This window comes from Streptomyces sp. NPDC051452, assembly GCF_044454765.1.
GTDB lineage: Bacteria > Actinomycetota > Actinomycetes > Streptomycetales > Streptomycetaceae > Streptomyces.
Window position 1 is genome coordinate 286,466 of record NZ_JBITEB010000005.1, and the last position, 110,347, is coordinate 396,812.

A 110,347-nucleotide genomic window follows, 5' to 3' on the forward strand; every position below is an offset into this window, starting at 1 on the left:
ACCCGGACGCGGTCCTGCCGCCGCAGGTGCGGCGGATCCGCGTGGAGGTCCCGGAGGACACCAAGCTGCTGTCGATCTTCACGGACGTCTTCGACTGCTTCTTCCGGTTCCTCGCCGCCCGGCTGGCCGCCGAGGGCGTCCTGGAGGAGGACGACTTCTGGCGCACGGTCGCCGAGGTCACCCGCGAGTACCAGGAGGCGAACCCCGAACTGGCGGACAGGTTCCGGCGGTACGACCTGTTCGCCCCGGAGTTCGCGCTGTCCTGCCTCAACCGGCTCCAGCTGCGCGACAACAAGCAGATGGTGGACCTCGCCGATCCGTCCGGCGCGCTGCAACTGGTGGGAACCCTGAGGAACCCCCTGGCCGGCCACTGACGCGCCCCGACACGCGGGCACCCCGGAGACGGTCCTCCGGGGTGCCCGTCGCCCTGTGTCAGCTCGTCGGCCAGGAGACCTGCGGCGAGCGGTAATAGTTGATGCCGAGGGCGTCCCAGCGCGGGCCCTGCGCCGCCAGCCGAGTCCGGTAGGCGTCCCAGTCGTGCGTGGCGGCCGGCGACCAGCCCAGCTCCGCCGCGCCCGCCAGACGCGGGAACGCCATGTACTCGAGGTCGGCCGACTTCTTCAGGGTCTCCGTCCACAGGGGTGCCTCGACGCCCCTGATCGCCGAGGCGGGTACCCCGGGGAGATACGTGGCCGGGTCCCAGTCGTAGGACCGCCTCACCTCCACCAGGCCCGCCCAGTCCAGGCCGAGGGGGGTGTCCTTGGTGTACTTCATGTCGAGGTAGACCCGGTCGGCCGGGGACAGGATCAGCCCGGTGCCGTTGCGGGCGGCCTCGACGACCTGGGCCTTCTCCGCGGCGCTGGTGCGGTCCAGGCCCCAGTACTGGGCGATGGCGCCCTGGACGGGATGGGCGCCGGTGAGCTGGTGCCATCCGATGACCGTCTTGCCGTACTTCGCGACGACCGGCTGCACGCGGTCCATGAACGACACGTAGTCGGCGTGGCTGGTGGAGTGCGCCTCGTCGCCGCCGATGTGCAGATAGCGGCCCGGGGTCAGCGCCGCGAGCTCCCGGAGCACGTCGTCCACGAAGTCGTACGTGGCCTGCTTGGCCACGCACAGCGAGCTGAAGCCGACCTCGGTGCCGGTGTACAACGGGGGCGCCACGCCGTCACAGTTGAGCTTCGCGTAGGAGGCGAGGGCGGCGTTGGTGTGGCCGGGCATGTCGATCTCGGGGACGACCTCCAGATACCGGGCGGCCGCGTACCGCACGATCTCGCGGTAGTCGGCCTTGGTGTAGTGGCCGCCCGCGCCGCCGCCCACCTCGGTGGAGCCGCCGTACGCGGCCAGGCGCGGCCAGGAGTCGACGGTGATGCGCCAGCCCTGGTCGTCGCTGAGGTGCAGATGCAGTTCGTTGATCTTGTAGAGCGCCAACTGGTCGATGTAACGCTTGACCTGGGGCACGGTCAGGAAGTGCCGGGAGACGTCCAGCATGGCGCCGCGGTAGGCGTAGCGCGGGCGGTCCTCGACGGTGCCGCCGGCGATCCGCCAGGGTCCGGGCTGGACGGTCTTGCGCTCCACGGCCGCCGGCAGCAGCTGGCGCAGGGTCTGGACGCCGTGGAAGAGGCCGGCGGGGGCGTCGGCGGTGATGCTGACGCCGGCGGGGGTGCTGCGCAGCCGGTACCCCTCGGCGCCGAGGCCGCCCTTGCTCAGGCGCAGTTCGATGCCTCCGGTGCCGTGTTCGGTGAGCGGCAGCGGATAGCCGGTGGCGGGCCGCAGGATGCCGGTGAGGTACGCGCCGATCCGGCGGACCTCGGCCGAACCGCCGACCCGGACACCGGTCGCGCGGGTGATGCGGTACGGGGCTCCGCCCGGCTCGACCGAGGCCGGCGCCGGGATCACCCGGTCCAGCGGGGTCGGCGCCGCGGCCCGCGCCTCGGGGTGCGCGGCGACGGTGAAGACGCCGGCCGCCGCGACGAGCAGGAGTGATCCGAGGATGCGAGTCGTCCGGGGAGTCGTGCTGTGGTTCCGTCTCACATGCGCTCCCTTCAGATGTGGTCGAGACCACTCTCCCGCACATCCGGTGAAACAATCCCCGCACGGTGGAAATCATCCGGGGTTTCCGCACGACCACGACGCCCTGCCACGACGCCCTGCCGCGGCGGTTGCGTGAACCGGGCGGACCGCACCGCGAAGGGGCGCCGAAGGGCGAGGAGTTCACCCTGGCCAGGCGGGCGGTCCTCGAACACCTGTGAGGACCGCCCGCCCCGCGAGCCGGTGCGCCCCGCCGTCTTCCGGGCGCACCGGCGGACCGGCGGGCCGCCGGCAAGCGCGGCGGCTCCTACTTCGCCCTGCGGGACACCGTGAAGTGGTCGATGCGGTCACCGGTCTCGGCGATGCCCGACACCGTCAGCGTGGTGTGCCGGCCCCGCTGCGCGGGCGTGACGTCCACGCGCAGGAAGGAGTAGTCGAGGTAGCGCACCCGGGACCAGGCGACGGTCTCGTCGACCTTGCCGTCCTTGGTGTTGACGAACGAGGCCACGGAGTCGGTCTCGTGCTCGTGCCCCTCGTAGGAGTCCGGAGCGGTGAAGGCGTACAGGCTGCGTCCCGCCGCGCCCGCGGTGACGTACACCACGCCCTCGGTCTCGGGGTAGGCCGTGCCGCCGATCGGCAGCTTCTTGACGACCTTGTCGCCCTTGATGACGTCGGTGCGCTCGTACTGGTGGTTGTGGCCGTTGATGACCAGGTCCACGGTGTACTTCTCGAACAGCGGCACCCACTCCTGGCGCACGCCCCCCTCCGAGGCGTGCGCGGTGGAGGTGCAGTAGGCGCAGTGGTGGAAGAAGATCACGACGAAGTCGACGTCCTTCGAGGCACGGAACTTCTTCAGCTGGGCTTCCAGCCACTTCGTCTGCGTTCCGCCGGATATGCCCAGGTTCGCCGGTATCTCGTAGGATATGTCGTTGGCGTCCAGCGAGATGACCGCCGTGTTGCCGTAGACGAAGGAGTAGACGCCCGGCAGGTTCTTCTTGTCGGGGCCGTTGTCCGGGAGGTTCCAGCGGGCCTCCTCGCCGCCGTACCCGTTGGGCGAGTACCAGGCCTCCATGTCGTGGTTGCCGTAGGCGGGCATCCAGGGGACCTGCTTGGCGACCGACTCGGTCTGGGCGAGGAACTGGTCCCAGGTGCGCGAGTCGAAACCGGTGTCGGTGGACTTGCCCTGCCCGGCCGGGTCGCCGTAGGCGATGTCACCGGCGTGCAGGTGGAAGGCCGGGTTCTGGCCGAGGAGCAGGGCGTTGTTGGCCAGTCCGTGGTAGCCGACACCCTCGTCGCCGAAGGCGGTGAAGGTGAACGGCGCCTTGTGGGCCGGGGCGGTGGTGAAGGTGCCCAGGGTGCCCGCCAGGTGCGGCTCGGCCGGGTCGAAGCCCTGGTGGCCGACGCCGTAGTAGTAGGTCTTGCCCGGGCGCAGGTGGGTGAGCTTGGCGTGGATGTAGTACTGGGTGTGGTCGCCGCTCGCGCCGACGCCGGCCGGGGTGTAGAGGGTGCGGACCTCGGCCTCGATCTTGCGGGAGAGGTCCCAGGGGCGGGCGCCGATACGGATGAAGGGCTTCTTCACCGCGACCGGGACCTGCCAGGAGACGGTGATCTCGGTACGCGGGTCGTTGCCGTAGGCGAGGTGGCGGCCGAAGGGGGCGACGAGGGCGCCGTGCACCGCCTCGGTGGCCGGGGTGGTGCGCCGGGTCGGTACGGCGGCCTGGGCGCCGGCGCCCGTCACGAACGCGCCGGCCGTGACGGTGCCGAGGGTGACGGCGCCGCCTCTGATCATCGTGCGCCGGGAGAATCTGGCGCGCAGGTACTCGTGTTGCTCGGCCATGCTCATGCGCTCGGCCAGCTTCTCCGGTACTCCCATACGAGGAATGTCCATGGCGTCCGAAACTCGTGGGTCCGGGCAACAGGACGCAAGACGCCGGGTGGACAACTTGAGAACAGAGCACCATAAGAAATCCAAGTGACCCCTGCCCGAAATCGGGCACGCTCCTTGCGAAACGACGGCGGGTGCCCGAGGATCTACCGGGTGCACGACGAACTGGTAGATCATCTGACGCGTTCCACGCCCCTGAGCCGGGGCGAGGCGCTGCGGGTGATCCAGGACGTGCTGGCCTATTTCGACGAGACGACCCAGGAGTTCGTCCGTCGCCGCCACCGCGAACTGCAGGCCCAGGGCCTGGTGAACGCGGAGATCTTCGAACGGATCGAGGCGGACCTGAAATACCGGGCGGTGGCGCCGCCGGAGCTGACGCTCAGGCAGCTGCGCCGCATGGTCTACGGCTGAGAACCGGCCGGACCGGACGAGCGACACCCAAGGGATACCTCTATATATGTGTGGAATTGTCGGTTACATCGGCAAGCGTGACGTCGCCCCCCTCCTCCTGGAGGGTCTGCAGCGGCTGGAGTACCGCGGCTACGACTCCGCGGGCATCGTCGTCAGCTCCCCGAAGACCCCCGCCCTGAAGATGGTCAAGGCCAAGGGCCGGGTGCGTGACCTGGAGGCAAAGGTCCCGGCGCGCTTCAAGGGCACCACCGGCATCGCCCACACCCGCTGGGCCACCCACGGCGCCCCGTCCGACATGAACGCCCACCCGCACATGTCGGCCGACCACACGGTCGCCGTCGTGCACAACGGCATCATCGACAACGCCGCCGACCTGCGCCGCAAGCTTGAGGCGGACGGCGTGGAGTTCCTCTCCGAGACCGACACCGAGGTCCTCGTCCACCTCATCGCCCGCTCGCAGGCCGAGAAGCTGGAGGACAAGGTCCGCGAGACCCTCCGCCTGGTCGAGGGCACGTACGGCATCGCGGTGATGCACGCCGACTTCTCCGACCGCATCGTGGTGGCCCGCAACGGCTCGCCCGTGGTCCTCGGCATCGGCGAGAAGGAGATGTTCGTCGCCTCGGACATCGCCGCCCTGGTCGCCCACACCCGGCAGATAGTCACCCTCGACGACGGCGAGATGGCCACCCTCAAGGCCGACGACTTCCGCACCTACACCACCGAGGGCACCCGTACCACCGCCGAGCCGACCACCGTGGAGTGGGAGGCGGCCTCGTACGACATGGGCGGCCACGACACGTACATGCACAAGGAGATCCACGAGCAGGCCGACGCCGTGGACCGGGTGCTGCGCGGCCGGATCGACGACCGGTTCTCCACCGTGCACCTCGGCGGCCTCAACCTGGACGCCCGCGAGGCACGCAAGATCCGCCGTGTGAAGATCCTCGGCTGCGGCACGTCCTACCACGCGGGCATGATCGGCGCCCAGATGATCGAGGAGCTGGCCCGCATCCCCGCGGACGCCGAGCCGGCCTCCGAATTCCGTTACCGCAACGCGGTGGTGGACCCCGACACCCTGTACGTCGCGGTCTCCCAGTCCGGTGAGACCTACGACGTCCTCGCCGCCGTCCAGGAGTTGAAGCGCAAGGGCGCCCGTGTCCTCGGCGTGGTCAACGTGGTCGGCTCGGCGATCGCCCGCGAGGCGGACGGCGGCGTCTACGTGCACGCGGGCCCCGAGGTCTGCGTGGTCTCGACGAAGTGCTTCACCAACACCACGGTCGCCTTCGCCCTGCTCGCCCTGCACCTCGGCCGCACCCGCGACCTCTCCGTCCGCGACGGCAAGCGGATCATCGAGGGCCTGCGCAGGCTGCCGCAGCAGATCACCGAGATCCTGGAGCAGGAGGAGGAGATCAAGAAGCTGGCGGAGGACTACGCCGACGCCCGCTCGATGCTCTTCATCGGCCGCGTCCGGGGCTACCCGGTGGCGCGCGAGGCCTCCCTGAAGCTCAAGGAGGTCTCCTACATCCACGCCGAGGCCTACCCCGCCTCCGAGCTCAAGCACGGTCCGCTGGCGCTCATCGAGCCCGCGCTCCCGACGGTCGCGATCGTCCCCGACGACGACCTGCTGGAGAAGAACCGCGCGGCCCTGGAGGAGATCAAGGCCCGCCAGGGCAAGATCCTCGCCGTGGCCCACCGGCACCAGGAGAAGGCCGACCAGACGATCCTCGTCCCGAAGAACGAGGACGAGCTGGACCCGATCCTCATGGGCATCCCGCTCCAGCTGCTCGCCTACCACACGGCCAAGGCCCTGGGCCGGGACATCGACAAGCCGCGCAACCTCGCCAAGTCCGTCACGGTGGAATAGCCCTCCCCCGGGCCGGATGTCCCGGACGGCAGACGGCCCGACGACAGAAGGGACCCCCGCGTGAGCCACCTTTCACGCGGGGGTCCTCCACATGCCGCCCGATTTCAGCCGGTGGCCGTCACCCCCCGGCCGGCGGCACGCCGGGGAAGCACCGTCGGCCAGTGGGCCAGCGCCGCCGCGGCCGCGTACCAGGCCACCGCGCCGGCGGCGACGGCCGCCCAGCCGCCGGCCTTGGTCAGCGCGGAACTGTCGGCGAACCGGGCCACGGCGAGCACCAGCATCGCCAGGAACAGCAGGCCGTGCGCGACCTGGCCCAGGGTGTCGCCGCCCGCGAGGGTCAGCGTGAGCGCCACCAGGGCGAACAGCAGCAGGAAGAGCCCCGCCGCGTGGGCGGAGCCGTGGCCCGACACGGCCCAGGTGAACCACAGGGCGCCGAGCGCCACGTACGCCACGCCGGCGGCGGACGCGGCGGCGTCCCGGAGTGCCAGCAGGCCGATGAGGAAGAGGGCGACACCGCCCACGTAATGGGCCAGGGTGACGGCGTCCTGCGCGCCCACGCCGTCGATCACGCCGGTCGTGCCGAGCCCGAACGCCAACAGGGTGATGCCCAGGGCGAGTCGGCCGGCCACGGTAGTGCTCACGATTCCCGCAGAGACGTCGTTGTCCACGGCGGGCTCCCTTCATGCATGTGCAGTTGTGCGGTGACCGGTATATGCCCTTCACCAGGGCACAACCCACCTCTACGCACGAGTAGTTTCGTGCTGCACCAAGGGAGTTGACGGGGCGTGAGGTTCTACGGAATGACGATCACGGGCCGCTTCGCCCGCTTGGCCAGCCGCCCCGCGACAGAGCCGAAGATCCGCCCGACGATGCCGTGCGTGGAGCCGACGACGATCGCGTCGGCCTCGTACTCCCGCCCCACCTCTTCGAGTTCGTGGCAGATGTCCCCGCCCCGCTCGACCAGGATCCACGGCACCTCGGCCAGATAGTCCGCGCAGGCCAGCTCCAGACCCAGCACCTCGGTGCGGTGGTCCGGGACGTCGACGAAGACCGGCGGCTCACAGCCGGCCCACACCGTGGTGGGCAGCCGGTTGGCGACATGGACGATGATCAGGCCGGAGTGCGAGCGATGGGCCATGCCGATCGCGTAGGCCAGGGCGCGCTCACTGGAGGTGGAGCCGTCGAAGCCGACGACCACCCCATGCCGGAAAGCGGGGTCGCAGGCAGGGCGTGAGTCTGCCGCCGCCAGGGGCTCGGCCGCCGTAGGGTCGGCGACAGGCCGCTTGCGGTCCGCTGGTTCGAAGAATTCGTGACCGGCCATGGCTGTCTCGGCGTTGTGATCCTTTATAGGAGGAACGACAGTGTGCGGCGGGAGCGTGCTGCGGAGCTGTGTCCGGGAAACATCTTCCCAAGCCCATACCCCCAAGGGTACGGCGGCACGCCTCCCGAGCCCACCTACCGCGCACGCTCCGTGAGCGGTCCCCCGACATCCGTAGGGGTTCACCGGAGCATGCACGAGCCGCGCCCGCAACGCAATGGTTGCTGCCCCGTACAGGCGGTTTGCACGGGATTCACAGATGCGCGGCCGGTGACCGTCGCACGGAGCGGGCGTTGTACCGGGGTGAGCCACCCCCACAGCGAGGACCAGATGTCCGGACCCCGACCGAACCCCGACCCGCACACCCCCTCGGACACCGTGAGCGACGTGATCCGCTGGGCGGCCTTCAGCTGCGTCCTCGTCCCCGTGGTCCTGCTCTGGTACGGCACCTCGCTGGCCGGCGCGGCCGGCACCGCGCTGGGCCTGGCCGCCGTCACGGCCGCCTGCCGGGTACTGCTGCGCCGGTCGGAGCGGTGTGCCGCGCATTGCGCCGCGCAAAGAGGTGGACGTCACACCCGGGGTCAGACACCGGTCGACTGACCGGTTTCCGCACCCTCGGACGCATCTTTTCAGCCAACTTCTGGATATCGACCAGGAGGGGTCCCGACCACCCTCCACCCCCCGTTCCACCTGCACGGAAAGGGTCCGGGGACCGCTGCGCACCCTACGCGGTTTGGCCACTGCGACAAGGCGTACTTCCCTACGCGACCCACGAGTGCAACCCTTCGTGATCGAATGCTTCACGCCAAGTTGTCATGTCGACAATGTCCGGCGTGTCGAACTGGCCACCGTGCGACCGCGGCAGCCAGTAGATTCGATCTTGATGTCTTACGGCGGGGGACTCGTGCAGGACCGAGGGGAAACGTGCAGGAGCGACACAACCGAGGAGCCGCGACCACCGAGGGGGGCTTAGCAGTATGAGCCACGACTCCACCGCCGCGCCGGATGCCGCGGCCCGGAAACTTTCCGGGCGACGCCGCAAGGAGATCGTCGCGGTGCTGCTGTTCAGCGGCGGCCCGATCTTCGAGAGTTCCATTCCGCTGTCGGTGTTCGGCATCGACCGCCAGGACGCCGGAGTGCCGCGCTACCGCCTGCTGGTGTGTGCCGGCGAGGAAGGCCCGCTGCGGACCACAGGGGGCCTGGAACTCACCGCGCCACATGGGCTGGAGGCGATCTCCCGGGCCGGGACGGTCGTCGTACCGGCCTGGCGCTCGATCACCTCGCCGCCACCGGAGGAGGCGCTCGACGCACTGCGCCGAGCGCATGAGGAGGGCGCCCGCATCGTAGGGCTGTGCACGGGCGCGTTCGTGCTCGCGGCGGCCGGACTGCTGGACGGACGCCCGGCGACCACCCACTGGATGTACGCGCCGACGCTGGCCAAACGCTATCCGTCGGTGCATGTCGACCCGCGGGAGCTGTTCGTCGACGACGGCGATGTGCTGACGTCGGCGGGTACGGCGGCCGGGATCGATCTCTGTCTGCACATCGTGCGGTCGGACCACGGCAACGAGGCGGCCGGCGCGCTCGCCCGGCGCCTGGTGGTCCCGCCGCGCCGCAGTGGCGGTCAGGAGCGCTATCTCGACAGGTCTTTACCCGAGGAGATCGGCGCCGACCCGCTCGCCGAGGTCGTCGCCTGGGCGCTGGAACACCTCCACGAGCAGTTCGACGTGGAGACCCTGGCGGCACGCGCCTATATGAGCCGCCGCACGTTCGACCGCCGGTTCCGCTCGCTGACCGGCAGCGCGCCGTTGCAGTGGCTGATCACCCAGCGGGTGCTGCAGGCACAGCGACTGCTGGAGACGTCGGACTACTCCGTGGACGAGGTGGCGGGCCGATGCGGCTTCCGCTCCCCCGTCGCGCTGCGCGGGCACTTCCGCCGCCAGCTCGGCTCGTCCCCGGCGGCCTACCGCGCGGCCTACCGGGCCCGCCGGCCCCAGGCCGAGAGGCAGGGTGAGCCGGAGGTCCCGGTGGTCCCGGTCGGCCAGCAGGGCGCGCCCGCCGGTCTGCACGGCGGCCCCGCGTCCATGGGCCACATGCCCCTGCTGCACCCGGACAGCGGCGTGCCGATGCAGAGCCGCCGCGCGGCGGCCGGCGCGGTGAGCCTGCTGCCTGGTCCACGCAGCGGCGGTTGACCGAGCACGGCGCACGGGGGTGGGCGGGGTACGACTCCGCCCACCCCCTTTGCCGTGGCGCTGCCTGTCCGCACCCGGATGAATGCACACCGACAAGGTCGTGGCACGGTCGGTCCGGCTGCCCGCGGCGCGCCGTAAGGTGAGACACATGAACGATCGCATGGTGTGGATCGACTGCGAGATGACCGGCCTCTCGCTGTCCGACGACGCTCTCATCGAGGTGGCCGCCCTCGTCACCGACTCCGAGCTGAACGTACTCGGCGACGGTGTGGACATCGTCATCCGGCCGCCGGACCGGGCGCTGGAGACGATGCCGGAGGTGGTGCGTCAGATGCACACCGCGTCCGGACTGCTCGCCGAACTGGCTGACGGCACGACGCTGGCGGACGCCGAGGAGCAGGTCCTCGCCTACATCCGGGAGCACGTCAAGGAGCCCGGAAAGGCCCCCCTGTGCGGCAACTCCGTCGGCACCGACCGCGGCTTCCTGCTGCGGGACATGCCGACCCTGGAGGACTACCTCCACTACCGGATCGTCGACGTCTCCTCGATCAAGGAGCTGGCCCGCCGCTGGTACCCGCGGGCGTACTACAACAGCCCCGAGAAGAACGGCAACCACCGGGCCCTGGCCGACATCCGCGAGTCGATCGCCGAACTGCGCTACTACCGCGAGGCCGTCTTCGTCCCCCAGCCCGGCCCGGACTCCGACACCGCGAAGGCGATCGCCGCCAAGCACGTCCTGCCCGCGGGGTAGCGCACGCCGGGGCGCGTCCCGGCCGCTCGACGGCCCGCGCGAAAACCTGTGCGCGAGCACCCCTTCGGACCCTGTAGACTTCTTCTCGGCCGGTCGGGGAAACGACGAGTTCCACCGCCGGTCGTGGTGGGTGTAGCTCAGCTGGCAGAGCACCTGGTTGTGGTCCAGGATGTCGCGGGTTCAAGTCCCGTCACTCACCCTGAAGGATCAGCCGGTGGTCCCGTCGCAAGACGGGGCCACCGGCTGATCCGTTTTCCTGTCTCCCCGCGGCTCGTCAGCCGGCCCATCGCCCGGTGAGGAAGGTCAGCGCGAAGATCACGCTCAGGGGTGAGGCGAGGCAGAGGTAGACCGTCTTGACCCGTGGTCTGCGCAGGCTCCAGGCTGCCAGGGTGATCCACAGGGGCCACCACAGGAGGGTGGCGCGGGGGATGGACGTGAACCAGTAGGAGGTTCCCAGCGCCCACAGGGTGAGGCCGATGTAGGTGGCTTCGGACCAGCGGCGTCGCCTCAGCAGCAGGGCGAGCAGGAGCAGCCCGGCGAGCAGGGCGAGCAGTTCGGCCTGGAACATGAAGGCGTATCCGGTGGTCTGGGTCCGGCCGAAGGCGCCGGCCCAGGTGTGGGACCAGGCGACCCAGGGGGCGTGGAAGTCGCGGAACCAGCCGCGTTCCTGGGCGTGCTTCCACGCCAGCCAGTCGCCGGTGTGCGCGTGCAGGTACCAGGAGTAGAGGGCCGCGGGCAGAGCGGGCAGCGCCAGCCAGGGCAGTGCGCGCCAGTGCCGGCGCGCCACGAGGAGGAAGTGCACGGCGATGGCGGCGGCGAGGAAGAGGCCGCTGACGCGCACGGCGGTGGCCAGGGCGGTCAGGGTGGCGGCGAGGGCCCAGTCGCGGCGCTGCGCGGCGAGCCAGGCGGGCAGGGCGAGGGCGAGGAAGAGCGCCTCGGTGTAGCCGGCGGCCAGGAAGATCGCGCACGGGGAGAGCAGGAAGAACAGCACCGCGCGCCGGCCCCCGTCCGCGCCGGGCAGATGCAGCCGGGCGATGCGGGCCAGTGCCACGACGGCGACGCCCCCCGCGACGAAGGAGATCAGCAGCCCGGCCGCCGTCCAGTGCGGGACGACGACGTGCACGGCGCGCAGCAGGAGCGGGAAGCCGGGGAAGAACGCCTCCCGGTTGTCCCAGTGACTCAGCCAGGGACCTGCCCCGTCGGGGAAGTAACCGTCGCGGGCCACGTGCAGGTAGTGGTACCAGTCCCACTGCCGGAACGGCGCTAAGACCGAGCCGGCCTCGCGGGTGGCGGGGGCCGCGGGGAACAGCCACCGCGCGCAGTACGCGGTGACCCACAGACCCGCCCGGGTCAGCAGGTACAGCCACAGCACCTCGCGGTCGTCGGGCGGCAGCCGGAACATGCGCGGACGGGAGGGCTCGGGAGGGGGTTCGGCTCGGACGCGGAAGTCTCGCGGGGCCGGTTCGGGCCGCGTGGGGCTCTGCCCGGGCGGGGGAGGATGCTGGCCCACGTCGGGCCATATGAGGGTCATATAGCGATCTCTCGGGTGAAATGGGGCGTGCCGGAGCGTGCGGGCTGACCGGTGGGGGCCCGCCGGGGTCATGGGGCGAGCGGGACCAAGATCAGGGCGGCGAGGTGGTGGCTCCGCGCGACGGAGGCTGTGTCGGTGTCCTGGACGGAGGCTGTGGCGGTGTCCTGGACGGAGGCTGTGTCGGGGTCCCGGACGGAAACGTCGAAGTCGCACCCGTGGGAAGCGAGGTGGACGTCCGGCCGGGGGTGGGCACACCGCTCGCCGGCGTCGGGGTCGTCGACGGGGCGGGCGCGCTCGGCGAAGGGCTGGTGGCCGGGGTGACGGGAGCCGGGCTCTGCGGCAGGAGAACGGCCGCCGCCGCGCTGCCGCCGACCAGCAGCAGGCACGTCCCCGCCGCCGCGACGGCCACACGGCGCCGGTGGACCCGCCTTCCCCGCTCGGTGATGTGCGCGGCGGGTGCCGCGTCGGCGCGGGCCTGCCCGTAGTCGGCGGCGCTCTGGAACAGCGACCGCAGCGGATCGTGGTGTTCAGTCACCGGAAGCCTCCTCACGGGACGTGTCCTGCAGGCGAAGCGCGAGCGCACCGCGCCCGCGCGCCAGATGCGTCTTGACGGTGCTGGCGGACAGATGCGTCTCCTGCGCGATCTGCTCGACGGTGAGATCACACAGATAGTGAAGCGCCAGCGTGCGGCGCTGCTGGGGCGGCAGCTCGCGCAACTCCTCCACCAGCGCCACCTGTTCGGGCCCCGGGCCCTCGACGTCCGGAGGCGCGCCGCTGCGCCGCCACGCCTCCGCGCTGCGCCGCCGAAACCGCCACCGGCTCACGGCCAGCCGCCAGGCGACCGTACGGATCCACGCCTCGGGCCGCCCGTCGCGGTCCAGCTGCCGCCGCCGGCTCCAGCCCTTGACGAACGCCTCCTGCACGACGTCCTGCGCCTCGTGCAGATCACCGAGCATCACGTACAGCTGTCCCGTGAGCCGTGCGACCGTCTGCGCATAGAACTCTTCGAACTCCTCGACGGTCAACAGCCACTCCCGGATCTCTCGCTTCACTGGGCATACGCACGACCCAGGGCATCCGGTCGACACCGGGCGCGAGAAAGCACCGTGGCGCTCGTCACGCAACCGGATGCGCCGGACGCGCGTCAGCGGTGATCGTGTCAGCCCGGCGGCCCACGGCGGTCCGCCGAGACCGGCTCCCCCGCCGGCGATCCGACCCGGCCCTGGAGCTGTTCCTGGAGCACGGCTTCGACCAGGTGGGCATCCTGGGCACCCCGCTGCTCCCGTCCCTGCGCGCGCATGCCGCGGAGCCGGGCCTTCGAGGCCGGGTACGACGAGCGGCTCGCGTCCTTCCAGCGGGCTGGGCGCCGGGACCCCGGCACCCGTGGAGTACCACCGGCGCATGCGGATGCGGCACGAGCGCGCCCTCGCCGGGGCAATCGCCGCCGACAGCGGCTCCCCCGGCGCCGGCCCGGCCCGTGCGGCCCTGGCCCGTCTGACGTTCGAGGCCCGCGCCCCCGGCGGCACGGCTTCCTACCGCGTCACCGCGGTCGACGCGGTGTTCGACCTGCTGGAGCGCGGCTGGGAGAGGGCACGCCCCGGAGCCGGACCGACGACCCGACCCCGCCGGCCGCCCGTCGGCCCGCGGGGCGCCGCCCTATGAGGACGCCCGCGTCATCAGCTCCGTCCGCAGCACCGCGTGCCGGCGTTCGAGATCGCGGGCAGCGGCCGGGCGGCGGTCGGCGATCTCCGCGAGCAGCAGGTCGATCATGGCCCGGCCCATCTCCTCGATGGGCTGGCGCACACTGGTGAGCGGCGGGTCCATGTGGCGGGCGATGGCGGAGTCGTCGTAGCCGACCAGCGCCACGTCGTCCGGGATACGGCGCCCCGCCTCCCGCAGTACCTGCCGGGCACCGGCCGCCATCACGTCCGAGCCGGCGAAGACCGCGTCCAGGTCCGGGTACCGGTCGAGCAGGACCGTCATCGCGCGGCGACCGCCCTCCTCGGTGAAGTCCCCCGGCTCGATGAGGAGTTCGTCCACGGCGAGCCCCGCGTCGCGCAGGGCGTCGCGGTAGCCGTCCACGCGTCGCTGGGCGCCGTAGACGTCCAGGCGGCCGGTGATGTGCGCGATCCGCCGCCGGCCGCGGCCCAGCAGATGCTCCACCGCCGAGCGGCCACCGCCGTAGTTGTCGGAGTCCACCGAGGTGAGCGTCTCCCCGGCCGAGCGCGGGCCGCTGATCACGGCCGGGATCTCCAGCTGGGCGAGCAGGTCGGGCAGCGGATCGTCGGCGTGCACCGAGACCAGCAGGACACCGTCCACCCGATGGGCCGCGAGGTACTGCGCGAGGCGCTGCCGCTCCCGGTCGCTGCCCGCGAAGATCAGCAGCAACTGCATCTCGGTCTCGGAGAGTTCGGCACCGACACCGCGCAGCATGTCCGAGAAGTACGGCTCCGCGAAGAACCGGGTCTCCGGCTCGGGGACGACGAGCGCGATGGCGTCGGTGCGGTTGGCCGCGAGGGCGCGTGCCGCCGTGTTGGGCACATAGCCGAGTTCGGCGACGGCGGCCTCGACCGCGGCGCGGGTGGCGTCGCTGACCCGGGGCGAGCCATTGATCACCCGTGACACCGTCCCGCGCCCCACCCCGGCCCGGGCGGCGACCTCTTCGAGCGTGGGCCGGCCCCCGCTCCGGCCCCGCCCTCCGTGGCTTGCCATGGACTCCGCCTCTCTCGACCGATTCCTGGTGCTGGCCTGGAATGTAACAGCCCCGTCCACGGCCGCGAGCGCCTCGGTGGCGGCGGTGCCGGACACCGGCCACCGGCCCGGGCGGCCTCATCCGGAGGAAAGGCCCTGGGTGCGGAAGGGGGTCTCCGCGCCACTTCGATCCCCGCGTACCGGAGGTTCATGGTCCACTTAACGTCCCGATAACTGAACGGTGTTGGCCCTGTCCGGTCCCTTGACACCCCGCGCCGGACCGACGACTCTTCAACCCATCACTGGTGGGAGCGCTCCCACAGTACCTGGCTTCTACACATCCCGCACGTTCCCCGCCCGAGCCGCAGCGAGCAAGAACGGGCCCGATTCCAGTCAGTCGGCCGGGGGGTCGGCACGTCAGGCAACAGGAGGACGCAATGCGCACGAGCATCCGCGGGTCCCGCAGACTGGGGGCCCTCGTGGCCGTCGCCGCGCTGACCACAGGGCTGCTGGCCGGCTGCGCCGACGACTCGGACAACGGCTCGTCGAACGCCGACGGCGGCAACGCCGGCGGCAAGACCACTCTGACCGTCGGCACCTTCGGCGTCTTCGGCTACAAGCAGGCCGGCCTGTACGACGCGTACATGAAGCTCCACCCGGACATCAACATCAAGGAGAACGTCACCACCCGCACCGACGTCTACTGGCCGAAGGTGCTCACCCGGCTCCAGGCCGGCTCCGGCACCGACGACGTGCAGGCCATCGAAGTCGGCAACATCACCGAGGCCGTGCAGACCCAGGCGGACAAGTTCGTCGACATCGGCAAGGACGTCGACAAGTCGCAGTGGCTGGACTGGAAGCTCGCCCAGGCCACCACCAAGGACGGCAAGACCATCGGGCTCGGCACCGACATCGGCCCGATGGCGGTCTGCTACCGCAAGGACCTGTTCCAAAAGGCCGGTCTGGAGACCGACCGGAACAAGCTCGCCGCGCAGTGGAAGGGCGACTGGGCCAAGTACGTCGACCTCGGCAAGGAGTACATGAAGAAGGCGCCCAAGGGCACCAAGTTCGTGGACTCGGCCGCCTCCGTCTACAACGCGGCGCTCGGCGGTGAGAGCGAGGCGTACTACGACAAGGACGGCAACGTCGTCTGGGACAAGTCCCCGGGCGTGAAGAAGGCCTGGAACGTGGCCATGAGCGTCGCCACCAGCGACATGTCGGCGAAGCTGAAGCAGTTCGACCCGACCTGGGACCAGGGCTACGCCAACGGCACCTTCGCGACCGTCGCGTGCCCGGCCTGGATGATCGGCTACATCGAGCAGAAGTCCGGTGCCTCCGGCAAGGGCAAGTGGGACGTGGCGGCCGCGCCGACCGCGGCCAACTGGGGCGGCTCCTTCCTCGGCGTGCCGACGGCGAGCAAGCACCAGAAGGAGGCCATCGCGCTGGCCAAGTGGCTGACCGCTCCCGAGCAGCAGGCCAAGGTCTTCGCCAAGCAGGCGAGCTTCCCCTCGACCCCGTCGGCCTACGCGGGCCTGAAGCCGGCCGCCGACACCACCGCCTACTTCTCCGGCGCCCCGATCACGCAGATCTTCTCCGAGTCGGCGAAGACGATCCCGACGCAGTTCCACGGCCCGAAGGACCAGCCGATCCTCGGCGCAATCACCGACGTCGGCATCCTCCAGGTCGAGCAGAAGGGCAAGTCGCCGTCCCAGGGCTGGGACGCGGCGGCCAAGGAGATCAAGGACGTGCTCGGCCAGTGACCAGCTCCAAAGAGGCCCTCGCGCACCCCGCGCCGAGCGCCGAGACCGCGCCCGGCACCCCGCCGGGCGCGGCCCGGGTCGCTCGGGGTCGCGGTACCCCGGCGGGCGCCGATTCCTGGCGCAGCCGCCTGTACCGCTGGGACATGAAGGCGTCGCCGTACGCGTTCGTGGCCCCCTTCTTCGTCCTGTTCGGGGCGTTCACGCTGGTCCCGCTGCTCTACACGGCCTGGTACTCGCTGCACGACGTGCAGTTGTCGGCGCTGGACCACCAGACCTGGGCGGGGCTGGACAACTACCGCAACCTGCTCTCCTCGGACTTCTTCTGGAACGCCCTGCGGAACACGTTCACCATCGGTCTCCTGTCGACCGTGCCGCAGCTGCTGGCGGCCCTCGGGCTCGCGCACCTGCTGAACTACCGGCTGCGGGGCTCGACCATGTGGCGGGTCGTCATGCTGACGCCGTACGCCACCTCGGTGGCGGCCGCGACCCTGGTCTTCACGCTGCTGTATTCGTGGGACGGCGGGATGGTCAACTGGATCCTGCACTTCTTCGGGGTGGATGCCGTCAACTGGCGTGAGTCCGACTGGGGTTCGCGGTTCGCGGTGTCGTCCATCGTGATCTGGCGCTGGACCGGCTACAACGCGCTGATCTACCTCGCGGCGATGCAGGCGATCCCGAGCGATCTGTACGAGTCGGCGGCCCTGGACGGCGCCAACCGCTGGCAGCAGTTCCGGCATGTGACGGTTCCGCAGCTGCGGCCGACGATCCTGTTCACGGTCGTCGTCTCCACCATCGGCGCCACCCAGCTCTTCGGCGAGCCGCTGCTGTTCGGCGGGGTCAGCGGGTCCAAGGGCGGCTCCGAGCACCAGTACCAGACGCTGGGGCTGTACATGTACGACCAGGGCTGGATCATCGGCAACCTCGGCAAGGCGTCCGCGATCGCCTGGTCGATGTTCCTGATCCTGCTGATCATCGCCGCGGTCAATCTCCTGCTCACCCGACGGCTGAGGAAATCCGCATGACGACCGGTGAAGTGACGCTGCCCCGGGCCGCCGCACCCAAGGGGCGCCGGCGGCTGGTGAGGGGCGCGGGCAAGCAACTGCACGCGGGCCCGGTGACGTATCTCGTGCTGGCGGTCTTCGCCCTCGTCTCGCTGGCACCGCTGGTGTGGACGGCGATCGCGGCCTCGCGCACCGACCGGCGGCTGGCCCAGACCCCACCGCCGCTGTGGTTCGGCGGCAACCTGTTCAAGAACCTGCAGACGGCCTGGGAGCAGGCGGGCCTGGGCACCGCGATGGTCAACTCCGTGCTCGTGGCGGGCACCATCACGATCAGCACGGTGGTGTTCTCGACGCTGGCCGGGTTCGCCTTCGCCAAGCTGCGGTTCAGGTTCTCCGGCCTGCTGTTGCTGCTGACCGTCGGCACCATGATGATCCCGCCGCAGCTCGCCGTCGTACCGCTGTACCTGTGGATGTCGGACCTCGGCTGGTCCAACCAGCTGCAGACGGTGGTCCTGCCGAGCCTGGTCACCGCCTTCGGCACGTTCTTCATGCGGCAGTACCTGGTGCAGGCGCTGCCGTCGGAGCTGATCGAGGCGGCCCGGGTGGACGGCGCGAGCAGCATCCGGATCGTGTGGCACGTGGTCTTCCCCGCGGCCAGGCCGGCGATGGCGGTGCTCGGGCTGCTGACGTTCGTGTTCGCCTGGAACGACTTCCTGTGGCCGATCATCGCCCTGAACCAGCAGAACCCGACCGTGCAGGTGGCCCTGAACTCGCTCGGCACCGGTTATGTCCCCGACCAGGCGGTGATCATGGCGGGCGCGCTGCTCGGCACCCTGCCGCTGCTGGTCGCCTTCCTCCTGTTCGGCAAGCAGATCGTGGGCGGGATCATGCAGGGCGCGATCAAGGGCTGAGGTCCGCTCTCCCGGGGCCGGGCCCGCCCGCCCGGCCCCCCTGGCCACGCCCGCGCGACCCGGGCGCCCCTCTCCCGCTCCACCTGCCCCGCCTCTTGCCCACCGCCTCTGCCCGCCTCTCCTCGTCAACGCGTCGGTCTCCTACGACACCCTGGGAGCGCTTCCATGCCTGAGCCCGTTTCCTCCGTGACCTTCCCTCCGGCCTTCCTCTGGGGGGCCGCGACCTCCGCGTACCAGATCGAGGGGGCGGCGCGGGAGGACGGCCGCACCCCCTCGATCTGGGACACCTTCAGCCATACGCCCGGCAGGACGGCGGGCGGTGACACCGGTGACGTCGCCGTCGACCACTACCACCGCTACCGCGACGACGTGGCGCTGATGGCGGAGCTGGGGCTGAGCGCCTACCGGTTCTCCGTCTCCTGGTCGCGGGTGCAGCCGACGGGCCGGGGCCCGGCGGTCCAGCGGGGCCTGGACTTCTACCGCCGGCTGGTGGACGAGCTGCTCGCGCACGGCATCCGGCCGGCGCTCACCCTCTACCACTGGGACCTGCCGCAGGAGCTGGAGGACGCGGGCGGCTGGCCGGAGCGGGACACCGCCTTCCGGTTCGCCGAGTACGCCCAGCTCGTCGGTGAGGCGCTGGGCGACCGGGTGGAGCACTGGATCACCCTCAACGAACCCTGGTGCAGCGCCTTCCTGGGGTACGGCTCCGGGGTGCACGCCCCCGGCCGCACCAACCCCGCGGCCGCCCTGCGCGCCGCCCACCACCTCAACCTGGCGCACGGTCTGGGCGCTTCGGCGCTCCGGGCGGTGATGCCGGCCCGCAACCAGATCGCGATCAGCCTCAACTCGTCGGTGGTACGGCCGCTGTCCCAGGATCCGGCCGACCTGTCGGCGGCCCGCCGGATCGACGACCTGGCCAACGGCGTCTTCCACGGCCCGATGCTGCACGGGGCGTACCCGCGGACGCTGATCGCCGCGACGGCCTCGGTCACCGACTGGTCCTACGTCCTCGACGGCGACGTCCGCACGATCAAGGCGCCGCTGGACGCCCTCGGCCTGAACTACTACACCCCGGCCCTGGTCTCGGCGGCCCCCGACCGGGCGGGCGGCCCGCGCGCGGACGGCCACGGCGCCAGCGACCACTCCCCCTGGCCGGCCGCCGACGACGTGCTCTTCCACCAGACGCCCGGCGAGCGCACCGAGATGGGCTGGACCATCGACCCGACGGGCCTGTACGACCTGCTGATGCGCTACACGCGCGAGGCACCCGGACTGCCCCTGTACATCACCGAGAACGGCGCGGCCTACGACGACAAGCCCGACCCCGACGGCCGGGTGCACGACCCCGAGCGCATCGCCTATCTGCACGGCCACCTCTCGGAGGTGCGCCGGGCCCTCGCCGACGGCGCCGACGTCCGCGGCTACTACCTGTGGTCGCTGATGGACAACTTCGAGTGGTCCTACGGCTACGGCAAGCGGTTCGGCGCGGTGTACGTGGACTACGCGACGCTGGAGCGGACCCCGAAGTCGAGCGCCCGGTGGTACGCGCAGGCCGCGCGGACCAGGGTGCTGCCGGCGGTGGAGCCGCCGGTGTGAGGACGGCCGGAAGGGGCGCGGCCCTCCCCCCGGAGGGCCGCGCCCCTGTTCAGGCGTCCCGTCGGTGCCGGGTCAGTGGAACGCCCCGAACGCCTTGGAGAAGGCGAAGGCGTCCTGGGTGACGGAGCTGCACGTGGCGTCGGCGGTGGGCTTGGTGCCGCCGGCGCACTGCTTGTCGCGGGTCGCGGACCACATGGAGAGCCCGCCGAGCCCCTTGGCCTTGGCGAAGTCGGCGAGCTGGGTGGCGTCGTCGACCTTGAAGACCTCCGAGGAGACGTCGTTGACCCCGATCATCGGGGTGACCGCCACCGTCTTCCAGGCGGCGGATTCGGACAGCCCCAGCACGCTCTTGACCTGCGCCTGGGTGGCCGTCGCGGCCTGCTCGGCGTAGGTGCCCATGTCGCCGCTGTAGGAGGGGCCGTAGTCCATCGCCATGATGTTGACGGTGTCGATCTTGACGCCGTGGGACTTGGCGTCGGACAGCAGGTTCACGCCGTCCTGGGTGAGGCCCTCGGGCATCACCGGCAGGGTGAAGGAGACGTCCAGGTCCGGGTGCTGGGCCTGGAGCTTGGCGATGGCCTGGGCGCGGCGGGTGTTGGCGGCGGTGTCGGGCAGCGCGCCGCCCTCGACGTCGAAGTCGACCTTGGTGAGTTTGAAGGCGTCGACCGCCTTGCCGTACGCCGCCGCCAGCGCGTCGGCGGAGGAGCAGGTGGTGGCGAGCTCGGAGCCGGAGGCGCCGCCGAAGGACACCCGTACGTCACCGCCCTTGGCGCGCAGGGAGCCGATCTGGGCGGCCACGCCGTCGCCGGTCAGGTCGGTGACACCGCCCCACTTCGGGGTGCAGCCGCCGCCGTCGGTGAGGAAGGCGAGGTTGTAGTTCTTCACGCCGGTCGCGTCGGCGGCACCGAGGAGGTCGAAGGCGGGGTAGAGGGAGGTGTCGACGTAGGGGGCGAAGCCGGCGGCGCTGGTGGTGCCGGAACCGGTACCGCCGGTCGGGGTCGGGGTCGCGCTCTTCGTCGGGGTGGCGCTCTGGGCGGGGGCGGTCGGCTCGGTGGAGCCGGCCGGCCCGGTGGGGGCGGCGGTCGGGGAGCCGGTCGCGGTGGGGCGGCCGCTCGGTTCCGGGGTGGCGCCGTCGTCCGCGGAACACTGGGCGCCGTCGATGCGACAGCCCGTGGGGGCGCCGGAGCCGTTGACGACGAAGCCGACGGTCACCGACTTGCCCACGGCCAGGCCGTCGGTGTCCCACTTCGCGGGCCGCACGGTGACGTGCCGACCGCTGACACTCGACTCACCGTTCCAGAGAGAGGACAGCTTGGCGCCGGCCGGCAGGTCGAACTCCAGCGTCCAGGTCTTCTCGGCCTGCCCGCTGTTGTTGGTGACGACGTACTGGGCGGAGTAACCCGAGGACCAGTCGCTGGTCTTCGTGTACGCGGCGTTCACACCGGCCGCGTTCGCGGTGCCCGTGAGCAGGACCGCGCCGCCGCCGGCCACGGCCGCCGCCACCAGCCCGCCTATCGCCTTGTTCCTGCCGCTGATCCTGCGCCGGTGCGTGGTCATGCGCGTGCCTGCCTTCGCTGTTCACGGGGGTGGGGGTGCGGCAGCACGCTAGCGATCCGGAATCGGACAAACGGCTTGATGGGGGCGGTCGTCACGGACCTTAGGGTTCGCTTAAGGAAGCGATCGGAGCCGGTTAAAGATCGAGACCGGTTTGCCCGTTCGGCGTCTGCGCACGGCGCCCCGGTGGCCGCGTCCGGCCGTCTCGTGTCCGTGCGTCTGGAACCACACCCGCACCTCGGTGCCGCCGAGGACCGAGGCACCGATGCGGACGTCGCCGCCGGTGGACTCGGCCAGCCGGCGGACGATGTCCAGGCCCAGGCCGGTCGAGCCGGCGTTCCCGGAGCCGCGGCCGCGGGCCATCGCCGCGTGCGGGTCGGGTATGCCGGGCCCCGCGTCGGAGACCAGCACGATCACCGCGTCCTCGCCGTTGTGCACGTCGACCGCGAAGGCGGTGCCCTCGGCGGTGTGCCGGAAGACGTTGCCGAGCAGGGCGTCGAGGGCGGCGGCCAGGTCGGCGCGGGCCACGGGTACGCGGACCGGCCGGTCGACGCCGGCCACCCGCCAGGTGCGGCCCTCGTCCTCGGCGAGCGCGGACCAGAACTCCATGCGCTCGCGGACCACCGCGGCCGCGTCACAGCCGGCGCCGGGACCGGCCGCGGCCGTCTGCGGCTTGGCCTCCCGGGCCGTACGGATGATGGTGTCGACCTCGCGCTCCAGCTGGGCGACGGCCGTCCGGGTCTGCTCGGCGGCCGGTCCGGCGCCCAGCGAGGCCGCGTTCAGCCGCAGGACGGTGAGCGGGGTGCGCAGCCGGTGGGAGAGGTCGGCCGCCAGCTCCCTCTCGTTCGCGAGGAGTTGGACGACCTGGTCGGCCATGGAGTTGAACGCGACCGCCGCCAGCCGCAGTTCGGTCGGGCCCTCCTCCCGCACCCGGGCGCCCAGCCGACCCTCGCCCAGTTCGCGCGCGCCCTCCACCAGCCGCCGGGCCGGGCGCACCATGCGCACCCCGAGCCGGTCGGCGACGGCGACGGAGCCGACGACCAGGGCGAGGCCGACGGCCGCGAGGACCGCCCAGGCCGCGCCGACGCCATGGGTCACCTCGGACTCGGGGACGTACACCTCCACGACCGCTATCTCGCCGCTGCCGAGCGCCACCGGTTGCAGCAGGGTGAAGCCGCCGGCGACCGTGGTCGTGGAGGCGCGGCCCAGTCTCCGCACGGCCTGGATGTCGCGGTCTGCGGCGCGCCCGCGGCCCAGGTCGAGCGCGGCCCTGCCGCTGCCGGCGGGCAGGTGCACCGCCATCCCGGAGTCGGCGCCGGCGGAGGCCACCACCCGCTCCAGTTTGTCCCGGTCGGTGGTGATGGACAGCGCGGGCGCGACGGCGGCCGCCTCCCGCTCGGCGGCCGCGAATGCGCGGTCGCGGGCCATCTCCTTGACGACCAGCCCGAGCGGCACGGCGAAGGCGACCACGACCATCGCGGTGACCGCCAGGCAGACCTTGACCAGAGCCCATCTCATCGCGGTGGCGCCCCCTCCCCGTCGGCGAACGCGGGCGGCTCCAGCTTGACGCCGACGCCGCGCAAGGTGTGCAGATAGCGGGGGTGGGCCGCGGTCTCCCCCAGCTTGCGGCGCAGCCACGACAGATGGACGTCGATGGTCTGGTCGTCCCCGTAGGACTGCTGCCAGACCTCGGCGAGGAGTTCCTTGCGCCCGACGACGACGCCGGGACGGCCCGCCAGGAAGGCCAGCAGGTCGAACTCGCGCCGGGTGAGGTCCAGCCGGGCGCCGTCCAGTTCGGCCTGGCGGCGCAGCGGGTCGACGGTCAGCCCGCCGACGCGCAGCACGGACGAGGGCGGGGGCTCCGCGGCGCCGGAGCGGGATCGGCGCAGCACGGCCGCGATCCGGGCGGACAGGTGCTCGACGGAGAAGGGCTTGGTGAGGTAGTCGTCCGCGCCGGCGTTCAGCAGCCGGACGACCTCCGCCTCGTCGTCGCGCGCGGTGGCGATGATGACGGGCACGTCGGTGAGGCCGCGCAGCATCTTCAGCGCCTCGGAGCCGTCCAGGTCGGGCAGTCCGAGGTCCAGGATGACCACGTCGAAGCGGAAATGGGCGACCTCGCGCAGCGCCTCCAGTGCCGTACCGACGCTGCGCACGGTGTGCGAGGCGTCGGTCAGATGCCGGATGAGCGCCGAGCGTACGAACTGGTCGTCCTCGACCACGAGAACACTTGCCATGCGCCGCACCGTACGCCATACGGCCGAGGCGGACCGGAGCCTGTGGATAAGTCCGGGCATGTGCGCACGGCGATGCCCCTGGGGCAGTATGGCTCGCGATGCGCAGAGGACTCGTACACGTACTGGCATGGCTGCTGGCGACCGGAGCGGCGGCCACGCTGTCGTGGTGGGGTGTGCACACGGTGATGGCGGGGACGGTGTACGACCCGCCGCGCGCCCTGCCGGTGACGGCGGCCGGCGCACCGGCCCGGCAGGTGAGGCCGGCGTCGCCGGCCCCGTCCTCCTCCCCGGCTCCCTCGCAAACGCGGTCGTCGTCTCCCACGCCCGCCCCCACGCGGACCCCGGCCCCTACGCGAAGCCCTTCCCCCGGCGCCTCCGCCCCGGCGTCCGGGCAGGTCAAGTCCTACGACACCGCCGGCGGCCGGGCGGTGTTCGAGCTGGGCGCGGCCGACGCGACGCTCGTGTCGGCGACTCCGGGAGCGGGCTGGTCGATGCAGGTGTGGAAGACCCAGACCTGGATCCGGGTGGAGTTCAGCAGGAGCACCGACCGGGTGTCGGTGTTCTGCACCTGGCACGACGGGCCGCCGCACGTGGAGGTCGTCACCTACTGACCGGGACGGGTGGGGTCGTGGCCTACCGATCGGCGCGGGTGTTCAGCGGTAACCGGTGTGAGCGGCGCGGGTGTTCAGCGGAAAACCGAGGGGGGCGGGACCGGGGAGGCCACCGCCGCCTCGTCCGTCACGGGGAGCGCGCCGCCGGTGAAGTCGATGAGCCCCCGCCCGTGTTCGACCCGCCCGGGGTGCGGATCGGAGGCGGCCCGGCGGGTCAGTTCGGCGACGGGCAGCGGCGCGTCGGAGGCGACCAGGACGGCGTTGCCGAAGCGCTTGCCGCGCAGCACGGCCGCGTCGGCGATCAGCGCGAGTTCACCGAACCGGGCGGCCGCGGTGGCGATCTGGCCCCTCAGATGGGCCAGCGGCGGGCCGTCGGCGAGGTTGGCCGCGTACATGCCGGAGGGCTTCAGGGCCCGGCGGACCTCGTCCAGGAACTCGACGGAGGTGAGGTGGGCCGGGGTGCGGGCGGCGCTGAAGACGTCGGCGATGACCAGATCGGCCCAGCCGTCCGGCACCTTGGCCAGACCCACGCGGGCGTCCGCCGATCGCACCCGTATCCGGGCGCCCGGGTCCACGGGCAGTTGTCTGCGCACCAGTTGGACCAGCCCGGCGTCCCGTTCGACGACCTGCTGGGTGGAGCGGGGCCGGGTCGCGGCGGCGTACCGGGCCAGGGTGAAGGCGCCGCCGCCGAGGTGCACCACGTGCACGGGTTTGCCGGGCGGGGCGACGAGGTCGATGACATGGCCGAGCCGGCGCTGGTACTCGAAGGAGAGGTACGCGGGGTCGTCCAGGTCGACGTGCGACTGCGGCGCCCCGTCGATCAGCAGCGTCCAGGCCCGGCCGCGGTCGGGGTCGGGTACGAGCTGCGCGAGCCCGCCGTCGACCGCCTCCACGACGGCCTCGACGGCGGCCGACCCGCGTCGTGTGTTCCTGGACCTGCCCATCGGTCCATTTTCGCAGGTGGTCGCGGCGGGCGCCTCACCGGCAGCTGTCGGCCGCCTCGATCAGCCGGGCCGCCTCCCCGAGGGCCCGGCGCAGCACCACCGGGTCGGTGGCGAGGTCGGCCTCGCCGGGCGGCAGCAGCCAGTCGGAGCCCTCCACCGGCGGCTCGGGGGTCAGCCGCAGGCCGCGCCCGTGCGTCTCGGTGCAGACGCTGCCCGGTACGTCCCAGCAGGCCGCCGTGCCGGCCGGCACGAGGAAGCCGAGGGTGTCGCAACCGTCATCGTGCAGGACGGGTCCCACCGCGTCGACGGCCCCGCGCCGCAGGATGTCGACCGCCTCCAGCCCCTGCCGGGCCGGTACCGTCACGAGGTCGCATCCGCCGTCACCGGTCCCCGACGGGGGTGCCGACAACGGCGACGTACAAGGTTCGTTGCTCTGGCTGGTCTCCATGCCGGCCTCCACCACACAGCCCCGTTGCGGTCCATGGAGCCCAACGCGTGAACGCGTCAACGGCTACGGCACAAGTGCGCCGCAAAGGATGGCACTTCATGGCGGATCGTGCATGAGATATCCGGTTTGTAGCTAAACACTGCGTGGCGGGTCCTTCACAGCAGGTACGTTCATGCCCGCCGGAACCAGGGCGTCACACGGACAACTCGTCTCGAACCCGCCCCGGTACCGGCACGGTTCGACGGTTCGCACGAGAGGACCCGGCCATGACGTCGTCAACCGCGACCGCGTCACAGCCCGAACGGCCATTCCGGCCGAACATCGCCTTCCGGCAGTTGCGCGGCAGGCGTTCACCGGCCGAGTTCGCGGCGCTCGTACGGCGCGCCGCGCGCGAGATCGGTGAGCGGGTGAGCTGCGACGCGCGCTATGTGGGCCGGGTCGAGGCGGGCGAGATCCGCTGCCCGAACTACGCGTACGAACGGGTGTTCCTGCACATGTTCCCCGGTCGCACGCTCGCCGACCTGGGCTTCTCGTCGCGCTCGTCCGTCCGCGGCCGAGCGGCGCGCCCCGCCGCGGACGCGCCCGGGACACCGGTCGCGCCCACCGCCGGGGGGATTCCGAAAGGCGTCGGGGGGCCGGAAGCCACCGGGACGCGCGGGGCCCTTGAGGTGTGCGGGGCGTTCGAGCCGTATGAGACGCAGGACCCGTACAACACGCAAGGCCCGTACGACACGCACAACCCGTACGGCGCGCAGGACCCGTACGGCGCGAACGAGCCGTACGCGAAAGGCCCACTGAACCACGAGGAGAGCGACGTGCGGCGTCGCGCATTCATGACCGGCGGCGGTGCCACGGTGGCCGCCGCCACGCTGGGCCCGCTGCGGCTCACCGCGGAGGCGACGGCCCCGGCGCGGCCACCGCGGCGACCCGGGGCCCCCGAGGCGAGCGCCCTGGAGGAAGCGGTCCGCCGCATCCGGCTGCTGGACGACCGGCACGGCGCGGACGGTCTCTACCGGCGCGCGGCGGCTCCGCTGCGTGCGGCGTACGCGCTGCTGGACGCCGGCGCGACCCGGCAGACCACCATCGACCGGCTGCACGCGGGCGCCGGTGAACTGGCCATCTCCGTGGGCTGGCTGGCCCACGACTCCGGCCGCTTCGACGACGCGCGCTCGCACTACGCGGAGGCGCTGGCCACCTCGCGGATGACCGGGGACGCGGGGCTCGAGGCGCACGCCTTCTGCAACACCGCCTTCCTGGCCCGGGACGCCGGCCGCCCGCGGGAAGCGGTCCGGGCCGCGCAGGCCGCCCAGCGTGCGGCGCGGCCCCTGGGGTCGGCGCGGCTGATGTCCCTGCTCGCGCTGCGGGAGGCGGGCGGCTGGGCGGGGCTCGCCGACCGCACGGGCTGTGAGCAGGCGCTGGTCCGGGCGCAGGCCCTCTTCGGGCGGGGCCCCTCGGACGCCGATCCCGAGTGGATGAGCTTCTACGGCGAGGCCGAGCTGGAGGGACTGGAGGCGCAGTGCTGGTCCACTCTGGGCGACTGGCGGCGCGCGTCGCGGCACGCGCGGCGGGCGGCCCGGCTGCAGGATCCCCACTTCACGCGCAACATCGCGCTGTACACGGCGGAACTGGCCGACGATCTCGCCCGCGAGGGGCGGCCCGACGAGGCGGCCGAGGCGGGGTTGCGGGTGCTGACGCTGCTGGATCAGGTCCAGTCGTCGCGTATCCAGGCGATGCTGGCGGGGACGGCGCGGGTGCTGTTGCCTCACCGGCGGGCTTCGGGGGTGACGGAGTTCCTTGACCGGCACGCGTCGATGCCCCGGATGGGGCGGGCGTAGCACGGGGCGCTGCCCCGTGTCCCCGGGCGGTGCGTCGCGGAGGCGTTCGGGTGCGGGGCCGTCGTGGCCGGTCGCGCAGTTCCCCGCGCCCCTGAGGGGGTTGCCGGGCCGTCGGGGTAAAGCACCGGCGTTGGGGGCCGGTGCGGGTCCCCGCGTCCCTGAGGGTGCTTGACCGGCCGTCGGGACAGGGCGCTGGCGCGGAGGCGTTCGGGTGCGGGGGCGTCGTGGCTGGTCGCGCAGTTCCCCGCGCCCCTGAGGGGGTTGCCGGGCCGTCGGGGTAAAGCACCGGCGTCGGGGGCCGGTGCGGGTCCCCGCGTCCCTGAGGGTGCTTGACCGGCCGTCGGGACAGGGCGCTGGCGCGGAGGCGTTCGCGTGCGGGGCCGTCGTGGCCGGTCGCGCAGTTCCCCGCGCCCCTGAGGGGGTTGCCGGGCCGTTGGGGCAAGGACCCGGTGTTGGGGGCCGGTGCGGGTTCCCGCGACCCTGAAGGGGGGCCGGGTGTGGGGGTTAGGGGGTGAGGTGGCCTGTGTCGTTCCAGTGTTCCAGCGCGGGGGCGCCGTATGCCCAGCCGAGGACGGACAGGGAGGTCGGGTTCAGGCGGAGGCGGGCCGCGAAGTCCAGGGGCAGGCCGAGCCATCGCGCGCCGATCGACCGCAGGATGTGGCCGTGGGCGAAGACCAGGACGTCACGGTCGGCCGAGCGGGCCCAGGACACCACCTCGTCCGCGCGCGCGGTCACCTCGGCGAGGGTCTCGCCCCCCGGCACCCCGTCGCGCCAGATCAGCCACCCCGGCCGCACGGCCTGGATCTCGGCGGGCGTCATGCCCTCGTAGGCGCCGTAGTCCCACTCCATGAGCGTGTCCCAGACGGCGGCCCGCTCCCCGAAGCCGGCCAGTTCGCACGTCTCTCGCGCGCGGGAGAGCGGACTGGTACGCACCTCCGCCCCCGCCAGCCCGTCCAGCGGCGCGTGGTGCAGCCGCTCACCGAGCAGCTTGGCGCCACGCCGGCCCTCCTCCAGCAACGGCACGTCCGTCCTGCCGGTGTGCTTGCCGGACAGCGACCAAGCCGTCTGTCCGTGCCGGGCCAGCAGGATGCGCGGTGCCATGGGAGACCTTTCCGGAAGAGGGACGCCGCGTGGACGCCACGGAAACGAACAGAAGGGGTGGCTTCCATCATCGCTCACCCCGGCCAGGGGCAACCCGGCGGGCGCTGTCGGCGTCTTCGAGGACTGAGCGCCCGCGAAGGCGCCACCAGGCGCCCTCGGGGGCGGTCCTGAGGACACCGTAAAGTGGCACGGTCGCCCCGCCGGGGGCGCGCCGCACAACAGAAGGGGGAGGGCGATCGGATGCCGCAGACCGAGATACCGGGCACCGAGGTGGCCCCCCGTACCCGGTTGCGCTGGTGGACCGAGCTGCCGCTGATCCTCCTCGTCTACGGCTGTTACTCGGCCGGCCGCCTTCTCGCGCGCGGTGACGTCACGACCGCCGTCGACCACGGCCTGGCGCTCCTGCGCGTCGAGAAGCTGCTGCGGCTGAACGCCGAGCACCCGCTGAACCGGTTGTTCACACGCGAGCCGTGGCTCGGGGTCCCCGCCGACTTCTGGTACGCCTCGCTGCACTACCTGGTCACGCCCGCCGTCCTCATCTGGCTGTTCCGGTCCCGCGCCCCCTTCTACCGGGCGGCCCGCACCTGGCTGATGACCTCCACCTTCATCGGCCTGATCGGCTTCACCCTGATGCCGACCTGCCCGCCCCGGCTGCTCTCGGCCGACCACGGCTTCGTCGACACGATGGCCCAGTACAGCTCGTACGGCTGGTGGGGCGGCGAGGCCAGCGCGCCCCGCGGCATGGGCGGCATGACCAACCAGTACGCGGCGATGCCCAGCCTGCACGTCGGCTGGGCGCTGTGGTGCGGCGTGATGCTGTGGCGACACGGCGGCACGCGTCTGACGAAGGTCCTCGGTGTCGCCTACCCGCTGCTGACCGCGCTCGTGGTCATGGGCACCGCCAACCACTACTTCCTGGACGCGGCGGCGGGCGTCGCCGTGATGGCCGTCGGCCTGCTGCTGGCGCCGCGCGTGACGCGGGCCGCGGATGCCGTGCGGAGCCGTCTGTTCCCGCGTGTCGCACCCGTCGCGGGCGGCACGCGTTCCCCGATTGTCAGTGCCGGATGCCAGACTGCCGCGGGTGAGCGAATTCCACGGCAGCGCGCGTCACAGCCCGGCCCCGGAGGCGAACCGGACCCCGCCCCCACGGACGCGGGCGAAGGAGCTGCGGCACCGGCTCGCTGAGCTGCGCGGTCTCGACGTACCGGCCAAGGCGCTGGACGCGCGCGCCCTCGCGGCGCTCGCCGCGAACCCCGGGTGCAGCAGACGGGCGATCCTGGACGGCGCCGGGGTGGACAAGGCCCGGCTGGCCGACGCGCTGGGCGCCCCGGCGGGCTTCGGGCAGTCGCAGTTCGCGCTGACCCGTGGCAACGCGTTCGAGGCGAAGGTGAAGGCGGACGGCGGCGCCGAGCTGCTGCGGCTGGCGCATGCCCGACTGGACCCGGGCGCCGCGGCGCCGCGGGCGGCCGCCGTACCCGACCTGAGCGCACAGGGCCCCGAGGGTCGTACGGCCCGTACGGCGCTGGCGCTGCGCGAGGCCACCCGCGTGGGCGGCTGGACGCTGCTGGACCATCCGATGCTCGCCCTGGACGTGGCGGGTTCGCTCGCCTTCCTGGAGCCGGACGCGGTGGTGGTGCACCCGGACGGCCACTGGTCGGTGGTGGAGATCAAGTCCTTCCCGATGGTCGACGGCGCGGCGGACCCGGCGAAGGTGGGCGCGGCCGCCCGGCAGGCGGCGGTGTACGTGCTGGCGCTGGAGGAGGTCGCCGCCCGTCTCGATCCCGCCCCGCGCGTGGGGCACCGGGTGCTGCTGGTGTGTCCCAAGGACTTCTCCAACCTGCCGGCGGGCTGTGCCGTGGACGTCCGCAAGCAGCGCGCGGTGACCGCGCGCCAGCTGGCCCGGCTCACCCGGATCGAGGACATCGCCGGTGCCCTGCCCGACGGCACCTGCTTCGCGCCCGACCGGCCGGCCGAGGAACTGACGGCGGCCGTGGCGGCGGTGCCGGCGACCTACGCGCCCGAGTGCCTGTCCACCTGCGAGCTGGCCTTCCACTGCCGGGAACGCTCCCGCGCGGCCGGCGCCGTCACCCGTCTCGGGCGGCCCCTGCGGGCCGAACTGGGCGGGCTGACCACGGTCGACGAGGTCCTCGCGGCGGCCCGCGGCGAGAGCGGCGACCCCGACGACCCGGCCGTCGCGGCCCTGCGCCGGGCGGCGCACCTGCGCGCGGAGGCGCTGCGGACGGCGGCCCCCGGGGATCCGGGAAGCCCGGACGCCCCGGGCAATCCGGGGGTTCCGGGGCGCCAGGCGGTTGCGGCGGACCCCGCCCACGCGGAGGTGGCCCGGTGTCGCTGATCACCACGCTCGCCCGCCTGGAGGCCGTCGACACCGGACGGGCCCAGCCCGCCGCGACGGTCCGCCACCGGCATCTGTCCGACCGCCCGCTGGTGTTCGTGCCGCTCACCACCGCCGGTGAGACCGGCGCCCCGCTCGGCGCGCTCGTCGGCACCGACCGGGACGCGCCCCGGCTGCTGGCCGTGCCGCAGCCCCGCGACCGCGACCAGCGCTTCGCCTTCCTCGCCGAACTGGCCGACGTCGTCCTGCCGTACGTCGAGGCCCACGCGGAGTCGGTGGAGGCGGCCGAGCGCACGGAGACCGACCCGGAGACCGGCAAGCGGGTCAAGGTCGAGGTCGAGCTGTGCGCGGACGCGCCCCAGCTGATCGTGCCGAGCCGCGCGGGCCTGGACCTCGTGCGGCTGCTGGGCCGCTCGACGCGGTTCCGCCGCACCGCCGAGCAGGATCCGCAGGCGCCTTATCCGGCGCCGCCCCGGGTGCCGCTGCTCGGCCGGTGGCTGACCCACTTCGGCGAGCGGGCCCGGGTCCCCGGTTCCTCCCTGCTGCTCGCCCTCACCGACGTGCTGTCCCGGCACTGGGCGACCGGGCAGTCCACCCTGGAGGACCAGCACCTGGGCGCGCTGCTCGCCTGGATCGACCCGCCGCCGGGCGCGAGCGGCGCGGAGGCCGCCCGGCGGGCCGAGCTGGAGCGGGACCCGGCCGGACAGCTGCTGTGCCCGCCGGCCGGCCCGGCCACCGACCCCGCGTTCGACAACAAGCTGCTGGCCCCGGCGATCGAACGCTACGACCGCGCGCGTGCCGCCCTGGCCGCCGCCGAGGACCCGCTGGAAGCCGACGAGCGGCTCGGCGCCCTCACGGTGGCCGAGCGCGAGATCCGCGAGCTGGTCGACAGCCGCACGCGGCCGACCTGGGACGCGGTGTGGCGCGGCCTGGACCTGCTGCGGGCGTTGCCCGAGGGCGCGCATGTCGAGGAGCGCTGGACCCGGGACCGCTGGTCGTTCACCGGTCACCGCGACCGGGTGGCGGCCGGCGAGCCGCCGCAGCCGCGCCGGGACGACGCGGTGACGGCGGCGAACAAGCTCGCCACCCGCGAGCGCGAGCAGGCCCGCCTGGAGGCCCAGGAGGCGTTGGACGATCCGCTGGTGATGGCCGGGCGGCGGCTGGCCGGTGAGGCGTTCGCGGGCGAGGTGACCGAGGTCGTGATGGCGTACGGCGAGGGAAAGCGGCCGAGTCCGCGCCCGCTGGTGACGGTCCGCACGGACGACCGGCCGCATCTGGCGGAGCGCGCGAAGGTGTACCGCTCGCTGGGCGGCAAGCCGCAGGCGGCGGAGTTCGTCGGCCACGCGCCGGCGGCGGACGGCGGCGACCCGGACGACGGCGGGGGCGACGGGGGTGTGCTGGTGCTGCGGATCGTGGACAAGATGGGCCGGGGCAAGGAGCCGGAGCCCGGTTCGGTGCCGGAGAAGGGCGACCGGGTCTGCTTCACCCTCTTCGAGCACGAGCAGCGCGGCGGGGCGCGGCTGCCGGACGCGGAGGAGACCCCGTGGACGCACGGCGGGCCGCCGGGCGAGCCGTCGGCGGAGGCCCCTGACGCCGTGACCGAGGAGGACGTGCTGTGACGACCGTGGACGCCGAGCGGGCCGTCGGCCCCGACCCCGCGGTCGCGGCCGCCCGCGCCACCGACGCGATCCTGCGCGACACCCTGCACGGCACCGAGCGGGGCGTGGTGGTCGACTCCCCGCCGGGCGCCGGCAAGTCGACCCTGGTGGTCCGCGCGGCCCTGGAGCTGGCCGGTGCGGGCCGTGCGCTGATGGTGGTGGCACAGACGAACGCCCAGGTGGACGATCTGGTCCTGCGGCTGGCCGAGAAGGACCCGGAGCTGCCGGTGGGCCGGCTGCACAGCAGCGACACCGAGGCGTACGACAAGGCGCTGGACGCGCTGCCGAACGTCCGTACGTCGGCGAAGGCGGCCGACCTCGGCGGCCTGCCGGTGGTGCTCTCCACGGCCGCGAAGTGGGCGCATGTGAAGGTGGACGAGCCCTGGCGGCACGCGATCGTGGACGAGGCGTACCAGATGCGCTCGGATTCCCTGCTGGCGGTGGCGGGTCTGTTCGAGCGGGCGCTGTTCGTGGGCGACCCCGGTCAGCTGGACCCGTTCGCGACCGTCGGCAGCGAGCAGTGGGCGGGCCTGGCGTACGACCCGTCGGGCTCCGCGGTCACCACCCTGCTGGCGCACAACCCGGGTCTGCCGCAGCACCGCCTCCCGGTCTCCTGGCGCCTGCCGGCCTCCGCGGCCCCGCTGGTCTCGGCCGCCTTCTATCCCTACACCCCGTTCCGCAGCGGCACCGGCGACGGCGACCGGCGGCTCGGCTTCGCCGTCCCCTCCGACGGCTCCGGCCCGGACCGGGTGATCGACGAGGCGGCACGGTCCGGCTGGGGCCTGCTGGAGCTGCCCGCCCGGCACACTCCGCGTACGGATCCGGAGGCGGTGCGCGCGGTGGCGCTGGTCGTACGGCGGCTGCTGGAGCGGGGCGGTGCGGCCATCTCGGAGCGTGCCCCCGAGCCCAGGCCCCTCACCCCGGAGCGCGTCGCCGTCGGCACGGCCCACCGCGACCAGGCGGCGGCGGTCCGGGCGGCGCTGGCCGACCTCGGCGTGTCCGGCGTGACGGTCGACACCGCGAACCGGCTGCAGGGCCGGGAGTACGACGTCACGGTCGTCCTGCACCCGCTCTCCGGCCGTCCCGACGCGACCGCCTTCCACCTGGAGACCGGGCGGCTGTGCGTCCTGGCCTCCCGGCACCGGCACGCGTGCGTCGTCGTCTGCCGGGCCGGCGTCGGCGACCTCCTGGACGACTACCCGTCCACGGAACCGGTCCAGCTCGGCACCCTGACGAAATTCCCCGACGGCTGGGAGGCCAACCACGCGATCCTCTCGCACCTGGCGGAACACCGGGTGACGTGGCGGCCCTGACGCGGGAATAACCGGGGAGCGCCTCCAGTTATGGCTCGGGTACCGCTCACGTTCGACATCAGGAGGTCCACCGTGCCGGCAGACGAGATCCGGGGCGCGACGCACGGGAGTGCCCCCGTCCCCCTCTCCGTACTGGACCTGGTGACCGTCGGCGCGGGCAGTACCGCCACCGATGCCCTGCGCACCAGCGTCGAGCTGTCCCGGCTGGCGGAGTCCCGCGGGTTTCACCGCTACTGGGTGGCCGAGCACCACTCCATGCCGGGCGTCGCCTCCTCCTCGCCCGCGGTGATCCTCGCCCACCTCGCCGCCCACACGGACCGCATCCGGCTGGGTTCGGGCGGCGTCATGCTGCCCAACCACGCCCCGCTGGTGATCGCCGAGCAGTTCGGCACGCTGGAGGCCCTCGCGCCGGGCCGGGTCGACCTCGGCCTCGGCCGGGCCCCCGGCACCGACGGTGCCACGGCCGCCGCGCTGCGCCGCACCGAGACCCTCGCCGAGGGCGCCGACGACTTCCCGCAGCAGCTCGCGGAGCTGATCCGGTTCCTGGACGACGACTTCCCCGACGGCCATCGCTACGGCCGTATCCACGCGATTCCCGGTCCCGTCCAGGGCACTTCACCGGGTGGCGTGCAGTCCCCGCACCGTCCGCCGGTCTGGCTGCTGGGCTCCTCCGGCTTCAGCGCCCGGCTCGCCGGAACGCTCGGCCTGCCGTTCGCCTTCGCGCACCACTTCTCCGCGCAGAACACCATCCCGGCCCTCGATCTGTACCGGCAGGCCTTCCGCCCCTCCGCCGTCCTGGACGAGCCGTACGCCCTGATCGGCGTCTCCGCCCTCGCGACGGACGACGAGCGCGAGGCGCGCCGGCAGGGCCGGGCGGTGGCCCTGAACATGCTGCGGCTGCGCACCGGCCGCCCCGGGCTGTTCCCGGACCCGGAGGAGGCCGAGCGGCACGAGTTCAGCCCGATGGAGGAGGAGTTCATCACCTCCTGGACGGCCAACATCGTCAGCGGCACGGCCGACGAGGTCCGTTCCGGCCTGGACGACCTGCACAAGCGCACCGGCGCCGACGAGCTGATGCTCACCTCGCACGCCCACCGCGGTGAGCTGCGCCTGCGCTCCTACCAGTTGATCGCGGACGCCTACGGGTTGCCGACCGCGTAGGTCTGTTCCCCCAGCAGCTCGGAGATACGATCCGGCGACACCGGGCGGGAGTACAGCCAGCCCTGTCCGGTGTCACAGCCGATCCGGCGCAGCCGGGTGGCCTGGGCCGAGGTCTCCACGCACTCGGCGGTGACGGTCAGCCCGAGGCGGTGCGCCAGCTGGATCATCGCCTCCACGATCACCTCGTCGGCCGGGTTCGGTGCGGCGGCCTTCTTGTCGCCCTCGTACGGGAAGTCGCCCTCGTACTGGAAGCCGCGCACGAAGGAGCCGTCCAGCTTCAGCACCGACACCGGCAGCCGGCTCAGATAGGCCAGGTTGGAGTAGCCGGTGCCGAAGTCGTCGATGGCGATGCGCACCCCCATCTCGCTGAGGGCCTGCAGTGCCTGGAGCGGTCGGCCCGCCGAGCCCATCACGGCGGACTCGGTGAGCTCCAGCTGGAGCAGATGCGGGGCGAGCCCGGTCTCGGCGAGGGTCTCGGCCACATCGGCCACCAGGTCGGAGTCCCACACCTGACGCACGGCCACGTTCACGCTGACGAAGATGGGCGGCTCGCCGGGGTGGTCCGTCTGCCAGCGGCGGGCCTGCCGGCAGGCGGTGTTCAGCACCCAGCGGCCGAGCTGCACGATCGAGCCGTCCTCCTCGGCCAGCGCGATGAACCGATTCGGCGTCAGGGTGCCGAACTGCGGGTGGTTCCAGCGGATCAGCGCCTCGACCCCGCTGAGCCGCCCGTTCTCCATGCCCACCAACGGCTGGTATTCCAGGGCGAATTCGCCGCGCTCGATGGCGGGGCGCAGGGTGGAGGAGAGCGCCTGGCGGGTCATGCGGTGCGCGTTGCGCTCAGGGTCGAACAGCGTCCAGCGGCCCTTGCCGTCGGCCTTCGCCCAGTACAGGGTCGTATCGGCCGCCTGCATCAGGCCGGTGGCCGTCGTGCCGGCCGCGTGGCGTTCGACCACGCCGATGGACGCGGTCAACGACAGCCGCTGGCCTGCCAGGTCGAAGGGTTCCTGCAACGTCTTCAGCGCCGCCCCGGCGAGGTCGGCGAGCTGTTCGGTGCCGGTGGAGTCCTCGACGAGCAGCGCGAACTCGTCGCCACCGAGCCGGGCCACGAGGGGGGTGGCGGCGCGGGCGTACCCCGCCTCGTCGGCGACCCGGTTCAGCCGTTCGGCGACGGCCGCGAGCAGCCGGTCGCCGACCCGGTGGCCGAGGGTGTCGTTGACGGCCTTGAATCCGTCGAGGTCCAGGTAGCACAGGCCGATCCGGCCGGTGCCGCCCCGCTCGAACGAATCGGTCTCCAGCGCGGCCGTCAGCCGCTCGAAGAACAGCGTGCGGTTGGGCAGCCGGGTGACCGGATCGTGCATCTGCAAGTGCCGTAGCTGAGCCTGGAGTTCGCGGCGCGCGCTGTTGTCGGAGACCGAGAGCAGGACGCCGGGGCCGCCGTCGGCCAGGGGGGTGACGGTGACCTGGACCCACACCGAGTGTCCGTCGGGGTGCTTGAGCCGGCGGGTGCAGCGCAGCTTCGCCTGCCGGCCGCGCAGCACCTCGCGGTAGGCGTGCCAGGTACGGGCGTCCGAGGCCAGGTCGACCAGGTCGGCGGCGCCCCGGCCGACGAGGGTCTTCGGGTCGGTGCCCAGCAGCTCGCCGAAGGCGCTGTTGGCATCGACGACGGTGCCCTCGGGGTCCACGACCGCCATGGAGAGCGGGGCGGCCGCGAACACACGGTGGTAGGTGGTGTGGTCACTGTCTGTAACGGCTGACCGGTCGAGGTCTGCCGCGGGCGTCGGCCCTTCGGACGTTCCGCTCACCGCTCGCTCCCGCAGTGCACTCGATCTCTGTCCGTGCCGGAAAGTGTGCCGATCATAGAGGCTGGTTCCAGGCCCTTCCAGCCACTCTCCAGTCTCCCGGATGGAGCGGGGGTTGTGACAGATCGTTTCTGCCCGCACCTGGACGGGTTCTTCAGCCCCATGACCGGTTGTGACGTTCCGTGAGTGTTTCGGGGTGTCGGGTACCGGAGGGCTGCGGAGTGCTTCGGCGGACGGGTGGGGCGGCACTCACCCTTCTGGTGCAGGCGAACAGGGCATAGTGCATCAAAGCACAGCAATCTGGATGCTGGTCCCGCGAACCGCATCCGGAGGTCATGTCCGTGCCCAAGCTGCGCAGCACCGCCGCCGTGTGCACCACGCTGTCGGCGCTCGCCGCGACCTCGATCCTCAGCGGCCCGTCGGTCGCCGAGCCCTTCTCCCCGGCCCCCTGCGCCCTGCACCGGACGGAGGCCCACCACTCCGAGGGCGCGGACACCTGGAACTCCGCCTACACCCGGCCGGTCGGCGCGCTCGACGCGGTGCTGGTCTTCCTCTCCTTCCCGGACGCCACCCCGCGCACCACCCCGGCCGAGCTGACGGCGGACCACTTCCCCGCCACCAGCCGCTACTACGAGCAGGCCTCCTACGGGAAGTTCACGCTGCGCCCGCACCCGCTGAAGCACTGGCTGCGCATGCCGCGCGCGTCGGCGTCGTACGCCATAAGGCGGGACTGGAGCGCCGAGGACCGGGCCGCCTATCTGCGGGACGCGTTCGCGGTGGCCGACAAGGAGGTCGACTTCTCGCGCTATCCGGTCGTGTACTTCGTCGCCGACCCGGACGCGCCCGGCGTGGACTCGGACGCCACGAAGGTCGTCAACCTCGACACGCCCCTGCACGTGGACGGCACGGACGTCCGCCGGGTCGTCACCGTGTTCGAGAAGCATCCGCCGGACCGGCTGGTCCTCGCCCATGAGACCGGCCACGTGTTCGATCTGCCCGACCTCTACCACCGGCCGGTGGACGGCAAGGGCGACTGGGACACCTACGTCGGCGACTGGGACCTGATGGGCAGCCAGTTCGGGCTGGACCCGGATCTGTTCGCCTGGCACAAGTGGCGGCTCGGGTGGCTGGATCCGCGTCAGGTGACGTGCGTGCGCGGCACCGGACCGACCCGCCTCACCCTGGAGCCCCTCGCCGCGGGGCCGGGTGTGCCGGTGCGGGGCACGGGCGGCGCGCCCGCCTTCGGCCTCGGCAACGGGGTGAAGCTGGCCGTCGTGCGCACCGGCCCGGACAGCGCCGTCGCCCTGGAGGCGCGCGGCGCGGCCGGGAACGACCGCGGGTCCTGCCGGCAGGGGGTGCTGGTGTACCGGATCCGCAGCGGCGCGGAGTCCGGCGGCGGCCCGGTCGAGGTCGTGGACGCCCATCCGGGCACCGAGGCATGCTGGGAGAACTCGGTGTATCCACCGCTCGCGGACGCCCCGGTGGCGCTCGGGGAGAGCTTCACCGTGCCCGGGGACGGCGTGAAGGTGGAGGTGGAGGACCGGACGGCCTCGGGGGACTGGACGGTGAAGATCACACCGGGGATGAGCGACTAGCCGCGACCAGCCCGACGGGGGGATCGCGGGAGCATACGAAAACGGCGGGCCGGATTCTTTCGAACCGGACCCGCCGTTTCCTTCGCGTGCGCCGCCAGGGACTCGAACCCCGGACCCGCTGATTAAGAGTCAGCTGCTCTAACCAACTGAGCTAGCGGCGCCTGCTGACGTCGTAGACCTTAGCATCCTGTTCGGCGGGAGGAAAAATCGATATCCGTACGGCCGCCCGGGCGGCGCGTACGGCCGCCCAGAGCACGACCTCGGGGCCGGGCAGCCAGGGGTGCCGGGCGTCCGGGGCGACCAGCCAGCGGGCGGCGCCGGCGGCGTCCTCGCTCGCGGGCGCCGGGACGGTGACCGCGTCGCCCGTGCCGTGGCACAGCAGGGGCGGCACCGCCTGCGCCCGGTGCGAGCCCCACTCCTCCCAGGACAGCAGCGAGGGCAGCCGCTGGGCCGTGCCCGGGGCGGCGAACAGCAGCATGCGGCCGCGGAGCACCGCCACCGGGCCCGATCCCGGCCCCTCGGCCCACAGCCGGTCCAGCATCCGGCGCCCGAAGACGGCCGGGGCGCTCACGACGTCGAAGACGGTGCCACAGGGCAGGACGACCGGCGCCTCGGGGCACTCCTGCCACAGGGCCAGGGTGCTGCGCGGGTACGGCCCCGCCGAGGCGAGCCAGGCGACGCCGTCGGGGGTGGCGCGGGTGACGTTCGGTGTACCGCTCATGGCATCTACAGGTACCGGGCGTGAGCGAGCGGTTTCGCAGGGTTGCCGAAAGCCGGGACAGAAAGGCGGGGGAGGGAGTATCTTGCCCGCCTGGCATATGCCAGACGGGCCGTACACGGCTTGTCCGGGCCCTAGACGGGGTCCGCCGGCGTACGGCCCTCACCCTCGCCGCGCAACAGGTCCCGGCCGAACTCCACCATCTTCTTCGCGTAGTCCTCGGTCCACTCGGCCCGCTCGGCGATGTCCGCCGGGGTCAGCCGGTCGAACCGGCGCGGGTCGGCGAGCTGGGCCGCCGCCATGGCCTGGAACTCCATGGCCCGGTCGGCGGCGGCCCGGAACGCCTGGGTCAGCTCCGTGGCCCGCGCCAGCAGCGCCCGCGGGTCGTCTATCGACTCCAGGTCGAAGAAGTGCTCGGGATCGCCGGCCGCCTCCGCGGGCTCGAAGAGCAGGGGCGCGGGGCGTAGCCGCGGTTCGTTCCGACGCGGCGTGGGCTCCGCCATGTCTCGTCTCCTCCTCGTACGGTTCGCTGGGCGCCGCCTTCAGGTGGGCCACCGTCCATTGTCCCGCGCCCGCGCAAGGGGCCGGGCGGACAGACCTAGGCCTGCGCCGGCGGCTCCCTGGTGAACAAGGTCCCCAGGATGGGCGCGTTCACCCGGCGGTCGGCCAGCCGCAGCCCCTCCCAGACGGTCACCTGGTTGGCCGTGAGCACCGGCTTGGACAGCGTCTTCTCCAGCAGCGGGAGGTGGGCGGCCGTGTGCAGCGCCGTGTCCGGCAGCAGCACGGCCTGCGCGTCGGGCACGTCCGCCGCCCGGGCCAGCGCGAGCACGTCCTCCTCCTCCCAGGTGCCGACCTCCGCCGCCGTGACGGTCCCGGAGGACCGGGTTCCGGTCACCTCCAGGCCGCCGGCCCGCAGGAACTCCGCGAACAGCGTGGCCACGTCCTCCGGGTAGGTCGCGCCGACGGCGACCCGGCGCACACCGAGTTCCCGGGCTGCGTGCACGAAGGCGACGGACGTCGAGGAGGCCGGCATCCCGGCCAGCCGGGCCAGCGTCCGCACCTGGGCCTGGGCGCCCTCCCAGCCGTGCGCGAAGCCCCCGCTGCTGCCCGCCCACACCACCGCCTCGACCCCGGCAAGCCGCAGCTCCTCCATGCCCTCGGCGAGCCGTTCGGCGGAGCCCATCTCGCCCAGCGGGTCCACCGGGTGCGCGTCCTCGCCGGTGTCGGTGTGGATCAGGTCCAGCCGGACGTCGCTGCCCAGAAGCTGCTCGATGCGTGGATAGTCGTCCTCGGCGGAGTGGCCCGGGTAGAGAAATCCGAGTGCGGTCATGTCCAGCCTTCCTGCGTCTCTTCGGGCAGTACGGGCCTTTCGCGCGCGGCCGCGTCCAGCAGGGCCCGACAGGGCCCCACGGGTCGGGTACCCAGCCGGCGCGGCGCCGCCCACATCGTGACCTGGTTGGCCGTAAGAGCCGCATGGCGGCGCGACCCGCCGGACGGCCCGGACCCGGGCCCCCGGCAGCGCCCCGGGGGTGGTCACCGAGGGCAGGGCGCCGGGCTCACGCTGGGGGACGAGTGGGCAACGGATCGTGGACAAGCCCGTGTTGACGAAGGCAGGCTCGGGTGCGAGCGTGGTCAATCCGCGCATGTCAGACGCCGGGAGCCGCCCCGTATGCCACCGACTCCGCCGCCGCAGCCCACGCTCCTCGTGCTGGACGCCGACCCGCCGCCCCGGCTCGGCCGCCTCACCGGCCGCGCCCGGATCGTGCACACGGACGCCGCGCACCTGGCCGAGCGGCTGCCCGCGGCGGACGCCCTGCTGGTGTGGGACTTCGCCTCGCACGCCGTGCGCGAGGCCTGGCCGGGGGACGGGCCCAGGCCGCGCTGGGTGCATACGGCGAGCGCGGGCGTGGACCATCTGATGTGTCCCGAACTGGTCGCGTCCGACACGGTGGTGACCAATGCGCGGGGGATCTTCGACCAGCCGGTCGCCGAGTACGTGGCGGCTCTCGTGCTGGCGGTCGCCAAGGATCTGCCGCGCACGCTGGAGCACCAGCGGGAGCGGACCTGGCGGCACCGGGAGAGCCGGCGGGTGGCGGGCACCCGGGCGTGCGTGGTCGGCTCGGGGCCGATCGGCCGGGCCATCGCGCGCACACTGAAGGCCCTGGGCGTGACGACGGCGCTGGTGGGGCGGGTGCCGCGGACCGGCATCCACGGCCCGGCGGACCTGGACCGGTTGATCTGCCGCGCCGACTGGGTGATCGCGGCGGCCCCGCTGACCGAGCAGACGTACCGCATGTTCGACGCCCACCGTTTCGGGGTGATGCAGCCCTCGGCGTTCTTCGTGAACGTCGGCCGCGGGCGACTGGTCGACGAGGACGCCCTCGCCGAGGCGCTGACCCGGCGCTGGATCGCGGGAGCCGCGCTGGACGTCTTCACCGCCGAACCGCTGCCCGGCAACAGCCCGTTGTGGGGGTTGCCGGGGCTGATCGTCTCTCCGCACATGAGCGGGGACACGGTCGGCTGGCGGGACGAACTGGGCGGGCAGTTCCTGGAGATGTTCGAACGGTGGGCGGTGGGCAGATCACTGCCGAACGTGGTCGACAAGAAACGTGGTTACGTGCCCGGCCACTGACCCTGGAGGGGGATCGGTCGAGGTCCGGGTGGCGGGGCATGACTCTGGCATATGCCAACGAGTCAGCGTCGCTGTTGGGAGGGGATGGGGAACCGGCACGATCTTGGCAACACCCTCTTCCCCGACCCGCTTTGCCCGTTATCGTGGAAGCGCCGCACCGACCGCAGTTACGGCCCAGTAAGCGAGCGCAGGGGGAAACCGTGGCGCTGATGCACGAGCCGACCGCCCCGTACCATTCCGCCCAGGACGCCCTGCGCGTGCTGGAGACCGTGGCGGACCACTCCGCCGGCGTCACCGAGACCGAGCTGTCCCGCCTCACCGGCCTCGGCTCCGAGCGGCTCACCGCCCTGCCGCGTATGCTGCGCCGCGAGGGCTACGTCGAGCAGATCACCGACGGGGCGTATGTCACCGGGGACACCCTGCGCCGCCTCACCTCGGCGCACGACCACGAGCAGGCCCTGCGCGAGAAGCTGCAGCGGACCCTGGACCGGCTGCGCGACTCGGTCGGCGCGGCCGTCTACATCAGCCGGTACGTCGACGGCGAGGTGAAGGTCACCCAGTACGCGGCCGGGCCCGCCACCCCGGCGGTCAACGAGTGGGTGGACTTCCGCGAATCCGCCCACGCCACCGCCGTCGGCAAGAGCCTGCTGACCCAGCTGGACCACAACGGCCGCCGCGACCATCTCTCCCGGCACCGGATGGCCCGCCTCACCTCGCGCACGATCACCAGCGACAAGCTGCTGCTGTCCCGGCTGGAGTCCCAGCCGCCGACGGTGCCGGTACTCGACCTCCAGGAGTACGCGGTCGGCACGGTCTGCGCGGCCGTCCCGATCACGGCGGGATCCTCGGTGGGCTGTCTGGCACTCTCGCTGCCGGTGGAGCACGCGCACCGGCTGAGGCAGGCCGCGGACACGCTGAACCGGAGCGCGACACCGGTGCTGCTCTCGCTGGCACTCTGAGGGCGCCCGGGGTGACCGGCCGGGGTGGTCCGGAGCACCCTCGCGGACCAGGTAGTATTTTCTTCGTCGCCGGCCGCGCCAAGCGGAAGGCGAGAGTCATGCGCCGCTAGCTCAGTTGGTTAGAGCAGCTGACTCTTAATCAGCGGGTCCGGGGTTCGAGTCCCTGGCGGCGCACGGAAGAAGGGCCCCTCGCCCAGGCGAGGGGCCCTTCGGCGTCTTCCGCGGTCGGCCTCCGGTACGCCGCCTCCCCCGGATCAGGGAGTGATGTCGTTCATCGCCGAGAACATCAGGTGGGAGGCGACGATGAAACCGACACAGAAGGCGATGGCCACACCGAGGAAGGTCAGTCCGAGTCCGGTGGTGACGGCGAGCGTGCCGCGGGACGGCGGGAGCGCGGTGGCCCGCTCGGGCCGCTCGGGCAGGTACCGCACCGTGACGAAGTCGCCCTCCAGGACGGTCGCGGGGCCGCCCTCCTCCTCGAACCGGATGGAGCGCCCCTCGGCGGTGGTGAACTCGTATACGTGGTGGACGGTCGTGTGCACCGAGGTGTCCCCGCCGCCCCCGCTGGTCGTCGTGAACATCCGCAGACAGCGCGCCTCGGCCGGCAGTCCGCGGGACCACGTCCTGCCGATCCGCAGGGCTCGGCGGATCAGCAGGTACGCGGCGTAGCCGAAGCCCACCATCATGAGGACGGGAACGGCGTAGAAGAGCAGCTCGAACATGAGGTTCCCCCGAGGTCGGTCCACCACCCCCGATCGAGCGGTGTGGCGGGAACCTACCCGGCGCGCGGGCCGGCCGGCCTCAAGGGAACCTCAGTTTCCGAGCCGTTGCGGTACGCGGGTCAGAAGGTGACGTCCGAGCAGGCGTAGAACGCGTTGCCCGTGTCGGCGATCGTCCACACCGCGAGGATGACGTGGTGCCCGCTCAGCCCGGACGGCAGGGTGCCGCTGTGGCTGAGGGTGGCCGGCGGGCGCTGGCCGTTGTACGGCACCGTCAGGAACGGGGTGAGGTTGAGGTCCGAGCGGGCGAGGGCGTGGTTCTGGTTCCAGCCCGGCTTGGTGACGTAGTACTTGAAGTCCGTCGTGGCGTGCATGGCCGTGAACTGCCAGCGGAAGGTGTACGACTGGCCGCCCGTCACCTTCGTGGTGGGCCAGGCCGCGCCGGACGGGGTGGTCGGCGAGCTGAGCTGGGCGAACTGGCTCAGTCCGCCGTTGCAGAGCTGGCCGTCGGCGGGTCCGGCGGCCGGGAAGCCCTTGGGGCCCTCGACGCTCTGCGGCTCCCACTGGATCTGGCCGCAGTTCGCCACGGTGCCGTTCTGGCAGAGCTTCTGTCTGCTGATGGGGAGGTCGGTGTAGCCGTGCCCGCTGGCGCCGCCGGTGGAGAGCGCGAAGGCTCCGGCGGTCACCGCACCCAGCACGACTGCGGACAACTTGGTCTTGGTGCGCATGCTGCCGCTCCTGGAGACGTGGGGAGTTCAGTGCGCTGTGCAGAGGTCAGGTCTAGACCAAGGCTCAGATTATTGCTGACCGTTGAACATGTCCATACCAATCGACGGATCGCCGGCCCGTACCCTCCGGGGCCGGCTACACCGGCTCGGCGCGCCCCGAGCAGAACGCCACCGTCAGGTCGCGCACCAGCACCTTGCGCTCGTAGTCGTCCAGTTCGACCAGACCGCGCACGGTCAGTCGGGTCACCGTGTCCTCCACGGAGTCCACCACCGAGCTGAGCATGGTGGCCCGCTGCCGGGCGTCCAGCGCGGCGATCCGGCGCCGGTGCATCGCGGCGGCGACCTCGGGGGCGTACTCCACCCGGACCGGCTGCACCGAGAACACCTCCACCCCGATCCCCGCCGCCTCCGTCGCCACCAGCCGGGTCAGCGCGTCGCCGGCCGCCGTCACCCCGCCCCGGTTGCCGCCCGCCGGCTCCACCGGCACCCGGGCCAGCGCCGCCTCCACGCACTCGCGCAGATACGTCTCGTGGTCCTCGATGCCGAGCACGGCCCGCGCGGTGTCCCGCACCCGCCACACCACCAGCACCACCACACGCAGCGCCATGCCGTCGGGGTCCGCGGCGGACATCGCCTCGCTGCGCCAGTGCCGCAGCCGCACGTCCACCCGGTTCCGCCGCACCAGCGGGTTCACCCACAGCAGGCCGGTGCGCCGGACCGTCCCCCGGTACCGGCCGAACAGGCCGAGCACCCAGGCGCGCCCGGTCCGCCCCCGGGTCAGCCCGCCGAACCCGAGCGCGCCGAGCGCCCCGGCCCCCGTGTACGCCGCCCACTGGGCCGGGCCGAGGCCCGCGCCCGCGTACGCCGGCATACGCAGGGCCTGGGCCGCGAACGACGGGATCAGACCCGCCCACCAGGTGGTGGCCAGGCACCCGGTGAGTCCGCAGGCCCCGGCGAGCGCGCCGGCCGCGCCCGGCAGCACCCACCCCGGACGCTCCACCAGCTCCGGGTCGACCTGCGGCAGCGGCCGTCTGCGCACCGGCGCCGGGCGCCCGAGGCGGGGCTGCTCGCCGGTGCCCTGCCGACGGCCCACGACGGCCGGTTTCAGCGGCACCTTCACCGGGTCGATCTCGTCCCGGAAGAGCAGGTGGACGGGGATCTCGGTGGTCGCCTCGTTCTGGATCAGCCGGACCGGGCGGGTGCCCGTACCCGTGCCCGTGCCCGTGCCCCCCTCCGGCTGCCCCTCGGGTTCGGGTGGGATGTGTGACGTGGTCGTACTCATGCGTGCCTCCAGCCTCCGCGCCAGATGCGTCATGAACAGGGGATGTCAGGAAGAGGGTGCCTGCCCGGCCACCCGGCCGGTCAGGTGAACAGCCGCCGCCAGGTCTCCGGCCCCGGGTAGCCGTCCGCCGCGCCGCCGCGCCAGCCCTGGGTGCGCTGGAACGCCTCCACCGCGCGCCGGTCCGACTCGCCCCAGTGCGGACCGGGGCCGTGGGGATAGAACCCGCCGAACCCTCTCTTCGCCAGCTGGACCCCCAGCCGGGTGATGTAGTCGTTGGTCGCCCCCGGACGGAAGAAGTTCCGGCCGGGATAGCCGGGCACCCCGTGCGAGGCGGGAGCGGCCGCGCCCGGGGCGATGTCCTTGCCCCGGCCCGTGACCAGCAGTTCCCAGGTGCGCGGGCCCGGCAGCCCGTCGGCGTCCGCGCCCGTCCAGCCCTGGGCCAGCTGGAAGGCCCGGGTCGCCCGCCGGTCCCACTCGCCCCAGACCGGACCCGGCCCCTGGGGGTAGTAGGAGCCGGCGCCCCGGGCGATCAGCGCCCGGCCCAGCTGGGTGACGTACCTGTTGTCGGCGCCGGGACCGAAGTAGGCCGCTCCCGGGTAGGGCGCGAGCGTCTTGCCGTCCGTCTCCGCGCCCGCAGCGGGGGCCGTCACGCCCTTGTAGCGGTAGGGGATGTACTTGTCGGTGTTGCTCCAGTAGGGGTAGGGGGTGGTCTGGCTGCGGGTACGCGGGGGTGTCTGCTCGTAGACCGTGTAGTAGGTGTGCGTGTGGTCCGTCCAGCCACCGAAGATCACCACGTGCGAGCCGCTCTCGGGGTTGTCCGGGTTGTGGTAGAGCAGGATGTCGCCGGGTTGCAGCTCCTCCTTGGTGATCTTGACGCCGAACGAGCCGAGGCTGCCCGTCCATTCGTTGCCCGGCAGCCCCCAGGCCATGGAGACATAGCCCGAGCAGTCCTGCCGGTAACCGTCGGTCCAGTAGGCGGTCATGCTGTACGGCACCTTGGCGGCCACCCAGACCTTGGCCCGCTTGATGATCTCGGTCCGGGTGGTGGCGGGGATCGGGTTCGTACCGGGTTCGACGGGCTTGCCCGCCGGGCCGTGCAGCGGGGCCCTCGCGCCCTGCGGGGTGGCGGGCTCGCCGTCCGCGGGAACCGCCTCGCGATGCGGGGCGTGGTCGACGGTGACGGCCGCGGCCGGGGAGGCCGCGCCGAAGGCGGCCGACACGGCGGCCACGACCGCGACCCCGCAGGCGGCCGGATGACCGCCGAGACGGCCGGGCGAGAGACGGGGGCCGAACCGCCGCCAGTGGAGACAACCGGGGCAGCCGCAGTCGCTCGCGGGATCGAATTCCTCGAACGCCGGAGCGGTCATGCGATCTGCCTCACATTCGGGGTGGGTTTGTCCGCGAGTGTGCACGTTGATCAGTTTTCCAACTGTCCTCGGGACTCGCATGTTGACGGTCCGAATGATGTACGCCGCCCACCCCGGCCCTGGTCCCGTCGCCCCGGCGCGGTCGGGAGCACCCCTGGAGGTCGGGTAGAGTTCTCTCGTCAGCAGGCGCCGCTAGCTCAGTTGGTTAGAGCAGCTGACTCTTAATCAGCGGGTCCGGGGTTCGAGTCCCTGGCGGCGCACCGACCGGAAGGCCCCTCGCGTGAGCGGGGGGCCTTCCGCATGCCCGCCGATCTCCCCCTGCCGGAACAGGGCCCTCCCCCCGAATGGCCGGTTACGCTCTCGCCATGGCAGCCCGGGACCTCCAGGAGCGGATCAAGAAGCTGATCGTCGACCGGCGGCTGCCCTCGGGTGCCCCGCTGCCGACCGAGCCGGAGCTGATGGAGTTCCTCGGGGCGAGCCGGAACTCGGTGCGCGAGGCGCTGAAGGCGCTCCAGGCGATGGGGATCGTGGAGATCCGGCACGGCTTCGGGACCTACGTCGGCTCGATGTCGTTCGCCACGATGATCGAGGGGCTGGCCTTCCGTACCGTCGCCGGGCACTACCGCGGCGAGGACTCCCTGCTCCAGCTGCTGGAGCTGCGCGAGGCCATGGAGAGCGGGCTGGTGTCCCGGCTGGCCGGCCGGCTGCCCGGGGCGGACCTCGCCGAACTGGGCGCGCTGGTGGACCGGATGGAGGAGCAGGCCGCCGAGGGAGCCGGCCTCGCCGAGATCGACCGCGCCTTTCACGCCACCCTCTACCGGGGGCTGGACAATGTGCTGCTGAGCGAGGTGCTGGAGGCGTTCTGGGACGCCTTCCACCGGGTGCGGCGCGACCTGGTGGACGCGGAGCGGGACCCTCGGATCACCTGCCACCAGCACCGGGAGATCCTGGACGCGGTCCGCTCCGGCGACTCCCCACGCGCGGAGAGGGCCATAAGGGACCACTTCGGTGATATCCGCGCCCGCCTCACCGCCGCCACCACCCCCGCTCCCCCCGAGTCCCGCGACCGCCACGACGAACGGCACGACGAACGGGTCTGAGCGCGGGGGCTGTCCCCGGGTGCTCAGCCGCGGTAGGCGGCCGTGGCGATCCGGACGAACGATCCGAGCAGCGGGTGGGTGTCGGCCTCGTTCCACGCGGCCACCACACGGCTCGGCGCCATGTCGGTGAGCGGCACCAGGGCCAGCTGCGGGGAGGGCCGGTTCCCGAGCGGGGCGATCCCGACCGTGCCGTTCCAGAGCACCGCCTGCACGCACTCCTGGACGACGCGCACCACCGGCCCCTCGCGGGGCTCGCCGCCGTTCCAGTACGACTGCCAGAGGGGGTCGGTGCCCTCCGGGAACCGGAACCAGCGCCGGCCGGCCAGGTCGGCCAGCTGCAGCCGGTCCCGGCCGGCCAGCGGATCGTCGGCGCGCAGCACCGCGCCCACGGGGTCGCCGCGCAGCGCCCGCACCGCCAGGCCCCGCTCGTCGAACGGCCCGCGGGTCAGGGCGACGTCGACCAGTCCGGCGCGCAGCCCACAGGTCGGGTCGGTCAGGTCCGTCTCGCGGACGCGGACCTCGACGTCCGGATGCCGGCCGCGGAAGGCCGCGGCCAGTCGCGAGGCGCCGGGGTCGGTGCCGTCACCGAGGATGCCGACGGTGATGGTCGCGGCGCCGGCCGCCGCGGCCACCCGCACCCGGGCCCGATCGGCCCGGTCGAGCAGGGTGCGCGCCTCCTCGAGCAGCGCCGCCCCGGCCGGGGTGAGCGAGACGCCCGCCGCGGAGCGGTGCAGCAGCGCGGCCCCTACGTCGCCCTCCAGCTGTTTGATCGCCCGGCTCAGCGGCGGCTGGCTCATGTGCAGCCGGGTCGCGGCCCGGCCGAAGTGGAGTTCCTCGGCGACGGCCACGAAATAGCGCAGGGTGCGCAGTTCCATGGGCGGTCACGATACCCGTGGGGTATCGGCACCACTCGACAGGTCTTGGACGATCCCGCTCCCGTGGCGGTGCAATCGGAGCATGGAAGACGACGAGACGAACAGCGAGCAGACGACAAGCCGGCCGGCGGCCGACCCGGCCGTGTCGGTGGTCGGTCCGGACGACGGCGAGGTGATCATGCTCGGCACCACGCGGATGCGCGTCCTGGAGGACGGCAGCACCACCGGGCACCGCCTCGGCCTCACCGAGTCCGTCCTGGCGCCGCACACACCCGGGCCACCGCAGCACCGCCACGCCCGGCACGACGAGGGTTTCTACATCGTCTCGGGCACCGTGCGGTTCACCGTCGGCGAGCGGGACTACGACGCGGCCGCGGGCACGCTCGTGATGGTCCCGCCCGGCGCCCCGCACACCTTCGCCAATCCGACCGACCGCCCGGCCGTCATGGTCAGCACGTTCACCCCGGACCTGTACGTGCGGTACTTCCGGGACCTCGCGGAGCTGATGGCGGACGGCCGGCCGCCCACCCCGGACGCGCAGGCCCGGGTGATGAGGCGCTACGCCACCGAGCCGGCCGCCGACTTCGCCCGGCAGCCGAAGGGAGGACAGCCGTGAGGGTCACGTACTGGGTCGTGGCCTTCCCACTCGCGCTCTTCTCCCTCTACTCGGGTGGGCTGAAGGTGTTCCGGACCCGTGAGCGGCTGCGCCCGACGATGGCCTGGGTGGACCGCACGCCGATGCCGGCCGTCCGGACCATCGGGGTGCTGGAAGTGCTCGGCGCCATCGGGCTCGTCCTGCCCCCGCTGACCGGCGTCGCCCCCGGGCTGGCCCTGGCGGCGGCCGTCTCGTTCGTGCTCCTCCAGCTCGGTGCGAGCGCCGTCCACCTGAGCCTCGGGGACCGCCGGATCGCCCTCAACATCGCGCTCCTGCTCGTCGCGGTCGCGGCCGTCCGACCGGCCATGACCTGGCTGTGACCCCGGCGCCCGGCAGGGGTCAGACGCCGGTGCCGGTCAGATAGGCGGAGACGATCACGTTCGCCGTATAGGTGCCCGTGGTGCGGTCGAAGGTGCCGCCGCAGGTGATCAGGCGGAGTTCGGCGCGGCCCGGCTGCCGCGGGCCGTAGGCCTGCCGGGCGTCGAAGCCGTCGCGGGGCAGGACGCGGACGTCGTCGATGGTGAACCGGGCGACCTTGCCGTCCGAGCGGAACACCCGGACCGTCTCGCCGGGTTCGAGGGTGCTGAGCCTGTAGAAGACGGCGGGCCGGGTCGCGGTGTCGACGTGGCCGACCATCAGGGCGGGCCCCGCGGCGCCGGGTGCGGTGCCGGATCCGTACCAGCCGACCACGCCGGGCTGGTCGAGGGGCGGCGGGTCGACGGCGCCCCGGGCGTCCAGCCCGCGCGCCACCACCGGTGCCTGGAGGCCCAGTTGGGGGATGTCGACGCGCTGCGGCCGCGCCTCGCCCAGCGGTTTCGCCGGGGGCGGCAGCAGGGCCGGGTCGACGGGGCGGCCGATGGTCAGGACGTCACCGGTGGACGGTCCGGCCGTGCTCCCCGGAAGGCCGGTCACGCCGCGCCCCCACAGCCACAGCCCGAACAGCAGGACCGCCCAGGCCAGGGCGGTGATGGCGCGTCCGGTGCCGGTGGCGTGCTCGCTGTCGTCGGTCATGGCGGACGTCAGCCGGTGTCGCGGCTCCGGCGGGTACGGAACCCGACGGCGACCGCGGCGATCCCGGCGAGCGCCAGGCCGGTCACCGCCTGGGAGGTGCCGGGACCGGAGCCGCTGGTGGCCACCGTGGCGAAGTGCGCGGTGCCGCCGCCGCCCGCGTGCACCGGGGCGACGGGCGAGGCGGAGTCGGTGGGCGACTGGAGGAGCTGCTGGAGCTGCCCGAGCCGGCCCAGCCCGCCGGTCCCCCCGCTCGCGACCGTGATCCTGCCGGTCATCACCCGGCCGGAGCAGGTGACCCGCACGTCGTAGGTGCCCGGAGCGATGGAAGAGCGCACCCGGGTCTCACCGGCCAGGCTGCCCTGGCCGCCGGTCAGCAGCGCGTCGGAGACGAAGGCTCCCGAGGTGGCGGACGCCTCGCCGCCGGGACAGGCGCCGGTCCGCACGGTGACGTCGGTGCCCGCGGCCGGGGCGGCCGGGGTCACGGTGACCGAACCACCGTCCGCCGCGTGAGCCGCCGGAGCGAACGCGGCCACCGACAGTATTCCGGTACAGAGAGTGAGGGTGAGTGAGCCCATCGTGAACCTCCATTACGAGGAGGCTCTCCCGGGCTGAGCGCCCCCGCATCCCCGGGGGCGCTCGGCTGCTCCGAACGGGTGACACCCGGTTTCGGCGCAGGGCGCGCCGCCGGGGGCCGCCGGCCTCAGACCAGGTCGACCAGGTCCGCGATGGAGTCGACGACCTGGGACGGCCGGAAGGGGTAGCGGTCGACCTCCTTGGGCTGGGTGACGCCGCTGAGCACCAGGAAGGTGCGCATCCCGGCCTCCAGGCCCGCGAGGACGTCGGTGTCCATGCGGTCGCCGATCATCGCGGAGGTCTCGGAGTGGGCGCCGATCGCGTTCAGCCCGGCCCGCATCATCAGCGGGTTGGGCTTGCCGACGAAGTACGGCTTCTTGCCGGTCGCGGCGGTGATCAGCGCGGCGACCGAGCCGGTGGCGGGCAGGTCGCCCTCGACGGAGGGGCCGACGTTGTCGGGGTTGGTGGCGATGAACCGGGCACCGTCGTTGATCAGCCGGACGGCCTTCGTCAGCGCCTCGAAGGAGTAGGTGCGGGTCTCGCCGAGGATCACGAAGTCGGGCTCGTGGTCGGTGAGGATGTAGCCGATGTCGTGCAGCGCGGTGGTCAGTCCGGCCTCGCCGATGACGTAGGCGCTGCCGCAGGGCCGCTGGTCGTCCAGGAACTGGGCGGTGGCCAGGGCCGAGGTCCAGATGTTGTCCACCGGCACGTCCAGGCCCATGCGGCGCAGCCGGGCGTGCAGGTCGCGGGCGGTGTAGATGGAGTTGTTGGTGAGCACGAGGAAGGGCCGGCCGGACTCGCGCAGCTTCTTCAGGAATGCCTCGGCGCCGGGGATGGGCACGCCCTCGTGGATCAGGACGCCGTCCATGTCGGTGAGCCACGATTCGATGGGCTTGCGGTCTGCCATGTGGTGCGTCTCCTGGCGTGCGTACGGTCGGGGAACGGGGGGCGCCGGAACCACGGCGTACCGACGCCCCCAGCCTAGTCAGGACCGTGTCAGGCGTACCCCGTCGATCACTCGGTACCCTCCGCGACGGGCGGCGGCGGGAGTCCACGTCCGGGACGTGACGGAATCGAAGCGGATGCCCACGACTACGGGTCTGCGGCGAGCAGGGCGGGCAGACCGGTGACGGAGTCCAGGACGTGGGTGGCGCCGGCGGCACGGAACGCGTCGTCCCCGTGGGCCCCGGTACGCACTCCCGCCACCAGCCCGGCGCCGGCCCGTACGCCGCTGAGGACGTCGTAGGAGGTGTCGCCGACGACGGCGACCTGCCGTACGTCCTCGGCGGCCTTGGTGCGGACGAAGGCCTCGAGGACCATGTCCGGGAAGGGCCGGCCGCGCCCGCCGGCGTCGGCCGGGCACAGGGTGAGCGGCACGAGGTCCCGCCAGCCCAGGGCGGTGAGGATGGCGTCCTGGGTGACACGGGCGAAGCCGGTGGTCAGGACGACGGTACGGCCGCCGCCGGCCAGTTCCTCGATGGTCTCGCGGGCGCCGGGCACCGGGGCGATCAGGCCCTCGTCGACCAGGTCGCCGTAGGCCTTCTCGAAGGCGGTGTTGGCGCGCCGGGCGCGGTCCTCGTCCCCGAACAGGTGCCGGAAGACGGAGATCTTGGACTCGCCCATGGTGGCGCGGACGTAGCCGAGGTGTTCGGCGTGCTCGGCCGAGCCGGGTTCGACGCCCAGTTCGGCCGCGGCGGCGGCGAAGGCGCGCTCGACGAGGCCGCCGTCGGCGACGGTCGTCCCGGCCATGTCGAGGACGACGAGACGGATGTCGGCGGTGAGGGCGGGGGCGGGGTGGGTCATGGAGGTGGTCCTGGAGTCGTTCACGGGGTAGGTCACCAGCCCAGTTCGTCGGCGGTGGTCTCGGCTATCGCGGGGGCGCAGGTCATGCCGCGCCCGCCGGGCCCGGTGACCAGCCACACCCCTTCGCGCACCTGCTGCCGGTGCACCACGCGGCCGGGCTCGGTGCACTGCGCGTACACCCCGGCCCAGCGGTGCCGGATGCGGGGCAGCGGCCGGCCGAGCAGGGACTCGACGACCTCGACGAGGTGCTCGTACGGCTCCTCGACGGTGTCGAAGGCGAAGGGGTGCTCGTACTCGTGGGTGTCGCCGATGGTCAGTGCGCCGTCGGCCCGCTGCACCATGAGCAGCTGCATCCGGTGCGCGGCGGCCGTCTCGGCCTGCGGCCGGCGCAGGTTGAGTTCGTCCAGCGCCGGGGAGGCGTAGGCGGGGTAGTAGCGGAAGCTGTCGGCGTCGGCGACCGAGGTGGTCAGCGGTTCGCCGAGCGGGTCGGTCTGCATCATCTGCAGCCGGACGCGGCGCACCGGCAGTCCGGGCCCGGCGAGCTCGCGGACCAGGCCGCCCAGCCAGGCGCCGGTGCACAGGATCACGGCGTCCGCGTGGTGTACATCCCCGTGGTCGTCCCGGACGCTTGCGGCGCCGACCACCTCGCGTACCTCGCGCCCCGGCAGGAAGGTGTAGTCCGGGGACTTCAGCAGTTCCTCGCGCAGGGCGAGCTGCGCCGTGCGGGGCTCGACGGCCGCGTCCCGCTCGCAGTACAGCGCGGCGGTGAACTCGCCCCGCAGGGCGGGGTTGAGGGCGCGGGCCTCGCCCGGCGTGAGCAGCTTGTAGCCGCGGGCGGCGGCGTCGGCGCGGGCCACGGCGGCCTCGGCGACGGCGAGTTCGAGGGGGTCGCGGACGGGGGTGAGGGAGCCGATGGCCCGGAATCCGAGGCCGGGCACCCGGCCGCCGATCTCCTCCCACAGCTCCCGGGCCCGCAGGGCCGCCTCCAGCTCTTCCCCACCGGCGCGGCCACTGACCCAGATCTGCCCGAAGTTGCGCAGCGAGGCGCCGCGCGCCTCGGCCTCGCGCTCGATCTGGACGACCCGATGGCCGCGTTTCACGGCGTGCCAGGCGTGCATGGTGCCCACCACGCCCGCTCCGACGACTGTCACTCTCACGACGGCAACGCTCCTCGCGCACGGGGGAACCGGAGAAATCCGGCTGTCACCGACAGCGTGAACGACCCGTCACGTTTGGGCTAGACCCGTTACCTTTCCGTTATGGCAGCGGCGATCGTAGCGGCGGTGTCGTGAGAGTCGCCTTTCAGCCGCGCAGATGGGCCGTGAAGGAGAACCGGTCGCCCCGGTACAGACCGCGGACCCGTTCCAGCGGCCGGCCCTCGGTGTCCCGGGAGATCCGGTGGATCAGCAGCATCGGAAGGGCGGGCGGGGTGCCGATGAGCAGCGCCTCCCGGGGCGTGGCGAGGACGGTCTCGACGCGCTCGTCGGCGTCGCCGAAGGTGATCCCCTGGGTCTTCAGGTACGCGTAGAAGGAGGAGTCGGGGTCGAAGTCGGCGTCCAGCCGCGGCACGCGCTCGACGGAGACGTAGGTGCTCTCCAGGCCGACCCGTTCCTCGTCGGCGAGCAGCACCCGCTCCAGGTGCCAGACCGGCTCGCCCCGGGTCAGTCCGACCTCGTCGGCGAGGGCCTGCGGGCAGGGGAAGCGGTCCAGGGTGACGAGCGAGCGCCCGGGGGTACGGCCCTGCTCGCGGACCCCCTCGGTGTAGCTGGCCAGGGAGAGCGGCTGGGCCAGCTTGGGCCCGGCGACGACGGTCCCGCGGCCCCGGCGCCGCAGCCGCCCCTCCAGCACGAGCTCGCGCACCGCCTGCCGCACGGTCTCGCGGGCGACGTCGTACCGCTCGGCGAGATCCCGCTCGGTGGGGATGACACCGCCCTCCCCCAGCTCCTCCAGCAGCGCCGCGATCCGTGCCTTGACCGCGTAGTACTTGGGGATGCGCCCGTGCTCGGGAATGCCGGAGCGCACGGGGGCGCCGGGGGCCTGGTCGTTGGGGTAGTCCACGCAGGGATCGTCGCAGACAGGGGCCGTCTGCGGCCCGCGGGGCCCGGTCAGCGGCGCCGGCGGGCCAGCAGGAACGCGGTGCCCGCCACGCAGAGCAGGACGGCGGCCGCGGCGAGCAGCCCATGCGCGAGCGCGGCCCCGGTACGGGCCAGCTCGCGGGCTCGTTCCCCGGCCGCCTGCGCGTCGGCGGCGAACGGCAGGGAGGTGTCGGCGACGGGGGTGGCGCCGGCGGACGGCGTGCCCCGGGGGCCGCCGGAGAGGGAGGGCTTCGGACCGCCGGACGCGGTGGACCTCGGGCCGGCGGACGGCGAGGCCTGTGGGGTGCCGCCGGTCGGGGAGGCGTGCGCACCGCCGGACTCCTCGGTGTCCGGGGTGGCGTCCGGATCCGTCGCCTCGGGCGCCGGGCGCTGTCCGTCGATCGCGAAGCGGTAGGCGTTGGACTCCCCCACCCAGTTGCCGTCGTCGCCCCGGCGTTGGACGGCGGCGGCGTTGACGGTGACGTGTTCGGACCCGGCGTCCGCCGCGAGCGCCAGCCGGACCCGGACGCTGACGGTACGGCCGGCGGGCACGGTGAACCCGTCGAATCCGTCCCCGTCGAGCACTCCGACCAGTTCCTGCTCGTCGGTGCTCTCCAGTTCCACCGGCAGGGAGCGCGAGCCGTCGGAGAAGTCCAGATCGGCCTGGTCGGGCCGGAGCGCGCGCCGGTCGTCGACGAGCACGACGACCGGGTGGATGTCCGCGCAGGCGTCGTGGGTGGTGTTGGTGAGGTCGATGTACCAGGTGCCGAAGCCGCCACCGGCCTCGTAGGTGCCGGGCCCACCGCGGATCCGGGTGGCCAGCGGGAAGGCGCGGTCGCCGGACGCCGCGCAGGACGGGGTGGCGTCCGCGTGGGCGGCGGCCGCCGGCACGGTGACGAGGACGGCGGCCGCGGCGAGGCAGAGGGACGCAGACGTACACGGTCGCATGAACACATGACCATGCCGGGTCCCGGGGGCCGCACGCGACGCCACTCCGGGGCCGGCCGGAAGTCCGCCCGATCGGCGGACCTCCGGCCCGGGGGGTGGCGAGCGCGCCGAGGGCGGTCAGGGACCGCGGACGCGCGCATGGGCTTCCGGCTGCGTCGGCACCCGGTGTTCCTGGCGGCCCGGGTCCCGGACCGGCTGCCGGGCGGCGGTGCCGGTGGGCTGACCGGGGCCGGTACCGCCGCCCGTCGTGGTGGCCGGTACCGGCACGGCGCCTCGGCCCAGGCGGTGAGCGCGGGCCGCGGTCGGTCCGCGTCGACTCCGGGCGGCGCCGCGTTGTACCGCTCCGGATAGGCCGCGAAGCGCACCGGGTCCCCTCCAGGCGCCGGTGGCCGGGCCACCCCGCTGATGGCCGGCGTCCTGGAGCGCCCGCACCCCGGACCGGTCCGGACGCCCGTCGTCGGCGGTCCGGCGGTCCAGCCCTTCTTCAGGGTCTCCTGGTCGCGTGCGGGTTCGTCCCGGCCGGCGCTCGCCATCGCCTTGCCTCGGGCACTCCCGCGGCCGGCCGCGGCCCGGCGCCGGCCGCGGGCGGGGGCGGGGGCGGGGGCGGTCGTACGGACATCATGGAACGGCGCCGCCGGGTCGAGGAGGGATCGGGGTCAGGACGACAGCACGACCACTCGGCGGGGGTCGCCGGCGTCGACGCATTCCTCGTAGGGGTTCGGGTCGCCCTGCCGTTCCGCGCACTTCCATGTGACGCCGGCCGCGCGGACCTCGCCGACGCCGTCCGCCTTGTCGCGCGAGGCCGTGGTGTAGGCGGCCGCCGCCTGGAGCGCGGTGGCGCAGGGCACCTTCCCGGTCCCCCACACGGCGAGCCCCGACGCCTGGTCCGCGCCGCAGTAGGCGGCTTTCGGCGCGGGGTCGGCGTCGGTACCGGTGCCGGCGAACGACTGGGCGGGCACCGCGAGACCCGCCGCGGCCGCTCCCAGCAGGACCGTGGCCATCTTCATCCTGATCGCGCGCACTTCGTGACCTCCTCGTTCGCGGGGGGGGCCGAGGGAGCCCGGGTACCAGTCCCGGGTCCCCCTCGGCATCACACGGACGTCACACCGGCCGGCCCGGCCCGCCCCAGCCACGCCTTGCCGGACCTGTGCTTCCGGGTGACGACGGCCTTGCCGCCTTGTCAACGATGACGATCCTGTCGCGGACACCCGACTCGCGCACCTTGGCCACGCCGTCGGTGGTCCCCCGGCGTCGACGGCGTACGCGGACCGGGCGAAGGCGGCGGCGGTGGCGGTGGCGGTGGCCATGCGGTCCCTCTCGGGCGCCCCGGGTCGCGCCGTTCAGCCGTCCGTGCGTCCGAACAGCGGTGCCAGCAGTAGCTGAGCGGCTCCCTCGGCGACGATCCGGTCCCCGCCGGCGGCAACCCGTACCGGCACCGCCCCGCCGAGCGCTCCCTCCCGGCGGGCCCGGGCGTCCAGCACCGCGCCGACCCCCCGGACGAACGCCTCCGGCGCCGCGGCGATCGTCCGGCCGCCGAGCAGCACCAGGTCGATGTCGAGCAGCCCCACCAGGTTCCCGGCCCCCGCGCCCAGCACCCGCGCGGCCGTCGCCGTCTCGCCCCGGGCCACGGCGGCCAGGCACAGCACCTCCACACAGCCCCGGTTCCCGCACTCGCACAGCGGCCCGTCGAGCTGGATCACCTGGTGCCCGAACTCCCCGGCCCCGGTCCGCGCCCCCCGGTGCACGCTCCCGCCGATCACCAGCCCGGCACCCAGGCCGGTGCCGAGGTGCAGATAGGCGAAGGAGCCGCCCTCGCCGGCCACCGACAGCCCGAGAGCGGCCGCGTTGGTGTCCTTGTCCACCACGACCGGCACCCCCAGCCGCGCCGCCAGGGCGTCCCGCAGCGGGAACCCGTCCCACTCGGGAAAGCCGGTCACCCGGTGCAGCACACCGCGCGCGTGATCGAGCGGCCCCGGGAGCGCGACGCCCACCCCGAGCAACGTCCCGGCGCCACCGGGTTCCCCCGCACCCGGCCCCCGGCTCTCCCCCACCAGTCCCCCGACCGCGCGGGCGACGATCCCCAGCACGGCGTCCGCCCCCGCCCCCAGGTCCAGTTCCTCGCTCCGCTCCCCCACCACCGCGCCGTCCAGGTCGACGAGGACCACGCGCAGCCGGTCGCGGTCCAGGTGGACACCCACCGCGTGCCCCGCCTCCGGCACCAGCCGCAGCACGGTCCGGGGCTTGCCCCCGGTGGACGCGCGCCGCCCGGCCTCCGCCGCGAGGCCCTCCTCCCGCAGCCGCGCGGTGATCTTGCTGACGGCCTGCGGGGTCAGTCCGGTGCGCTCGGCCAGCTCCAGCCGACTGATGCCCTCGCCCCCGGCGGAGCGCAGCAGCCCCAGCACCAGGGCCGTGTTGTGGCTGCGCAGTACGCCCAGATTCGCACCCGTCGACCCGCCGCTCCTCGTCCTGTTCACGCCACCCATTCTCCCCGCCGCTTGCACTTTGGCAACAGCGTTGCCAAAGTGGAACGCATGACTGCCACCCCACTCCGCGTCGGCCTGATCGGCTACGGCCTCGCAGGTTCCGTCTTCCACGCCCCGCTGATCGCCGCCACCGAGGGCCTCGCCCTGGACACGGTGGTCACCTCCAACCCGGACCGGCAGCAGCAGGCCCGCGCCGAGTTCCCGCAGGTGCGGTGCGCCGCCACCCCCGAGGAGCTGTTCGACCGCGCGGACGAGCTGGACCTGGTGGTGATCGCCTCCCCGAACAAGACGCACGTGCCGCTGGCCACGGCCGCCCTGAAGGCGGGCCTGCCGGTCGTCGTGGACAAGCCGGTCGCCGGCACCGCCGCTCAGGCCCGTGGCCTCGCGGCCCTCGCCGAGGAGCGCGGGCTGTTGCTGTCGGTCTTCCAGAACCGTCGCTGGGACAACGACTTCCTGACCCTGCGCCGGCTGATCGCGGACGGCGAGCTCGGCGACGTCTGGCGCTTCGAGTCCCGCTTCGAGCGCTGGCGCCCGCAGCCCAAGGGCGGCTGGCGGGAGTCCGGTGACCCGGCGGAGATCGGCGGCCTCCTCTACGACCTCGGCAGCCACCTCGTCGACCAGGCCCTGGTGCTCTTCGGCCCGGTCACCGAGGTGTACGCCGAGACGGACATCCGGCGTCCGGGTGCCGAGACCGACGACGACACCTTCATCGCGCTCACGCACGCGAACGGCGTCCGCTCCCACCTCCACGTCTCCGCGACGACCGCCCAGCTGGGCCCGCGCCTGCGGGTGCTGGGCTCCCGGGCGGGCTATGTGAAGTACGGCCTCGACCCGCAGGAGGCGGCGCTGCGCGAGGGCGGCCGCCCCGGCGGCGGCGCCGAGTGGGGAGTGGAGGACGAGTCCCTGTGGGGGCGCGTCGGCGCCGGCGACTCCCCGCTGACCGGCGGCGGCACCCCCGTGCCGACCCTGCCGGGCGACTACCCCGCCTACTACGCGGCCGTCGCCGCCGCCCTGACCGGCGCCGGCCCCAACCCGGTGACCGCCACACAGGCGGCCGCCGCCCTCGACGTACTGGAAGCGGCCCGCACGTCGGCCCGCGACAAGGTGACGGTGACCCTCTGATGACCCACCCGCAGACCACCCCCGAGCCCGCCCCGCACACCAGGGCGGAGTCGGCCCCCGAGACCCCCCCGAGCGTGGCGGAACTGGAGGCGCAGCAACGCCGTCTGGTGTTCCGGCGCTTCACCCATGACGACGCGTGGGCCCTCGGCTCGCTGCTGGTGGAGCTGGCCCGGGAGCGCGGCGCGCCGGTGGCCGTCGACATCCACCGCGCCGGTCAGCAGCTCTTCCACGCGGCCCTGGCGGGCTCCACCCCGGACAACGACGCCTGGATCGCCCGCAAGCGCCGGGTGGTGGAGCGCTACGGCGCCGCCTCCTACCTGGTCGGCGCCCGCTTCCGGGCCAAGGGCACCACCTTCGAGGACTCCTCTCGCCTCGATGCCGACGTCTACGCGGCGCACGGCGGCTCGTTCCCGATCACCGTGGAGGACGTCGGCGTCGTCGGCGCGGTGACGGTCTCGGGCCTGCCCCAGCTCCAGGACCACATGCTCGTGGTCGAGGCCCTGGAGCGGTTCCTGAAGGAGTGACGCGGCCGGGGCGCGCGCGGTGGGATCCCGTCGGCGGGGAAGGACTCCGGGCGTGACGAGCACGGCCACGCCCGGAGGGATCGGACCATGAGCACCAGCACCTTGAAGGACAGGATCGGCCGGTACGGCGTCTGGAGCACCGGGCTGCGCGTGGAGGACCCCGCCCGGCGCGGTGAACTGGCGGAGGCGGCGGCCGAGCTGGAGGAACTGGGCTACGGTGCCGCCTGGCTGGGCGGCAGCAGCGCCGCCCGGCACGCCGTGCCGCTCCTCGAGGCGACCGCCACCCTGGTCGTCGGCACCAGCATCCAGAGCATCTGGCAGTACGGGCCCGAGGCGAGCGCGGCGGCCTTCGCCGAGGTGGACGCGGCCCGTCCCGGCCGCTTCGTGCTCGGCCTCGGCGTCAGTCACGCCAAGCTGACGGACCGATACCGCCGCCCCTACTCGGCACTGGTGTCCTATCTCGACGCGCTGGACTCGGCCGGGGTGCCGGCCGGCCGGCGCGTACTGGCCGCCCTCGGGCCGAGGACGCTGAAGCTGTCCGCCGACCGGGCCGCGGGCGCGGTGCCGTACCTGGTCACCCCCGAGCACACCGCCCAGGCCCGCGAGATCCTGGGGGAAGCGCCCCTGCTGGCGCCGGAGTTCAAGGTCGTGCTGGAGTCCGATCCGGAGCGCGCCCGGGAGATCGCCCGCGCATATCTGGCCCGCTATCTCGAACTGCCCAACTACACCCGCAACTTCCTGCGCCTGGGCTTCACGCGGGAGGACGTGGCGGGCGGCGGCAGCGACCGTCTGGTCGACGCCGTGTTCGCCTGGGGCGACGAGGCCCGTATCCGCGACCGGATCGGCGCCTTCCACGCGGCGGGCGCCGACCACGTGGCGCTCCAGGTGGTGACGCGGGAGGCGGGCGACGCCCTCCCGCGCGAGGAGTGGCGCCGCCTTGCCGCACTGCTGACCTGAGCCGGGCCCGGGCGGAGGGGCGACGGCCGGACTTCAGGCGTCCTTCAGCTCCTGGCGCTGGCGGCCGAGTCCGGCGATCTCCAGCTCCACCACGTCACCCGACCGCAGGTACGGCTTCGGCTCGGGCCGGCCCATCGCCACGCCCGCCGGTGTGCCGGTGTTGATGACGTCGCCGGGGTAGAGGGTCATGAACCGGCTGACGTAGCGCACGACCTCGCCCACGGGGAAGATCTGCCGGGCCGTCGTCCCGTCCTGCTGAAGTTCGCCGTTGACCCACAGCTTCAGGGAGAGCGCCTGCGGGTCGGGCACCTCGTCGGCCGTCACCAGCCACGGCCCCAGTGGGTTGAACGTCTCGCAGTTCTTGCCCTTGTCCCAGGTCCCGCCCCGCTCGATCTGGAACTCGCGCTCGGAGACGTCGTGCGCGAGGGCGTAGCCGGCGACATGCGCGAGCCCCTCCTCGGCCGACTCCAGATAGCGGGCCGTACGCCCGATGACGACGGCGAGTTCGACCTCCCAGTCGGTCTTCACCGAGCCGCGCGGCACCAGCACGGTGTCGTTCGGCCCGACGACCGTGTCCGGCGCCTTGAGGAAGACGACCGGCTCGGCGGGCGGCTCGGCACCCGTCTCCCGGGCGTGGTCGTGGTAGTTGAGCCCGATGCACACGACCTTGCCGATGCGGCCGACCGGCGGCCCGATCCGCAGCCCCGCCGCGTCCAGCGCGGGCAGCTCGCCGGCCTCGGCGGCCGCCCGTACACGGCGGAGCGCCACGTCGTCGGCGAGGAGGGCGCCGTCGACGTCGTCCACGAGGCCGGACAGGTCGCGCAGGGTCCCCTCGGCGTCGAGCAGCGCGGGCCGCTCCGCCCCGGCCGTGCCGACTCGCAGCAGCTTCATGGTCACCATCTCCCTCTGTGGCGGAGCGCCCGCCGATGGGTGCAGCCATCGGAGGACTGGTCGATCCTCCAAGTCCGCGGTCCACTCCGCAAGACCCTGTTCACGTACTGGACCGTAGCGGTCGCCCCCTACGGGTACAGGGCGGCGCGTTCCAGGGCGCTCCAGGTGGTGCTGGTGACGATGTACAGCGCCGCCGCGAGCGGTACGACGGCGACGGTGACGAGCGTGAGGAAGGACAGGAACGGCATGACCCGGCCGACCGCGCCGAGCCCGGGCAGTCCCTCGGACCCGGCCGGCCCCGCGGCGGCCGGGTCGTTCGCCATCCGCTGCCTGGTGCGCCGGCAGGTGACGGCGGCGACGGCCGCGACGAGGGCGAAGAGCGCCAGATAGACGAGCCCGGCCGGCCCGAACACCCCGCCGTGGGCGAGCGCGTCGGACCACCTGCCGCCGAGGGGCGCGGCCAGCAGCCGGTGACCGAGCGGTCCCCGGCCCGTGCCACCGGCCGAGGGGCTGGAGAACAGGTGGTAGAGCAGGAAGAACGCGGGCAGCTGGAGCAGGCCGGGCAGCACGCCGGACAGCGGCGAGACGCGCTCCTCGGCGTGCAGGTCGAGCACCGCGCGCCGCAGCCGCTCGGGATCCTCGGCGTGCCGTGCGCGCAGTGCGGCGATCCTCGGCCGCAGCGCGGCACGGGCCCGCGCGCCGCGGGCCGCCGCACGGGACAGGGGATGGACGAGGAGGCGTACGAGCGCGGTGAACACGACGATCGCGGCGGCGGCCGCGGAGCCGTGGAAGAGCGGGGTCAGCAGGTCGGCGAGGTGCTCGACCAGCCGGGCGAAGACGGGGAAGACGGACATGGGTGAGCCCTCCGGGGGTCTCGTCGTGCCGGAAGCGAAGCGGAGTTCGGCAGGACGACCCGCGCGGGGTCACGTGCGGTGTGCGGTCGGACGTGCCCTACGCGGCGGTCGCCGGAAGGGCCCGCCCGGGCGCCCTGGGCCGTCGCCGGCCGGGCGCGTCGGGATCGCGCTGTGGGAGGAAGGCGGTACGCCGGGCCCGGTCGCGCAGGGCGGTGCGTACCCGGGTGTGTGGCACGGCGGGCGTGCGGCGCGCGGCCAGCAGCACACAGAGGGCGAGCGCGGCGCCGACCGCGGCGGTCGCGGCGAGCGCCACGGTCGCGAACAGCGTGCCGGTGTCGAGCGGGAAGACGGCGAGCAGCACGAGGAGCAGCGGCGCGAGGCGGCGGGAACACGCGAGGCGGCGGATCACCGATGCCCTCCCCCGACGTCAACTAACCCTGTCTGCTTGCCCTTTATACCCGATCAGGCCCGCCCGCGTCCGCTTCGGCGGGCGTCCGGGCCGCCCCGGCGGAGGGGATGTGGAGCGGGGCCGTCAGCCGTTTGGGCTCGAGCAGCGCCCTGCTGACGGGGTCCGCCGGGTCCGGGTCGAGGCCGGGGCCCGGTTCCATCAGGACGTCGGCCACGGGTACGACGAGGCGGCAGGCGGGGCACTCCCCGTACGGGCCGAGTTCCGTGCCGCAGTCCGCGTGCCGGAAGTAGCGCAGCGGGGCCTGTCCGAAGTGCTCGCGTCCCCACAGGCCGAGGGAGCGCAGGGTGGGCCACAGGGCGATGCCGCGCTCGGTGGGGACGTATTCGTCCCGGGGCGGCGACTGCTGGTAGCGGCGCTTGTCGAGGATGCCCTCGGCGATCAGGGTCTGCAGCCGGGAGGCCAGGACGGCGCGCGGAATGCCGAGGTGGACCAGGAAGTCGTTGTAGCGCCGCACGCCGTACAGCGCGTCGCGGATGACGAGGAGCGTCCAGCGCTCCCCCACGATCTCCAGTGCCCGGGCGACCGAGCACTCCTGTGTCGCGTAGTCCTTGCCCAGTGCCATGCCCCCACTGTAACCACATTCCGCCTTAAGGGTTCATTGACCGAACCGACAATGCTACGGTGGCCTGGACAGGTCGGTTCAATGACCGAACCGACCGTTGAAGGCCCCGCAAGGACAGGACAAGGCCATGACCGGGCTCCGCTCCCTCACCGCCCCCGCCGTCGCGAGAGCCGGCACCGCCCACGGCACCGCCGCGCGTCCCCGGGCCACCCTCGCCCTCACCAGCGCGGCGACCACCGTGACCCTGATGACCTACACCGCCCCGATGGTCACGCTGCCGGACACGGCGAAGGCCCTGCACACCTCCGTCTCCGCCCAGGCCTGGCTGCTGAACGGCACCCCGCTGGGTCTGGCCGCCCTGCTCCTGGTGGCCGGGAGCCTCGCCGACGACCACGGCCGCCGCCGGGTCTTCCTCGCCGGCACCCTGGCCCTGGGTCTGACCACCGCCCTCGGCGCCTTCACCACGACCACCTGGCAGTTCACCCTGGCCCGGATCGCCCAGGGCGCGGCGGGCGCGGCGATCCTGGCGAGCAGCCTCGGCCTGATCGTGCACGCCTTCCCCAGTCCACGCGGCCGGTTGCACGCCACCGGGGTGTGGGGCGCCTTCGTCAGCGGCGGTATCGCGGTCGGCCCGCTGGTCGCCGGCGCGCTGCCGACCTGGCGGGTGGCCTACGGCGTCCTGGGCGCCGCCGCGCTCCTGCTGGCCGCGTTCGGTACCCGCGCGCTTGCGGAGTCGCGTGCCCCGCGCGGCGGCCGTCCGGACGTGCTCGGCGCACTGACCTTCGGACCGGCGCTGGTGGCCCTGATAGCGGCGCTCACCCTGGGCCGGGACGGCTGGCTGCGGGCCCCGGTGGGTGTGCTGTTCGCGGCGGCCGCGCTGCTGCTCGCCGCGTTCGTCGCGGTGGAAGCCCGCTCCGGCGCCCCGATGATCGACCTCGGCCTGCTGCGCCACGCCCGCTTCCTGGCCTCCTCGGCGGGCGGCCTGTTCACGGGTCTGGCGGTGATCGGCATGTTCAGCTTCCTGCCGGCCCTGCTCCAGCAGACGATGGGGCTGACCCCGCTGGCCACGGCCTGGCTGTTCCTGCTCTGGTCCGGGCTGAGCTTCGCGGTGGCCCTCCAGGTCAAGCATCTGGCCGGCCGCGTCCCGGCGCGTGCGCAGCTCGGCCTCGGCTTCGCCCTGCACACCGTCGCCGTGGTGTCGATGCTCGGGGCCATCGGCTCCGGCTCCTGGACCCGCCTGCTGCCCGGCCTGATCGTCGGCGGGCTCGGCAGCGGCCTGCTGAACGGGGCCCTGCCGCTGCTCGCCGTCGAATCGGTGCCGCGCGACCGGGCCGCGATGGGCTCGGGCGCCCAGCAGACCTTCCGCTACATCGGCTCCTGCGCCGGCGTGGCCCTCACCATCGCCCTGGCCACGTCCGCCGGCTCCCCGGCCAGGGGCGCGAACCTCGCCCTGGTGGTGTCGGCGGTGCTGGCGGTGGCGGGAGCGGTGAGCGTACTGGCGCTGCGCGAACGGCCCGCCGAGTAGCGCCCGCCGCGGGGGGCGCCCGCTTGAAGGACGCCTCGACGCACCCGCCACCCTCGGGCGGCGGGGCGTCGGATCACGACCGTCGGATCACGGCCGTGCGTGGCGTGGGATCGCGGCCGTGGGACCGTGACGGTCAGATCGTGGCCGTGTCGATGACGAACCGGTAGCGCACGTCACTCGCCTGCACCCGCTCGTACGCCTCGTTGATCTGCTCCGCGCCGATCAGCTCGATCTCCGCGCCCAGCCCGTGCTCGGCGCAGAAGTCCAGCATCTCCTGGGTCTCGGCGATGCCGCCGATGCCGGAGCTGCTCACGCTGCGCCGGTGGCCGAACAGCGACTGGAGCACGATCTGCACCGGCTCCTCCGGCAGACCGACGTTCACCAGGGTGCCGTCGGTGCGCAGCAGGGACAGGTACCCGTCGAAGTCGAGGGGGGCCGAGACCGTGTTGAGGATGATGTCGAAGGTGCCGGCCAGCTCCTCGAAGGTGTTCGGGTCGCTGGTGGCGTAGTAGTGGTCGGCGCCCAGCCGCAGCCCGTCGTCCTTCTTGCGCAGGGACTGCGACAGCACGGTGACCTCCGCGCCCAGCGCGTGCGCGATCTTGACGCCCATGTGGCCGAGGCCGCCCAGGCCGACGACGGCGACCTTCTTGCCGGGACCGGCGCCCCAGTGCTTCAGCGGGGAGTACGTGGTGATGCCCGCGCACAGCAGCGGCGCGGCCACGTCCAGCGACAGGCCCTCGGGCACGCGGATGACGTAGTTCTCGTCGACGACGATCTTCTCGGAGTAGCCGCCGTAGGTGGGCTCGCCGTCCTTGCCGGTGTCGTTGTAGGTCCAGGTGGGTCCGCCCTTGAGGCAGTACTGCTCCAGGCCGGCCTTGCAGTTGTCGCACTCGCGGCAGGAGTCGACCATGCAGCCGACGCCCACCCGGTCACCGACGGCGAACCTCGTCACACCGGAACCGACCTCGGAGACGACACCGGCGATCTCGTGGCCGGGGACCATCGGAAAGATGCCGGGCCGCCAGCCGTCCTGGGCCTGGTGGATGTCGGAGTGGCAGATACCGGCGAACTTGATGTCGATCAGAACGTCGTGTTCACCGACCGCGCGCCGCTCGATGGTGGTCCGCTCCAGCGGGGCCTTCGGTGCGGGCGCGGCGTAAGCAGCAACAGTGGTCATGCCGGGGTTCTCCTAGCAAGGGGGGTTCTCGTCCCCGGCCGCCTTCCGGCCGGGTACGTCTTCCACATTGCGCCTTCCCCGCATCGACCGCCCAGCCCACCGCTTTGCGTACGTCTGCCGTGCCTACCACTGGCGGGGTCAGGCTCCTGTGCGTACGACCAGGAATACTGGACGCATGGAACCCAGGGACGAACAGCCGCAGGCGACGGCGACGCCCGGCCGGCCCCTGGACCGGCGAGCCGAGCTGAGCGAGTTCCTGCGCAGCCGCCGTGCCCGGCTGAAACCGGAGGACGTCGGCCTGCCCGACTTCGGCCGGCGCCGCCGGGTGCCGGGCCTGCGCCGCGAGGAGCTGGCCCAGCTCGCCGGGGTGTCGGTGGCGTACTACACGCGCCTGGAACAGGGCAACGGACGCAACGTCTCGGCGGAGGTGCTGGACTCGATCGCCCGCGCCCTGCGGCTGACGGACGCCGAGCACGCCCACCTCACGCATCTGGCCAAGCCGAAGTCGCACAAGAGGAAGCCGGCGGCGCGCCAGCAGCAGGTCCGCCCCTCGCTGTGCCGGCTGCTGGACACGATGGACGGCGTACCGGCGTACATCGTCGGCCGGCGCGCCGAGATCCTCGCCTGGAACCGGATGGCCGCGGCCGTCTTCGGCGACTGGGCGGAGCTTCCGGCCGTCGAGCGCAACTGGGCGCGGCTGGTGTTCCTGCGTCCCGACTACCGCGATCTGTTCGTCGACTGGGAGCAGAAGGCGATCGACATCGTCTGTGCGCTGCGCATGGACGCGGGCTGCCACCCGGACGATCCGCGACTGTCGGCCCTGGTGGGCGAACTCTCCGTCAAGAGCGAGGAGTTCCGGCGCCTGTGGGCCACCCATGACGTCAAGGAGAAGAGCCACGGCCTCAAGCGCCTGCACCATCCGCTGGTGGGCGAGCTCTCCTTGAACTTCGAGTCGTTCCGGCTGACGGGCGACGCGGACCAGTCCCTGGTCACCTACCACGCCGACCCCGCCTCCCCGTCCGAGGAGTCCCTGCGCCTGCTGGCCAGCTGGGGCGCGGACGCGACGCGCGCGCCGACGCGCTGACCGCGCGGTGAGGGGCACACCGCGGATCGCCGCGGTGTGCCCCTCGTCAGCGGTTGCTCCGGCTCACTTGCCGAAGTAGGCGTCGAAGACGGTGATCAGCGACGTGTTGCCGTTCCTGTCGGTGACCTTGGCGCGGAAGGAGACGGACTTGCCCTTCGCGGGATTCTTGACGGTGATCCTGCCGCCGTGGACGGTCGTCCTCTCGAAGGTCTTGCCGTCGTAGGAGACGTAGACGGCGAGGGACCGCAGGTTGCCGCCCGCGGCCGAACCCTCGACGGTGACCGGGAAGGTGGCCTTCCGGCCCGCCGGGACCCGGCTGTCCAGGCCGGTCGTGGCGCCGAAGCGCACCGAGGACGCCGGGAGCCGGGTGATCCCGTCCGACGGCTTCCTCGACCGGAAGGTCCAGGTGGCGTCGATCCGCGAGGAGGCCCGCGCGACCTTGGCGGACCGCTTGACCGAGGTGGTCAGCCGGTAGGCCGCGTCCGCGGCCGGGACCTTGAAGGTCTGCGCGCCGAACAGCGGGTCGTCGTTGGAGCCGACCTTGACGCCGTTGCGGTACAGGGTGGTGCGCACGGAGCTGAAGTCCGAGTATCCGGCGTGTCCGGCCGAGTCGGCGAACAGCGGCAGTGAACCGGAGATCTCGTCGCCGTCGCGGAAGATGCCGAAGTCCCGGGTGAGGTGCGGACCGAAGACGGCGGTGTTGACCGTCCTGGTGTAGCTCCGGCCGGCCGTGAAGACGGACTGGCCCATGGCGTAGGAGGCGTCGGAGAGCGGGAAGCCGTCCTGGTCGAAGCCTCCGTTCTGCGCGAACTCCAGCTCCCAGCTCACCCCGTCCCTGGCGGACAGGTGCAGGGTGCGGGTGCCGGGCAGTTTCTGGTCGAGGGTGATGGCACCGGCACCGGAGCTGCCGGGCAGCCAGCCGTAGGCGCTGACCGAGCCGGTCTTGCCGCTCGCGGCCGAACCGAGCCGGGCCTTGACGGTGGCCAGGTCACCGGCCTTGTAGTGCCGGGTGTAGCCGGTGGCGAGCCGCTTGACCAGGCCGCCGGCGACGACGTCGTACTCCTCCTTCGCCCCCTTGCTCCAGTGGGCGTCCCACTGCTGGCGCAGCGCGCCGGCGGGCAGCGCGGGCCCCAGGTGGGCGGTGCGGAAGTTCTTGTACGAGTCCAGGAACCAGCCGTAGCCGTACTCGCCGTCGCCGAGCACGACGTCGAATTCCGGCGCGGCGAACCGCGATGTGAGGCCCGAGGCGGGGACGGTTATCCCCACCGGCCGGGCCCGGCGCGCGTCGATGGTGATCGTCCGCTTCCCGGCGACGGTCAGCTTCGGCTGGGCGATCCAGTCGAGGCCCTTGGTGCCGTCCTCGGGGTCCACGTAGACGGCGGTGTTGAGGATGTACGTGCCCTTCGGCGCGCGCACCTTCACCGTGCCGGACGGGTCGTAGGGGCTCATCGACCGGCCTGCGGCCAGTCCGGCGACGCCGCTGAGGTCGGCGCCGTAGTAGGGGGCCGGCTTGCCGTCGCGGCCGATGAACTTCAGCGTGACGTCGTACGACTCCACCTCGCGCTGCACCCCGGCGGCCGTGCGGACCGTCTGGCCGGCGCCCTTCGCCGTCACGTACGCGGAGTAGGCGCCGTCGAGACGGCCGCCGAGCCTGGTGTCGACGGTGAGGCCGACCGCGGCCTTGCCGTGCGCCGGGACGGTCAGCCTGGTCTTGGCGAGCTTGAAGAAGCCCGACGGGGCCGCCGCGCCCTTGGGGCCGGTGGCGGTGCTCGTCAGCGTGAGCGTGACGGCATGGGCGCCGAGGTTGCGGTACGTCACCTTCTTGGTGAGCGGCTTGTCGTCGGTGTGCGGCCACTGCCGTACTCCGAAGTTCACCGACACCGGGTCGGCCACGATCGACTGCTTGATGGCCTTGTCGACGGCGATCCGGCCCGAACCCTGCTCGAACGCGGTGTACTTGCCGCCCTTGGCGGAGCCGGTCAGGGCGCCCTTCAGCTCGGCGTAACCCCAGTGGGGATGCTCCTGCTTGAGGATCGCCGCGGCACCCGCGACGTGCGGGGTGGCCATCGAGGTGCCGGAGAGGGTCAGGTAGCCCGCGGGCTTCTCACCGACCTCCTGGTCGATGACGCTGCCTTTGGCCGCGGCCGCGGTGATGTCCACACCGGGGGCGGTGACGTCCGGCTTGACGGCTCCGTCGCCGTTGCGAGGGCCGGTGGAGGAGAAGTCGGCCAGCCTGTCCTTCTTGTCGACGGCGCCGACGGTGAGCGCGGCGTCCGCGCTGCCTGGCGAACCGATCCCCTGGGGGCCCTCGTTGCCCGCGGCGATCGCGAACAGGACGCCCTTGTCGGCCGAGAGCTCGTCGACCTCGGCCTCCAGCGGGTCCACCTCGGGGGTGTCCTCGCCGCCGAGGCTGAGGTTGATGACGGAGGCGCCCTGCGAGACCGCCCACTCCATGCCGGCGAGGATGCCGGAGTCGTCACCGGAACCGGTGTCGTCCAGGACCTTGCCGTTGAGGATCCTGGCGTCGGGGGCGACACCCTTGTACTTGCCGCCCGACTTGGCGCCGGTGCCCGCCACGATCGAGGCCACGTGCGTGCCGTGGCCGAAGTGGTCGGTGGCGTCCGCCGCGCCGGTGAAGTTCCTGGACTCGATCACCTGGCCCTTGAGGTCGGGGTGGGTGGTGTCCACACCGGTGTCCAGGACGGCGACCTTCACGCCCTTGCCGGTGTAGCCGGCTTTCCACGCGGTGGGCGCGCCGATCTGCGGCACGGACTTGTCGAGGGCGGCCGTGCGGACGCCGTCGAGCCAGATGTGCGCGATGCCGGCCGCGGCCCCGCCGCCGTCGGTGACCGCGTCCCACAGCCGCGCGGTGTCCGCGGCCGGGGTCTGCACGGCGTCCGCGTCGAGCGCCCTCAGGGTGCGGCGCAGACGGCCCGCGTCCCGGACGCCGGCCTTCGCCGCCGTGGCGGTGCCGCGGTAGCCGACGATGACCTTCAGGCCGTTCTTCTGGGCCTTGCGGGTGGCGGCCTTGTTCAGCTCGGTGATGTCGAACAGGCGCTGGTCCAGCGTGCCGGAGGCGACCAGGCGGGCCGCGTCGGCGGGCACGACCAGCGTGTGTCCGGCGGCCTTTCGGACCTGGAAGGGTATGCGCTCGCGGCCCTTGGCCCGCTCCAGGCCGACGACGCGGCCCTTGGCGTCGAGGGCGACCCGGTCACCGGTGATGAGGGTGACGTGGTGCCGGGCGGTGAGCGCGGAGGCGGCGGCCGGGCGTGCGGATGCGGGTGCGGGGTTCGCCGACGCCGGGCTGGTCATTCCCGCCGCGAGGGCGACTGCCGCGGCCGTTGCCACACCGGCCGCGGCGGCTCTTTTCACTTGTCTGCGCAAGATCTCCCCCTGGAGATGAGGTACCGGGCGAATTCCCCGTTCGCCCGGCCGGGGGAGCCGCTCGCACGCGCGTGCGCAGCCCCCCGGAGGACGCAGTACAATGCCGTTGCTTTAGTGGTCGTGCCATCGGTGGTTCAGGGTGACGACGACTGGGGAACGGCGGTGGCTGGCGGGTTCTCCTGGGGCCTTGCTGCCGTAGCCGGTGATGCACGAGCGGATCTTGCGGGGGCAGTCACGGGGCCGACGGCGGGGTAACAGAGTGCGGCCGATCTCGGCGAGTCCGAGGCGCCGGTCCCGTCTGCGGGCGGAGGGGGGAAAAGCCGCTCGGCGAGATCACCGTGCGGCGGACGACGTGCAGAGCCCGGGTGAACGAGGTCCGCTCTGCCGTACTGCGGTGCAGTCGGGCGGCTTCGTCCAGCAGATCGCGAGTGGCGTGGTGCACGATCAGGTGCGCATAGATCTCCTGCCGTACCCCGTCCGGGGTCTGCGATCTGAGGACTGGTCGGCCGCGCTGGTGGGTCTTGATCTCGTCGAATACCAGCTCGATCTCCCAGCGCCGGGCGTAGAGCGCGGCAAGCTCGGCAGCCGGGTACTTCTCGGGATCGGTCAGGCTGGTGATCAGCCGGACGATGTCCGGCCGGCCGTCGACGCGGTACTCGATGACCCGGACCAGGGCCGGTGGGGCTTTGACCGTTCCGGCCGCCTTGCTGTGCTTGTTCGCTTCAATCCGGGCCAGGTAACTGCCGTCGGGCAGCACGTCCTGGACCCGGCGGGCCTTGCGCCGCTCGATCCTCCACAGCAGGTGAGTGCCCTGGTCGCGCAGTCGGTGCCAGCGGGCCAGGCCCCACAGTCCGCGGTCGGCCAGTAACAGCGTCCCGCTTCCGACGTGGGCATCCAGGGCGTCGGAGACGATCCGCTCGGACTCCTTGAACCCGCCGATCACGGCGTCGAGTACGGCGTGGGAGGAACACTCGGCCACCGCGACCACGCGGGCCTGCGGATACCCCATCGGACTGCGCTGTGATCCCGACTTGCCGAAGGCGTCATTGTTCGCCGCCGAGTCCGGCACGGCCAGCAGCGTCCCGTCCAGTGCCAGCACCCGCAGCCCGCGGAAGAGATCGTCTTCCCTGCCCAGTGGCCGGGCCACGGCCCGGAACAGTTCCTGCATCACGGTCCATCCCAGCCGTTGCCGGGCCCTGGTCAGCGAGGATTTGTTCACTCCGGTCCAGGGCCGCAGTCCCGGATCGCCGGTCTTCACCAAACGCAGGACCTCCAGGTAGTCGGCCTGCGGGAACAAGCACATGGCCAGTACGAAGTAGACCGTGAACCGAGCGGACAGCAGACGTCGGCGCTTCTCCGAGCGGCCGGCCTCATCGACCACCCGGTCCACCAGCTCTGGCGGGCACGACCGGGTCAGCACTCCCAGACCCAGACGGTCCAGACGGGATATCAGCACACCGGCTCAACCGGCCCACAACCTCAAAAGCAACGGCATTGGGACGCAGTATGCCGGGGGGCGATCAGGGGGCTCAAGGGACCGGCGGTGCCGAAGTACGCGGTGGCCGAGGGGAGCTGTCCGCCCTCAGGTGCCGGCGTTCTCCTTCACCGTGATCCCGCCCCATGTTCTCGCTGCGCACCCTGGTCAGGTGGCCTCGGAGAGTTTGGCCGGATCGACGCCGTCCACAACGCAGATGCCGCCCCCCTGGGGGAGCGGCATCGCGAGAGGTGGGGAGGCGGCGTCAGACGGCCGAGCCGGCCTTCCACTGCGCCCAGTCCATGTTCCAGCCGTTGAGGCCGTTGTCCGGGGAGACGGTCTTGTCGCCGGTGTGCTGCACGACGACCACGTCACCGACGAGGGAGTGGTCGAAGAACCAGGCGGCCGGCATGTTCGGGTCGCCGGCGCCCTTCTTGTCCTGGAGGCCGACGCAGCCGTGGCTGGTGTTGACACCGCCGAAGACGGAGGGGGCACCCCAGTAGTTGCCGTGGATGAAGGTGCCGGAGTTCGTCAGACGCATGGCGTGCGGCACGTCCTTGATGTCGTACTCGCCCTTGCCGTCGTCGTCGGTGAAGCCCACCGTGGCGCCGTTCATGCGGGTCTGCTTGAACTTCTCCGCGATCACCATCTGGCCCTCGTACGTGGTGTGCTCGGGGGAGCCGGCGGAGATCGGGATGGTCTTGACGACGTTGCCGTCCTGCGTGACCTTCATCTGCTTGGTCTTCGCGTCGACGTAGGAGACCTGGTTGCGGCCGATGTGGAAGGTCACCGTCTTCTGCTGCACACCGTAGACGCCGGAGGCACCCTCGACACCGTCGAGCGCCAGCTTCAGCGTGACGGTGGAGCCGCCCTTCCAGTACTGCTCGGGACGGCAGTCCATGCGGTTGGCGTTGAACCAGTGGCAGGCGACCTCCTGGCCGCTGCTGGAGCTGACCGTGATGCCCTTCTGCACGGCCGCCTTGTTGGTTATCGCCTTGTCGAAGTTGATCGACACCGGCATCCCGACACCGACCGTGGCCCCGTTGTCCGGGGTGAAGCTGCCGATGAAGCTGTTGGCCGGGGAGACCGTGGTGAAGGACGCGTTCTCGTGGGCTATGCGGCCCTGCGTGTCCTTGGCCGCCGCGGCGATCTTGTAGGTGGTGGACCGCGCCAGCTGGGATGCGGGCTTCCAGCTCGTCCTGTCGGCGGACAGCGAACCGGCGACGGCCTTGCCGTCGGAAGTGGTCATCGTCACACCGGTCAGCGTGCCCTTGGCGACCCGGACGGTGGCCGAGTTGTTGATGGAGGCGTTGTCGGAGCCGTCCTTGGGCGTGACCGTGATCTGCGCCTCGGACGCCTTTTGGGCCGCCGCCTCGTCGGCCTTGGCCTGCGAGGTGTCCCCGCCGCCGTCGGACGCCTGGGCGTTGCCGCCGCCGGAACAACCCGTGAGGGCCAGCACACTACCGAGCAGTGCGGACGCGGCCATGAGGCCCTTGCGCCGCTTACTGTCCGTCATCACACGCTTCTCCATCGTTGCCGAGTACAGAACCCCGAGAATCCCCGTGGTGAGCCATCCACGCTACGGACGTTCCGTCCCTTTTCACATGGTTCGCATGTGTTAGGCGCACCACGTCCGCCCGCGGCGGGTGGTGCGAAAGTCGTCCGTACGCCCCCGGGGCGACGAAAAACCCCGGACGGCTCTCGCCGTCCGGGGTCATGGGTGCCCCGGGACGCTCAGCCGATGCCGTCCTCTTCCTCGTCGTCGGCCCCATCATCCTCGTCCAGATCCCAGTCGGGCGAATCAGGGTCGTACTCGATCCGCTCGCTCGACCAGGACGCCTGCTGGAGTTCCACCCCGGGCACCTCGCTGACCAGGTCGAACGGATCAACGAGGTAGGCCAGGGCCTCCGCGGTGTCTTCCGTCACAGCCCCCTCGGCCTGGCCGCGCTCCTCCGGCGGCAGTTCCGGATCGGTGGCCAGCCGGCGCAGCGCCGCCTTGGTCACCTCGCCCTCGTCGTGCACCTCCAGCACGAGCTCCACTCGAAGCCGCACAAAACGTGATGTCTCTTCAGCACTCATGGCGGGAGCGTACGACCGAAACCTCTCGTGACTTTCCTGTGACCCGCGACTTTCACTAACATCGCCTCACACGGCCAATTCGCCAGCGTCACAAGGGGGATCGATATTCCGTGTCATCCGCTCGCCGTCCGCTGCTGACCGCCACCGCCGCGGGCACCCTGCTCTGCGCCCTGTGGTTCGTCCCGTCCGCGAACGCCTCGCAGACCACCCCGGAGGCCAGGCCCACGGCGCCGAGATCCGCCACGGCGTTCTCCGCGACCCCCGTCACCCAGCAGGCCAGGGCACTGTCGGCGGTCGCGGAGCGGAGCGCGCGGGACGCGGCCGACGAGGCCGAACTCGCCGACACCGGAAGCCCCGACACCACGCCGTACGTCGTGGGCGGAAGCCTCTTCCTCGCCGTGGGCGCCGGATTCGTGGTGTATTCGGTGCGCCGCGAGCGCCTGGGATTTTAAAATTCCTTGACGGAACCTTGACAGCCGCCACATAGTTCGCGCATGAAGAGATCATCGAGCGGGCGGCTGGGCGCCACCGCCACCGTGAGCGCGCTGTCACTCGCCCTGCTGGTGGGCTGTTCTGATGGAGGGTCGGCGGACTCAGGGGACGCCAAGGGGGCGTCGAAGCCGGACGCGAAGGCGCTGAGCACCGCCGAGTTGAAGAAGTTGATCATCGCCGATGGCGAGGTGCCCGGGTACAAGGTCGGGGCCGTGCCGGCCGGCCGTGCCAAACCCATCACGACCGCCAGCACCCCGTGCCGGCCGCTGGCCCGGGTCCTGTCCGGCCTCCCGCCGGCCGACCCCGCGGCGCAGACGGACCGTCTGGCCACCGAGCAGCAGCACAAGGACCCCACGGACGGCGCGACGTCCCTGGACGACATGGCCGACGGCAAGTTCGAGGACGCGCTGAAGAGGTCGATGGACCGTGACGTCACCACGGTCAACCTGTCCTCGTACGACGGGGACGGCGCCGCGAAGGCCCTCGCGGTGGTCTCCGAGGCGGTGAAGTCCTGCACGAAGGGCTTCACCGGCGAACAGGCGGGCACGACGGCGAAGATCACCGAGGTGTCCGGGGTCAAGTCCTCCGCCACGGGTGCGCAGTCGGTGGCGTTCGAGGCGACGGTCACCGACGGGAACGACGGGAACGCCGCTCCCGTCTACGGCGAGGTCGTCCGGCACGGGAACACCCTGGCGTCGTACTACACCGTGAACATCGGCGCGATGATGGCGAAGAAGGGCTACGCGGTGTCGCCGCGGGTCGTCAAGGCCCAGTCGGCCAAACTGAAGTGACGCAGACACGGCGAAGGGGCCCCGCCGGACGACGGGACCCCTGTTCGCCGCGCCCTACCGCAGCGGGCCGGTGACCGTCTCCGCGGCCGCCACCAGCTCGCCGCCGCGCACGAAGGCGTCGGCCGCGGCCAGGTCGGGCGCGAGGAACCGGTCGGGACCGGCACCCCGCACCCCGGCGGCCCGGGCGGCCTCGATCACGGCCCGCGAGGCCGGCGCCGGGGTGAGTCCCTCGCGCAGTTCGACGGCACGGGTGGCCGCGTACAGCTCGACGGCGATGACCCGGGTGAGGTTGTCCACGGCGGTGCGCAGCTTGCGCGCGGCCGACCAGCCCATGGACACGTGGTCCTCCTGCATGGCGGAGGACGGGATGGAGTCCGCCGAGGCCGGTACGGCCAGTCGCTTCAGCTCGCTGACCAGCGCGGCCTGCGTGTACTGGGCGATCATCAGACCGGAGTCCACACCGGCGTCGTCCGCGAGGAACGGCGGCAGGCCGTGGCTGCGGTTCTTGTCCAGCAGCCGGTCGGTGCGGCGTTCGGCGATGGACCCGAGGTCGGCGGCGGCGATGGCGAGGAAGTCCAGGACATAGGCGACGGGTGCGCCGTGGAAGTTGCCGTTGGACTCCACGCGTCCGTCGGGCAGCACGACCGGGTTGTCGACGGCGGAGGCCAGCTCGCGCTCGGCGACCAGGCGGGCGTGTGCCAGGGTGTCCCGGCCCGCGCCGGCGACCTGTGGGGCGCAGCGCACCGAGTAGGCGTCCTGGACGCGCGGCGCGTCGTCCTGGTGGTGCCCGGTGAGCTGGGAGCCCTGGAGCACGGCGAGCATGTTGGCGGCGGAGTCGCCCTGGCCCGGGTGCGGGCGGATGGCGTGCAGCTCCGGGGCGAGCACCTTGTCCGTGCCGAGCAGCGCCTCCAGGGAGAGGGCGGCGGTGATGTCGGCGGACTTGTACAGGCGGTCGAGGTCGGCGAGGGCCATGACCAGCATGCCGAGCATGCCGTCGGTGCCGTTGAGGAGGGCCAGGCCCTCCTTCTCGCGCAGTTCGACCGGCTGGATCCCGTGCTCGGCGAGCAGCTCGCCGGCGGGCCGCACGATCCCGTCGGGGCCCTCCGCGTCACCCTCGCCCATCAGTGTGAGGGCGCAGTGGGACAGCGGGGCCAGGTCGCCGGAGCAGCCGAGGGAGCCGTACTCGTGCACCACCGGGGTGATGCCGGCGTTCAGCACGTCGGCCATGGTCTGCGCCACCTCGGGCCGGACGCCGGTGTGCCCGGAGCAGACGGTCTTCAGCCGCAGGAACATCAGCGCTCGTACGACCTCCCGCTCCACCCGCGGGCCCATGCCGGCGGCGTGCGAGCGGACGATGTTGCGCTGCAACTGGGCGCGCAGCTCCGGGCTGATGTGCCGGGTCGCCAGGGCTCCGAAGCCGGTGGAGACGCCGTAGACCGGCTCGGGCTTGGCCGCCAGCGCGTCCACGATCTCCCGGGCCGCCGCGAGGGCGGTCACCGCCTGTGCCGACAGTTCGACGCGGGCACTCTCGCGCGCCACGGCGAGCACGTCGGACGCCGTGACGCCGGACGTCCCCACCACCACAGTGTGCATATCCATATTCAGGAGCGTACGCATTGAATGTGGGGATGTCACTAGTGGTGCACGGGGGTGACCCTTACCGTTCGGTGTGGTCTTCGCCTCATGGGCGCCGGCCCCGGAAGCGGCGGCGTTCGGCGCGCGAGGGCGGTGGCTCGTCGGCCAGCCGTACGACGGGATCGTCCGGGCCCTCCCGGCCCGCGACCACGGGACCGGTGGTGCGCAGGGCCTTGGCCCGGTACTGCGCGGCGTCCGCCAGCCGGAACAGCCGGCGGGCGTCCAGCACCGGCCCGATCGGGTCCCCGGTCGAGGCGACGCCGCACGCCACCCCCTCCCCCAGCTCCAGCTCCGCCGCCCTGCGGCACAGTTCCTCGGCGGCCTTCCGCACCTCGTCGGCGGGCGGGCCGACCGCGAGCAGACAGAACTCGTCCCCGCCCAGCCGCGCGGCCAGTGCGCCCGGCAGCATCGCCCCGCACAGCGAGAGCACCGAGCCGAACCGTTCCAGCAGACGGTCGCCCACGGCGTGTCCCAGAGTGTCGTTGACCCGCTTGAGCCCGTTGAGGTCGCAGACGACGAGGCTCACGGTCACTCCCTCCGTGCGGTGCCGCTCGACGGCCTCCTCCAGGCCCACGTCCACGGCGCGGCGGTTGGCCAGTCCGGTCAGGGCGTCGGTGAACGCGAGCAGACGGGCCTCCTCCAGCCGTTCGGTCTGCGCGAGGCCCGCGGCGACGACGGCGGCCAGGACGGTGGCGAAGTCGGCGTCCGCCCGGCCGAACACGGGCACCCCGATCGCGCGGGCCACGTACAGCTCGCCCCAGGCCCTGCCGTGCAGGACGACGGGTGCCACCACGCAGCAGCCGCGGCCCCTGCGGCGCAGGGCGGCGACCCGCTGGTGGAAGTAGCCGGGGGTGCCGGTCGCCGTGCCCTCGGCGGTCTCCACCCACGCGTTCGGCTCGCCGCCGCCCGCCCAGCGCTCGTGCAGGAACTCGGTGATCTCGGGGAACTGATGCACCGGGTAGGCCTCGGCCGCCGGGAACTCCTCCTCGTCCGGGCGGCGCAGTCCGACGTTGACCAGGACGCGCAGTCGGCCCAGCTCGCGCTCCCACACCGACAGTGCGGCGAAGTTGCCGTCCAGCGCCCGGCATGCGCCGAGCGCGGCGGCCCGCCACGACTCCTGCGGAGCGTGTGCCGCGGCCATGCCTTGCGCCAGCGTCACGACGGCAGCGAGCCGCTTGTCGTCACCCATCGCTCCAGGGTAGGGAGAAAAGGGGTGAATCGGGATGTCGGTGCGGCGATCAGGTGGCCGGGGGCCGGGGGGGTGGGGGTAGGTGCGGATGGGTGGTCGGGTGCGGGTGCGTCGTGGCTTGTCGCGCAGTTCCCCGCGCCCCTGAGGGGGTGGGTGGCGAGGGTGCGTGGTCCCGTGCGGGGGCGTTGTGGCCTTTCGCGCGGTTCCTCGCGCCCCTGAGGGGGTGGGTGCGGAGGCGGGTGGTCCCGTGCGGGGGCGTCGTGGCCTTTCGCGCAGTTCCCCGCGCCCCTGAGGGGGTGGGTGGCGAGGGTGCGTGGTCCGGTGCGGGTGCGTTGTGGCCTTTCGCGCAGTTCCCCGCGCCCCTGAGGGGGTGGGTGGTCGCGTGCGGGGGCGTCGTGGCCTTTCGCGCGGTTCCTCGCGCCCCCGAGGGGGTGGGTGCGGAGGCGGGTGGTCCCGTGCGGGGGCGTCGTGGCCCTTCGCGCAGTTCCCCGCGTCCCTGAGGGGGTGGGCGCGTTGGGTCCTGGCGTCGCAGGGGGTTACTCGCCCGGCCATTCCGGGCGGCGCTTTTCGTTGAAGGCTGCTACTCCTTCCGCCCGGTCGGCCGAGAAGGCCACCGAGCGCCAGGCCGCGTCCTCGACCTCCAGGCCGGCTCGCAGGTCCAGGCCGTGGCCCAGACGGAGTGCCCGCTTGGCGGCGCGCAGGCCCACCGGGGAGTTCGCGGCGATCCGGGAGGCGAGGGCCAGCGCCTCCTCGCGGTCGCGACCCTCCGCCACCAGCTGGTCGACCAGGCCCAGCTCGGCCGCCTCCGGTGCCTCCACCCGGCGTGCCGAGAAGATCAGCTCGGCCGCCCGCGCCGCTCCGACCCGGCGGGGCAGCAGCTGGGTTCCCCCACCGCCCGGGATGACGCCCACCGACACCTCCGGCAGGCCCACCACGGCCGTGCGGTCGGCCACGATCAGGTCGCAGGACAGCGCCAGCTCGAACCCGCCGCCCAGCGCGAACCCGTGCACCGCGGCGATCGTCGGCATCGGCAGCTCCAGCACCCCGGTGTACGCGCCACGGGCCACCGGTCGCTGGCGCACGAGGTCGGCGTCGCTGAAGGAGTTGCGTTCCTTCAGGTCGGCCCCGACGCAGAACGCCCGCTCGTGCAAGGAGGTCAGCACGACCACGCGCGCGTCCCGGTCGGCGGCCAGTGCCGCGCAGGCGCCGGCGAGCGAACGGGCCATCTCCGTCGAGACGGCGTTCATCGCCTTGGGCCGGTCCAGCACCAGCTCCGCGACCGGCCCGTGCCGCCGCACCAGCACGAACTCCCCGAACCGCTCCTCGCCCATGACACCCTCCGGTTAACGCGGGTTAACTCACTGTCGGGCCGATCATCGCAGTCGTACCCGCTCTCGTGAAGTCCCGGGGGCTACGCCCGTTCGAGTGACATCCCGGCCATCTCCCCCCGTCCCGTCCACGGCAGGGCATAGCGTGCGCTCCGCCACGGCGCGCCCGGGGGCGTGCGGCGGGAGGGAAAGCCATGACAGCGATACGCGCGCGGTCCCGCACGGAACGGGGCGACGGCCCACGGGAGACCGGCCCGAGTGCGACCGGGGTAGCGCGCGGGCGCCATCGCAAGCCCCGCCCGCACAAGGTGCTGCTCGTCGTCGGTGGCCTCGCCCTCGCCGCGGGAGCCCTCAGCCTGGTCCGGGTCGCCCCGGAGTCCGGCGCCGGCGCTCCGGGCACCGCGGAGGCCGAGCCCCGGCTCGATCCGGGCGGCGGCGCCCCGGACCGCCCGGCGGCCGGCGCCACCACCGCCGACCCGACCGCGCTGCCCTCGGCGACCTCCGCCATGGGCGGCAGAAGTCCCGCGCCGACGGCCACCGGGATCCCGAACCCCAGCGCCTCGGGCGACGCCACGCCCGGCGCCCCGGACAACGCGCCGGGCACGACGGCGACACCGGCCGACGACACCGCCGTACCGACCTCCGTACCGACCGGGGCCCCGTCCACGGCGGGTGGCGTCCCGCCACGGCCGTCCGCGACGACGGCCGCTCCGCGCCCGGCTCCGACGACCCGTGCGCCCGCCCCGGGGCCGACACCCGGCCACGGCACGCCGGACCCGGACCCGGACCCGGGCGAGGTGTGTCTTCCGGTGATCGGGCTGTGCGTCGGCCTGTCCGACGGCCCCGGCCGGTAGGCGGACGGGAGAGGGAGAAGAGGACTAGGTCCGGTCCCGGCGAGTGAGCAGCCACGGCTCGACCACGCCGAGCCCGCGCACCGGGCGCTGCCACATCGGCTGGAGCGCGAAGCGGTACGTCGGGGGCTCCTCGCCCTCCTTCTCGGCGGCCGCCGCGGCCTCGGCCGCTTCCGCCTCCGAGGCGGGCGCCTCGCCGCTGCGGATCAGCTCCTCCGCGAAGGCGCTGTCCACCAGCACGGCGTCACGCGGCGCTATCGACGTCAGCCGGGAGGCCAGGTTCACCGTCGTACCGAACACATCACCCATACGGGTGGTCACCGTGCCGAACGCCATGCCGACCCGCAGCTCCGGCATCGTCTCGTCGTTCGCCAGCGTCTCCACCAGCCGCAGCGCGATGTCCGCGGCCGTGCCGGCGTCGTCCGCCGCGTACAGCACCTCGTCGCCGAGGGTCTTGATGAGCCGGCCGCCGCGAGCGGCCACCAGGTCGGCGCAGGTCGTCTCGAAGGCCTCGACCAGCTCGCCGAGTTCCTCCTCCTCCATCCGGCGGGTCAGCCGGGTGAAGCCGACCAGGTCGGCGAAGGCGACGGCGAGCCGCCGGTCGACCATCTCCTCGTCGTCACCGGTCTGCACGACCCGGCCGGCCGAGGCGGCGAGCTGGCGCCGCCAGACGTAGACGAGGAACTCCTCCAGCTCGGGCAGGAGCAGTTCGACGATCGGATACGTCACCTCGGTGCGGGTCATCCCCGGCTCCGGGGGCTCGGTCAGGCCCTCCAGGAAAGAATCGATCTGCCACTCCGCCAACCGGGCGGTGGTCTGCCCGGTGGAGCGGGCCACCTGCACCGCCATCGCCTCGCTGAGCAGGCCCGCCTCCACCAGACCGGCCAGGCGGCGCAGGGCGAGGACGTCGGCCTCCGTGAGGGCCTTGGCCTGACCTATGTCGGCGAACCCCATGGCCCGCCAGAACCGCGAGGCCAGCTCCATGGAGACACCCGCGCTGCGGGCCGCCTGGAAAGGGGTGTAGCGGCGCTCCGCGCCCAGGATGAGCTGTTCGAGACGCAAGGCCAGCGGGTCATCGCCGGTGTCGGCGGCATGGGCGTCGTCCCCCCGCTCGAGGGGAGGCTCCACCCGGCCGTCCGCGTCCGCGCCGGAGCCCGTGTCGTCGACGGTCACGCCTGCTGCCCTTCCGATCTGCCGCGGTCAGGTTTCGACCGGCCTCAACTCTACGGCAGGTGTGCGCCAGCTCACTCCGTCGGGTCGGGCCGGGGGGTGCGCAGAGACGACCCCGCCTTTTGCGGCAGGTCCCGGTCACCGCGCACACCCGCGTGTCCATCGTGGCCGCTCGCACGGTTCCCCGCGCCTCCAGGCACTCGCGAACCGGCGCCCCGGCGCCCCGGCGCCGCGCCCGCTACGCCGGACGCAGGTGGACGATGTCCCCCGCGCCCACCGGCTCCTGCACGCCCTCCTTGGTGGCGATGACCAGCCGCCCGTCCCCGTCCAGGGCGACCGCCTCCCCCACCAGCGACCGGTCCCCCGGCAGTTCCGCCCGCACGGTCCGACCGAGCGTGGCGCAGCCCGCCGCGTAGGTGTCCTGCAGACCGCTGGCGACCGGGTCGCCGGCCGCCGCCCGCCAGCGGCCGTACCAGTCCTCCAGGGACCGCAGCACGGCCCGCAGCAACGGGTCCCGGTCGGTGCCCCGGGCGCCGGCCAGCACCAGCGAGCCCGCCTGCGGGACCGGCAGTTCCCCGGCCCGCAGCGAGACGTTGATGCCGACGCCGACGACCACGCCGCCCTCGCCCGCCCGCTCGGCGAGGATGCCCCCCGTCTTGCGCTCCTCCCCGTCCACGGTCACCAGCAGGTCGTTCGGCCACTTGAGCGCCGTGTCCACGCCCGCGGCCCGGGACAGCCCCGTCGCCACGGCCACCCCGGTGAGCAGCGGCAGCCATCCCCAGCGGGCGACCGGCACCTCGGCCGGTTTCAGCAGCACGGAGAAGAACAGCCCGGAGCGCGGCGGCGCGGACCACCGGCGGTCAAGGCGGCCCCGGCCCGCCGTCTGCTCCTCGGCGACGAGGACGGCGCCCTCGTCGGCGTCGCCCCGGTCGGCGAGGGCGACCAGGTCGGAGTTGGTGGAACCGGTCCGCCGCACCACCTGGATGTCGCGGTACAGGCCGTCCTCGCGCACCAGCGCCCGCCGCAGCGCCGCCGCGTCCAGGGGCGGGCGGTCGAGGTCGGACCAGCGGCTGCCGTTGTCGTCTGCTGCATCTCGGGGCGTCATGCAAGCCACCCTAGGTGTGGCAAACGACGCACTGCTGATCGATGAGCCCGCCACTACTCTACGGATGAGTAACCCGTCCCCCTTTTGAGCAGGCAGGGAGCCGCATCCCGATGTCCGAGCCGGAAGAGCGTCCAGAGATCCAAGGGATCGACATCCACACGACCGCGGGCAAGCTCGCGGATCTCCAGCGCCGCATCGACGAGGCGACGCACGCCGGCTCCGCACGTGCTGTGGAGAAGCAGCACGCCAAGGGCAAACTGACGGCCCGTGAGCGGATCGAACTCCTCCTCGACGAGGACTCCTTCGTGGAGCTGGACGAGTTCGCCCGGCACCGCTCGACCCACTTCGGGCTCGATCAGAACCGGCCCTACGGCGACGGTGTCGTCACGGGCTACGGCACCGTCGACGGCCGGCCCGTCGCCGTGTTCTCGCAGGACTTCACCGTCTTCGGCGGCGCGCTCGGCGAGGTGTACGGCCAGAAGATCGTCAAGGTCATGGACTTCGCGCTGAAGACCGGCTGCCCGGTCGTCGGCATCAACGACTCCGGCGGCGCGCGGATCCAGGAGGGCGTGGCCTCCCTCGGCGCGTACGGCGAGATCTTCCGCCGCAACACCCACGCCTCCGGGGTGATTCCGCAGATCAGCCTGGTCGTCGGCCCCTGCGCGGGCGGCGCGGTGTACTCCCCGGCCATCACCGACTTCACGGTCATGGTCGACCAGACCTCGCACATGTTCATCACCGGTCCGGACGTCATCAAGACCGTCACCGGCGAGGACGTCGGCTTCGAGGAGCTGGGCGGCGCCCGCACCCACAACACCGCCTCCGGCGTGGCCCACCACATGGCCGGGGACGAGAAGGACGCCATCGAGTACGTCAAGCAGCTGCTGTCGTACCTGCCGTCCAACAACCTCTCGGAGCCGCCCGTCTTCCCGGAGGAGGCGGATCTCGCCCCCACCGACGAGGACCGCGAGCTGGACACGCTGGTCCCGGACAGCGCGAACCAGCCGTACGACATTCGCACGGTGATCGAACACGTCCTGGACGACGCCGAGTTCTTCGAGACGCAGGCGCTGTTCGCGCCGAACATCGTCACCGGCTTCGGCCGGGTCGAGGGCCGTCCGGTGGGCGTGGTCGCCAACCAGCCGATGCAGTTCGCCGGCTGCCTCGACATCGCGGCGAGCGAGAAGGCCGCCCGGTTCGTGCGCACCTGCGACGCGTTCAACGTCCCGGTCCTGACCTTCGTCGACGTGCCGGGCTTCCTGCCGGGCGTCGACCAGGAGCACGACGGCATCATCCGCCGCGGCGCCAAGCTGATCTACGCCTACGCCGAGGCCACCGTCCCGCTGATCACCGTGATCACCCGCAAGGCCTTCGGCGGCGCCTACGACGTCATGGGCTCCAAGCACCTGGGCGCCGACCTCAACCTCGCCTGGCCCACCGCGCAGATCGCCGTGATGGGCGCCCAGGGCGCGGTCAACATCCTGCACCGCCGCACGCTCGCTGAGGCGGCGGCGAGCGGGGAGGACGTCGAGGCGGTGCGTGCCCGGCTCATCCGGGAGTACGAGGACACCCTGCTCAACCCGTACGTCGCGGCCGAGCGCGGCTACGTCGACGCGGTGATCATGCCGTCCGACACCCGGGCCCACATCGTGCGCGGGCTGCGTCAGCTGCGCACGAAGCGGGAATCCCTGCCTCCGAAGAAGCACGGCAACATCCCCCTGTAGGCCCGGCCGAGCGAGAGGAAGCCGTCATGACGATCAAGGTCGTACGAGGCAATCCGACCCCGGAGGAGCTGGCCGCCGCACTGGCGGTGGTCCGCGCCCGCGCCGCGGCGGCGGCGGTCGAGCCGTCCGGCGCGCAGGGACCCGGGGACGCGTGGGCGGACCCGTCCCGGATCGCCGCCGCCCGGCTGCCCCAGCCGGGCCCGGCGTCCTGGACCCGCACGTACTGGCCGAGCTGAGTCACGCGCGGGGGGTGATGCCGGGCGCCCGACCTGAGTACGGCTACTCAGGCGCCCGGCACACCACCCGCGGCAGGCTGGGGGCATGCTGTGGTCAGACCCCGACGACGAACCGCCCGAGGAACTGCGTGACATGCAGCGGATGCTGCGGCGGCTCGGAGTCCTGATGGCCCTCGCCATGCTCCTGGCGATGATCGTGATCGGTCTGAGGTGAGCCGGCCGGCGCCCCGCGGGCAGGGCCTTTCCATCGGATCGGCCCGGCCGGGATCAGGGGCGCCGGATGGCCCGCCCCGGCAAGATCCGAACGTGAGGCCCTACCCTGACCGCATGACTGCCAAGCGCCACAGGCGACTCGTGCTCGCCTCCCAGTCCCCCGCCCGGCTCGGACTGCTCCGGCAGGCCGGCCTCGCGCCCGAGGTGATCGTGAGCGGGGTCGACGAGGACGCCGTCACCGCCCCCACCCCGGCCGAGCTGGCGCTCGCGCTGGCCGAGGCGAAGGCCTCGGTGGTGGCGGCGAAACCGGAGGTGCGCGGCGCCCTGGTGATCGGCTGCGACTCGGTGCTGGAGCTGGACGGGCAGGCGCTCGGCAAGCCCGCCGACGCCGCGGAGGCCACCGCCCGCTGGAAGGCGATGCGCGGCCGGGCGGGAGTCCTCCAGACGGGGCACTGCGTCTGGGACACGGAGGCCGAACGGTACGTCTCGGCGACCGCCTCCACCGTGGTCCGCTTCGGCAAGCCCAGCGACGAGGAGATCGCCCGCTACGTGGCCTCCGGCGAGCCGCTGCACGTCGCCGGCGCGTTCACCCTGGACGGCCGTTCGGCGCCGTTCATCGAGGGCATCGACGGCGACCACGGCAACGTGATCGGCATCAGCCTGCCCCTGGTGCGCCGCCTCCTGGCCGAACTGGGCGTCGGCATCACGGAGTTGTGGGCGCCGGCGGAGTGACACGGGCGGGGACGGAGTCCTGCGGCTCCTGCTCCCCGTCCTTCGGCGCGCCGCGCTGCCCCGGGAGCCGTTCCGGCACCCCGGCGTCCTCGTGCGGCTCGGTCCGCGCCGCGGGGTCGCCCCCGGCGTCGGCACCGCCGCCCGGGGCCGGCTGCCCGGGGCCGACCGCCCGGTCGTACGTCATCAGCAGCAGGACGATCAGCCCGAGCACGACGATCATGAACAGGAACGCGTTCACGCCGATCAGGCCCCAGGCGAACGCGCCGAGCAGGCCGTGCACCACGGCCGCGCTGATCAGCAGGATGCGGCCGAGGCCGGCCGGGGGGCGGTCGCGGATCGCGACCAGCACGGCCACCAGGGCGCACAGGGCGAAGTAGAGGCCGAAGACGACCCCACCGATCTTCGAGGACATGGACATAACGTCGGGGTCGAGGCCGGCCAGGGACATCTTCTGCCGGTCGACGACCATGCCCATGAACCAGTTGACGGCCGCGATGCCGAGCGCCTCGGCGAGGAGGACCACCGCCACGACCCACGCCACCGGTCTGCGTATCACCGGTCCCCACCCACTTTCCAGCCAGCGATCTGTTACCCGAGGTACGTTCAGGCCATCGTGAACGCTACTAACGGGTAAACCCGGGGACAAGAGTTCGCGCGGCAGCAAAGAATCATTGGGCCATTCGTAGGGACTCGACAAAGAATCCGAGTGGGCCGCAGCACCCCGCCACAGAGACCTTGACCACACGACAGGGCTAGGGTTTTCCGGAGGAGTCCTGCGTACCGGGGTGCGACTTGGACTTTCGCGGGACGAGCGGACCTCGGATCACGCTCCGTGTGGGCAAGCTCACCATTGGGGACGGGTCGAAGTGTCGTGTCGGCAGTCCCTAAACTCGGCTTGTTTCAAGGAGGGAGCCTCAATCGTGCGCAAGGTGCTCATCGCCAACCGTGGCGAAATCGCTGTCCGCGTGGCCCGGGCCTGTCGGGATGCCGGGATCGCGAGCGTGGCCGTCTACGCCGACCCTGACCGGGACGCTCTGCATGTCCGCGCCGCGGATGAGGCGTTCGCCCTGGGCGGTGACACTCCGGCCACCAGCTATCTGGACATCGACAAGGTGTTGAACGCGGCCCGTGAGTCCGGCGCCGACGCCGTCCATCCGGGTTACGGCTTCCTCTCGGAGAACGCCGAGTTCGCCCAGGCGGTCCTGGACGCGGACCTGATCTGGATCGGCCCGCCGCCGCAGGCCATCCGCGACCTGGGTGACAAGGTCGCCGCCCGGCACATCGCCCAGCGCGCCGGCGCCCCGCTGGTGGCCGGCACGTCCGACCCGGTCTCGGGCGCCGACGAGGTCGTGGCCTTCGCCGAGGAGCACGGCCTGCCGATCGCGATCAAGGCCGCCTTCGGTGGCGGCGGTCGCGGTCTGAAAGTCGCGCGGACCCTGGAAGAGGTCCCCGAGCTGTACGACTCCGCCGTCCGCGAGGCGGTCGCCGCCTTCGGCCGCGGCGAGTGCTTCGTCGAGCGCTACCTCGACCGGCCGCGGCACGTGGAGACCCAGTGCCTGGCCGACAAGCACGGCAACGTGGTCGTCGTCTCCACCCGTGACTGCTCGCTGCAGCGCCGCCACCAGAAGCTGGTCGAGGAGGCGCCGGCGCCGTTCCTGTCCGAGGAGCAGGTCGCCGAGCTGTACCGCGCCTCCAAGGCCATCCTGAAGGAGGCCCGCTACGAGGGCGCGGGCACGTGTGAGTTCCTGGTCGGCCAGGACGGCACGATCTCCTTCCTGGAGGTCAACACCCGCCTCCAGGTCGAGCACCCGGTGACCGAGGAGGTCGCCGGCATCGACCTGGTGCGCGAGATGTTCCGCATCGCCGACGGCGAGGAACTGGGCTACGGCGACCCCGCCCTGCGCGGACACTCCTTCGAGTTCCGCATCAACGGCGAGGACCCGGGCCGCAACTTCCTCCCGGCCCCGGGCACGGTCACCCGCTTCGACGCGCCGTCGGGCCCGGGTGTCCGCCTGGACGCGGGCGTGGAGTCCGGCAGCGTGATCGGCCCGGCCTGGGACTCGCTGCTCGCGAAGCTGATCGTCACCGGCCGCACCCGCAAGGAGGCCCTGGAGCGGGCCGCCCGCGCCCTGGACGAGTTCCAGGTCGAGGGCATGGCGACGGCGATCCCGTTCCACCGCGCGGTCGTGCGGGATCCGGCGTTCGGCCCGGAGCTGACCGGCTCGTCGGACCCGTTCACGGTCCACACCCGCTGGATCGAGACCGAGTTCGTCAACGAGATCAAGCCCTTCGCCGCGCCGGCCGACGCCGAGGCGGACGAGGAGATGGGCCGCGAGACGGTCGTCGTCGAGGTCGGCGGCAAGCGGCTGGAGGTCTCGCTGCCCTCGTCCCTCGGGATGAGCCTGGCCCGCACCGGCCTCGCGGCCGGCGCCAAGCCCAAGCGCCGCGCGGCCAAGAAGTCCGGCCCCGTCGCCTCCGGTGACAGCCTCGCCTCGCCCATGCAGGGCACGATCGTCAAGATCGCGGTCGAGGAGGGCCAGGAGGTCCAGGAGGGCGACCTGATCGTCGTCCTGGAGGCCATGAAGATGGAGCAGCCCCTGAACGCCCACAAGGCGGGCACCATCAAGGGCCTCACCGCCGAGGTCGGCGCATCGGTGACCTCGGGCGCGGCCATCTGCGAGATCAAGGACTGACCCACCCAACGCCCGGTGGACCCCCTGGGGCCCACCGGGCACCGCCCGCCCCCCTCAGCGGCGCGAGGACCCGCGCGCCAAGCCACGACGCACGGACAGCCAAGACACGGGGTCAGCCCCCCCAGGGGCGCGAGGAACTGCGCGACCAGCCACCACGCACGGACACCCGTAGAACCGACGCCACCCCCCTCAGGGGCGCGGGGAACTGCGCGACAAGCCACGACGCACTGGCACCCAAGTCACGAGGTCTACCCCCCTCCAGGGGCGCGAGGAACTGCGCGACCAGCCACCACGCACGGACACCCGTAGAACCGGCGCCAGCCCCCCTCAGGGGCGCGAGGAACTGCGCGACAAGCCACCACGCACCCGGCGCCCAAGACACGAGGTCAGCCCCCAGGGGCGCGAGGAACCGCGCGACAAGCCACCCACGCACCCGGCGCCCGCACAGCGACCCCAGCCGTCGGCAGACCTACCGGCGTCGCAAGTCGGCGACCCGAGCCCGCTCGGCCCCCGCCGCCTCCCCCATCCCCGCCGCGGACCGCAGCGCGGAGGACCCGGGCGCATGCCCCCGCCGGGGACCGGGCAGGGCCCGCTGCTGACGCGCCGCAGGCCCTTGCTCACCCCCCAGCCCCCCGCTCGCCCCGGCCACGGCGATCTGCACCCCCTGATCGGCAAGGGCCTGCAGCTCGGTGGCGGCACGGTCGTCGTGGACCGGCGGCTCGTCGGTGACCAGCCGGGTGATGAGATCCGTCGGCACGGTCTGGAACATCGTGTCCGTCCCGAGCTTGGTGTGGTCGGCGAGGACCACGACCTCCGCGGCGGCCTGCACCAGCGCCCGGTCGACGGACGCCGACAGCATGTTGGACGTGGACAGCCCGCGCTCCGCGGTGAGCCCGCTCCCGGACAGGAATGCCCTGGACACCCGCAGCCCCTGGAGGGACTGCTCGGCCCCGGAACCGACGAGGGCGTAGTTGGAACCGCGCAGGGTGCCACCGGTCATCACGACCTCCACCCGGTTGGCGTGGGCCAACGCCTGTGCCACCAGCAGGGAGTTGGTGACGACGGTCAGTCCGGGCACCCGCGCGAGCCGGCGGGCCAGCTCCTGCGTGGTGGTACCCGCGCCGACCACGATGGCCTCGCCCTCTTCGACGAGTCCCGCGGCGAGGTCGGCGATGGCCGTCTTCTCGGCGGTCGCGAGATGAGACTTCTGCGGAAAGCCGGACTCCCGCGTGAATCCGCCCGGCAGTACCGCACCGCCGTGCCGGCGGTCGAGGAGTCCTTCGGCCTCCAGCGCGCGCACGTCCCGCCGTACGGTCACTTCGGAGGTCTGGACGACGCGGGCGAGTTCACGGAGCGACACGGCACCGTTCGCTCGCACCATTTCGAGGATCAATTGGCGACGTTCAGCAGCGAACACGAAACTGACAGTAACCCCAGCGACCGTCTGCTTTCAGCAGTTTGCGCCGAATAACAGAAGTTGTTCGCATGGTGGGGCGGGAGGTGATATAGGGCCTACCCGCCCCGACTATGCCGTACGCACACGCGACAACTCCCCGTGACCAGCGGGAAGTTGGCCGGAGGCTCAGGCCTCGGCGCTCGCCTTGCGGGTGTGCAGCTGCCGGGCGACCTCCGCGATCGACCCCGAAAGGGAGGGGTAGACCGTGAACGCGTTCGCGATCTGTTCGACCGTCAGATTGTTGTCGACGGCGATCGAGATGGGGTGGATGAGTTCCGAGGCGCGGGGAGCCACGACCACACCGCCGACGACGATGCCCGTGCCGGGGCGGCAGAAGATCTTGACGAAGCCGTCCCGGATGCCCTGCATCTTGGCGCGCGGGTTGCGCAGCAGGGGCAGCTTGACCACCCGCGCGTCGATCTTGCCCGCGTCCACGTCCGCCTGCGAGTAGCCGACGGTGGCGATCTCCGGGTCGGTGAAGACGTTGGAGGAGACCGTCTTCAGGTTCAGCGGGGCCACCGCGTCGCCGAGGAAGTGGTACATGGCGATGCGGCCCTGCATGGCGGCGACGGACGCGAGGGCGAAGACGCCGGTCACGTCACCGGCCGCGTAGACGCCGGGAGCGGTCGTCCTGGAGACCTTGTCGGTCCAGATGTGACCGGACTCGCGCAGCTTGACGCCGGCCTCCTCCAGACCGAGGCCCGCGCTGTTGGGGATGGCGCCGACGGCCATGAGGCAGTGGCTGCCGGTGATGACCCGGCCGTCGGCCAGCGTCACCTCGACCCGGTCGCCGACGCGCTTGGCGGACTGCGCACGGGAGCGGGCCATGACGTTCATGCCGCGGCGGCGGAAGACGTCCTCCAGGACGGCGGCGGCGTCCGGGTCCTCCCCGGGCAGCACGCGGTCCCGGGACGACACGAGGGTGACCTTGGACCCCAGTGCCTGGTAGGCGCCGGCGAACTCGGCGCCGGTGACGCCGGACCCGACCACGATCAGCTCTTCGGGCAGCTCGGTGAGGTCGTAGACCTGGGTCCAGTTGAGGATGCGCTCGCCGTCGGGCTGGGCGTCGGGCAGCTCGCGCGGGTGGCCGCCGGTGGCGATGAGGACGGCGTCGGCGGGCAGGGTCTCCTCGGTGCCGTCGGCGGCGGTGACGACGACCTTGCGGGAACCGTCGAGGCCCTGCATCCCGTCCAGCCGGCCGCGGCCGCGCAGGACCCGGGCTCCGGCGCGAGTGACCGAGGCGGTGATGTCGTGGGACTGGGCGAGCGCGAGGCGCTTGACCCGCCGGTTGACCTTGCCCAGGTCCACGCCGACCACCCGGGCCGCCTGCTCCAGCGGAGGGGTGTCGTCGGCGACGATGATCCCCAGCTCCTCGTAGGAGGAGTCGAAGGTGGTCATCACCTCGGCCGTGGCGATAAGGGTCTTCGACGGCACGCAGTCGGTCAGCACCGACGCTCCGCCCAGACCGTCGCAGTCGACGACGGTCACCTCCGCGCCGAGCTGGGCGGCCACCAGGGCCGCCTCGTATCCGCCGGGTCCGCCACCGATGATCACGATCCGAGTCACGTACCCCATTGTCCCGCACGCCTCAAGGTGGCACCGCCCCGGGGGGCGTGCCCAGGGGCCGGCCGGGACGGAAGTGGCCCGCGTTCCCCCTGCCGTACGCTCTCACCCATGTCGCTCTACGCCGCGTACGCCGGCAACCTCGACGCGCGGCTGATGTCCCGCCGCGCCCCGCACTCGCCGCTGCGCGCCACCGGCTGGCTGAACGGCTGGCGGCTGACCTTCGGCGGGGAGCAGCTGGGCTGGGAGGGCGCGCTGGCGACGCTCGTGGAGGACCCGTTGGCGCAGGTCTTCGTCGGCCTGTACGACCTCGCGCCCCTGGACGAGGAGTCGCTCGACCGGTGGGAGGGCGTGGGGCTCGGCATCTACCGCCGGGTACGCGTGCGCGTGCACACCCTGGACGGCGAGGAGTCGGCCTGGGCGTATGTCCTCGACGGCTACGAGGGCGGGCTGCCCTCCGCGCGCTATCTGGGCGAGATCGCCGACGCGGCGGAGTCGGCCGGGGCGCCGCACGACTATGTGATGGAACTCCGCAAGCGCCCCTGCTGACCGCCCTCCCGCGTCCCGCCCGCACACCGGTCGAGCCGACGGTTGCCCCTTTCCCGCCCTTTCGTCCCCCGTTCGTGGAAAACGACAAGACAACGATCGCAATACCGTGGGCTCTGTCATCTACGCGCGTAGGCGCAGACCGGCTACCCTCGTCGGCGTGAACGCATCTCTTCTTCCGGACGACATCCAGGGCGACCCCTACGCCGCCGCCGACGCCGCCGCCGCGCGCCTGCGCGAACTCACCGGCGCCGAGACCCACGACGTCGCCCTGGTGATGGGCTCCGGCTGGGCTCCGGCCGTCGACGCACTGGGCACCCCCGACGCCGAATTCCAGGTCACCGAGCTGCCCGGCTTCCCGCCGCCGGCCGTCGAGGGCCACGGTGGCAAGATCCGCTCGTACTCCTTCGACGGAAAGCGCGCCCTGGTCTTCCTGGGCCGCACGCACTACTACGAGGGCCGTGGCGTCGCCGCCGTCGCGCACGGTGTGCGCACCGCCGTCGCCGGCGGCTGCAAGACCGTGGTCCTCACCAACGGCTGCGGCGGTCTGCGCGAGGGCATGCGTCCCGGCCAGCCGGTGCTGATCAGCGACCACATCAACCTGACGGCGACCTCCCCGATCGTCGGCGCGAACTTCGTCGACCTGACGGACCTGTACTCGCCGCGCCTGCGCGCCCTGTGCAAGGAGATCGACCCCACCCTCGAAGAGGGCGTCTACGCGCAGTTCCCCGGCCCGCACTACGAGACCCCGGCCGAGATCCGCATGGCCCGCGTGATCGGCGCGGACCTGGTCGGCATGTCCACGGTGCTGGAGGCCATCGCCGCGCGCGAGGCCGGCGCCGAGGTGCTGGGCATCTCCCTGGTGACCAACCTGGCCGCGGGCATGACCGGCGAACCCCTCAACCACGAAGAGGTCCTCCAGGCGGGCCGCGACTCGGCGGCGCGCATGGGCCAGCTGCTGACCCAGGTGCTCGGCAGGATCTGACCGGTACCACCGGGCGGCGCCGGCCGGGGCGTGGCCGGCGCCGGGTGAGGGCAAAGACGGGGGACCGGGGGCGAAGCGCCCGGCGGGACCAGGCAACCAGGCAAACACAGGAGAGGTTGATCCCAAGGTGCACGACGATCTGATCGCCCGGGCCAAGGCATGGCTCGCCGAGGACCCCGACACGGACACCCGTGACGAACTCGCCGAGCTGATCGACGCCGGCGACACGAAGGAGTTGTCGGCCCGCTTCTCCGGCACCCTCCAGTTCGGCACCGCGGGTCTGCGCGGCGAACTGGGCGCCGGCCCGATGCGCATGAACCGCAGTGTCGTCGTCCGCGCCGCCGCCGGTCTCGCCGCGTACCTGAAGAAGAACGGAACCCCCCACGGGGGGGACGACGCCGGCCTCGTCGTCATCGGCTACGACGCCCGCCACAAGTCCGCCGACTTCGCCCGTGACACCGCCGCCGTGATGACCGGCGCCGGCCTGCGCGCCGCCGTGCTCCCGCGCCCCCTGCCCACCCCCGTGCTGGCCTTCGCCATACGGCACCTCGGCGCGGTCGCGGGCGTGGAGGTCACCGCCAGCCACAACCCGCCCCGGGACAACGGCTACAAGGTGTACCTCGGCGACGGCTCCCAGATCGTGCCGCCCGCCGACGCGGGGATCGCCGCCGAGATCGAGGCGATCGCCTCCCTGAACGACGTACCGCGCCCCGACTCCGGCTGGGAGACCCTGGACGAGTCGGTCCTGGACGCCTATCTGGCCCGTACGGACGCCGTCCTGGCCGCCGGGTCCCCGCGCACCGCCCGCACGGTCTACACGGCGATGCACGGCGTCGGCAAGGACGTCCTGCTCGCCGCCTTCGCCCGCGCCGGCTTCCCCGAACCGGTGCTCGTCGCCGAGCAGGCCGAACCGGACCCGGACTTCCCGACGGTCGCCTTCCCCAACCCGGAGGAGCCGGGCGCGATGGACCTGGCGTTCGCGCGGGCCCGTGCGACCGGCCCGGACCTGGTCATCGCCAACGACCCCGACGCGGACCGCTGCGCGGTGGCCGTCGAGGACGGCGGCGAGTGGCGCATGCTGCGCGGCGACGAGGTGGGTGCCCTGCTCGCCGCCCACCTGGTGCGCAGCGGGGCGCGCGGCACGTTCGCCGAGTCGATCGTCTCCTCCTCCCTGCTCGGCCGGATCGCCGACAAGGCGGGGCTGCCGTACGAGGAGACCCTGACCGGCTTCAAGTGGATCGCCCGCGTCGACGGCCTGCGCTACGGCTACGAGGAGGCCCTCGGCTACTGCGTGGACCCGCAGGGGGTGCGCGACAAGGACGGCATCACGGCGGCGCTGCTGATCACCGAGCTGGCCTCCGTACTCAAGGAGGAGGGCCGCACGCTGCTCGACCTCCTGGACGACCTGGCCGTCGAACACGGGCTGCACGCCACCGACCAGCTGTCGGTCCGGGTCGAGGACCTCTCCGTGATCGCCGACGCGATGGGCCGCCTGCGCGAGCGGCCGCCGGCCGAGCTGGCCGGTCTGGCCGTCACCAGGGCGGAGGACCTCACCCGGGGCACGGACAAGCTGCCGCCCACCGACGGCCTGCGCTACACCCTCGACGGCGCCCGCGTCATCGTCCGCCCGAGCGGCACCGAGCCCAAGCTCAAGTGCTATCTGGAGGTCGTCGTGCCGGTCGCGACCCACGCCGACCTGCCGTCGGCCCGGGCCCGGGCCACCCGGCTCCTCGACACTCTGAAGCGGGGCTTCGCGGCGGCGGCCGGCCTCTGAGCCGAGGCGTTCCGCCGATCGGACGCTTCGTGCGGCAGGGAGCCGTCCGGGTCCGTGGTCACACCGGTGCCCGCGGCGGCGCGGCGGGAGGTCCGGTCGGCGCCGATGTCGTGGCTCACCTCGATCTCGCGCGCGTAGTGCGCGGCGAGTGAGCGCAGGACGGTGACGGCGGCCTCGGTGGACGGCAGATGTCCGGGCGAGCGGTCCATACCGCCGATCATGACCCGTGGGTCAGCGCCCGTCGTCAGTGGGGCCGGGAAAGCGCAGGTAGCGCGGGGGTACCGCCTTCGTCAGCCAGACTCCGTTGGCGCTGACGTGGAAGACGTGACCGTCGCGGTGCGCCGGAGGGCGGAGGGGGGCGCCGTGCCCGAGCCCGATGGCCCAAGCGAGCGGGGCGCCGCCGGGGCCTTCGGGTGCGGCGTGGAACCGGTCCGCCGGATCCGGTCCGGGAAACGGACGCCCGCCCTCCGTCCCCGGACCCAGCACGAGGCGCTCGACGCGGACGGCTCAAGGGCTGCCCGCGTACGCCGAGGAGGAGACCGGGCGTGTGGTGGCCGCGCGGACGGCCGCCCGAGCCGGGTCGGCCGCGGCGCGTTGGTCACCGGGTGGGGCCGTCGCCTCGCCCCGTCCCCCGCCGCCCGGGCGGGGTTCGCGCCGTATGCCGCCGGGTGGGCGTCAGCCCGTGGCGAGCAGGATCGCCAGGAGGATCGCGCCGGCGGCCGCCGGGGCCATGACCTCGTAGGCCCAGCGCGCGCTCGGCTCGCCCTGGGCGCTCTCGGACTGCCCGCTCCGCTCCAGCAGCTCCCGCAGGTCGTCCATGACGCGGTCGGTCTCGGCCCGGGTCGGGCCGGTCTCCGGGCCGCGCAGGCCGAACCCGCCGAGGCCGAGGCCGCTCGGGCCGAGGGCGCCGACCCGGCCGCCCGGGGTGACGCCCCGGGCCGCGTCCGCCGCGGCCCGCTGCCCGCGGCGGGCCGCCTTCTTGCGGGCCCGCAGCGAGACCGGGATCGCCCACAGCTGGTACTTGGTGCCGGTCTTGGCGACGATCTCGTTGGTGAAGCCGGAGCGCAGGGCCTCGACCGCGCCCCAGGGCAGCGTGATGACCCGGAAGGGGTTGCGGACGCGCAGCCGGTCGTCGTTGACGAAGACCGCCGGGCGGAGGGTGAAGGCGGTCACCAGGGGGATCACCAGGATCATCCCGGCCAGCGCCAGCCACGGCGTGCGGTCGTGGCCCTTGACCAGCGCGTCGAAGCCCAGCCAGCAGACGACCGCGAGCAGCAGCACGCCGCCCAGGAGCCCCAGGGGCGAGCGGTAGATCCGGTCCTTGACGGCGGGTACCGGAGGCTGTGACGCGGGTGACGGGTGGTCCGGGGTGGTCATGGCCCCGATTGTGCCCGACGCGGGCGTGAGTGCGCCCGGGTGCCCCGGGACCGGCGCTCATCCGTGATCTGCGGCCCGGCGACGAGCACGGGGGCTGTACAGCCGCTACGCGCGTAGATATGCTCGTCTGGTGACCATGCCCACCTCTGCACCCACAGCACATGCTCTCGCCGGCGTCACCGCGTCCGACAGCACGCTGGGCCGCTTCCTGCACGGGTTGCCCGGCGTCGACGCGGTCGGCCTGGAGGCGCGCGCCGCGTCTCTCGGCACCCGTTCCATCAAGACCACCGCGAAGGCGTACGCCATCGACCTCGCCATCTCGATGGTCGACCTGACGACGCTGGAAGGCGCGGACACCCCGGGCAAGGTCCGGGCGCTCGGCGCCAAGGCGGTCCGCCCCGACCCCACGGACCGGACGACCCCGGCCACGGCGGCCGTGTGCGTCTATCCCGACATGGTGGCCGCCGCCAAGGAGGCCGTCGCCGGTTCCGGCGTGAAGGTCGCCTCGGTGGCCACCGCCTTCCCGGCCGGCCGCGCCGCCCTCGACGTGAAGCTGGCCGACGTGCGGGACGCCGTCGCCGCGGGCGCCGACGAGATCGACATGGTCATCGACCGGGGCGCGTTCCTCGCCGGCAAGTACCTGAAGGTGTACGACGAGATCGTCGCCGTAAAGGAGGCCTGCGGGGACAGCGCCCGACTGAAGGTCATCTTCGAGACGGGCGAGCTGTCGACGTACGACAACATCCGCCGCGCCTCCTGGCTCGGCATGCTGGCCGGCGCCGACTTCATCAAGACCTCCACCGGCAAGGTCGCCGTCAACGCGACCCCGGCCAACACCCTGCTGATGCTGGAGGCGGTGCGCGACTTCCGCGCCCAGACCGGCGTCCAGGTCGGCGTGAAGCCCGCCGGTGGCATCCGCACCACCAAGGACGCCGTCAAGTTCCTCGTCCTGGTCAACGAGACCGTCGGCGCGGACTGGCTGGACAACCACTGGTTCCGCTTCGGCGCCTCCTCGCTGCTGAACGACCTGCTGATGCAGCGCCAGAAGCTGGCCACCGGACGCTACTCCGGCCCCGACTACGTGACGGTGGACTGAGACCCATGAACATGCGAAACACCCCTTCCGCGTTCGAGTACGCGCCGGCGCCCGAGTCCCGCTCGGTCGTCGACATCGCCCCCTCCTACGGCCTGTTCATCGACGGCGAGTTCGTCGAGGCGGCCGACGGCAAGGTCTTCAAGACGGTCAGCCCGTCGACCGAGGAGGTCCTCTCCGAGGTCGCCCGGGCCGGCGCCGAGGATGTCGACCGCGCGGTGCGGGCCGCCCGCACGGCGTTCGGGAAGTGGTCGGCGCTGCCCGGCTCCGAGCGTGCCAAGTACCTCTTCCGCATCGCCCGGATCATCCAGGAGCGCAGCCGCGAGCTGGCCGTCCTGGAGACGCTGGACAACGGCAAGCCGATCAGGGAGACCCGCGACGCCGACCTCCCGCTGGTCGCCGCGCACTTCTTCTACTACGCGGGCTGGGCCGACAAGCTCGACCACGCCGGCTTCGGTGCCGACCCGCGTCCGCTGGGCGTGGCCGGCCAGGTCATCCCGTGGAACTTCCCGCTGCTGATGCTGGCGTGGAAGATCGCCCCGGCGCTGGCGGCCGGCAACACGGTCGTGCTGAAGCCCGCCGAGACGACCCCGCTCTCCGCGCTCTTCTTCGCGGACATCTGCCGCCAGGCCGGCCTGCCCAAGGGTGTCGTCAACATCCTCCCCGGCTACGGCGACGCCGGTGCCGCACTGGTGGCGCACCCCGACGTGAACAAGGTGGCCTTCACCGGCTCCACGGCCGTCGGCAAGGAGATCGCCCGCACGGTCGCGGGCACGAGGAAGAAGCTCACCCTGGAGCTGGGCGGCAAGGGCGCCAACCTCGTCTTCGACGACGCCCCCATCGACCAGGCCGTCGAGGGCATCGTCACCGGCATCTTCTTCAACCAGGGCCAGGTCTGCTGCGCCGGCTCCCGCCTCCTCGTCCAGGAGTCGATCCAGGACGAGCTGCTGGACTCCCTCAAGCGCCGGCTGTCCACGCTGCGCCTCGGCGACCCGATGGACAAGAACACCGACATCGGCGCGATCAACTCCGCCGAGCAGCTGGCCCGGATCACCGCGCTGGCCGATCAAGGCGCGGCGGAGGGCGCCGAGCGCTGGTCCCCGGAGTGCGAACTGCCCTCCTCCGGCTACTGGTTCGCGCCGACGCTGTTCACCAACGTCACACAGGCGCACACCATCGCCCGCGACGAGATCTTCGGCCCGGTGCTGTCGGTGCTCACCTTCCGCACTCCGGACGAGGCGGTCGCCAAGGCCAACAACACGCAGTACGGCCTGTCGGCCGGCATCTGGACCGAGAAGGGCTCGCGGATCCTGGCCGTCGCGAACAAGCTGCGGGCCGGTGTCGTCTGGTCCAACACGTTCAACAAGTTCGACCCGACGTCGCCGTTCGGCGGCTACAAGGAGTCGGGCTTCGGCCGCGAGGGCGGCCGCCACGGCCTGGAGGCTTACCTCGATGTCTGACCGTCTGAGCGTCTTCAAGACCTACAAGCTGTACGTCGGCGGGAAGTTCCCGCGTTCCGAGAGCGGCCGGGTGTACGAGGTGACGGACTCGAAGGGCAAGTGGCTGGCCAACGCCCCCCAGTCGTCCCGCAAGGACGCCCGGGACGCGGTCGTGGCCGCGCGCAAGGCGTTCGGCGGCTGGTCCGGCGCGACCGCCTACAACCGCGGCCAGGTCCTCTACCGCGTCGCGGAGATGCTGGAGGGCCGCCGGGAGCAGTTCGGGCGCGAAGTGGCCGACGCCGAGGGCCTGTCGAAGTCCAAGGCGGCGGCGGTCGTGGACGCCACCATCGACCGCTGGGTCTGGTACGCGGGCTGGACCGACAAGATCGCCCAGGTGGTCGGCGGCGCCAACCCGGTCGCGGGCCCGTACTTCAACCTCTCCTCCCCGGAGCCGACCGGTGTGGTCGCCGTCGTGGCCCCGCAGGAGTCGTCCTTCCTGGGCCTGGTCTCGGTGCTGGCCCCGGTGATCGCCACCGGCAACACCGCGATCGTGATCGCCTCCGAGAAGGCCCCGCTGCCCGCCCTCTCCCTGGGCGAGGTGCTGGCCACCTCGGATGTGCCGGGCGGTGTGGTCAACGTCCTGTCCGGCCGTACGGCGGAACTCGCCGCCCCGCTGGCCGCGCACCAGGACGTCAACGCGATCGACCTCGCGGGCGCCGACGAGGCGCTGGCGAAGGAGCTGGAGATCGCGGCCGCGGACAACCTCAAGCGCGTCCTGCGTCCACAGCCTGTGGACTACTTCGAGACGCCGGGCATCGACCGCATGACGGCGTTCCTGGAGACCAAGACCGTCTGGCACCCCACGGGTTCGCTGGGCGCGTCCGGTTCGGCCTACTGACGGCGGGACCACTCGTACGGGAGCCGCGCTTCCCCTCCGTCCGGGGGAGGCGCGGCTCTCCGCCGTGCGCGCGGGTCAGCGCAGCGACCCGACCACCTGGCCGAGCACCGGCACCGCGCCGAGCGAGCGCGCCTGCGCCACCGGCGCGGTCAGCATCCGCGAGGTGACCGGCCGGAAGTCGGCGAGCTGGGTGCCGACGCCGTTGTCGAGGGGGTCGACGCCGGTGCCCGCGAGCGGGTTGGGCTTGAGGTCGGCGGCGGCGCCGGTGACGTAGCCGACGGTGCCGGTCACGGCCTTCAGGCCGGCCTGCGGGTCGATGTTGCCGAGGTTCGTGGGCCGGTAGTTCAGCCCCAGCGCCGGGACGGAGGCGGCGGAGGCGGTCGCCGCACCCGCGCCCAGGACCGCGCCGGCGACCGACAGGGCGATCAGGGCGCGCTGGGCGGTGAGATTGCCGGGGGACGCGTCTCGTGCCATGTGCGATGCCACCTTCTGATGCTCAGGGTAATGATGTCGACACACAGGGTAGTTGAGGCGGGCGTCACGCTCAAAAGACGACCCGCGGGGTCGGCAGGCGGCCCCCCATGCGTCAAACTGGTGTTCCGTGAGCCTTCATCCTCCGTCCCCCGCCCGTGTCGTGCTGCTGTGCGGCCCCTCGGGCTCGGGCAAGTCCCTCGTCGCCGCCCGTTCCGGGCTCCCCGTCCTGCGCCTGGACGACTTCTACAAGGAGGGTGACGACCCGACCCTGCCCCTGGTGCAGGGGAGTTCGGACATCGACTGGGATCACCCCGGCTCCTGGGACGCGGACGTCGCGCTCGACGCCATCTCCCGGCTGTGTGCCACCGGATCGACGCCGGTACCGGTGTACGACCTCGCGCTGAGCGCCCGTACCGGCGAGGAGACGCTGAACATCGGCCGTACCCCGCTGTTCATCGCGGAGGGGATCTTCGCCGCGGAGATCGTCGAGCGCTGCCGGGAACGGGGCGTGCTCGCCGACGCCCTGTGCCTGACCCGCGGCCCGCTCACCACGTTCCGGCGGCGCTTCCTGCGGGATCTGAAGGAGGGCCGCAAGTCGGTGCCATTCCTGCTGCGCCGCGGCTGGCGGCTGATGCGGGCGGAACGGTCCATCGTCGCCCGCCAGGCCTCCCTCGGGGCGTACCCGTGCGACCGCGACGAGGCACTGGGCCGGCTCGCGGCGGCGGCCGGCCGCCGGCCGCACCGGCAGACGGTGGCGTGAGGGCCGTAGCGCACACGGTGGCGTGCGGGCCGTGAGCGCACGCGAAACGGGACTGGACGGGCCCCCCGGCCCACCAGTCCCGTTTCTCCGTGCTCCCCCGTGGGCCCCACCCCCCGGTGGTTCCCCCTTCTACGGAAAGGGCCCACCCCCCGGTGGCCTCCTCCGTCCCCCTGAGGGCCACCCCCCGGTGACCCTCCGCCTTCAGGCGACCAGTTCGCCGAAGGCGTCCTCCTCGTCACGGCCGAAGCTGAGGACCTCGTCCTCGCGCAGCCGGCGGAGCGACCGCCAGATGCTGGACTTCACCGTGCCGACACTGATGCCGAGTATCTCCGCGATCTCCGGGTCCGTGCGGCCCTCGTAGTAGCGCAGGACCAGCATGGTGCGCTGGGGTTCGGGCAGACGGGCCAGCGCCTGCCACAGGACCGCGCGCAGCTCGGTGCCGCGCATCGCGTCCGTCTCGCCGGGCGTCTCCGGCAGTTCCTCGGTCGGGTACTCGTTGAGCTTGCGGCGCCGCCAGGCGCTGATGTGCAGGTTGGTCATGGTGCGGCGGAGGTATCCGCCGACCGCCGCCTTGTCGCTGATCCGGTCCCACGCCCGGTAGGTCGAGAACAGCGCGCTCTGCAGCAGGTCCTCGGCCTCGAAACGGTCACCGGTCAGGTGGTAGGCGGTCGCGTACAGGGAGGCGCGGCGCTCCTGGACGTAGGCGGTGAACTCCGCCTCCGACAGCGAACGGCGCTCCCCCGGGCCCTCCCCGTACGCGGTTCCCCCGTGTGTCTCCCCCGTGCGGGCGTCAACCACCGTCATATAGGCGGTGTGCTGACGCCCGGTGCCGCGAGCGCACCCCCGCGGGCTCACGGCACCGGACTTCTCGGATCCCCGGTTCACGTCGTGCAGACGCGTGACCACTGCGGTCGTGCTGATGCCGTGCAGCGTGTTCATCTCGCGCTCCCCGTCGTGGACTTCCGGTGACTCGGTCTTTCCGCGGGCTGTTCCGGCTGACCGCCGTGCCCGTGACCAAAAGACTGGCGGGGCCATTTCATCGCCGTGTCCGTCGTCTGTCACAGACCTGTCACAGGGGTCCGCCACACATCCGTCACAGAGGGCACACAGGTGGTGGCGGTACGCGGGGATCGGTCCCACAGGTCGTCCACCACCCCTTCCATGGGCCAGAATGAGCCTCGTGCCTTCCCTGTTGCTGATCGAGGACGACGACGCCATCCGTACGGCCCTGGAGCTGTCCCTGACGCGCCAGGGACACCGGGTGGCCACCGCTGCCAGCGGCGAGGACGGTCTGAAGTTGCTGCGCGAGCAGCGGCCGGACCTGATCGTGCTGGACGTGATGCTGCCCGGAATCGACGGGTTCGAGGTGTGCCGGCGCGTCCGGCGCACCGACCAGCTGCCGATCATCCTGCTGACCGCGCGCAACGACGACATCGACGTGGTGGTCGGCCTGGAGTCGGGCGCCGACGACTATGTGGTCAAGCCGGTGCAGGGGCGGGTGCTCGACGCCCGGATCCGTGCCGTGCTGCGGCGCGGGGAGCGCGAGTCCAGCGACTCGGCGACGTTCGGCAGCCTCGTCATCGACCGTTCGGCGATGACGGTGACGAAGAACGGCGTCGATCTGCAACTGACCCCGACCGAGCTGCGGCTGTTGCTGGAGCTGAGCCGCCGTCCCGGTCAGGCGCTGTCCCGGCAGCAGTTGCTGCGGCTGGTGTGGGAGCACGACTACCTGGGCGACTCGCGCCTGGTGGACGCGTGCGTGCAGCGGCTGCGCGCCAAGGTGGAGGACGTGCCCTCCTCCCCGACCCTGATCCGTACCGTCCGTGGTGTCGGCTACCGCCTGGACACGCCTCAGTGACCGACACCCGAGGGGGGCCGCGCGGCTGGACCGCGGGGCGCAAGGGAAGCATGTCGCGGCTGCGGTTCACCAGTCTCCGGCTGCGACTGGTCGTCGTCTTCGGTCTGGTCGCGCTCACCGCCGCGGTGTCCGCGTCGGGCATCGCCTACTGGCTGAACCGGGAGGCCGTGCTCACCCGCGCCCAGGACGCGGTACTGCGCGACTTCCGGCAGGAGATGCAGAACCGGGCGGGGGCGCTGCCGGAGCACCCCACACAGGACGCGTTGCAACGCGCCGCGGGCCAGATGGCCGCCGACAGCCAGCACTTCAGCGTGCTGCTGGTCGGCCAGGACGCGGCCGGCAAGACGGTGTACGGCAACTCGGGCGGACTCAACGGCTTCTCGCTGGAGGACGTGCCCGCCTCGCTGCGTGCCGCCGTCAACAAGCGGCAGAAGGTGGCCGATTCCGGCAAGGAGCCCTACCACCTGTACTGGCAGCGGGTCACGGACCACGGCACGCCGTACCTGGTGGCCGGCACGCGCGTGATCGGCGGCGGCCCGACCGGCTACATGGCCAAGTCGCTGGAGCCGGAGGCGAAGGACCTCAACTCGCTGGCGTGGTCGCTGGGCATCGCCACCGGGCTCGCGCTGATCGGCGCCGCGCTACTCGCGCAGGCCGCCGCCACGACCGTGCTCAAGCCGGTGCACCGGCTCGGGGTGGCGGCGCGGCGGCTCGGCGAGGGCAGGCTGGACACCCGGCTCACGGTCTCCGGCACGGATGAACTCGCCGACCTCTCACGCACGTTCAACAACGCCGCCGAGGCGCTGGAGCAACGGGTGGCGGAGATGGCCGCCCGGGACGACGCCTCGCGCCGGTTCGTGGCCGACATGTCGCACGAGCTGCGGACACCGCTGACCGCCATCACCGCCGTGACGGAGGTGCTGGAGGAGGAGCTGGAGTCGGAGGCCGGGGGCATCGACCCGATGGTCGAGCCGGCCGTACGGCTTGTGGTCAGCGAGACCCGACGGCTGAACGACCTGGTCGAGAACCTGATGGAGGTCACCCGCTTCGACGCGGGCACCGCCCGGCTGGTGCTCGACGACGTCGACGTCGCCGACCAGATCACCGCCTGTATCGACGCCCGGGCCTGGCTGGACGCGGTCGAGCTGGACGCCGCGCGCGGTATCCACGCCCAGCTGGACCCGCGCCGCCTGGACGTCATCCTCGCCAACCTGATCGGCAACGCCCTCAAGCACGGCGGCTCCCCGGTGCGGGTGTCGGTGCGGGAGGCGGACGACGAGATGGTGATCCAGGTCCGCGACCACGGCCCGGGCATCCCCGAGGACGTCCTGCCGCACGTCTTCGACCGCTTCTACAAGGCGAGCGCCTCCCGGCCGCGCTCCGAGGGCAGCGGCCTCGGGCTGTCCATCGCCCTGGAGAACGCCCACATCCACGGCGGCGGGATCACCGCCGCCAACTCCCCCGACGGCGGCGCGGTGTTCACCCTCCGGCTGCCCCGGGACATCTCCCGGCTGACCGAGGACGCCGACGCGGACGACCCCGACGGCCCGGCCGGCCACGACGACGCATCCCGGAAGGAGGGGTCATGACCGTACGACGCCTGCTGGCGCTGCCCCTCCTGGGCGCGCTGCTCACCGGCTGCGGCATCCGCGCCACGGAGGTGCCGACCGACTTCGGGGCGGCGCCCTCCCGGGTGGCGTGCTCGCTGGCCGGTCCCGACGTGCCGACGCAGTCCGCGCAGGGGGTGCCCGTGCAGGTGTTCCTGCTGTGCGGGGCGTCCCTGGTGACCGTCGACCGGACCGTGCGGGTCCCGGAGGGCACCCCGGACGCCCGGCGCCGGGTGATCGTGGCGCAGGGGCTGCTGGACCAGCTCGCCGCGTCCCCCTCGGCCCCGGAGAAGTCGGCCGGCTACACGACGTACGTGCCGGGCGGTCTGAGCGTGTCCGGGCCCGGCCGCAAGGACCCCGAGGACGCCCTGCGGCTGAGCACGGCCCCGAGCCGTCTCACCGCCTACGCCCTCGCCCAGCTCGTCTGCACGCTGTCCGACTCCGCCGCCGCCGAGGGCGACGGCTCGGTCGTCCTGGCCGGTCCCGGCACGGCGCCGCTGCACCGCTACGAGTGCACCGACGACGTCCGTAACCATCCGGGCTCCAGCCGGCCCCCGTCCGGCGAGGTCACCGACCGGTAGCACCGCCCGGGCCCCTTCGGGAGGGTGCCGCCGGCGGGAGACCGGGCGGTATGGAACCGATCGTGCCCGGGGCCGCGTCTTGGGAGGCGTGCAGCGTCAAGGCTCCATCGGCGGCAGCGCCGCGATCCGCATCCGGGTGACGGGGGGTGTCCTCCTCGTCGCCCATCTGACCGTCGTCGCCTGGCTGATGCTGCGGCCCCTGGACGTGCCCTGGGTGATGCCCCCCAATCTGCGGCCGCTGGCCGGCATCCGGGCCGATCTGGCGCTGGGCTGGCCGGGGGCCGTCAGACCGCTCGCCGAGGGGCTGGCGCTGCTCGCCCCGCTGGGCGTGCTGCTGCCGATGGCGCACGGCAGGCTGACCGTCTCCCCGCTCTCCTCTCTGGTCCGTACGGCGGCCGCGGGCGCCCTGATCTCCCTTGGCATCGCCCTGCTGCAGACCGGCGTTCCGGGCCGGGCCGTGGACGTCGACTCGGTGCTGCTGAACACGGTCGGGGTGCTGGCGGCGCATCTGGCGGTCGTCCCGGCGGGCCGTGCCCTGCTGCGGCGCCGGGTGCGGCACGAGGGCGCCGCGGTGGAGCGGGTCGTCGTGCGGGAGGAGCCGTCTCAGGGGCCTACCCCGACGATTCCCAGGGTCGGGATCGCCCCGTAGAGCGATGCTTCGTCCCCTTCGTCTCCGTACCGTGGAATACAGCTGGGGACGCCACCGGGGCGCTCCCGACCACCGGACCGAAGCGGGTCCGGCGACCACGGAGGAGTCCACATGAGCGCGCTTGCCCGCCCCACCCACGGCCGTGTGATCGGCGGAGTGTGCGCCGCGCTGGCCCGGCGCTTCGGCACCTCCGCGACGACGATGCGGGTGATCTTCCTGCTGTCCTGCCTGCTGCCCGGCCCCCAGTTCCTGCTCTACATAGCGCTGTGGATCCTGCTGCCCTCGGAGGACAAGGCCCGCACCGCCTGGTGAGCGCCCCGCCCGAGCGCGCCGACGCCGTCGGGGCGCTCCCGGGCGGAGCGGGGCGCGCCGACGGCGTCGCGGCGAGGCGGCGTCAGCCGACCGGGATCCCGTTCACCGGCAGGCCGTGGGCGGGCAGGCCCTTCAGCGGCAGCCCGCCCAGGAGGCCCGCGACCGGCTTGGTCGGCCCCTGGGCGACGACACTCTCGGCAACCGGCTGCGCGGCGGCGAGACCCTTGCCCACCAGCGGCATCGCGGCCTCGGCACCTCGCGCGGCCACGGGCTTGACCTGCTTCAGCGCGCCGCTGTCGGGCAGTGCCTCGATGAGAGTGGAGGGCGGCACCGCCTTGGTGACGGTGGCCAGGGTCTGCGCGGAGTCCGGCACGGCCGGGGCCGCGCCGGCCACGCCCGCACCGGCGGCGGCGAAGGCGGCACCGAGGGCGGCGACACCGAGGGTCTTGGCAGCAGACTGCTTCATGGTGAATGCGTCCTTGAATGCGGAGACGGAGATCACAAATGATCTGAGCGGTCCACGACCGTAAACATGCCAGGGCGTCCGCCGCAAACACCGAAATGCGGACGCCTGGTGTGAGTGCATCCGCATATTCGGGGGTCCATCGGGCGAGGTTCAGCTCATCGGCGGGACAGAAGTGCTGGTGGAAGCCGTCTGCTGGAACAGCCATTCGGATTTCAGCTCGGCGTGCCCGGGCTTGATCACTTCATTGATCATCGCGAGTCGTTCATCGAAAGGAATGAACGCTGATTTCATCGCATTGACGGAGAACCACTGGAGGTCGTCGAGCGTGTAACCGAATGCCTCGACGAGGTGCTCGAATTCCCGGCTCAGGCTGGTGTGGGACATCAGCCGGTTGTCGGTGTTCACGGTGGCCCGGAAGTGCAGTCGGCGCAGCAGCCCGATGGGGTGCTCGGCATAGGAGGGCGCGGCCCCGGTCTGGAGGTTGGAGCTGGGGCACAGCTCCAGCGGGATCCGCTTGTCCCGGACGTACGAGGCCAGCCGGCCGAGCCGCACCGAGCCGTCCTCGCGGACCTCGATGTCGTCGATGATCCGCACGCCGTGCCCGAGCCGGTCGGCGCCGCACCACTGCAGCGCCTGCCAGATGGACGGCAGCCCGAAGGCCTCGCCGGCGTGGATCGTGAAGTGGTTGTTCTCGCGCTTGAGGTACTCGAAGGCGTCGAGGTGCCGGGTGGGCGGATAGCCGGCCTCGGCACCGGCGATGTCGAAGCCGACGACACCGGAGTCCCGGTGGCGGTTGGCGAGTTCGGCGATCTCCAGGGAGCGGGCCGCGTGCCGCATGGCGGTGAGCAGCGCGCCGACCCGGATCCGGCGGCCCTTCTCCCGGGCGCGCCGCTCGCCCTCGCGGAACCCCTCGTTGACGGCCTCGACCACCTGCTCCAGGGTCAGCCCGCGTTCGAGGTGCTGCTCGGGCGCGTAGCGCACCTCGGCGTAGACGACCCCGTCCTCGGCCAGGTCCTCGGCGCACTCCCGGGCGACCCGGACCAGGGCCTCGCGGGTCTGCATCACGCCGACGGTGTGGCCGAAGGTCTCCAGATACCGTTCCAGGGAGCCGGAGTCGGCGGCCTCGTGGAACCAGAGGCCCAGCTTGTCGGGGTCGCTCTCGGGAAGCTCCGCGTAGCCGGTCTCCCGGGCGAGTTCGACGACGGTGTCCGGGCGGAGGCCGCCGTCGAGATGATCGTGCAGCAGGACCTTGGGTGCCCGGCGGATCTGGTCCGGCGTCGGAACGTGTGCCGGCACGGTCGCCGGGCCGGACCCGGTCGGTGCGGTCTGGCTCGTCATCTCCGCACTCTAACTCCTACGCGCGTAGAGAGCGCGGCATACGCCGAAAGCGCTTCCGGAGTACGCCGGGGGGCGCTTGGGGGCGCTTTTCCGCCGATACGCAACGGTGACCGCACGCACGTGTTTCGTACACCGTGCCTTCTGACACTGTTCTGTCATGGGACAGCAAGCGACGCCGGTCCGAACGGCCGGGCTGGGTAAGGCAGTCGGCCCGGAGCCGACGGCGGTCAGCGGAGCGGTGCTGCTGCTCCCCGGCGGGGAGGAGGCCTCCGTCCGCAGGCCGTCCCTCGTCCGGGCGGCGATCTTCGTGCGCTCCCTGGGCCGCCGTCTCGCCCGCGCGGGCCGCGCGGAGGGGCTGGCGGTCCACACCGTGCACTACCGCTACCGGGGCTGGAACGGCGGCGAGGCGCACCTCGCGGCCGACGCCGAGTGGGCCGCCGCCGAGGTCGTACGGCGCTACGGAGACGTTCCCGTGTGCCTGGTCGGCGTGGACATGGGCGGCCGGGCGGCGCTGCGCGCGGGCGGCCACGAGGCGGTCAACTCCGTTGTCGCGCTGGCTCCCTGGCTGCCGGAGGAGGACGTCGCCGCGCCCGCCGAGCCGGTGAAGCAGCTGGTGGGCCGCCGGGTGCTGATCGTCCATGGCACGAACGACGAACGGACCGACCCCGAGCTGTCGTTCCGGTTCGCCGCGCGGGCGAAGAAGGTGAACCGGGAGGTGTGCCGGTTCGAAGTGCACTCGGACGGCCACGGGTTGCACGGCCACCGCGACGAAGTGATCGCCCTTTCCACGGACTTCGCCATGGGCGCGCTGTTCGGGTGCCCCGTCTCCCGCCCGGTGGAGGACGCGCTGGCCGCCCCACCCCCCATCGGCCTCCGTATGCCCCTGGCCACCGACTTCGGCCGGTCACTGAGACGGTAGGGGCCGGGAGCCGCGCCACGGGGGGCGTGGCGTTGCACCCGTAGGGCGCCGGGGAGCCTCCCGTCCAGGGGATGCGGGGGGCCGGCGGTCACGGGACGCGGAAGACGCGTCGCTGCTCGCCGGGCTTGGGGGGCCGGTGGCCGATCGCTGCGCCTGGGTTTCGCGCTCGTGCCCCTGCCGGGTGGTTCGCGCCGATCGTCGCGCCCGGTGGCCGCCGGCCGATCGCCAGGCAGGGGGTGGGGCGCGGACCGGGCAGGGCGCGCTGATCGCCAAGTCCAGGCGGCCGTGGCGGCGGGCGGGCCGGGGCGGTCCCCTCGACGATCACCAGGCGGCGGGGTGACGGCCGCTCGCCTCGGCTCAGGGTCTGCCCTCGCCGCCAGGTCCCGCGCCCGGGAGCCGGTGGCCGGTCGCCGGGCCCGGGGCGGTCGGTGGCCGGTCGACAGGGGCCCGGGGCGGTCGGTGGCCGGACCACAGGGGGCCGGTGGGGCGTGGCCGGGTGCCGGGTGGGGCGTGGGGTTCGGGGGGCGCGGGGGGCTCAGGTGGGTAGCAGGTTGCCTCTTCTGGAGAGCAGGAACTTCTTGAAGGCGGCCACCGGTGGGGTGTCGGGGCGGTCGGCCAGCCAGGCGACGCCGATCTCCCGGGCGGCCCTGGGCGCCGTGACCGTCAGCTCCACCACGCCCGGACGCGCGACCGTCGGGGGCGGCAGGAGAGCGACTCCCAGCCCCGCCGCCACCAGTCCCCTCAGCGTCTCGGCCTCCTCGCCCTCGAAGGCGACCCGCGGCTTGAACCCGGCCTCGCGGCACAGGTCGTCCGTGATCCGCCGCAGCCCGTACCCCGGCTCCAGGGTCACGAAGGTCTCCTCGGAGGCCTCGGCCAGGCGGATACGGCGGCGGGCGGCCAGCCGGTGGTCGGCGGGGACGACCAGACGGAGTTTCTGTTCGTCCAGGCGGCGGGCGACCAGATCGGGGGCATCGGGCACCGGGGAGGTCAGACACAGGTCGAGTTCGCCCGCCCGCAGCCCCTCCAGCATCGCCTCGCCGTAGTTCTGGACCAGGCTGAAGCGCACGCGCGGGTGGTCGGCGCGGAAGGCGTGCAGCAGCCCCGGTACGGTCTCCGCGCCCATGGTGTGCAGGAAGCCGAAGGCGACCTTGCCGGTGGCCGGGTCGGCGTCCGCGCGGACCTCCTCGGCGGCGCGCTCGATCTCGGCGAGGGCCCGTTCCACGGAGGCGAGGAAGGTGCGGCCGGCGGTGGTCAGGGAGACCGTGCGGCCGTGCCGGGTGAACAGGCCGACGCCCAGGTCCTGCTCCAGCCGGGCCATCGCCCGGGAGAGCGTGGACTGGGGCACGTTCATCTCGTGGGCGGCCCGCGTGACGTGCTCCGTGCGCGCCACGCCGGCGAAGTAGGCGAGGCGCGGAGCCAGCGTCCGCGACATCCGCGCCATGTCTTCTGTGTCACCGGATGGTGACAGCCGCCTTTGTGACCTCTGCTGATGCGCCATGGGAACGATTATGGCCA

At 72.8% G+C, this 110,347-nt stretch carries 107 protein-coding genes, 4 tRNA genes and 2 pseudogenes (1 of these 113 only partly in view); 55 read left to right on the forward strand and 58 right to left on the reverse strand.

Annotated features, from left to right (window positions below; all coding sequences use genetic code 11):
• Nucleotides 1-374 carry the end of an IucA/IucC family protein gene (locus tag ACIBA9_RS16180; RefSeq protein ID WP_399363401.1) on the forward strand. The gene continues 1,396 nt to the left of window position 1, outside the view, so the window shows 374 of its 1,770 coding nt (coding positions 1,397-1,770); the start codon falls outside the window, past its left edge; the stop codon is at nt 372-374.
• Between the two features lie 58 nt (nt 375-432).
• On the opposite strand, the gene ACIBA9_RS16185 is transcribed toward ACIBA9_RS16180, so the two are convergent.
• Complete coding sequence (locus ACIBA9_RS16185) at nt 433-2,034, reverse strand: beta-N-acetylhexosaminidase (protein WP_399363403.1); 1,602 nt, start codon at nt 2,032-2,034, stop codon at nt 433-435.
• A gap of 65 nt (nt 2,035-2,099) precedes the next feature.
• Between ACIBA9_RS16185 and ACIBA9_RS16190 the strand changes: the two genes are divergently transcribed.
• Nucleotides 2,100-2,252 (forward strand): hypothetical protein, encoded by a 153-nt coding sequence (locus ACIBA9_RS16190; protein ID WP_399363405.1) that lies wholly within the window; start codon nt 2,100-2,102, stop codon nt 2,250-2,252.
• Between the two features lie 86 nt (nt 2,253-2,338).
• Here ACIBA9_RS16190 and ACIBA9_RS16195 read toward each other — a convergent pair whose 3' ends face one another.
• Nucleotides 2,339-3,904, reverse strand: a complete 1,566-nt coding sequence (locus ACIBA9_RS16195; RefSeq protein ID WP_399363407.1) for a fibronectin type III domain-containing protein — start codon at nt 3,902-3,904, stop codon at nt 2,339-2,341.
• 165 nt (nt 3,905-4,069) lie between these two features.
• Here ACIBA9_RS16195 and ACIBA9_RS16200 point away from each other — a divergent pair, with 165 nt between their 5' ends.
• Both ACIBA9_RS16200 and glmS read left to right on the forward strand, forming a co-directional pair.
• Nucleotides 4,070-4,327 carry a hypothetical protein gene (locus ACIBA9_RS16200; protein ID WP_362151054.1) on the forward strand — a complete coding sequence of 86 codons (258 nt, stop codon included), beginning with the start codon at nt 4,070-4,072 and terminating at the stop codon, nt 4,325-4,327.
• Between the two features lie 46 nt (nt 4,328-4,373).
• A complete protein-coding gene (gene glmS / locus ACIBA9_RS16205) occupies nt 4,374-6,191 on the forward strand; it encodes a glutamine--fructose-6-phosphate transaminase (isomerizing) (RefSeq protein WP_399363409.1) in 1,818 nt (605 codons plus the stop codon).
• Nucleotides 6,192-6,295: 104 nt separating this feature from the next.
• On the opposite strand, the gene ACIBA9_RS16210 is transcribed toward glmS, so the two are convergent.
• Both ACIBA9_RS16210 and ACIBA9_RS16215 read right to left on the reverse strand, forming a co-directional pair.
• Complete coding sequence (locus ACIBA9_RS16210) at nt 6,296-6,859, reverse strand: hypothetical protein (RefSeq protein WP_399363411.1); 564 nt, start codon at nt 6,857-6,859, stop codon at nt 6,296-6,298.
• Nucleotides 6,860-6,984: 125 nt separating this feature from the next.
• Nucleotides 6,985-7,512, reverse strand: a complete 528-nt coding sequence (locus ACIBA9_RS16215) for a universal stress protein (RefSeq protein WP_362151046.1) — start codon at nt 7,510-7,512, stop codon at nt 6,985-6,987.
• Nucleotides 7,513-7,839: 327 nt separating this feature from the next.
• On the opposite strand from ACIBA9_RS16215, the gene ACIBA9_RS16220 reads away from it, so the two are divergent.
• The 4 genes from ACIBA9_RS16220 (at nt 7,840) to ACIBA9_RS16235 (ending at nt 10,651) form a co-directional block, all read left to right on the forward strand.
• Nucleotides 7,840-8,109 (forward strand): hypothetical protein, encoded by a 270-nt coding sequence (locus ACIBA9_RS16220; protein ID WP_399363413.1) that lies wholly within the window; start codon nt 7,840-7,842, stop codon nt 8,107-8,109.
• A 377-nt stretch (nt 8,110-8,486) separates the two neighbouring features.
• Nucleotides 8,487-9,701 carry a helix-turn-helix domain-containing protein gene (locus ACIBA9_RS16225; protein ID WP_362151041.1) on the forward strand — a complete coding sequence of 405 codons (1,215 nt, stop codon included), beginning with the start codon at nt 8,487-8,489 and terminating at the stop codon, nt 9,699-9,701.
• 148 nt (nt 9,702-9,849) lie between these two features.
• Complete coding sequence (orn, locus tag ACIBA9_RS16230) at nt 9,850-10,452, forward strand: oligoribonuclease (RefSeq protein ID WP_399363416.1); 603 nt, start codon at nt 9,850-9,852, stop codon at nt 10,450-10,452.
• 126 nt (nt 10,453-10,578) lie between these two features.
• Nucleotides 10,579-10,651 (forward strand) — tRNA-His (locus tag ACIBA9_RS16235).
• Between the two features lie 75 nt (nt 10,652-10,726).
• Here the strand turns inward: ACIBA9_RS16235 and ACIBA9_RS16240 are convergent.
• Nucleotides 10,727-11,854: a mannosyltransferase family protein gene (locus ACIBA9_RS16240; protein WP_399363418.1), complete on the reverse strand. Its 1,128-nt coding sequence runs from the start codon at nt 11,852-11,854 to the stop codon at nt 10,727-10,729.
• A 344-nt stretch (nt 11,855-12,198) separates the two neighbouring features.
• On the opposite strand from ACIBA9_RS16240, the gene ACIBA9_RS16245 reads away from it, so the two are divergent.
• Nucleotides 12,199-12,468: a hypothetical protein gene (locus ACIBA9_RS16245; RefSeq protein WP_399363420.1), complete on the forward strand. Its 270-nt coding sequence runs from the start codon at nt 12,199-12,201 to the stop codon at nt 12,466-12,468.
• 42 nt (nt 12,469-12,510) lie between these two features.
• Here ACIBA9_RS16245 and ACIBA9_RS16250 read toward each other — a convergent pair whose 3' ends face one another.
• Nucleotides 12,511-13,035 carry a SigE family RNA polymerase sigma factor gene (locus tag ACIBA9_RS16250; RefSeq protein WP_393898479.1) on the reverse strand — a complete coding sequence of 175 codons (525 nt, stop codon included), beginning with the start codon at nt 13,033-13,035 and terminating at the stop codon, nt 12,511-12,513.
• A gap of 107 nt (nt 13,036-13,142) precedes the next feature.
• Nucleotides 13,143-13,283, reverse strand: coding sequence for a hypothetical protein (locus ACIBA9_RS16255; protein ID WP_399363422.1), 141 nt, complete (start codon nt 13,281-13,283; stop codon nt 13,143-13,145).
• A 101-nt stretch (nt 13,284-13,384) separates the two neighbouring features.
• Between ACIBA9_RS16255 and ACIBA9_RS16260 the strand changes: the two genes are divergently transcribed.
• Nucleotides 13,385-13,645 (forward strand): hypothetical protein, encoded by a 261-nt coding sequence (locus tag ACIBA9_RS16260; RefSeq protein WP_399363424.1) that lies wholly within the window; start codon nt 13,385-13,387, stop codon nt 13,643-13,645.
• Here the strand turns inward: ACIBA9_RS16260 and ACIBA9_RS16265 are convergent.
• The gene (locus ACIBA9_RS16265) at nt 13,640-14,695 is read right to left on the reverse strand and encodes a LacI family DNA-binding transcriptional regulator (RefSeq protein ID WP_362151025.1); all 1,056 of its coding nucleotides are present in this window, start codon (nt 14,693-14,695) and stop codon (nt 13,640-13,642) included. The two genes, ACIBA9_RS16260 and ACIBA9_RS16265, sit on opposite strands and share 6 nt — an antisense overlap.
• 416 nt (nt 14,696-15,111) lie before the next feature.
• Between ACIBA9_RS16265 and ACIBA9_RS16270 the strand changes: the two genes are divergently transcribed.
• The 4 genes from ACIBA9_RS16270 (at nt 15,112) to ACIBA9_RS16285 (ending at nt 19,942) form a co-directional block, all read left to right on the forward strand.
• Nucleotides 15,112-16,434 (forward strand): ABC transporter substrate-binding protein, encoded by a 1,323-nt coding sequence (locus ACIBA9_RS16270; protein ID WP_399363426.1) that lies wholly within the window; start codon nt 15,112-15,114, stop codon nt 16,432-16,434.
• Entirely contained in the window at nt 16,431-17,456 is a 1,026-nt protein-coding gene (locus ACIBA9_RS16275) for a carbohydrate ABC transporter permease (protein WP_399363429.1), read from the forward strand. Before ACIBA9_RS16270 ends, ACIBA9_RS16275 begins: the two co-directional genes overlap by 4 nt.
• A complete protein-coding gene (locus ACIBA9_RS16280; protein ID WP_362151018.1) occupies nt 17,453-18,346 on the forward strand; it encodes a carbohydrate ABC transporter permease in 894 nt (297 codons plus the stop codon). The genes ACIBA9_RS16275 and ACIBA9_RS16280 overlap by 4 nt, the downstream gene beginning before the upstream one ends.
• 165 nt (nt 18,347-18,511) lie before the next feature.
• Complete coding sequence (locus ACIBA9_RS16285; protein WP_399363431.1) at nt 18,512-19,942, forward strand: GH1 family beta-glucosidase; 1,431 nt, start codon at nt 18,512-18,514, stop codon at nt 19,940-19,942.
• A gap of 72 nt (nt 19,943-20,014) precedes the next feature.
• Here the strand turns inward: ACIBA9_RS16285 and ACIBA9_RS16290 are convergent, their stop codons facing one another.
• The 3 genes from ACIBA9_RS16290 to ACIBA9_RS16300 all read right to left on the reverse strand — a co-directional run bounded on the left by ACIBA9_RS16290 (nt 20,015) and on the right by ACIBA9_RS16300 (nt 23,730).
• Entirely contained in the window at nt 20,015-21,499 is a 1,485-nt protein-coding gene (locus ACIBA9_RS16290; protein WP_399363433.1) for a cellulose binding domain-containing protein, read from the reverse strand.
• A 111-nt stretch (nt 21,500-21,610) separates the two neighbouring features.
• Nucleotides 21,611-23,014, reverse strand: a complete 1,404-nt coding sequence (locus ACIBA9_RS16295; RefSeq protein ID WP_399363435.1) for a sensor histidine kinase — start codon at nt 23,012-23,014, stop codon at nt 21,611-21,613.
• Complete coding sequence (locus ACIBA9_RS16300; RefSeq protein ID WP_399363437.1) at nt 23,011-23,730, reverse strand: response regulator transcription factor; 720 nt, start codon at nt 23,728-23,730, stop codon at nt 23,011-23,013. The genes ACIBA9_RS16295 and ACIBA9_RS16300 overlap by 4 nt, the downstream gene beginning before the upstream one ends.
• Before the next feature lie 98 nt (nt 23,731-23,828).
• Here ACIBA9_RS16300 and ACIBA9_RS16305 point away from each other — a divergent pair, with 98 nt between their 5' ends.
• A complete protein-coding gene (locus ACIBA9_RS16305; protein WP_399363439.1) occupies nt 23,829-24,341 on the forward strand; it encodes a hypothetical protein in 513 nt (170 codons plus the stop codon).
• 74 nt (nt 24,342-24,415) lie between these two features.
• Here the strand turns inward: ACIBA9_RS16305 and ACIBA9_RS16310 are convergent, their stop codons facing one another.
• Nucleotides 24,416-25,285 carry a spermidine synthase gene (locus ACIBA9_RS16310; RefSeq protein WP_399363441.1) on the reverse strand — a complete coding sequence of 290 codons (870 nt, stop codon included), beginning with the start codon at nt 25,283-25,285 and terminating at the stop codon, nt 24,416-24,418.
• 34 nt (nt 25,286-25,319) lie between these two features.
• Nucleotides 25,320-25,733 carry a hypothetical protein gene (locus ACIBA9_RS16315; RefSeq protein WP_399363443.1) on the reverse strand — a complete coding sequence of 138 codons (414 nt, stop codon included), beginning with the start codon at nt 25,731-25,733 and terminating at the stop codon, nt 25,320-25,322.
• A gap of 266 nt (nt 25,734-25,999) precedes the next feature.
• Between ACIBA9_RS16315 and ACIBA9_RS16320 the strand changes: the two genes are divergently transcribed.
• On the forward strand, nt 26,000-27,568 hold the full coding sequence (locus ACIBA9_RS16320; RefSeq protein WP_399363445.1) for a hypothetical protein: 1,569 nt from the start codon (nt 26,000-26,002) through the stop codon (nt 27,566-27,568).
• 504 nt (nt 27,569-28,072) lie between these two features.
• Here the strand turns inward: ACIBA9_RS16320 and ACIBA9_RS16325 are convergent.
• A complete protein-coding gene (locus ACIBA9_RS16325; protein WP_399363447.1) occupies nt 28,073-28,669 on the reverse strand; it encodes a histidine phosphatase family protein in 597 nt (198 codons plus the stop codon).
• Nucleotides 28,670-28,909: 240 nt separating this feature from the next.
• Here ACIBA9_RS16325 and ACIBA9_RS16330 point away from each other — a divergent pair, with 240 nt between their 5' ends.
• The 5 genes from ACIBA9_RS16330 (at nt 28,910) to ACIBA9_RS16350 (ending at nt 35,154) form a co-directional block, all read left to right on the forward strand.
• Nucleotides 28,910-29,854, forward strand: a complete 945-nt coding sequence (locus ACIBA9_RS16330; RefSeq protein ID WP_399363449.1) for a phosphatase PAP2 family protein — start codon at nt 28,910-28,912, stop codon at nt 29,852-29,854.
• Nucleotides 29,751-31,022 (forward strand): hypothetical protein, encoded by a 1,272-nt coding sequence (locus tag ACIBA9_RS16335; protein WP_399363451.1) that lies wholly within the window; start codon nt 29,751-29,753, stop codon nt 31,020-31,022. Before ACIBA9_RS16330 ends, ACIBA9_RS16335 begins: the two co-directional genes overlap by 104 nt.
• Nucleotides 31,013-32,641: a hypothetical protein gene (locus tag ACIBA9_RS16340; RefSeq protein WP_399363453.1), complete on the forward strand. Its 1,629-nt coding sequence runs from the start codon at nt 31,013-31,015 to the stop codon at nt 32,639-32,641. The genes ACIBA9_RS16335 and ACIBA9_RS16340 overlap by 10 nt, the downstream gene beginning before the upstream one ends.
• Nucleotides 32,638-33,993, forward strand: a complete 1,356-nt coding sequence (locus tag ACIBA9_RS16345) for an AAA domain-containing protein (protein WP_399363455.1) — start codon at nt 32,638-32,640, stop codon at nt 33,991-33,993. Before ACIBA9_RS16340 ends, ACIBA9_RS16345 begins: the two co-directional genes overlap by 4 nt.
• A gap of 72 nt (nt 33,994-34,065) precedes the next feature.
• Nucleotides 34,066-35,154, forward strand: a complete 1,089-nt coding sequence (locus ACIBA9_RS16350; protein WP_393898463.1) for an LLM class flavin-dependent oxidoreductase — start codon at nt 34,066-34,068, stop codon at nt 35,152-35,154.
• On the opposite strand, the gene ACIBA9_RS16355 is transcribed toward ACIBA9_RS16350, so the two are convergent.
• Nucleotides 35,133-36,956: a putative bifunctional diguanylate cyclase/phosphodiesterase gene (locus ACIBA9_RS16355; RefSeq protein WP_399363457.1), complete on the reverse strand. Its 1,824-nt coding sequence runs from the start codon at nt 36,954-36,956 to the stop codon at nt 35,133-35,135. The two genes, ACIBA9_RS16350 and ACIBA9_RS16355, sit on opposite strands and share 22 nt — an antisense overlap.
• Nucleotides 36,957-37,288: 332 nt before the next feature.
• Between ACIBA9_RS16355 and ACIBA9_RS16360 the strand changes: the two genes are divergently transcribed.
• Nucleotides 37,289-38,548 carry a M6 family metalloprotease domain-containing protein gene (locus ACIBA9_RS16360; RefSeq protein ID WP_362150985.1) on the forward strand — a complete coding sequence of 420 codons (1,260 nt, stop codon included), beginning with the start codon at nt 37,289-37,291 and terminating at the stop codon, nt 38,546-38,548.
• Between the two features lie 87 nt (nt 38,549-38,635).
• On the opposite strand, the gene ACIBA9_RS16365 is transcribed toward ACIBA9_RS16360, so the two are convergent.
• The 5 genes and pseudogenes from ACIBA9_RS16365 to ACIBA9_RS16385 form a co-directional block, all read right to left on the reverse strand.
• Nucleotides 38,636-38,709, reverse strand: a tRNA-Lys gene (locus ACIBA9_RS16365).
• Complete coding sequence (locus ACIBA9_RS16370) at nt 38,700-39,269, reverse strand: bifunctional DNA primase/polymerase (RefSeq protein ID WP_393898460.1); 570 nt, start codon at nt 39,267-39,269, stop codon at nt 38,700-38,702. Before ACIBA9_RS16370 ends, ACIBA9_RS16365 begins: the two co-directional genes overlap by 10 nt.
• Before the next feature lie 131 nt (nt 39,270-39,400).
• Nucleotides 39,401-39,769 carry a hypothetical protein gene (locus ACIBA9_RS16375; protein WP_399363460.1) on the reverse strand — a complete coding sequence of 123 codons (369 nt, stop codon included), beginning with the start codon at nt 39,767-39,769 and terminating at the stop codon, nt 39,401-39,403.
• 95 nt (nt 39,770-39,864) lie between these two features.
• Complete coding sequence (locus ACIBA9_RS16380) at nt 39,865-40,596, reverse strand: decarboxylase (RefSeq protein ID WP_399363462.1); 732 nt, start codon at nt 40,594-40,596, stop codon at nt 39,865-39,867.
• Nucleotides 40,593-40,745 (reverse strand): annotated as a pseudogene (locus tag ACIBA9_RS16385) (decarboxylase); the annotation flags it as partial. The gene ACIBA9_RS16380 and the pseudogene ACIBA9_RS16385, both read right to left, overlap by 4 nt.
• A gap of 190 nt (nt 40,746-40,935) precedes the next feature.
• Between ACIBA9_RS16385 and ACIBA9_RS16390 the strand changes: the two are divergent.
• From ACIBA9_RS16390 to ACIBA9_RS16400, 3 genes are all read left to right on the forward strand, one after another.
• Complete coding sequence (locus ACIBA9_RS16390; RefSeq protein ID WP_399363464.1) at nt 40,936-41,898, forward strand: D-2-hydroxyacid dehydrogenase; 963 nt, start codon at nt 40,936-40,938, stop codon at nt 41,896-41,898.
• Nucleotides 41,899-42,098: 200 nt separating this feature from the next.
• Nucleotides 42,099-42,857, forward strand: coding sequence for an IclR family transcriptional regulator (locus tag ACIBA9_RS16395; protein ID WP_399363466.1), 759 nt, complete (start codon nt 42,099-42,101; stop codon nt 42,855-42,857).
• Nucleotides 42,858-42,957: 100 nt separating this feature from the next.
• Nucleotides 42,958-43,031 (forward strand) — tRNA-Lys (locus ACIBA9_RS16400).
• A gap of 80 nt (nt 43,032-43,111) precedes the next feature.
• Here ACIBA9_RS16400 and ACIBA9_RS16405 read toward each other — a convergent pair.
• The 4 genes from ACIBA9_RS16405 to ACIBA9_RS16420 form a co-directional block, all read right to left on the reverse strand.
• On the reverse strand, nt 43,112-43,579 hold the full coding sequence (locus tag ACIBA9_RS16405) for a DUF3592 domain-containing protein (protein ID WP_399363468.1): 468 nt from the start codon (nt 43,577-43,579) through the stop codon (nt 43,112-43,114).
• Between the two features lie 119 nt (nt 43,580-43,698).
• On the reverse strand, nt 43,699-44,304 hold the full coding sequence (locus tag ACIBA9_RS16410; protein ID WP_362150970.1) for a lytic polysaccharide monooxygenase: 606 nt from the start codon (nt 44,302-44,304) through the stop codon (nt 43,699-43,701).
• Nucleotides 44,305-44,440: 136 nt separating this feature from the next.
• Nucleotides 44,441-45,586, reverse strand: a complete 1,146-nt coding sequence (locus tag ACIBA9_RS16415) for an SPFH domain-containing protein (RefSeq protein ID WP_399363470.1) — start codon at nt 45,584-45,586, stop codon at nt 44,441-44,443.
• An 80-nt stretch (nt 45,587-45,666) separates the two neighbouring features.
• Nucleotides 45,667-46,953 carry a peptidoglycan-binding protein gene (locus tag ACIBA9_RS16420; protein WP_399363472.1) on the reverse strand — a complete coding sequence of 429 codons (1,287 nt, stop codon included), beginning with the start codon at nt 46,951-46,953 and terminating at the stop codon, nt 45,667-45,669.
• Between the two features lie 186 nt (nt 46,954-47,139).
• Here ACIBA9_RS16420 and ACIBA9_RS16425 point away from each other — a divergent pair.
• Together ACIBA9_RS16425 and ACIBA9_RS16430 are read left to right on the forward strand one after the other, a co-directional pair.
• Nucleotides 47,140-47,213: transfer RNA gene (locus ACIBA9_RS16425), tRNA-Lys, on the forward strand.
• Between the two features lie 105 nt (nt 47,214-47,318).
• Entirely contained in the window at nt 47,319-48,053 is a 735-nt protein-coding gene (locus ACIBA9_RS16430; RefSeq protein ID WP_399363474.1) for a FadR/GntR family transcriptional regulator, read from the forward strand.
• A 23-nt stretch (nt 48,054-48,076) separates the two neighbouring features.
• Here the strand turns inward: ACIBA9_RS16430 and ACIBA9_RS16435 are convergent, their stop codons facing one another.
• Nucleotides 48,077-48,928: a LysR substrate-binding domain-containing protein gene (locus ACIBA9_RS16435; protein WP_399363476.1), complete on the reverse strand. Its 852-nt coding sequence runs from the start codon at nt 48,926-48,928 to the stop codon at nt 48,077-48,079.
• Between the two features lie 82 nt (nt 48,929-49,010).
• On the opposite strand from ACIBA9_RS16435, the gene ACIBA9_RS16440 reads away from it, so the two are divergent.
• Nucleotides 49,011-49,544, forward strand: coding sequence for a cupin domain-containing protein (locus ACIBA9_RS16440; RefSeq protein ID WP_399363478.1), 534 nt, complete (start codon nt 49,011-49,013; stop codon nt 49,542-49,544).
• Nucleotides 49,541-49,903 (forward strand): DoxX family protein, encoded by a 363-nt coding sequence (locus ACIBA9_RS16445; RefSeq protein WP_399363480.1) that lies wholly within the window; start codon nt 49,541-49,543, stop codon nt 49,901-49,903. Before ACIBA9_RS16440 ends, ACIBA9_RS16445 begins: the two co-directional genes overlap by 4 nt.
• Before the next feature lie 19 nt (nt 49,904-49,922).
• Here the strand turns inward: ACIBA9_RS16445 and ACIBA9_RS16450 are convergent, their stop codons facing one another.
• The 9 genes from ACIBA9_RS16450 to ACIBA9_RS16490 all read right to left on the reverse strand — a co-directional run bounded on the left by ACIBA9_RS16450 (nt 49,923) and on the right by ACIBA9_RS16490 (nt 58,476).
• On the reverse strand, nt 49,923-50,594 hold the full coding sequence (locus tag ACIBA9_RS16450) for a class F sortase (RefSeq protein ID WP_399363482.1): 672 nt from the start codon (nt 50,592-50,594) through the stop codon (nt 49,923-49,925).
• An 8-nt stretch (nt 50,595-50,602) separates the two neighbouring features.
• Nucleotides 50,603-51,169, reverse strand: coding sequence for a hypothetical protein (locus ACIBA9_RS16455; RefSeq protein ID WP_399363484.1), 567 nt, complete (start codon nt 51,167-51,169; stop codon nt 50,603-50,605).
• A gap of 125 nt (nt 51,170-51,294) precedes the next feature.
• Nucleotides 51,295-52,074 carry an HAD-IIA family hydrolase gene (locus ACIBA9_RS16460; protein ID WP_399363486.1) on the reverse strand — a complete coding sequence of 260 codons (780 nt, stop codon included), beginning with the start codon at nt 52,072-52,074 and terminating at the stop codon, nt 51,295-51,297.
• 185 nt (nt 52,075-52,259) lie between these two features.
• Nucleotides 52,260-52,970: an HAD family hydrolase gene (locus ACIBA9_RS16465; RefSeq protein WP_399363623.1), complete on the reverse strand. Its 711-nt coding sequence runs from the start codon at nt 52,968-52,970 to the stop codon at nt 52,260-52,262.
• Nucleotides 52,971-53,002: 32 nt separating this feature from the next.
• Nucleotides 53,003-54,127 carry a TIGR03364 family FAD-dependent oxidoreductase gene (locus tag ACIBA9_RS16470; RefSeq protein ID WP_399363488.1) on the reverse strand — a complete coding sequence of 375 codons (1,125 nt, stop codon included), beginning with the start codon at nt 54,125-54,127 and terminating at the stop codon, nt 53,003-53,005.
• A gap of 145 nt (nt 54,128-54,272) precedes the next feature.
• A complete protein-coding gene (locus ACIBA9_RS16475; RefSeq protein ID WP_399363490.1) occupies nt 54,273-55,028 on the reverse strand; it encodes a GntR family transcriptional regulator in 756 nt (251 codons plus the stop codon).
• A gap of 47 nt (nt 55,029-55,075) precedes the next feature.
• Entirely contained in the window at nt 55,076-55,993 is a 918-nt protein-coding gene (locus ACIBA9_RS16480) for a hypothetical protein (protein WP_399363492.1), read from the reverse strand.
• A 656-nt stretch (nt 55,994-56,649) separates the two neighbouring features.
• On the reverse strand, nt 56,650-57,015 hold the full coding sequence (locus ACIBA9_RS16485; protein WP_399363494.1) for a hypothetical protein: 366 nt from the start codon (nt 57,013-57,015) through the stop codon (nt 56,650-56,652).
• A 318-nt stretch (nt 57,016-57,333) separates the two neighbouring features.
• Entirely contained in the window at nt 57,334-58,476 is a 1,143-nt protein-coding gene (locus ACIBA9_RS16490) for an ROK family protein (protein ID WP_399363496.1), read from the reverse strand.
• Between the two features lie 48 nt (nt 58,477-58,524).
• Here ACIBA9_RS16490 and ACIBA9_RS16495 point away from each other — a divergent pair, with 48 nt between their 5' ends.
• The 3 genes from ACIBA9_RS16495 to ACIBA9_RS16505 all read left to right on the forward strand — a co-directional run bounded on the left by ACIBA9_RS16495 (nt 58,525) and on the right by ACIBA9_RS16505 (nt 61,079).
• Complete coding sequence (locus ACIBA9_RS16495; protein ID WP_399363498.1) at nt 58,525-59,598, forward strand: Gfo/Idh/MocA family oxidoreductase; 1,074 nt, start codon at nt 58,525-58,527, stop codon at nt 59,596-59,598.
• Nucleotides 59,598-60,122: a heme-degrading domain-containing protein gene (locus tag ACIBA9_RS16500; RefSeq protein ID WP_399363500.1), complete on the forward strand. Its 525-nt coding sequence runs from the start codon at nt 59,598-59,600 to the stop codon at nt 60,120-60,122. The genes ACIBA9_RS16495 and ACIBA9_RS16500 overlap by 1 nt, the downstream gene beginning before the upstream one ends.
• 87 nt (nt 60,123-60,209) lie before the next feature.
• Nucleotides 60,210-61,079, forward strand: coding sequence for an LLM class F420-dependent oxidoreductase (locus tag ACIBA9_RS16505; RefSeq protein WP_399363502.1), 870 nt, complete (start codon nt 60,210-60,212; stop codon nt 61,077-61,079).
• Between the two features lie 33 nt (nt 61,080-61,112).
• Here ACIBA9_RS16505 and ACIBA9_RS16510 read toward each other — a convergent pair whose 3' ends face one another.
• The 4 genes from ACIBA9_RS16510 to ACIBA9_RS16525 all read right to left on the reverse strand — a co-directional run bounded on the left by ACIBA9_RS16510 (nt 61,113) and on the right by ACIBA9_RS16525 (nt 63,855).
• Nucleotides 61,113-61,970, reverse strand: coding sequence for a fumarylacetoacetate hydrolase family protein (locus ACIBA9_RS16510; RefSeq protein ID WP_399363504.1), 858 nt, complete (start codon nt 61,968-61,970; stop codon nt 61,113-61,115).
• Nucleotides 61,971-62,098: 128 nt separating this feature from the next.
• Complete coding sequence (gene yidC, locus ACIBA9_RS16515) at nt 62,099-62,824, reverse strand: membrane protein insertase YidC (protein WP_399363506.1); 726 nt, start codon at nt 62,822-62,824, stop codon at nt 62,099-62,101.
• A 97-nt stretch (nt 62,825-62,921) separates the two neighbouring features.
• On the reverse strand, nt 62,922-63,233 hold the full coding sequence (locus ACIBA9_RS16520; protein WP_399363508.1) for a DUF6412 domain-containing protein: 312 nt from the start codon (nt 63,231-63,233) through the stop codon (nt 62,922-62,924).
• Nucleotides 63,234-63,276: 43 nt separating this feature from the next.
• Nucleotides 63,277-63,855: a winged helix-turn-helix transcriptional regulator gene (locus tag ACIBA9_RS16525; RefSeq protein ID WP_399363510.1), complete on the reverse strand. Its 579-nt coding sequence runs from the start codon at nt 63,853-63,855 to the stop codon at nt 63,277-63,279.
• 127 nt (nt 63,856-63,982) lie between these two features.
• Here ACIBA9_RS16525 and ACIBA9_RS16530 point away from each other — a divergent pair, with 127 nt between their 5' ends.
• Entirely contained in the window at nt 63,983-65,380 is a 1,398-nt protein-coding gene (locus tag ACIBA9_RS16530; RefSeq protein WP_399363512.1) for an MFS transporter, read from the forward strand.
• Nucleotides 65,381-65,513: 133 nt separating this feature from the next.
• Here ACIBA9_RS16530 and ACIBA9_RS16535 read toward each other — a convergent pair whose 3' ends face one another.
• A complete protein-coding gene (locus ACIBA9_RS16535; RefSeq protein WP_362150905.1) occupies nt 65,514-66,557 on the reverse strand; it encodes an NAD(P)-dependent alcohol dehydrogenase in 1,044 nt (347 codons plus the stop codon).
• A gap of 175 nt (nt 66,558-66,732) precedes the next feature.
• Between ACIBA9_RS16535 and ACIBA9_RS16540 the strand changes: the two genes are divergently transcribed.
• Complete coding sequence (locus tag ACIBA9_RS16540) at nt 66,733-67,641, forward strand: helix-turn-helix domain-containing protein (RefSeq protein ID WP_399363514.1); 909 nt, start codon at nt 66,733-66,735, stop codon at nt 67,639-67,641.
• A 63-nt stretch (nt 67,642-67,704) separates the two neighbouring features.
• Here ACIBA9_RS16540 and ACIBA9_RS16545 read toward each other — a convergent pair whose 3' ends face one another.
• The 4 genes from ACIBA9_RS16545 to ACIBA9_RS16560 all read right to left on the reverse strand — a co-directional run bounded on the left by ACIBA9_RS16545 (nt 67,705) and on the right by ACIBA9_RS16560 (nt 74,578).
• Complete coding sequence (locus ACIBA9_RS16545; protein ID WP_399363625.1) at nt 67,705-71,013, reverse strand: S8 family peptidase; 3,309 nt, start codon at nt 71,011-71,013, stop codon at nt 67,705-67,707.
• Between the two features lie 244 nt (nt 71,014-71,257).
• Nucleotides 71,258-72,481 (reverse strand): IS4 family transposase, encoded by a 1,224-nt coding sequence (locus ACIBA9_RS16550; protein ID WP_399363516.1) that lies wholly within the window; start codon nt 72,479-72,481, stop codon nt 71,258-71,260.
• 283 nt (nt 72,482-72,764) lie between these two features.
• Complete coding sequence (locus tag ACIBA9_RS16555) at nt 72,765-74,015, reverse strand: Ig-like domain-containing protein (RefSeq protein ID WP_399363518.1); 1,251 nt, start codon at nt 74,013-74,015, stop codon at nt 72,765-72,767.
• 218 nt (nt 74,016-74,233) lie between these two features.
• A complete protein-coding gene (locus tag ACIBA9_RS16560) occupies nt 74,234-74,578 on the reverse strand; it encodes a hypothetical protein (RefSeq protein ID WP_362150897.1) in 345 nt (114 codons plus the stop codon).
• Between the two features lie 110 nt (nt 74,579-74,688).
• On the opposite strand from ACIBA9_RS16560, the gene ACIBA9_RS16565 reads away from it, so the two are divergent.
• The gene (locus ACIBA9_RS16565; protein ID WP_399363520.1) at nt 74,689-75,030 is read left to right on the forward strand and encodes an LAETG motif-containing sortase-dependent surface protein; all 342 of its coding nucleotides are present in this window, start codon (nt 74,689-74,691) and stop codon (nt 75,028-75,030) included.
• Between the two features lie 42 nt (nt 75,031-75,072).
• Entirely contained in the window at nt 75,073-75,861 is a 789-nt protein-coding gene (locus ACIBA9_RS16570) for a hypothetical protein (RefSeq protein WP_399363522.1), read from the forward strand.
• Between the two features lie 54 nt (nt 75,862-75,915).
• On the opposite strand, the gene hutH is transcribed toward ACIBA9_RS16570, so the two are convergent.
• The 3 genes from hutH to ACIBA9_RS16585 form a co-directional block, all read right to left on the reverse strand.
• Entirely contained in the window at nt 75,916-77,454 is a 1,539-nt protein-coding gene (gene hutH / locus ACIBA9_RS16575) for a histidine ammonia-lyase (protein ID WP_399363627.1), read from the reverse strand.
• A gap of 88 nt (nt 77,455-77,542) precedes the next feature.
• Nucleotides 77,543-78,685 (reverse strand): diguanylate cyclase domain-containing protein, encoded by a 1,143-nt coding sequence (locus ACIBA9_RS16580; protein WP_399363524.1) that lies wholly within the window; start codon nt 78,683-78,685, stop codon nt 77,543-77,545.
• Between the two features lie 536 nt (nt 78,686-79,221).
• On the reverse strand, nt 79,222-80,016 hold the full coding sequence (locus tag ACIBA9_RS16585) for an enoyl-CoA hydratase/isomerase family protein (RefSeq protein ID WP_399363526.1): 795 nt from the start codon (nt 80,014-80,016) through the stop codon (nt 79,222-79,224).
• 191 nt (nt 80,017-80,207) lie between these two features.
• Between ACIBA9_RS16585 and ACIBA9_RS16590 the strand changes: the two genes are divergently transcribed.
• Nucleotides 80,208-80,867 carry a hypothetical protein gene (locus ACIBA9_RS16590; RefSeq protein WP_399363528.1) on the forward strand — a complete coding sequence of 220 codons (660 nt, stop codon included), beginning with the start codon at nt 80,208-80,210 and terminating at the stop codon, nt 80,865-80,867.
• A 24-nt stretch (nt 80,868-80,891) separates the two neighbouring features.
• On the opposite strand, the gene ACIBA9_RS16595 is transcribed toward ACIBA9_RS16590, so the two are convergent.
• Both ACIBA9_RS16595 and ACIBA9_RS16600 read right to left on the reverse strand, forming a co-directional pair.
• Nucleotides 80,892-82,037, reverse strand: a complete 1,146-nt coding sequence (locus ACIBA9_RS16595) for an adenylate/guanylate cyclase domain-containing protein (protein WP_399363530.1) — start codon at nt 82,035-82,037, stop codon at nt 80,892-80,894.
• Between the two features lie 235 nt (nt 82,038-82,272).
• Complete coding sequence (locus tag ACIBA9_RS16600) at nt 82,273-83,139, reverse strand: biotin--[acetyl-CoA-carboxylase] ligase (RefSeq protein WP_399363532.1); 867 nt, start codon at nt 83,137-83,139, stop codon at nt 82,273-82,275.
• Between the two features lie 110 nt (nt 83,140-83,249).
• Here ACIBA9_RS16600 and ACIBA9_RS16605 point away from each other — a divergent pair, with 110 nt between their 5' ends.
• The 4 genes from ACIBA9_RS16605 to ACIBA9_RS16620 all read left to right on the forward strand — a co-directional run bounded on the left by ACIBA9_RS16605 (nt 83,250) and on the right by ACIBA9_RS16620 (nt 86,044).
• Nucleotides 83,250-84,863, forward strand: coding sequence for an acyl-CoA carboxylase subunit beta (locus tag ACIBA9_RS16605; RefSeq protein WP_399363534.1), 1,614 nt, complete (start codon nt 83,250-83,252; stop codon nt 84,861-84,863).
• 26 nt (nt 84,864-84,889) lie between these two features.
• On the forward strand, nt 84,890-85,099 hold the full coding sequence (locus ACIBA9_RS16610; protein ID WP_362150873.1) for an acyl-CoA carboxylase epsilon subunit: 210 nt from the start codon (nt 84,890-84,892) through the stop codon (nt 85,097-85,099).
• Nucleotides 85,100-85,184: 85 nt separating this feature from the next.
• Nucleotides 85,185-85,313 (forward strand): morphogenic membrane protein MmpB, encoded by a 129-nt coding sequence (mmpB, locus tag ACIBA9_RS16615; RefSeq protein WP_362150870.1) that lies wholly within the window; start codon nt 85,185-85,187, stop codon nt 85,311-85,313.
• 113 nt (nt 85,314-85,426) lie between these two features.
• Complete coding sequence (locus ACIBA9_RS16620; RefSeq protein ID WP_399363536.1) at nt 85,427-86,044, forward strand: Maf family protein; 618 nt, start codon at nt 85,427-85,429, stop codon at nt 86,042-86,044.
• Here ACIBA9_RS16620 and ACIBA9_RS16625 read toward each other — a convergent pair.
• Nucleotides 86,016-86,600 carry a hypothetical protein gene (locus ACIBA9_RS16625; RefSeq protein ID WP_399363538.1) on the reverse strand — a complete coding sequence of 195 codons (585 nt, stop codon included), beginning with the start codon at nt 86,598-86,600 and terminating at the stop codon, nt 86,016-86,018. The genes ACIBA9_RS16620 and ACIBA9_RS16625 overlap by 29 nt on opposite strands.
• A 364-nt stretch (nt 86,601-86,964) precedes the next feature.
• Between ACIBA9_RS16625 and ACIBA9_RS16630 the strand changes: the two genes are divergently transcribed.
• Nucleotides 86,965-88,737, forward strand: coding sequence for an acetyl/propionyl/methylcrotonyl-CoA carboxylase subunit alpha (locus ACIBA9_RS16630; protein ID WP_399363540.1), 1,773 nt, complete (start codon nt 86,965-86,967; stop codon nt 88,735-88,737).
• A gap of 469 nt (nt 88,738-89,206) precedes the next feature.
• On the opposite strand, the gene ACIBA9_RS16635 is transcribed toward ACIBA9_RS16630, so the two are convergent.
• Both ACIBA9_RS16635 and ACIBA9_RS16640 read right to left on the reverse strand, forming a co-directional pair.
• On the reverse strand, nt 89,207-90,154 hold the full coding sequence (locus ACIBA9_RS16635; RefSeq protein WP_362150859.1) for a DeoR/GlpR family DNA-binding transcription regulator: 948 nt from the start codon (nt 90,152-90,154) through the stop codon (nt 89,207-89,209).
• A gap of 165 nt (nt 90,155-90,319) precedes the next feature.
• Nucleotides 90,320-91,768 (reverse strand): NAD(P)H-quinone dehydrogenase, encoded by a 1,449-nt coding sequence (locus tag ACIBA9_RS16640; protein ID WP_362150856.1) that lies wholly within the window; start codon nt 91,766-91,768, stop codon nt 90,320-90,322.
• Nucleotides 91,769-91,867: 99 nt separating this feature from the next.
• On the opposite strand from ACIBA9_RS16640, the gene ACIBA9_RS16645 reads away from it, so the two are divergent.
• From ACIBA9_RS16645 to ACIBA9_RS16655, 3 genes are all read left to right on the forward strand, one after another.
• A complete protein-coding gene (locus ACIBA9_RS16645; RefSeq protein WP_362150853.1) occupies nt 91,868-92,305 on the forward strand; it encodes a gamma-glutamylcyclotransferase in 438 nt (145 codons plus the stop codon).
• A gap of 157 nt (nt 92,306-92,462) precedes the next feature.
• The gene (locus ACIBA9_RS16650; RefSeq protein ID WP_399363543.1) at nt 92,463-93,287 is read left to right on the forward strand and encodes a purine-nucleoside phosphorylase; all 825 of its coding nucleotides are present in this window, start codon (nt 92,463-92,465) and stop codon (nt 93,285-93,287) included.
• Between the two features lie 127 nt (nt 93,288-93,414).
• Nucleotides 93,415-95,061 carry a phospho-sugar mutase gene (locus tag ACIBA9_RS16655; RefSeq protein WP_399363545.1) on the forward strand — a complete coding sequence of 549 codons (1,647 nt, stop codon included), beginning with the start codon at nt 93,415-93,417 and terminating at the stop codon, nt 95,059-95,061.
• Nucleotides 95,062-95,084: 23 nt separating this feature from the next.
• Here the strand turns inward: ACIBA9_RS16655 and ACIBA9_RS16660 are convergent.
• Both ACIBA9_RS16660 and ACIBA9_RS16665 read right to left on the reverse strand, forming a co-directional pair.
• Nucleotides 95,085-95,282: pseudogene (locus tag ACIBA9_RS16660) on the reverse strand (hypothetical protein); the annotation flags it as partial.
• A 454-nt stretch (nt 95,283-95,736) separates the two neighbouring features.
• Nucleotides 95,737-96,438, reverse strand: a complete 702-nt coding sequence (locus tag ACIBA9_RS16665) for a PH domain-containing protein (protein ID WP_399363547.1) — start codon at nt 96,436-96,438, stop codon at nt 95,737-95,739.
• A 136-nt stretch (nt 96,439-96,574) separates the two neighbouring features.
• Between ACIBA9_RS16665 and deoC the strand changes: the two genes are divergently transcribed.
• The 3 genes from deoC to ACIBA9_RS16680 are packed head-to-tail and all read left to right on the forward strand — an operon-like array spanning nt 96,575 to nt 99,868.
• The gene (gene deoC / locus ACIBA9_RS16670) at nt 96,575-97,534 is read left to right on the forward strand and encodes a deoxyribose-phosphate aldolase (protein WP_362151379.1); all 960 of its coding nucleotides are present in this window, start codon (nt 96,575-96,577) and stop codon (nt 97,532-97,534) included.
• Nucleotides 97,535-97,545: 11 nt separating this feature from the next.
• Nucleotides 97,546-98,991 carry an aldehyde dehydrogenase family protein gene (locus ACIBA9_RS16675; protein WP_399363629.1) on the forward strand — a complete coding sequence of 482 codons (1,446 nt, stop codon included), beginning with the start codon at nt 97,546-97,548 and terminating at the stop codon, nt 98,989-98,991.
• The gene (locus ACIBA9_RS16680; RefSeq protein ID WP_399363549.1) at nt 98,984-99,868 is read left to right on the forward strand and encodes an aldehyde dehydrogenase family protein; all 885 of its coding nucleotides are present in this window, start codon (nt 98,984-98,986) and stop codon (nt 99,866-99,868) included. Before ACIBA9_RS16675 ends, ACIBA9_RS16680 begins: the two co-directional genes overlap by 8 nt.
• A gap of 75 nt (nt 99,869-99,943) precedes the next feature.
• Here the strand turns inward: ACIBA9_RS16680 and ACIBA9_RS16685 are convergent, their stop codons facing one another.
• Nucleotides 99,944-100,342, reverse strand: a complete 399-nt coding sequence (locus tag ACIBA9_RS16685) for a hypothetical protein (protein ID WP_399363551.1) — start codon at nt 100,340-100,342, stop codon at nt 99,944-99,946.
• A 127-nt stretch (nt 100,343-100,469) separates the two neighbouring features.
• Between ACIBA9_RS16685 and ACIBA9_RS16690 the strand changes: the two genes are divergently transcribed.
• Nucleotides 100,470-101,102, forward strand: coding sequence for a uridine kinase (locus tag ACIBA9_RS16690; RefSeq protein WP_399363553.1), 633 nt, complete (start codon nt 100,470-100,472; stop codon nt 101,100-101,102).
• Nucleotides 101,103-101,303: 201 nt separating this feature from the next.
• On the opposite strand, the gene ACIBA9_RS16695 is transcribed toward ACIBA9_RS16690, so the two are convergent.
• Entirely contained in the window at nt 101,304-102,041 is a 738-nt protein-coding gene (locus tag ACIBA9_RS16695; RefSeq protein WP_399363555.1) for a SigE family RNA polymerase sigma factor, read from the reverse strand.
• A gap of 241 nt (nt 102,042-102,282) precedes the next feature.
• On the opposite strand from ACIBA9_RS16695, the gene afsQ1 reads away from it, so the two are divergent.
• The 5 genes from afsQ1 to ACIBA9_RS16720 all read left to right on the forward strand — a co-directional run bounded on the left by afsQ1 (nt 102,283) and on the right by ACIBA9_RS16720 (nt 106,109).
• Nucleotides 102,283-102,960, forward strand: a complete 678-nt coding sequence (gene afsQ1, locus ACIBA9_RS16700; RefSeq protein WP_362150835.1) for a two-component system response regulator AfsQ1 — start codon at nt 102,283-102,285, stop codon at nt 102,958-102,960.
• A complete protein-coding gene (locus ACIBA9_RS16705; protein WP_399363557.1) occupies nt 102,957-104,549 on the forward strand; it encodes an ATP-binding protein in 1,593 nt (530 codons plus the stop codon). The genes afsQ1 and ACIBA9_RS16705 overlap by 4 nt, the downstream gene beginning before the upstream one ends.
• Nucleotides 104,546-105,148 (forward strand): hypothetical protein, encoded by a 603-nt coding sequence (locus ACIBA9_RS16710; RefSeq protein ID WP_399363559.1) that lies wholly within the window; start codon nt 104,546-104,548, stop codon nt 105,146-105,148. Before ACIBA9_RS16705 ends, ACIBA9_RS16710 begins: the two co-directional genes overlap by 4 nt.
• A gap of 88 nt (nt 105,149-105,236) precedes the next feature.
• Nucleotides 105,237-105,797, forward strand: coding sequence for a VanZ family protein (locus ACIBA9_RS16715; protein ID WP_399363561.1), 561 nt, complete (start codon nt 105,237-105,239; stop codon nt 105,795-105,797).
• A gap of 111 nt (nt 105,798-105,908) precedes the next feature.
• Nucleotides 105,909-106,109, forward strand: coding sequence for a PspC domain-containing protein (locus ACIBA9_RS16720; protein ID WP_362150829.1), 201 nt, complete (start codon nt 105,909-105,911; stop codon nt 106,107-106,109).
• A gap of 82 nt (nt 106,110-106,191) precedes the next feature.
• Here the strand turns inward: ACIBA9_RS16720 and ACIBA9_RS16725 are convergent, their stop codons facing one another.
• Together ACIBA9_RS16725 and ACIBA9_RS16730 are read right to left on the reverse strand one after the other, a co-directional pair.
• Complete coding sequence (locus ACIBA9_RS16725; protein WP_399363563.1) at nt 106,192-106,575, reverse strand: ATP-binding protein; 384 nt, start codon at nt 106,573-106,575, stop codon at nt 106,192-106,194.
• Nucleotides 106,576-106,725: 150 nt separating this feature from the next.
• Complete coding sequence (locus tag ACIBA9_RS16730; protein WP_399363565.1) at nt 106,726-107,913, reverse strand: adenosine deaminase; 1,188 nt, start codon at nt 107,911-107,913, stop codon at nt 106,726-106,728.
• A 157-nt stretch (nt 107,914-108,070) separates the two neighbouring features.
• On the opposite strand from ACIBA9_RS16730, the gene ACIBA9_RS16735 reads away from it, so the two are divergent.
• Entirely contained in the window at nt 108,071-108,832 is a 762-nt protein-coding gene (locus tag ACIBA9_RS16735) for a prolyl oligopeptidase family serine peptidase (protein ID WP_399363567.1), read from the forward strand.
• A gap of 535 nt (nt 108,833-109,367) precedes the next feature.
• Here ACIBA9_RS16735 and ACIBA9_RS16740 read toward each other — a convergent pair.
• Entirely contained in the window at nt 109,368-110,330 is a 963-nt protein-coding gene (locus tag ACIBA9_RS16740) for a LysR family transcriptional regulator (RefSeq protein ID WP_399363569.1), read from the reverse strand.
• Nucleotides 110,331-110,347: the final 17 nt, after the last annotated feature.

Bases quoted from the DNA above. Each gene is read 5' to 3' on its own strand.
- ACIBA9_RS16525 (WP_399363510.1), bottom strand. From the start codon at position 63,855: ATGGCACTGGGCAAGGACTACGCGACACAGGAGTGCTCGGTCGCCCGG.
- ACIBA9_RS16305 (WP_399363439.1), top strand. From the start codon at position 23,829: ATGCGCAGAGGACTCGTACACGTACTGGCATGGCTGCTGGCGACCGGA.
- ACIBA9_RS16590 (WP_399363528.1), top strand. From the start codon at position 80,208: ATGACAGCGATACGCGCGCGGTCCCGCACGGAACGGGGCGACGGCCCA.
- ACIBA9_RS16285 (WP_399363431.1), top strand. From the start codon at position 18,512: ATGCCTGAGCCCGTTTCCTCCGTGACCTTCCCTCCGGCCTTCCTCTGG.
- ACIBA9_RS16460 (WP_399363486.1), bottom strand. From the start codon at position 52,074: ATGGCAGACCGCAAGCCCATCGAATCGTGGCTCACCGACATGGACGGC.
- ACIBA9_RS16310 (WP_399363441.1), bottom strand. From the start codon at position 25,285: ATGGGCAGGTCCAGGAACACACGACGCGGGTCGGCCGCCGTCGAGGCC.
- ACIBA9_RS16380 (WP_399363462.1), bottom strand. From the start codon at position 40,596: ATGACCGCACTCGGATTTCTCTACCCGGGCCACTCCGCCGAGGACGAC.
- ACIBA9_RS16570 (WP_399363522.1), top strand. From the start codon at position 75,073: ATGAAGAGATCATCGAGCGGGCGGCTGGGCGCCACCGCCACCGTGAGC.
- ACIBA9_RS16270 (WP_399363426.1), top strand. From the start codon at position 15,112: ATGCGCACGAGCATCCGCGGGTCCCGCAGACTGGGGGCCCTCGTGGCC.
- ACIBA9_RS16315 (WP_399363443.1), bottom strand. From the start codon at position 25,733: ATGGAGACCAGCCAGAGCAACGAACCTTGTACGTCGCCGTTGTCGGCA.
- ACIBA9_RS16465 (WP_399363623.1), bottom strand. From the start codon at position 52,970: ATGACCCACCCCGCCCCCGCCCTCACCGCCGACATCCGTCTCGTCGTC.
- ACIBA9_RS16495 (WP_399363498.1), top strand. From the start codon at position 58,525: ATGACTGCCACCCCACTCCGCGTCGGCCTGATCGGCTACGGCCTCGCA.
- ACIBA9_RS16325 (WP_399363447.1), bottom strand. From the start codon at position 28,669: ATGGCACCGCGCATCCTGCTGGCCCGGCACGGACAGACGGCTTGGTCG.
- ACIBA9_RS16255 (WP_399363422.1), bottom strand. From the start codon at position 13,283: ATGCGCGCGCAGGGACGGGAGCAGCGGGGTGCCCAGGATGCCCACCTG.
- ACIBA9_RS16440 (WP_399363478.1), top strand. From the start codon at position 49,011: ATGGAAGACGACGAGACGAACAGCGAGCAGACGACAAGCCGGCCGGCG.
- ACIBA9_RS16225 (WP_362151041.1), top strand. From the start codon at position 8,487: ATGAGCCACGACTCCACCGCCGCGCCGGATGCCGCGGCCCGGAAACTT.
- ACIBA9_RS16675 (WP_399363629.1), top strand. From the start codon at position 97,546: ATGCGAAACACCCCTTCCGCGTTCGAGTACGCGCCGGCGCCCGAGTCC.
- ACIBA9_RS16510 (WP_399363504.1), bottom strand. From the start codon at position 61,970: ATGAAGCTGCTGCGAGTCGGCACGGCCGGGGCGGAGCGGCCCGCGCTG.
- orn (WP_399363416.1), top strand. From the start codon at position 9,850: ATGAACGATCGCATGGTGTGGATCGACTGCGAGATGACCGGCCTCTCG.
- ACIBA9_RS16740 (WP_399363569.1), bottom strand. From the start codon at position 110,330: ATGGCGCATCAGCAGAGGTCACAAAGGCGGCTGTCACCATCCGGTGAC.
- ACIBA9_RS16580 (WP_399363524.1), bottom strand. From the start codon at position 78,685: ATGGGTGACGACAAGCGGCTCGCTGCCGTCGTGACGCTGGCGCAAGGC.
- ACIBA9_RS16405 (WP_399363468.1), bottom strand. From the start codon at position 43,579: ATGTTCGAGCTGCTCTTCTACGCCGTTCCCGTCCTCATGATGGTGGGC.
- ACIBA9_RS16280 (WP_362151018.1), top strand. From the start codon at position 17,453: ATGACGACCGGTGAAGTGACGCTGCCCCGGGCCGCCGCACCCAAGGGG.
- ACIBA9_RS16455 (WP_399363484.1), bottom strand. From the start codon at position 51,169: ATGGGCTCACTCACCCTCACTCTCTGTACCGGAATACTGTCGGTGGCC.
- ACIBA9_RS16665 (WP_399363547.1), bottom strand. From the start codon at position 96,438: ATGACCACCCCGGACCACCCGTCACCCGCGTCACAGCCTCCGGTACCC.
- ACIBA9_RS16505 (WP_399363502.1), top strand. From the start codon at position 60,210: ATGAGCACCAGCACCTTGAAGGACAGGATCGGCCGGTACGGCGTCTGG.
- ACIBA9_RS16410 (WP_362150970.1), bottom strand. From the start codon at position 44,304: ATGCGCACCAAGACCAAGTTGTCCGCAGTCGTGCTGGGTGCGGTGACC.
- ACIBA9_RS16490 (WP_399363496.1), bottom strand. From the start codon at position 58,476: ATGGGTGGCGTGAACAGGACGAGGAGCGGCGGGTCGACGGGTGCGAAT.
- ACIBA9_RS16295 (WP_399363435.1), bottom strand. From the start codon at position 23,014: ATGAGATGGGCTCTGGTCAAGGTCTGCCTGGCGGTCACCGCGATGGTC.
- hutH (WP_399363627.1), bottom strand. From the start codon at position 77,454: ATGCACACTGTGGTGGTGGGGACGTCCGGCGTCACGGCGTCCGACGTG.
- ACIBA9_RS16645 (WP_362150853.1), top strand. From the start codon at position 91,868: ATGTCGCTCTACGCCGCGTACGCCGGCAACCTCGACGCGCGGCTGATG.
- ACIBA9_RS16430 (WP_399363474.1), top strand. From the start codon at position 47,319: ATGGCAGCCCGGGACCTCCAGGAGCGGATCAAGAAGCTGATCGTCGAC.
- ACIBA9_RS16680 (WP_399363549.1), top strand. From the start codon at position 98,984: ATGTCTGACCGTCTGAGCGTCTTCAAGACCTACAAGCTGTACGTCGGC.
- ACIBA9_RS16290 (WP_399363433.1), bottom strand. From the start codon at position 21,499: ATGACCACGCACCGGCGCAGGATCAGCGGCAGGAACAAGGCGATAGGC.
- ACIBA9_RS16370 (WP_393898460.1), bottom strand. From the start codon at position 39,269: ATGAGCGGTACACCGAACGTCACCCGCGCCACCCCCGACGGCGTCGCC.
- ACIBA9_RS16620 (WP_399363536.1), top strand. From the start codon at position 85,427: ATGACTGCCAAGCGCCACAGGCGACTCGTGCTCGCCTCCCAGTCCCCC.
- ACIBA9_RS16360 (WP_362150985.1), top strand. From the start codon at position 37,289: ATGTCCGTGCCCAAGCTGCGCAGCACCGCCGCCGTGTGCACCACGCTG.
- ACIBA9_RS16320 (WP_399363445.1), top strand. From the start codon at position 26,000: ATGACGTCGTCAACCGCGACCGCGTCACAGCCCGAACGGCCATTCCGG.
- ACIBA9_RS16420 (WP_399363472.1), bottom strand. From the start codon at position 46,953: ATGACCGCTCCGGCGTTCGAGGAATTCGATCCCGCGAGCGACTGCGGC.
- ACIBA9_RS16600 (WP_399363532.1), bottom strand. From the start codon at position 83,139: ATGACGCCCCGAGATGCAGCAGACGACAACGGCAGCCGCTGGTCCGAC.
- ACIBA9_RS16435 (WP_399363476.1), bottom strand. From the start codon at position 48,928: ATGGAACTGCGCACCCTGCGCTATTTCGTGGCCGTCGCCGAGGAACTC.
- ACIBA9_RS16215 (WP_362151046.1), bottom strand. From the start codon at position 7,512: ATGGCCGGTCACGAATTCTTCGAACCAGCGGACCGCAAGCGGCCTGTC.
- ACIBA9_RS16265 (WP_362151025.1), bottom strand. From the start codon at position 14,695: ATGGCAAGCCACGGAGGGCGGGGCCGGAGCGGGGGCCGGCCCACGCTC.
- ACIBA9_RS16640 (WP_362150856.1), bottom strand. From the start codon at position 91,768: ATGGGGTACGTGACTCGGATCGTGATCATCGGTGGCGGACCCGGCGGA.
- ACIBA9_RS16480 (WP_399363492.1), bottom strand. From the start codon at position 55,993: ATGCGACCGTGTACGTCTGCGTCCCTCTGCCTCGCCGCGGCCGCCGTC.
- ACIBA9_RS16685 (WP_399363551.1), bottom strand. From the start codon at position 100,342: ATGGCACGAGACGCGTCCCCCGGCAATCTCACCGCCCAGCGCGCCCTG.
- ACIBA9_RS16735 (WP_399363567.1), top strand. From the start codon at position 108,071: ATGGGACAGCAAGCGACGCCGGTCCGAACGGCCGGGCTGGGTAAGGCA.
- ACIBA9_RS16555 (WP_399363518.1), bottom strand. From the start codon at position 74,015: ATGACGGACAGTAAGCGGCGCAAGGGCCTCATGGCCGCGTCCGCACTG.
- ACIBA9_RS16390 (WP_399363464.1), top strand. From the start codon at position 40,936: ATGCCACCGACTCCGCCGCCGCAGCCCACGCTCCTCGTGCTGGACGCC.
- ACIBA9_RS16585 (WP_399363526.1), bottom strand. From the start codon at position 80,016: ATGGGCGAGGAGCGGTTCGGGGAGTTCGTGCTGGTGCGGCGGCACGGG.
- ACIBA9_RS16330 (WP_399363449.1), top strand. From the start codon at position 28,910: ATGCCGCAGACCGAGATACCGGGCACCGAGGTGGCCCCCCGTACCCGG.
- ACIBA9_RS16375 (WP_399363460.1), bottom strand. From the start codon at position 39,769: ATGGCGGAGCCCACGCCGCGTCGGAACGAACCGCGGCTACGCCCCGCG.
- ACIBA9_RS16605 (WP_399363534.1), top strand. From the start codon at position 83,250: ATGTCCGAGCCGGAAGAGCGTCCAGAGATCCAAGGGATCGACATCCAC.
- mmpB (WP_362150870.1), top strand. From the start codon at position 85,185: ATGCTGTGGTCAGACCCCGACGACGAACCGCCCGAGGAACTGCGTGAC.
- ACIBA9_RS16720 (WP_362150829.1), top strand. From the start codon at position 105,909: ATGAGCGCGCTTGCCCGCCCCACCCACGGCCGTGTGATCGGCGGAGTG.
- ACIBA9_RS16540 (WP_399363514.1), top strand. From the start codon at position 66,733: ATGGAACCCAGGGACGAACAGCCGCAGGCGACGGCGACGCCCGGCCGG.
- ACIBA9_RS16260 (WP_399363424.1), top strand. From the start codon at position 13,385: ATGCGGATGCGGCACGAGCGCGCCCTCGCCGGGGCAATCGCCGCCGAC.
- ACIBA9_RS16710 (WP_399363559.1), top strand. From the start codon at position 104,546: ATGACCGTACGACGCCTGCTGGCGCTGCCCCTCCTGGGCGCGCTGCTC.
- ACIBA9_RS16220 (WP_399363413.1), top strand. From the start codon at position 7,840: ATGTCCGGACCCCGACCGAACCCCGACCCGCACACCCCCTCGGACACC.
- ACIBA9_RS16560 (WP_362150897.1), bottom strand. From the start codon at position 74,578: ATGAGTGCTGAAGAGACATCACGTTTTGTGCGGCTTCGAGTGGAGCTC.
- ACIBA9_RS16500 (WP_399363500.1), top strand. From the start codon at position 59,598: ATGACCCACCCGCAGACCACCCCCGAGCCCGCCCCGCACACCAGGGCG.
- yidC (WP_399363506.1), bottom strand. From the start codon at position 62,824: ATGTCCGTCTTCCCCGTCTTCGCCCGGCTGGTCGAGCACCTCGCCGAC.
- ACIBA9_RS16695 (WP_399363555.1), bottom strand. From the start codon at position 102,041: ATGAACACGCTGCACGGCATCAGCACGACCGCAGTGGTCACGCGTCTG.
- ACIBA9_RS16535 (WP_362150905.1), bottom strand. From the start codon at position 66,557: ATGACCACTGTTGCTGCTTACGCCGCGCCCGCACCGAAGGCCCCGCTG.
- glmS (WP_399363409.1), top strand. From the start codon at position 4,374: ATGTGTGGAATTGTCGGTTACATCGGCAAGCGTGACGTCGCCCCCCTC.
- ACIBA9_RS16730 (WP_399363565.1), bottom strand. From the start codon at position 107,913: ATGACGAGCCAGACCGCACCGACCGGGTCCGGCCCGGCGACCGTGCCG.
- ACIBA9_RS16530 (WP_399363512.1), top strand. From the start codon at position 63,983: ATGACCGGGCTCCGCTCCCTCACCGCCCCCGCCGTCGCGAGAGCCGGC.
- ACIBA9_RS16725 (WP_399363563.1), bottom strand. From the start codon at position 106,575: ATGAAGCAGTCTGCTGCCAAGACCCTCGGTGTCGCCGCCCTCGGTGCC.
- ACIBA9_RS16195 (WP_399363407.1), bottom strand. From the start codon at position 3,904: ATGGGAGTACCGGAGAAGCTGGCCGAGCGCATGAGCATGGCCGAGCAA.
- ACIBA9_RS16450 (WP_399363482.1), bottom strand. From the start codon at position 50,594: ATGACCGACGACAGCGAGCACGCCACCGGCACCGGACGCGCCATCACC.
- ACIBA9_RS16415 (WP_399363470.1), bottom strand. From the start codon at position 45,586: ATGAGTACGACCACGTCACACATCCCACCCGAACCCGAGGGGCAGCCG.
- ACIBA9_RS16610 (WP_362150873.1), top strand. From the start codon at position 84,890: ATGACGATCAAGGTCGTACGAGGCAATCCGACCCCGGAGGAGCTGGCC.
- ACIBA9_RS16240 (WP_399363418.1), bottom strand. From the start codon at position 11,854: ATGTTCCGGCTGCCGCCCGACGACCGCGAGGTGCTGTGGCTGTACCTG.
- ACIBA9_RS16300 (WP_399363437.1), bottom strand. From the start codon at position 23,730: ATGGCAAGTGTTCTCGTGGTCGAGGACGACCAGTTCGTACGCTCGGCG.
- deoC (WP_362151379.1), top strand. From the start codon at position 96,575: ATGCCCACCTCTGCACCCACAGCACATGCTCTCGCCGGCGTCACCGCG.